The sequence below is a fragment of the Actinomadura verrucosospora genome (genome assembly GCF_039540335.1).
Lineage (GTDB): Bacteria > Actinomycetota > Actinomycetes > Streptosporangiales > Streptosporangiaceae > Spirillospora > Spirillospora verrucosospora.
Genome location: NZ_BAABEV010000008.1, coordinates 1 through 114,294, shown reverse-complemented (window position 1 = coordinate 114,294; position 114,294 = coordinate 1). Strand labels below are relative to the sequence as shown.

The 114,294-nt window shown below is 72.8% G+C and carries 104 protein-coding genes and 1 tRNA gene (1 of these 105 only partly in view); 60 read left to right on the top strand and 45 right to left on the bottom strand.

Annotated elements, in window-relative coordinates; genetic code table 11:
- Nucleotides 1-1,117 carry the 5' portion of a pyridoxal phosphate-dependent decarboxylase family protein gene (locus ABD944_RS12075; protein ID WP_345175387.1) on the bottom strand. The gene continues 311 nt to the left of window position 1, outside the view, so 1,117 of the gene's 1,428 nt are visible here — the first part of the coding sequence; the start codon lies at nt 1,115-1,117; its stop codon lies beyond the left edge, outside the window.
- 308 nt (nt 1,118-1,425) lie between these two features.
- Here ABD944_RS12075 and ABD944_RS12070 point away from each other — a divergent pair, with 308 nt between their 5' ends.
- Nucleotides 1,426-2,286, top strand: a complete 861-nt coding sequence (locus ABD944_RS12070) for a hypothetical protein (protein WP_345175384.1) — start codon at nt 1,426-1,428, stop codon at nt 2,284-2,286.
- Nucleotides 2,287-2,293: 7 nt separating this feature from the next.
- On the opposite strand, the gene ABD944_RS12065 is transcribed toward ABD944_RS12070, so the two are convergent.
- A complete protein-coding gene (locus ABD944_RS12065) occupies nt 2,294-2,977 on the bottom strand; it encodes a DUF6597 domain-containing transcriptional factor (RefSeq protein ID WP_345175383.1) in 684 nt (227 codons plus the stop codon).
- 65 nt (nt 2,978-3,042) lie between these two features.
- Between ABD944_RS12065 and ABD944_RS12060 the strand changes: the two genes are divergently transcribed.
- Together ABD944_RS12060 and pyk are read left to right on the top strand one after the other, a co-directional pair.
- Nucleotides 3,043-3,600 carry a type 1 glutamine amidotransferase domain-containing protein gene (locus ABD944_RS12060; protein ID WP_345175382.1) on the top strand — a complete coding sequence of 186 codons (558 nt, stop codon included), beginning with the start codon at nt 3,043-3,045 and terminating at the stop codon, nt 3,598-3,600.
- Nucleotides 3,601-3,709: 109 nt separating this feature from the next.
- Entirely contained in the window at nt 3,710-5,140 is a 1,431-nt protein-coding gene (gene pyk, locus ABD944_RS12055; protein ID WP_345175380.1) for a pyruvate kinase, read from the top strand.
- A 153-nt stretch (nt 5,141-5,293) separates the two neighbouring features.
- On the opposite strand, the gene ABD944_RS12050 is transcribed toward pyk, so the two are convergent.
- Both ABD944_RS12050 and ABD944_RS12045 read right to left on the bottom strand, forming a co-directional pair.
- Complete coding sequence (locus tag ABD944_RS12050) at nt 5,294-6,046, bottom strand: helix-turn-helix domain-containing protein (RefSeq protein WP_345175377.1); 753 nt, start codon at nt 6,044-6,046, stop codon at nt 5,294-5,296.
- Nucleotides 6,047-6,289: 243 nt separating this feature from the next.
- A tRNA-Leu gene (locus ABD944_RS12045) sits at nt 6,290-6,373 on the bottom strand.
- A gap of 94 nt (nt 6,374-6,467) precedes the next feature.
- Between ABD944_RS12045 and ABD944_RS12040 the strand changes: the two genes are divergently transcribed.
- From ABD944_RS12040 to ABD944_RS12015, 6 genes are all read left to right on the top strand, one after another.
- Nucleotides 6,468-7,070 carry an ANTAR domain-containing response regulator gene (locus tag ABD944_RS12040; protein ID WP_345175375.1) on the top strand — a complete coding sequence of 201 codons (603 nt, stop codon included), beginning with the start codon at nt 6,468-6,470 and terminating at the stop codon, nt 7,068-7,070.
- A 299-nt stretch (nt 7,071-7,369) separates the two neighbouring features.
- Nucleotides 7,370-8,530 (top strand): branched-chain amino acid ABC transporter substrate-binding protein, encoded by a 1,161-nt coding sequence (locus ABD944_RS12035; RefSeq protein WP_345175373.1) that lies wholly within the window; start codon nt 7,370-7,372, stop codon nt 8,528-8,530.
- A gap of 105 nt (nt 8,531-8,635) precedes the next feature.
- Complete coding sequence (locus ABD944_RS12030; protein WP_345175371.1) at nt 8,636-9,601, top strand: branched-chain amino acid ABC transporter permease; 966 nt, start codon at nt 8,636-8,638, stop codon at nt 9,599-9,601.
- Nucleotides 9,598-10,773, top strand: a complete 1,176-nt coding sequence (locus tag ABD944_RS12025; protein WP_345175368.1) for a branched-chain amino acid ABC transporter permease — start codon at nt 9,598-9,600, stop codon at nt 10,771-10,773. The genes ABD944_RS12030 and ABD944_RS12025 overlap by 4 nt, the downstream gene beginning before the upstream one ends.
- A gap of 47 nt (nt 10,774-10,820) precedes the next feature.
- Complete coding sequence (locus tag ABD944_RS12020) at nt 10,821-11,561, top strand: ABC transporter ATP-binding protein (protein WP_345175618.1); 741 nt, start codon at nt 10,821-10,823, stop codon at nt 11,559-11,561.
- Entirely contained in the window at nt 11,551-12,363 is an 813-nt protein-coding gene (locus ABD944_RS12015) for an ABC transporter ATP-binding protein (protein ID WP_345175367.1), read from the top strand. Before ABD944_RS12020 ends, ABD944_RS12015 begins: the two co-directional genes overlap by 11 nt.
- 73 nt (nt 12,364-12,436) lie before the next feature.
- Here the strand turns inward: ABD944_RS12015 and ABD944_RS12010 are convergent, their stop codons facing one another.
- Nucleotides 12,437-13,039 (bottom strand): DUF4352 domain-containing protein, encoded by a 603-nt coding sequence (locus tag ABD944_RS12010; RefSeq protein ID WP_345175366.1) that lies wholly within the window; start codon nt 13,037-13,039, stop codon nt 12,437-12,439.
- Nucleotides 13,040-13,295: 256 nt separating this feature from the next.
- On the bottom strand, nt 13,296-13,652 hold the full coding sequence (locus tag ABD944_RS12005) for a PaaI family thioesterase (RefSeq protein ID WP_345175617.1): 357 nt from the start codon (nt 13,650-13,652) through the stop codon (nt 13,296-13,298).
- Nucleotides 13,653-13,790: 138 nt separating this feature from the next.
- On the opposite strand from ABD944_RS12005, the gene polA reads away from it, so the two are divergent.
- The 6 genes from polA to coaE all read left to right on the top strand — a co-directional run bounded on the left by polA (nt 13,791) and on the right by coaE (nt 23,731).
- The gene (gene polA / locus ABD944_RS12000; RefSeq protein WP_345175365.1) at nt 13,791-16,481 is read left to right on the top strand and encodes a DNA polymerase I; all 2,691 of its coding nucleotides are present in this window, start codon (nt 13,791-13,793) and stop codon (nt 16,479-16,481) included.
- A 1,204-nt stretch (nt 16,482-17,685) separates the two neighbouring features.
- Nucleotides 17,686-18,606: a polysaccharide deacetylase family protein gene (locus tag ABD944_RS11995; RefSeq protein WP_345175364.1), complete on the top strand. Its 921-nt coding sequence runs from the start codon at nt 17,686-17,688 to the stop codon at nt 18,604-18,606.
- Between the two features lie 240 nt (nt 18,607-18,846).
- Nucleotides 18,847-20,334, top strand: coding sequence for a 30S ribosomal protein S1 (rpsA, locus tag ABD944_RS11990; protein ID WP_345175361.1), 1,488 nt, complete (start codon nt 18,847-18,849; stop codon nt 20,332-20,334).
- Between the two features lie 218 nt (nt 20,335-20,552).
- Entirely contained in the window at nt 20,553-22,505 is a 1,953-nt protein-coding gene (locus ABD944_RS11985; RefSeq protein WP_345175359.1) for an endonuclease/exonuclease/phosphatase family protein, read from the top strand.
- A gap of 92 nt (nt 22,506-22,597) precedes the next feature.
- A complete protein-coding gene (locus tag ABD944_RS11980; protein ID WP_345175358.1) occupies nt 22,598-23,089 on the top strand; it encodes a GNAT family N-acetyltransferase in 492 nt (163 codons plus the stop codon).
- Between the two features lie 42 nt (nt 23,090-23,131).
- The gene (gene coaE, locus ABD944_RS11975) at nt 23,132-23,731 is read left to right on the top strand and encodes a dephospho-CoA kinase (RefSeq protein ID WP_345175357.1); all 600 of its coding nucleotides are present in this window, start codon (nt 23,132-23,134) and stop codon (nt 23,729-23,731) included.
- On the opposite strand, the gene ABD944_RS11970 is transcribed toward coaE, so the two are convergent.
- Nucleotides 23,728-29,604, bottom strand: a complete 5,877-nt coding sequence (locus ABD944_RS11970) for a WD40 domain-containing protein (RefSeq protein WP_345175354.1) — start codon at nt 29,602-29,604, stop codon at nt 23,728-23,730. The two genes, coaE and ABD944_RS11970, sit on opposite strands and share 4 nt — an antisense overlap.
- Before the next feature lie 67 nt (nt 29,605-29,671).
- Here ABD944_RS11970 and ABD944_RS11965 point away from each other — a divergent pair, with 67 nt between their 5' ends.
- Nucleotides 29,672-30,898 carry an ArsB/NhaD family transporter gene (locus ABD944_RS11965; protein WP_345175352.1) on the top strand — a complete coding sequence of 409 codons (1,227 nt, stop codon included), beginning with the start codon at nt 29,672-29,674 and terminating at the stop codon, nt 30,896-30,898.
- A gap of 18 nt (nt 30,899-30,916) precedes the next feature.
- On the opposite strand, the gene ABD944_RS11960 is transcribed toward ABD944_RS11965, so the two are convergent.
- Genes ABD944_RS11960 through ABD944_RS11950 form a run of 3 tightly spaced genes read right to left on the bottom strand, consistent with a single transcriptional unit; the run spans nt 30,917 to nt 33,598 of the window.
- Nucleotides 30,917-31,801, bottom strand: a complete 885-nt coding sequence (locus ABD944_RS11960) for an inositol monophosphatase family protein (protein ID WP_345175350.1) — start codon at nt 31,799-31,801, stop codon at nt 30,917-30,919.
- A gap of 30 nt (nt 31,802-31,831) precedes the next feature.
- Nucleotides 31,832-32,539, bottom strand: a complete 708-nt coding sequence (locus ABD944_RS11955; protein WP_345175348.1) for a hypothetical protein — start codon at nt 32,537-32,539, stop codon at nt 31,832-31,834.
- A 45-nt stretch (nt 32,540-32,584) separates the two neighbouring features.
- Entirely contained in the window at nt 32,585-33,598 is a 1,014-nt protein-coding gene (locus ABD944_RS11950) for a hypothetical protein (RefSeq protein WP_345175345.1), read from the bottom strand.
- Nucleotides 33,599-33,781: 183 nt separating this feature from the next.
- Between ABD944_RS11950 and ABD944_RS11945 the strand changes: the two genes are divergently transcribed.
- Nucleotides 33,782-34,933 carry a sensor histidine kinase gene (locus ABD944_RS11945; RefSeq protein ID WP_345175344.1) on the top strand — a complete coding sequence of 384 codons (1,152 nt, stop codon included), beginning with the start codon at nt 33,782-33,784 and terminating at the stop codon, nt 34,931-34,933.
- Nucleotides 34,934-35,029: 96 nt separating this feature from the next.
- Entirely contained in the window at nt 35,030-37,147 is a 2,118-nt protein-coding gene (gene uvrB / locus ABD944_RS11940) for an excinuclease ABC subunit UvrB (RefSeq protein ID WP_345175342.1), read from the top strand.
- 112 nt (nt 37,148-37,259) lie between these two features.
- Here the strand turns inward: uvrB and ABD944_RS11935 are convergent, their stop codons facing one another.
- Entirely contained in the window at nt 37,260-38,015 is a 756-nt protein-coding gene (locus ABD944_RS11935) for a GNAT family N-acetyltransferase (RefSeq protein WP_345175341.1), read from the bottom strand.
- A 361-nt stretch (nt 38,016-38,376) separates the two neighbouring features.
- Nucleotides 38,377-38,970, bottom strand: coding sequence for a hypothetical protein (locus ABD944_RS11930; protein WP_345175339.1), 594 nt, complete (start codon nt 38,968-38,970; stop codon nt 38,377-38,379).
- Nucleotides 38,971-39,165: 195 nt separating this feature from the next.
- On the opposite strand from ABD944_RS11930, the gene ABD944_RS11925 reads away from it, so the two are divergent.
- The 4 genes from ABD944_RS11925 (at nt 39,166) to ABD944_RS11910 (ending at nt 43,000) form a co-directional block, all read left to right on the top strand.
- Nucleotides 39,166-40,275: an ADP-ribosylglycohydrolase family protein gene (locus ABD944_RS11925; RefSeq protein WP_345175337.1), complete on the top strand. Its 1,110-nt coding sequence runs from the start codon at nt 39,166-39,168 to the stop codon at nt 40,273-40,275.
- 55 nt (nt 40,276-40,330) lie between these two features.
- Nucleotides 40,331-40,837 (top strand): GNAT family N-acetyltransferase, encoded by a 507-nt coding sequence (locus ABD944_RS11920; RefSeq protein ID WP_345175336.1) that lies wholly within the window; start codon nt 40,331-40,333, stop codon nt 40,835-40,837.
- A gap of 84 nt (nt 40,838-40,921) precedes the next feature.
- The gene (locus ABD944_RS11915) at nt 40,922-41,959 is read left to right on the top strand and encodes an SGNH/GDSL hydrolase family protein (protein ID WP_345175335.1); all 1,038 of its coding nucleotides are present in this window, start codon (nt 40,922-40,924) and stop codon (nt 41,957-41,959) included.
- Between the two features lie 75 nt (nt 41,960-42,034).
- Nucleotides 42,035-43,000 carry a CapA family protein gene (locus tag ABD944_RS11910; RefSeq protein WP_345175332.1) on the top strand — a complete coding sequence of 322 codons (966 nt, stop codon included), beginning with the start codon at nt 42,035-42,037 and terminating at the stop codon, nt 42,998-43,000.
- Nucleotides 43,001-43,007: 7 nt separating this feature from the next.
- On the opposite strand, the gene ABD944_RS11905 is transcribed toward ABD944_RS11910, so the two are convergent.
- Nucleotides 43,008-43,577, bottom strand: a complete 570-nt coding sequence (locus tag ABD944_RS11905; RefSeq protein WP_345175331.1) for a TetR/AcrR family transcriptional regulator — start codon at nt 43,575-43,577, stop codon at nt 43,008-43,010.
- A 66-nt stretch (nt 43,578-43,643) separates the two neighbouring features.
- Here ABD944_RS11905 and ABD944_RS11900 point away from each other — a divergent pair, with 66 nt between their 5' ends.
- Nucleotides 43,644-44,462: a class I SAM-dependent methyltransferase gene (locus ABD944_RS11900; protein WP_345175330.1), complete on the top strand. Its 819-nt coding sequence runs from the start codon at nt 43,644-43,646 to the stop codon at nt 44,460-44,462.
- A 9-nt stretch (nt 44,463-44,471) separates the two neighbouring features.
- Here ABD944_RS11900 and ABD944_RS11895 read toward each other — a convergent pair whose 3' ends face one another.
- Nucleotides 44,472-44,966: a pyridoxamine 5'-phosphate oxidase family protein gene (locus ABD944_RS11895; protein WP_345175328.1), complete on the bottom strand. Its 495-nt coding sequence runs from the start codon at nt 44,964-44,966 to the stop codon at nt 44,472-44,474.
- Between the two features lie 52 nt (nt 44,967-45,018).
- On the opposite strand from ABD944_RS11895, the gene ABD944_RS11890 reads away from it, so the two are divergent.
- A complete protein-coding gene (locus tag ABD944_RS11890; protein WP_345175326.1) occupies nt 45,019-45,540 on the top strand; it encodes a GNAT family N-acetyltransferase in 522 nt (173 codons plus the stop codon).
- A 6-nt stretch (nt 45,541-45,546) separates the two neighbouring features.
- On the opposite strand, the gene ABD944_RS11885 is transcribed toward ABD944_RS11890, so the two are convergent.
- The gene (locus ABD944_RS11885; RefSeq protein WP_345175325.1) at nt 45,547-46,290 is read right to left on the bottom strand and encodes a YqjF family protein; all 744 of its coding nucleotides are present in this window, start codon (nt 46,288-46,290) and stop codon (nt 45,547-45,549) included.
- A 224-nt stretch (nt 46,291-46,514) separates the two neighbouring features.
- On the opposite strand from ABD944_RS11885, the gene ABD944_RS11880 reads away from it, so the two are divergent.
- Both ABD944_RS11880 and ABD944_RS11875 read left to right on the top strand, forming a co-directional pair.
- Entirely contained in the window at nt 46,515-47,360 is an 846-nt protein-coding gene (locus tag ABD944_RS11880) for an MFS transporter (RefSeq protein ID WP_345175323.1), read from the top strand.
- 18 nt (nt 47,361-47,378) lie between these two features.
- Complete coding sequence (locus ABD944_RS11875) at nt 47,379-47,867, top strand: pyridoxamine 5'-phosphate oxidase family protein (RefSeq protein WP_345175321.1); 489 nt, start codon at nt 47,379-47,381, stop codon at nt 47,865-47,867.
- Between the two features lie 72 nt (nt 47,868-47,939).
- Here ABD944_RS11875 and ABD944_RS11870 read toward each other — a convergent pair whose 3' ends face one another.
- From ABD944_RS11870 to pip, 12 genes are all read right to left on the bottom strand, one after another.
- Complete coding sequence (locus tag ABD944_RS11870; RefSeq protein ID WP_345175319.1) at nt 47,940-49,091, bottom strand: NAD(P)H-dependent flavin oxidoreductase; 1,152 nt, start codon at nt 49,089-49,091, stop codon at nt 47,940-47,942.
- A gap of 9 nt (nt 49,092-49,100) precedes the next feature.
- Entirely contained in the window at nt 49,101-49,496 is a 396-nt protein-coding gene (locus ABD944_RS11865; protein WP_345175316.1) for a Zn-ribbon domain-containing OB-fold protein, read from the bottom strand.
- A gap of 2 nt (nt 49,497-49,498) precedes the next feature.
- Nucleotides 49,499-50,665, bottom strand: coding sequence for a thiolase family protein (locus ABD944_RS11860; RefSeq protein ID WP_345175314.1), 1,167 nt, complete (start codon nt 50,663-50,665; stop codon nt 49,499-49,501).
- Between the two features lie 189 nt (nt 50,666-50,854).
- The gene (gene ehuA, locus ABD944_RS11855; RefSeq protein ID WP_345175312.1) at nt 50,855-51,802 is read right to left on the bottom strand and encodes an ectoine/hydroxyectoine ABC transporter ATP-binding protein EhuA; all 948 of its coding nucleotides are present in this window, start codon (nt 51,800-51,802) and stop codon (nt 50,855-50,857) included.
- Entirely contained in the window at nt 51,789-52,442 is a 654-nt protein-coding gene (gene ehuD / locus ABD944_RS11850) for an ectoine/hydroxyectoine ABC transporter permease subunit EhuD (RefSeq protein WP_345175310.1), read from the bottom strand. The genes ehuA and ehuD overlap by 14 nt, the downstream gene beginning before the upstream one ends.
- On the bottom strand, nt 52,442-53,158 hold the full coding sequence (ehuC, locus tag ABD944_RS11845) for an ectoine/hydroxyectoine ABC transporter permease subunit EhuC (RefSeq protein WP_345175308.1): 717 nt from the start codon (nt 53,156-53,158) through the stop codon (nt 52,442-52,444). Before ehuC ends, ehuD begins: the two co-directional genes overlap by 1 nt.
- A gap of 3 nt (nt 53,159-53,161) precedes the next feature.
- Nucleotides 53,162-54,055, bottom strand: coding sequence for an ectoine/hydroxyectoine ABC transporter substrate-binding protein EhuB (gene ehuB / locus ABD944_RS11840; protein WP_345175306.1), 894 nt, complete (start codon nt 54,053-54,055; stop codon nt 53,162-53,164).
- A gap of 102 nt (nt 54,056-54,157) precedes the next feature.
- Complete coding sequence (gene thpD / locus ABD944_RS11835) at nt 54,158-55,096, bottom strand: ectoine hydroxylase (protein WP_345175304.1); 939 nt, start codon at nt 55,094-55,096, stop codon at nt 54,158-54,160.
- Nucleotides 55,093-55,488 (bottom strand): ectoine synthase, encoded by a 396-nt coding sequence (locus ABD944_RS11830; protein WP_089312209.1) that lies wholly within the window; start codon nt 55,486-55,488, stop codon nt 55,093-55,095. Before ABD944_RS11830 ends, thpD begins: the two co-directional genes overlap by 4 nt.
- A gap of 34 nt (nt 55,489-55,522) precedes the next feature.
- Nucleotides 55,523-56,785: a diaminobutyrate--2-oxoglutarate transaminase gene (gene ectB / locus ABD944_RS11825; RefSeq protein ID WP_345175302.1), complete on the bottom strand. Its 1,263-nt coding sequence runs from the start codon at nt 56,783-56,785 to the stop codon at nt 55,523-55,525.
- 53 nt (nt 56,786-56,838) lie between these two features.
- Nucleotides 56,839-57,387 (bottom strand): diaminobutyrate acetyltransferase, encoded by a 549-nt coding sequence (gene ectA, locus ABD944_RS11820; RefSeq protein WP_345175300.1) that lies wholly within the window; start codon nt 57,385-57,387, stop codon nt 56,839-56,841.
- A gap of 616 nt (nt 57,388-58,003) precedes the next feature.
- Nucleotides 58,004-58,972, bottom strand: coding sequence for a prolyl aminopeptidase (pip, locus tag ABD944_RS11815; protein WP_345175298.1), 969 nt, complete (start codon nt 58,970-58,972; stop codon nt 58,004-58,006).
- 373 nt (nt 58,973-59,345) lie between these two features.
- Here pip and ABD944_RS11810 point away from each other — a divergent pair, with 373 nt between their 5' ends.
- The 14 genes from ABD944_RS11810 (at nt 59,346) to ABD944_RS11745 (ending at nt 73,329) form a co-directional block, all read left to right on the top strand.
- Entirely contained in the window at nt 59,346-61,100 is a 1,755-nt protein-coding gene (locus ABD944_RS11810) for a coiled-coil domain-containing protein (RefSeq protein WP_345175296.1), read from the top strand.
- Between the two features lie 676 nt (nt 61,101-61,776).
- Complete coding sequence (gene pyrG, locus ABD944_RS11805; RefSeq protein ID WP_345175294.1) at nt 61,777-63,453, top strand: CTP synthase; 1,677 nt, start codon at nt 61,777-61,779, stop codon at nt 63,451-63,453.
- Nucleotides 63,450-64,097: an NUDIX domain-containing protein gene (locus ABD944_RS11800; RefSeq protein WP_345175292.1), complete on the top strand. Its 648-nt coding sequence runs from the start codon at nt 63,450-63,452 to the stop codon at nt 64,095-64,097. The genes pyrG and ABD944_RS11800 overlap by 4 nt, the downstream gene beginning before the upstream one ends.
- A gap of 36 nt (nt 64,098-64,133) precedes the next feature.
- Entirely contained in the window at nt 64,134-65,171 is a 1,038-nt protein-coding gene (locus tag ABD944_RS11795) for a site-specific tyrosine recombinase XerD (protein ID WP_345175289.1), read from the top strand.
- Nucleotides 65,172-65,377: 206 nt separating this feature from the next.
- Nucleotides 65,378-66,244, top strand: a complete 867-nt coding sequence (locus tag ABD944_RS11790; RefSeq protein WP_345175615.1) for a ParA family protein — start codon at nt 65,378-65,380, stop codon at nt 66,242-66,244.
- Nucleotides 66,245-66,281: 37 nt separating this feature from the next.
- Nucleotides 66,282-66,917 (top strand): SecDF P1 head subdomain-containing protein, encoded by a 636-nt coding sequence (locus ABD944_RS11785; RefSeq protein WP_345175287.1) that lies wholly within the window; start codon nt 66,282-66,284, stop codon nt 66,915-66,917.
- Nucleotides 66,918-66,985: 68 nt separating this feature from the next.
- The gene (locus tag ABD944_RS11780) at nt 66,986-67,939 is read left to right on the top strand and encodes a segregation and condensation protein A (protein ID WP_378189089.1); all 954 of its coding nucleotides are present in this window, start codon (nt 66,986-66,988) and stop codon (nt 67,937-67,939) included.
- Nucleotides 67,932-68,507 (top strand): SMC-Scp complex subunit ScpB, encoded by a 576-nt coding sequence (scpB, locus tag ABD944_RS11775; protein ID WP_345175285.1) that lies wholly within the window; start codon nt 67,932-67,934, stop codon nt 68,505-68,507. Before ABD944_RS11780 ends, scpB begins: the two co-directional genes overlap by 8 nt.
- Entirely contained in the window at nt 68,504-69,235 is a 732-nt protein-coding gene (locus ABD944_RS11770; protein ID WP_345175282.1) for a pseudouridine synthase, read from the top strand. Before scpB ends, ABD944_RS11770 begins: the two co-directional genes overlap by 4 nt.
- A gap of 47 nt (nt 69,236-69,282) precedes the next feature.
- Nucleotides 69,283-69,645 carry a chorismate mutase gene (gene aroH / locus ABD944_RS11765; protein ID WP_345175280.1) on the top strand — a complete coding sequence of 121 codons (363 nt, stop codon included), beginning with the start codon at nt 69,283-69,285 and terminating at the stop codon, nt 69,643-69,645.
- 10 nt (nt 69,646-69,655) lie between these two features.
- The gene (locus ABD944_RS11760) at nt 69,656-70,747 is read left to right on the top strand and encodes a prephenate dehydrogenase (RefSeq protein WP_345175278.1); all 1,092 of its coding nucleotides are present in this window, start codon (nt 69,656-69,658) and stop codon (nt 70,745-70,747) included.
- 119 nt (nt 70,748-70,866) lie between these two features.
- Nucleotides 70,867-71,529: a (d)CMP kinase gene (gene cmk / locus ABD944_RS11755; protein ID WP_345175277.1), complete on the top strand. Its 663-nt coding sequence runs from the start codon at nt 70,867-70,869 to the stop codon at nt 71,527-71,529.
- A gap of 37 nt (nt 71,530-71,566) precedes the next feature.
- Complete coding sequence (gene der / locus ABD944_RS11750) at nt 71,567-72,952, top strand: ribosome biogenesis GTPase Der (protein ID WP_345175275.1); 1,386 nt, start codon at nt 71,567-71,569, stop codon at nt 72,950-72,952.
- A 173-nt stretch (nt 72,953-73,125) separates the two neighbouring features.
- Complete coding sequence (locus ABD944_RS11745) at nt 73,126-73,329, top strand: hypothetical protein (RefSeq protein WP_345175273.1); 204 nt, start codon at nt 73,126-73,128, stop codon at nt 73,327-73,329.
- Here ABD944_RS11745 and ABD944_RS11740 read toward each other — a convergent pair.
- Nucleotides 73,326-73,931: a hypothetical protein gene (locus ABD944_RS11740; protein ID WP_345175272.1), complete on the bottom strand. Its 606-nt coding sequence runs from the start codon at nt 73,929-73,931 to the stop codon at nt 73,326-73,328. The two genes, ABD944_RS11745 and ABD944_RS11740, sit on opposite strands and share 4 nt — an antisense overlap.
- A 91-nt stretch (nt 73,932-74,022) precedes the next feature.
- Here ABD944_RS11740 and ABD944_RS11735 point away from each other — a divergent pair, with 91 nt between their 5' ends.
- On the top strand, nt 74,023-75,150 hold the full coding sequence (locus ABD944_RS11735) for a nucleoside 2-deoxyribosyltransferase domain-containing protein (RefSeq protein WP_345175270.1): 1,128 nt from the start codon (nt 74,023-74,025) through the stop codon (nt 75,148-75,150).
- 1 nt (nt 75,151) lies between these two features.
- Here ABD944_RS11735 and ABD944_RS11730 read toward each other — a convergent pair whose 3' ends face one another.
- A complete protein-coding gene (locus tag ABD944_RS11730) occupies nt 75,152-76,126 on the bottom strand; it encodes an alpha/beta hydrolase (RefSeq protein ID WP_345175268.1) in 975 nt (324 codons plus the stop codon).
- Nucleotides 76,127-76,297: 171 nt separating this feature from the next.
- On the opposite strand from ABD944_RS11730, the gene ABD944_RS11725 reads away from it, so the two are divergent.
- The 7 genes from ABD944_RS11725 to soxR all read left to right on the top strand — a co-directional run bounded on the left by ABD944_RS11725 (nt 76,298) and on the right by soxR (nt 82,704).
- On the top strand, nt 76,298-76,705 hold the full coding sequence (locus ABD944_RS11725) for a TOBE domain-containing protein (RefSeq protein WP_345175267.1): 408 nt from the start codon (nt 76,298-76,300) through the stop codon (nt 76,703-76,705).
- 9 nt (nt 76,706-76,714) lie between these two features.
- Nucleotides 76,715-77,491: a molybdate ABC transporter substrate-binding protein gene (modA, locus tag ABD944_RS11720; protein ID WP_345175265.1), complete on the top strand. Its 777-nt coding sequence runs from the start codon at nt 76,715-76,717 to the stop codon at nt 77,489-77,491.
- Nucleotides 77,488-78,312, top strand: coding sequence for a molybdate ABC transporter permease subunit (modB, locus tag ABD944_RS11715; protein ID WP_345175263.1), 825 nt, complete (start codon nt 77,488-77,490; stop codon nt 78,310-78,312). Before modA ends, modB begins: the two co-directional genes overlap by 4 nt.
- Nucleotides 78,309-79,361 carry an ABC transporter ATP-binding protein gene (locus ABD944_RS11710; RefSeq protein ID WP_345175261.1) on the top strand — a complete coding sequence of 351 codons (1,053 nt, stop codon included), beginning with the start codon at nt 78,309-78,311 and terminating at the stop codon, nt 79,359-79,361. Before modB ends, ABD944_RS11710 begins: the two co-directional genes overlap by 4 nt.
- A gap of 179 nt (nt 79,362-79,540) precedes the next feature.
- Entirely contained in the window at nt 79,541-81,358 is a 1,818-nt protein-coding gene (locus ABD944_RS11705; protein ID WP_345175259.1) for a phosphoenolpyruvate carboxykinase (GTP), read from the top strand.
- A 136-nt stretch (nt 81,359-81,494) separates the two neighbouring features.
- A complete protein-coding gene (locus ABD944_RS11700) occupies nt 81,495-82,088 on the top strand; it encodes an HdeD family acid-resistance protein (RefSeq protein WP_345175257.1) in 594 nt (197 codons plus the stop codon).
- A gap of 61 nt (nt 82,089-82,149) precedes the next feature.
- Nucleotides 82,150-82,704, top strand: a complete 555-nt coding sequence (soxR, locus tag ABD944_RS11695) for a redox-sensitive transcriptional activator SoxR (protein WP_345175255.1) — start codon at nt 82,150-82,152, stop codon at nt 82,702-82,704.
- On the opposite strand, the gene ABD944_RS11690 is transcribed toward soxR, so the two are convergent.
- Together ABD944_RS11690 and ABD944_RS11685 are read right to left on the bottom strand one after the other, a co-directional pair.
- Entirely contained in the window at nt 82,701-85,100 is a 2,400-nt protein-coding gene (locus ABD944_RS11690) for a glycoside hydrolase family 65 protein (protein ID WP_345175253.1), read from the bottom strand. The two genes, soxR and ABD944_RS11690, sit on opposite strands and share 4 nt — an antisense overlap.
- Nucleotides 85,097-85,846 carry an HAD family hydrolase gene (locus ABD944_RS11685; protein WP_345175251.1) on the bottom strand — a complete coding sequence of 250 codons (750 nt, stop codon included), beginning with the start codon at nt 85,844-85,846 and terminating at the stop codon, nt 85,097-85,099. Before ABD944_RS11685 ends, ABD944_RS11690 begins: the two co-directional genes overlap by 4 nt.
- A gap of 156 nt (nt 85,847-86,002) precedes the next feature.
- Here ABD944_RS11685 and gndA point away from each other — a divergent pair, with 156 nt between their 5' ends.
- A complete protein-coding gene (gene gndA / locus ABD944_RS11680) occupies nt 86,003-87,427 on the top strand; it encodes an NADP-dependent phosphogluconate dehydrogenase (protein ID WP_345175249.1) in 1,425 nt (474 codons plus the stop codon).
- A 3-nt stretch (nt 87,428-87,430) separates the two neighbouring features.
- Here gndA and ABD944_RS11675 read toward each other — a convergent pair whose 3' ends face one another.
- Both ABD944_RS11675 and ABD944_RS11670 read right to left on the bottom strand, forming a co-directional pair.
- Complete coding sequence (locus tag ABD944_RS11675; RefSeq protein WP_345175248.1) at nt 87,431-88,225, bottom strand: SDR family oxidoreductase; 795 nt, start codon at nt 88,223-88,225, stop codon at nt 87,431-87,433.
- Nucleotides 88,222-88,407, bottom strand: coding sequence for a hypothetical protein (locus ABD944_RS11670; RefSeq protein WP_345175247.1), 186 nt, complete (start codon nt 88,405-88,407; stop codon nt 88,222-88,224). The genes ABD944_RS11675 and ABD944_RS11670 overlap by 4 nt, the downstream gene beginning before the upstream one ends.
- A gap of 100 nt (nt 88,408-88,507) precedes the next feature.
- On the opposite strand from ABD944_RS11670, the gene ABD944_RS11665 reads away from it, so the two are divergent.
- The 4 genes from ABD944_RS11665 (at nt 88,508) to ABD944_RS11650 (ending at nt 93,168) form a co-directional block, all read left to right on the top strand.
- Entirely contained in the window at nt 88,508-89,104 is a 597-nt protein-coding gene (locus ABD944_RS11665; protein WP_345175245.1) for an HD domain-containing protein, read from the top strand.
- A 53-nt stretch (nt 89,105-89,157) separates the two neighbouring features.
- Nucleotides 89,158-91,665: a DEAD/DEAH box helicase gene (locus ABD944_RS11660; RefSeq protein WP_345175243.1), complete on the top strand. Its 2,508-nt coding sequence runs from the start codon at nt 89,158-89,160 to the stop codon at nt 91,663-91,665.
- An 8-nt stretch (nt 91,666-91,673) separates the two neighbouring features.
- Nucleotides 91,674-92,477, top strand: a complete 804-nt coding sequence (locus tag ABD944_RS11655; RefSeq protein WP_345175242.1) for a carbon-nitrogen hydrolase family protein — start codon at nt 91,674-91,676, stop codon at nt 92,475-92,477.
- Between the two features lie 196 nt (nt 92,478-92,673).
- A complete protein-coding gene (locus tag ABD944_RS11650) occupies nt 92,674-93,168 on the top strand; it encodes a hypothetical protein (RefSeq protein ID WP_345175240.1) in 495 nt (164 codons plus the stop codon).
- Nucleotides 93,169-93,176: 8 nt separating this feature from the next.
- On the opposite strand, the gene ABD944_RS11645 is transcribed toward ABD944_RS11650, so the two are convergent.
- Genes ABD944_RS11645 through ABD944_RS11625 form a run of 4 tightly spaced genes read right to left on the bottom strand, consistent with a single transcriptional unit; the run spans nt 93,177 to nt 96,371 of the window.
- Entirely contained in the window at nt 93,177-93,734 is a 558-nt protein-coding gene (locus tag ABD944_RS11645; RefSeq protein ID WP_378189081.1) for a Clp protease N-terminal domain-containing protein, read from the bottom strand.
- 3 nt (nt 93,735-93,737) lie between these two features.
- Nucleotides 93,738-93,971 carry a helix-turn-helix domain-containing protein gene (locus tag ABD944_RS11635; RefSeq protein ID WP_345175238.1) on the bottom strand — a complete coding sequence of 78 codons (234 nt, stop codon included), beginning with the start codon at nt 93,969-93,971 and terminating at the stop codon, nt 93,738-93,740.
- A 58-nt stretch (nt 93,972-94,029) separates the two neighbouring features.
- Nucleotides 94,030-95,049, bottom strand: coding sequence for a hemolysin family protein (locus ABD944_RS11630; RefSeq protein ID WP_345175235.1), 1,020 nt, complete (start codon nt 95,047-95,049; stop codon nt 94,030-94,032).
- The gene (locus ABD944_RS11625; protein WP_345175234.1) at nt 95,046-96,371 is read right to left on the bottom strand and encodes a hemolysin family protein; all 1,326 of its coding nucleotides are present in this window, start codon (nt 96,369-96,371) and stop codon (nt 95,046-95,048) included. The genes ABD944_RS11630 and ABD944_RS11625 overlap by 4 nt, the downstream gene beginning before the upstream one ends.
- Before the next feature lie 171 nt (nt 96,372-96,542).
- Here ABD944_RS11625 and ABD944_RS11620 point away from each other — a divergent pair, with 171 nt between their 5' ends.
- Together ABD944_RS11620 and ABD944_RS11615 are read left to right on the top strand one after the other, a co-directional pair.
- A complete protein-coding gene (locus tag ABD944_RS11620; protein ID WP_345175233.1) occupies nt 96,543-97,502 on the top strand; it encodes an MBL fold metallo-hydrolase in 960 nt (319 codons plus the stop codon).
- A gap of 132 nt (nt 97,503-97,634) precedes the next feature.
- Complete coding sequence (locus ABD944_RS11615; protein WP_345175232.1) at nt 97,635-98,639, top strand: hypothetical protein; 1,005 nt, start codon at nt 97,635-97,637, stop codon at nt 98,637-98,639.
- A 13-nt stretch (nt 98,640-98,652) separates the two neighbouring features.
- On the opposite strand, the gene ABD944_RS11610 is transcribed toward ABD944_RS11615, so the two are convergent.
- From ABD944_RS11610 to ABD944_RS11600, 3 genes are all read right to left on the bottom strand, one after another.
- Nucleotides 98,653-100,530, bottom strand: coding sequence for a CASTOR/POLLUX-related putative ion channel (locus tag ABD944_RS11610; RefSeq protein ID WP_425550306.1), 1,878 nt, complete (start codon nt 100,528-100,530; stop codon nt 98,653-98,655).
- A gap of 183 nt (nt 100,531-100,713) precedes the next feature.
- A complete protein-coding gene (locus tag ABD944_RS11605) occupies nt 100,714-101,043 on the bottom strand; it encodes a histone-like nucleoid-structuring protein Lsr2 (RefSeq protein WP_179834013.1) in 330 nt (109 codons plus the stop codon).
- Nucleotides 101,044-101,060: 17 nt separating this feature from the next.
- A complete protein-coding gene (locus tag ABD944_RS11600) occupies nt 101,061-101,552 on the bottom strand; it encodes a histone-like nucleoid-structuring protein Lsr2 (protein ID WP_345175231.1) in 492 nt (163 codons plus the stop codon).
- A gap of 172 nt (nt 101,553-101,724) precedes the next feature.
- Here ABD944_RS11600 and ABD944_RS11595 point away from each other — a divergent pair, with 172 nt between their 5' ends.
- The 3 genes from ABD944_RS11595 to ABD944_RS11585 all read left to right on the top strand — a co-directional run bounded on the left by ABD944_RS11595 (nt 101,725) and on the right by ABD944_RS11585 (nt 106,751).
- On the top strand, nt 101,725-103,821 hold the full coding sequence (locus tag ABD944_RS11595) for a catalase (protein WP_345175230.1): 2,097 nt from the start codon (nt 101,725-101,727) through the stop codon (nt 103,819-103,821).
- A gap of 667 nt (nt 103,822-104,488) precedes the next feature.
- Entirely contained in the window at nt 104,489-105,532 is a 1,044-nt protein-coding gene (locus ABD944_RS11590) for a hypothetical protein (RefSeq protein ID WP_345175229.1), read from the top strand.
- A gap of 13 nt (nt 105,533-105,545) precedes the next feature.
- Nucleotides 105,546-106,751: a PucR family transcriptional regulator gene (locus tag ABD944_RS11585; RefSeq protein ID WP_345175228.1), complete on the top strand. Its 1,206-nt coding sequence runs from the start codon at nt 105,546-105,548 to the stop codon at nt 106,749-106,751.
- A 14-nt stretch (nt 106,752-106,765) separates the two neighbouring features.
- On the opposite strand, the gene ABD944_RS11580 is transcribed toward ABD944_RS11585, so the two are convergent.
- From ABD944_RS11580 to ABD944_RS11570, 3 genes are all read right to left on the bottom strand, one after another.
- Nucleotides 106,766-107,179: a nuclear transport factor 2 family protein gene (locus ABD944_RS11580; protein ID WP_425550305.1), complete on the bottom strand. Its 414-nt coding sequence runs from the start codon at nt 107,177-107,179 to the stop codon at nt 106,766-106,768.
- A 71-nt stretch (nt 107,180-107,250) separates the two neighbouring features.
- On the bottom strand, nt 107,251-108,438 hold the full coding sequence (locus tag ABD944_RS11575; RefSeq protein ID WP_345175227.1) for a zinc-dependent alcohol dehydrogenase: 1,188 nt from the start codon (nt 108,436-108,438) through the stop codon (nt 107,251-107,253).
- A 78-nt stretch (nt 108,439-108,516) separates the two neighbouring features.
- Entirely contained in the window at nt 108,517-109,164 is a 648-nt protein-coding gene (locus tag ABD944_RS11570) for a hypothetical protein (protein ID WP_345175226.1), read from the bottom strand.
- A 208-nt stretch (nt 109,165-109,372) separates the two neighbouring features.
- On the opposite strand from ABD944_RS11570, the gene ctaD reads away from it, so the two are divergent.
- A complete protein-coding gene (gene ctaD, locus ABD944_RS11565) occupies nt 109,373-111,061 on the top strand; it encodes an aa3-type cytochrome oxidase subunit I (RefSeq protein ID WP_345175225.1) in 1,689 nt (562 codons plus the stop codon).
- A 10-nt stretch (nt 111,062-111,071) separates the two neighbouring features.
- Here ctaD and qcrB read toward each other — a convergent pair whose 3' ends face one another.
- Both qcrB and ABD944_RS11555 read right to left on the bottom strand, forming a co-directional pair.
- Entirely contained in the window at nt 111,072-112,706 is a 1,635-nt protein-coding gene (gene qcrB, locus ABD944_RS11560; RefSeq protein WP_345175224.1) for a cytochrome bc1 complex cytochrome b subunit, read from the bottom strand.
- Nucleotides 112,707-112,795: 89 nt separating this feature from the next.
- Nucleotides 112,796-113,674, bottom strand: a complete 879-nt coding sequence (locus tag ABD944_RS11555) for a LysR family transcriptional regulator (RefSeq protein ID WP_345175223.1) — start codon at nt 113,672-113,674, stop codon at nt 112,796-112,798.
- 97 nt (nt 113,675-113,771) lie between these two features.
- On the opposite strand from ABD944_RS11555, the gene ABD944_RS11550 reads away from it, so the two are divergent.
- A partial coding sequence (locus ABD944_RS11550; RefSeq protein ID WP_345175221.1) for an MFS transporter occupies nt 113,772-114,294 on the top strand: 523 nt, incomplete at its 3' end.

Sequence of the window (114,294 nt, the reverse complement as noted above, 5' to 3'; positions counted from 1 at the left end):
GACGCTCCACCATCTCCCGGTACCCGTCCCGCCCGTACGCCCGCAGCGTCGCCCAGATCGGCAGCGCCCGCGCGCGGCGGGACGACTCCGGGCCGAGCATGTTGTAGTTGACCCGCTCCTCGTCGGCGTCCGGCAGGTACGCCGCGCCCCACGCCCCGAACGCCCGGCTCAGCGACGCCGGATCGCGCACGAACGAGAACCCGCTCTCGTACGGCACGTTCAGCCACTTGTGGCCGTCCGCCGTCACCGAGTCCGCCCTCTCGACGCCCCGCGCGAGATGGGCCGTCCGCGGGCTGAGGGCCGCGAACAGCCCGAACGAGCCGTCCACGTGCAGCCAGGCCCCGTGCCGCTCCGCGAGATCCGCCAGCTCGGCGACCGGGTCGCTGTCGCCCGTGTTCACCTCGCCGAGGTTCGCCACGATCACCGCGGGCCCGCCCGCCCCGGCAAGCGCCGCGTCCATCGCCTCCAGATCGACCCGCCCGGCGTCGTCGCGGGCGAACGTCCTCAGGGTGTCGCGGCCGCAGCCGAGGATCTGCAGCGCCTTGCGCGTGCTGACGTGCACGAGCCCGCTGCTGAACACCGGCATCTCCGGCAGCCCCGCCAGCCCCCGCGACGCGACGTCCACGCCGTGCCCGTCCGCCCACCACTGCCGCGCGGCCGCTAGGCCCGCCACGTGCGCGAGCGTGGCGCTCGGCGTCAGCACGCCCCCGAACCCCGCGGGCAGGCCGAACAGCTCCTTCAGCCAGCGCAGGACCACCGTCTCCGCCCGCGCCGCCAGCGGCGACGTCAGCCACAGCCCGGCCGCCTGGTCGAGCAGCGACGCCGCCCAGTCCCCGGCCATCGCCGCGGGCGTCGACCCGCCCACCACGAAGTGGAAGAACCGCGGCCCGGACGAGTGCGTCGCCGCCCGGGTGCCGATCCGCACCAGCCGCTCGACCGCGGCCACCGCGCCGTCCCCCCTGTCCGGAAGCGGCCCGTCCAGCTCGTCCAGGAGCGGGTCCTGCCCCCGGTCATGGACGGGACGGTCCGGCAGGCTCGCCAGGTACGGCTCCGCCGCGCGCGCCACCACCCCGAGCGGGGCGGCGGCGATGTCACGTTCCCCAAGCGGATCGCTCATGACACCAGGAGATCACACCCCCGGTGACATCGGGGGATGTCGGGAAACATGAGAAAGAGGGCAACTTGTGGTCTTCGTGCTGGTCGGCTACGGTCCCGCCTGGGCCCGCCCCGCGACGGCTCGCCCGCCGGCGACTCCGGCGCGCACGCGGCCCGCACCGAGGCCGCCCGCTCCCGCACACCGCGACGCGGGACCTCAGGGGCCCGGCCACCCACCGCTGGGGTGGCCGGGCCCACCGCGCCGCCTCCCGCGCCCCGCGTCCGATTCCTACAAGACCCCCACTCACCGCCTGCCCTAGCGTGATGGCCATGAAGGTCCTGCACCGAACCGGCCTCGCACGCGCCGCGGAGTTCATGCGCCTCAACGGGCGCCTCATCGACCGGCACCGCTTCGCCCTCCACTTCCGCGGCGCCCCCGCCGCGCCCCTCCTCGCCGCCCTCCGGGCCTATGAGAACCCCGACGGCGGCTACGGCCACGCCCTCGAACCGGACCTGCGCGGCGAGGACAGCCAGCCCGTCCCCGCCCAGCACGCCCTGCAGACCCTCCACGAAGCGGGCGCCGACGACGACCCCGCCGTCGCACGCGTCGCGGACTACCTGGCCTCCATCACCACCGACGGCGGGGGAGTGCCGTTCGTCCTGCCGACCGTCCGCGACGCCCCCCACGGCCCCTGGTGGCGGACGCCCGACGACCCGCCCGGCGCGATCAACCCCACCGCGACCCTCGCCGGCATGCTCCACCGGGCCGGCGCCGACCACCCCTGGCTCGGACCCGCCACCGACTTCTGCTGGCGCTACCTGGAGGCCCCCGGCGCCGAACCCGGCGCCTACGACGTCCTCGCCGTCCTGACCTTCCTCGACCACGTCCCCGACCGCGACCGCGCCGAGACCGCCTTCACCCGCGTCCGCGACCTCCTCGCCGCCCACGCCGCCAGCGACCACCAGGGACCGCTCGACTTCGCCCCCGCCCCCGGCGGGTACGGGCACCGGCTCTTCGCCGCCGACGACATCGACGCCGCCCTCGACGCCCTCATCGACGAGCAGGGCGACGACGGAGGCTGGGACGTCGCCTTCCCCATCTGGACCCCCGTCACCGGCCCCGAATGGCGCGGCCACGTCACCGTCGAACACCTCAAGACCCTCCGCGCCTACGGGCGACTCAAACCCTGACCGGGGGTCACAGCAGAGCCCGGACGGGCGCGCCCGCCAGGGCCCTCACCTCGTGCGCGAGATGGGCCTGGTCGGCGTAGCCCGCCGCGAACGCGACCTCCGCCAGCGGCCGGCCCGCCCGCGCCAGCCCCAGCGCCCGCTGGAACCGCAGCACCCGCTGCAGCGTCTTCGGCCCGTACCCGAACGCCGCCAGCGACCGGCGCCGCAACTGCCGCTCACCCAACCCGAGCTCGTCCGCCGCCTCCCGGACCGAGCCCTCCGCCAGGCGCCCCGCCATCGCCGCGACGAGCGGATCCGCAGGCCCCATCCGCGCCCGCAACGCCTCCACCAGCGCCGCGCGGCGGTCGCCCGCGGCCGCCACCGCCTCCGCCAGCCGGTCGGCCTCCCCGCCCCACAGCTCACGCAACGGCACCCGCGCGTCGCGCAGCGCGTCCGCCGGGACGCCCAGCACCGGCGGCGCCGCCCCCGGCGCGAACCGCACCGCCGCGATCTCCTCGCCCGGCCGCATGACCGCCGGCATCGGGCCCGTGTCCGGCCCCGCCACCAGGATCCCGCCGCCCGCCCAGATGAGGTCCACACAGCCGTCCGGGAGCACGCGCTGGACGAACGGCTCGGCGTCCGGCGGCAGCTCCGCCGTCCACGAGCACGCCAGCCCCGGCGTCCGGTACTCGCGGTAGCGCGTGGGATTCATCCTTCCTGCATACCACCCGCGTTCACGGGCAGGGGCTCCAGGACACCGACCAACGGAGGAGACCGATGCCGAACAACGATCTTCAGGGCACGACCATCGCCTTCCTGTGCGCCCCCGAGGGCACCGAGCAGGTCGAGCTGACCGAGCCGTGGAAGGCCGTGGAGCAGGCCGGAGCCACCCCGCGCCTGGTCTCCACGCAGTCCGGCCGCCTCCAGGCGTTCAACCACCTGGACAAGGGCGACACCTTCCCCGTCGACACCACCGTCGACGCCTCCGACCCCGCCGAGTTCGACGGCCTCGTGCTGCCCGGCGGCGTCGCCAACCCCGACTTCCTGCGCACCGACCCCGGCGCGGTCGCGTTCGTCCGCGCGTTCTTCGACGCGGGCAAGCCCGTCGCCGTCATCTGCCACGGGCCGTGGACCCTCATCGAGGCCGACGTCGTCCGGGGGCGGACCTTGACGTCCTGGCCGAGCCTGCGGACCGACCTGCGCAACGCGGGGGCCACCTGGGTGGACGAGGAGGTCCAGGTCTGCGAGGACGGCCCCAACACCCTGGTCAGCAGCCGCAAGCCCGACGACCTCAAGGCCTTCTGCCAGGCCGCCGTGGAGGCGTTCAAACGGTGACGCGGCCACATGTGGTCTAGACCTCTGACCTAGACCACTGGGTGAACCCCGGGGGACCATATCCTGCACGAATATCCGTACCGACAAGTAACTAAGTACGGTTGTTGACGTGACCCGTCGAGCGAAGATCGTCAGCACCATCGGTCCGGCCTGCTCCAGCAGCGAGCAGATCAACGCCCTCGTCGAAGCCGGCATCGACGTCGCCCGCCTCAACATGAGCCATGGCGACTACGCCGTCCACGAAGAGGTCTACCACCGGCTCCGCGCCGCCGCCGACGCCACCGGCCGCGGCGTCGGCATCCTCGCGGACCTGCAGGGCCCCAAGATCCGCATCGGGCGCTTCCCCGACGGCCCCGTGCGGCTCACCCTCGGCGACGAGTTCACCATCACCACCGACGACGTGCCCGGCACCCGCCGCGAGGTGTCCACCACCTACCAGGGGCTGCCGGGCGACGTCAGCCCCGGCGACACCGTCCTCATCGACGACGGCCGCGTCGCCCTCAAGGTCACCTCCGTCGACGGCACCCGCGTCCACACCACGGTCACCGTCGGCGGCATGGTGTCCGACAACAAGGGCCTCAACCTCCCCGGCGTCCCGGTCAGCGTCCCCGCCCTCACCGAGAAGGACGAGCGCGACCTGCGCTGGGCCCTGCGCCTCGGCGTCGACCTCGTCGCCCTGTCCTTCGTCCGCACCCCCGCCGACGCCGACATCTGCTATCAGATCATGGAAGAGGAGGGCATCCGCGTCCCCCTCATCGGCAAGATCGAGAAGCCGCAGGCCGTCGAGCGGCTCCCCGAGATCGTCGCCGCCTTCGACGGCATCATGGTGGCCCGCGGCGACCTCGGCGTCGAACTGCCCCTCGAACAGGTGCCGATCGTCCAGAAGCGCGCCATCGAGCTGTGCCGCGAGAAGGCCCGCCCGGTCATCGTCGCCACCCAGATGCTCGAATCCATGATCTCCGCGCCGCGCCCCACCCGCGCCGAGACCTCCGACGTCGCCAACGCCGTCTTCGAGGGCGCCGACGCCGTCATGCTCTCCGGCGAGACCAGCGTCGGCCAGTACCCCATCGAGTCCGTCCTCACGATGAGCCGCATCGTGGAGACCGCCGAGCAGGCCTCCCTCCAGGCCACCCACACCCTGGAGCGCATGCCCGAGACCGTCGGCGGCGCCATCGCCCGCGCCGCCGCCGAGGTCGGCGCGATCGTCGGAGCCGAGGCCCTCGCCGCCTTCACCATGTCCGGCGAGACCGCCCGGCGCCTGTCCCGCTACCGCTCGCCGATCCCCCTGCTCGCCTTCACCTCCGTGCCCGCCGTCCGCGGCCGGCTCGCCCACGTCTGGGGCGTCGAGACCTTCATCGTCCCGCAGGTCGACCACACCGACACCATGGTCCGCCAGGTCGAGCAGGCCCTCCTCGAACTCGGCCGGTTCCAGAAGGGCGACAAGATCGTCGTCGTCGCCGGCTCGCCCCCCGGCACCGCCGGCTCGACCAACGCCCTGCGCGTGCACAGCCTCGGCGACGCCATCGCCATCCCCCACTGACCATCACCCCTGCCGGGCACCGCGCGACCCGCACCCCGCGCGGTGCCCGGCTCCTTTTTCCCCAATTCACACCCAGCCCGGCGGACCTCGCGCGGCGCGCACCAATCACCGCCCGGTCTCAATTCCGCGACGCTCCGGAAACCCGCCGCGCTCTCAGTGCTTCGGCCCGACGAACTCGTCCAGCCGCGCCACCGCCTCCCTTCGCGCGACCGAGATGTTCTTCGCGTTCATCTGCGTCCACGCGATCCCGAGCCGATCCAGCGCCCCGGTGAACAACCCCTGGATGTCCAGCGACACGTTCGCGAAGTTGTAACGCGGATATTCGTACCAGCGGTCCCCGTTCCGGAGGCGCTTGCGCACGCGGTTGGTGACCCGGCACCCGTCCGAGTGGATCAGTCCGCGGACGAACTCCTCCGTGCGCTCGTCGACGATCTCCCGCTGCCACCCCGCCAACTCGATCTTTCGTGTGTGCTTCATCCCCGGCCCGTGCTGGGGGAGCAGGCAGGGCCAGTGGTTGGAGTACGACCCCACCATCGTGCAACCGGGCTTCTGGCGGCGTCCGACACGGGACGGCAGAACAGCGCCCACCGCGTCGGCGGCGGCGTCGATGAGGCCCGGCCAGACGTCGGAACAGGCGATTTCCAGGCGATGGACGCCGTTCGGTTGCCGGGCGAGATGCCCGTCACCGAGGTAGAGACCGAGAAGGTAGGAGTAAGCGGCGGGATCGAGCGCCCGATCATGGCAACGCGGACATAACGGAGGAGTATGGCTCGCGGCCTTTTCGGGGCGCTTCTTCCAATTGCCCAGTGTGGACGTGGGGATGCCGGTCTGGCGGTGCACTTCAGCGATCGTGAACCCCGCCGCCAACAGTCGTAACGCCAGTGGGCGCTGTCGCGGATCGTACATGCCCGCAGTCTCCCGACCGCCACTGACAGTTCACGCATGATCGCTCTATGTGAGGCATCGCGCCAGGCGTTGCTGACCTTGAGGCCATGCTGAAAAGAGGATCAGCGATTTCTCTGGCGTGCGGTGCTGTATTCACCAGCACAGCGCCTCACTGACGAATGTGGAGGCATTGCCGGTTTCGGGGCGAGCTCTCAGACGCAATGCGCGACGCGCGACGCTTAATGGAGAAGGGATCTCTAGAAGTGCCGGGAGCGGGACTCGAACCCGCACGCCCTTTCGGACAAATCCTTTTGAGGGATTCGCGTCTGCCTATTTCGCCATCCCGGCATATTTATCCGGACATGTCCCTTGGTGTCCGTATCGCCCTGCATGAGGCGGGGCGACGGGGACCAGGGTAGCGGGTTTCGGTAGGCTCGTGGGCGTGGAGAGCGCTCGGCGGGTTGTGATCGCGGAAGACGAGGCACTGATCAGGCTGGACCTGAAGGAGATGCTTCAGGAGGACGGCTACGAGGTGGTCGGGGAGGCCGGGGACGGTGAGACGGCCGTCCGCCTCGCCGGGGAGCTGAAGCCCGACCTCGTGATCCTCGACGTGAAGATGCCGGTGCTGGACGGCATCTCGGCGGCCGAGCGGATCTCCGCGGAGCGGATCGCGCCGGTGGTGATCCTGACCGCGTTCTCCCAGCGGGAGCTCGTCCAGCGGGCGACCGACGCGGGCGCGATGGCCTATCTCGTCAAGCCGTTCTCCAAGACCGACCTCACGCCGGCGATCGAGATGGCGGTCAGCCGGTACACCGAGCTGCGCGCGCTGGAGGCCGAGGTCGCGGGGCTGCAGGAGCGGCTGGACACGCGCAAGGTGGTCGACCGGGCCAAGGGGCTGCTGCAGCAGGCGCACGGGTGGTCCGAGCCCGAGGCGTTCCGGTGGATCCAGAAGACCTCGATGGACCGGCGGCTCACGATGCGGGCCGTCGCCGAGGCCGTCGTGGCGGGCGCCTCCGGGGGCCGGGACGAGCCCGCCGCGGGCTGACTCCTCAGCGCGGTCGAACGCCCGGTTGTCAAGGTCCAAAGCGCAGGTGCCGGACCGGGCCGTTGACGTCACGTTTCGTAATCGTCCCAGGCAACGCCCGGTATCGGATGGGCACAGGGGCGTAACGAACGAGTAACCCTTCGATCCGGGGGTCCTGTTCTGGGGTGGGTCGACGGTGTACGACATACCTGGTCCCCGAGTGACCGGTTTCCTCCTTTCGAGGGGGTCGGCGTCGGGGCTTCACTCGTACCCGATCCACCCGGATCCGGATGGAAAGGTTGGGCACCTTGCGGCGCAACATGATGAGGATCACCGGCGCGGTTGCGGTGAGCGCGGCGCTCGCGCTCAGCGCCGTGGCGTGCGGTGACGGCGATAGCGACTCCGGCAACGGCAACGAGATCACGCTCGGGTTCATGGGTGACCTGACCGGTGAGAACTCGGGCCTGGTGATCCCGCCCAAGCAGGGCGCGCAACTGGCCATCGAGCAGTACAACGCCACGAACCCGAAGGTCAAGATCAAGTTCAAGACCTACGACAGCCAGGGCAAGCCGGAGCAGGCGACGACGCTGGCGCAGGGCGCCATCAAGAACGACAAGATCGTCGGTCTGATCGGCCCCGCGTTCTCCGGTGAGTCGCAGAGCGTCGCCCCGATCCTCGAAGAGGCCAAGGTCCCGAGCGTGTCGCCGTCCGCGACCAACATCACGCTCGGCGAGAAGAGCTGGAAGTACTGGCACCGGGTGGTGGCCGACGACGCCGTGCAGAGCGACGGCGCCGCGAACTTCCTGGTGAACTCGGTGAAGGCGAAGAAGATCTTCACGGTGTCGGACAACCAGGACTACGGCAAGGGCCTCGCCGACGCCATCGGCAAGGCCGCCGGCGCCAAGGGCGTGCAGACCCAGACCGACGCGGTCGACGACAAGGCGACGGACTACTCCTCGACCGTCAACAAGATCAACCAGTTCAAGCCGGACGCGGTCTACTTCGGCGGCTACTACGCGGTGGCGGGCCGGCTGTTCAAGCAGCTCCGCGAGGCCGGCTACAAGGGCAAGATGATGTCCGGCGACGGCTCGCTGGCGACCGGTCTGATCGAGGGCGCCGGCCAGGCCAACGCGCAGGGCGCGCTGCTGAGCTGCGGCTGCCTGATCGACGCCGAGGGCAAGACGAACCCGAAGGCCAAGAAGTTCGCCGACGACTACAAGGCGAAGTTCAACTCCGAGGTCGCGATCTACTCGACCGAGGGCTTCGACGCCGCGACGGCGTTCATCGAGGCGATCAAGGCCGGCAAGACCTCGCCGGAGGACATCAACAGCTTCCTGAAGACCGAGGACTTCCAGGGCGTCGGCAAGCAGATCAAGTTCGCCGAGAACGGCGAGCTGGCGGCCAAGGACATCTTCATCTACGAGGTGAAGGACAACAAGCTGCCGCTGCTCGGCAACAGCAACGAAGCGAAGGTCTCGTAGGCGTCACCACGCCCCGGACCGACCGCCCCCGTCCCGGGGGCCCCTGATGGCGCGGGAGCGGGAGCGCTACAGCGCTCCCGCTCCTTTTGACGAAGGCGACCGAAGGTGCTCGACGACTTCATCAATCAATTCTGGCCGTCGACCGTCGACGGCCTGGCGCTGGGCGCGATCTACGCGCTGCTGGCGCTGGGCTACACGATGGTCTACGGCGTGCTCCGGCTGATCAACTTCGCGCACGCCGACATCTTCATGGTCGGCACGTTCGCGGCGCTGTGGACGGTGCGGACCCTGGACGTGTCCGCGGTGGGCGGCGTCGCGCTGATCGGCGTGGTGGCGCTCATGGCGGTGGTCGGCGGCGCGGTCGCGGGCGGCGGCGCGATGCTGCTGGAGGTGGCGGCCTACCGGCCGCTGCGCAAACGGGGGGCGTCGAGACTCGCGGCGCTGATCTCGGCGATCGGCGCGTCGATCTTCATCCAGCAGCTGATGGGCACGGTGCTCATCCACCGGGTGTTCGGGACGTCGAAGGAGGGCGGCAAGCTCGACGTCAACGAGCACTTCAAGAAGCTGTCGGACGTCGTGGACGTCGGGCCGATCCTGATCCGCAACGATCAGCTGATCGTCTTCGTGGGCGCGGTGCTCATGATGATCGCGCTGGACCAGTTCGTGAACCGCACGAAGCTCGGCCGGGGCATCCGCTCGACGGCGCAGGACCCGGAGACGGCCGTGCTGATGGGCGTGAACATCGACCGGGTCGTGCAGGTGACGTTCCTGGTCGGCGGGGTGATGGCCGGTGTGGCGGCGGCGCTGTACTTCCTGCGCTTCGAGAGCACGAACTACTTCGTCGGCTTCCTGCTCGGCATCAAGGCGTTCACGGCGGCGGTGCTCGGCGGCATCGGCAACATCCGGGGCGCCCTGGTCGGCGGCTTCACGCTCGGGCTGCTGGAGATGTACGGTTCGAGCTTCTTCGGATCCCAGTGGCGCGACGTGGTCGCGTTCTCCGTGCTGATCTTGGTCCTGATGTTCCGTCCCACCGGCATTCTCGGTGAGTCCCTCCAGCAGGCGCGCGCATGAACCTCACGAAGAACGGAAACGGCGACGGCGGCGCGGGCGGTCTCCGCTCGGCGCGCGACATGTTCTCTCTCGACCCGCTGCGCGACTGGTGGGCGTCGGCTCCCGGCGCGGTGCGGTGGGCCGTCTACCTGCTGCTGATCGTCGGCGCGCTGCTGCTGCCGAGCGAGGCGATCGGCTCGTTCATGGCGCCGAGCGGCAGCGACTGGCCGTCGATGCTGAGCAGCCAGATCGCGATCTACGTGCTGCTGGCGATCGGGCTGAACGTGGTGGTCGGCATGGCCGGTCTCCTCGACCTCGGGTACGTGGCGTTCTACGCGGTCGGCGGCTACACGATGGCCATCTTCGCGACGCGCTACGAGTGGAACTTCTGGGAGTCGCTGGGGCTGGCGATCGGGTTCTCGGCGCTGGCGGGGGTCATCCTCGGCGCGCCGACGCTGCGGCTGCGCGGCGACTACCTGGCGATCGTGACGCTCGGCTTCGGTGAGATCGTCAAGCGGACGGCGAACAACAGCTCGTACGTGAACGGCCCGCGCGGCGTGCAGGGGATCCCGCACCCGCCGTCGCTGTCGGAGTTCGAGATCCTGGGCGTCCAGCCGCTGAAGTACGGGCTGCTGGACGCGCGGCCGTACTACTACCTGCTGGTGCTGTTCATCATCATCGCGATCGTCTTCGTGAAGCGGCTGGAGCGGTCGCGGGTGGGCCGCGCGTGGGCGTCGATTCGGGAGGACGAGGACGCGGCGGAGCTGATGGGCGTGCCGACGTTCAAGTTCAAGCTGGCGGCGTTCGCGATCGGCGCGGCGATCGGCGGCAGCGGCGGCGTGGTGTTCGCCGGGCAGATCACCTCGATCAACCCGCAGAACTTCGAGTTCCTCGTCTCGGCGCTGATCCTGGCCGGCGTGGTGCTGGGCGGCTCGGGCAACCTTCCGGGCGTGATGCTGGGCGCCGCGGTGCTGGCGTGGCTGCCGGAGCGGTTCCGGTTCCTGCACGACTACCGGATGTTGATCTTCGGTGCCGCGCTCGTGGTGATGATGATCTTCCGTCCGGAGGGCCTGTGGCCGTCGCGGCAGCGGAAGGCGGAGCTGGCCGAGGGCACCGGCGGCATGGGCAGCATGGGCGCCGAGGTGGCCGGTCCGGGCCAGTCGGACGCGGCCGCCGTGGAGGAGGGCAAGTGAGCGAGGCGAAGGGCGCGTCACCCGTCCTGGAGCTGCGGGACGTCGTCATGCGGTTCGGCGGCGTGGTCGCGCTCAACAAGGTGGACATCACGATCCGCGAGGGCGAGATCTTCGCGCTGATCGGCCCGAACGGGGCGGGGAAGACGACGGTGTTCAACGTGACCACCGGCGTCTACCGGCCGACCGAGGGGCAGGTGGTGTTCCGCGGGAAGCGCATCGACGGCAAGAAGCGCTACCTCGTGACGAAGCTGGGTGTGGCGCGCACGTTCCAGAACGTGCGGCTGTTCCACAACATGACGGCGCTGGAGAACGTCATGGTGGGCGCGGACGCGCACCACCGGACGGGGTTCGTCGGGGCGGCGCTCGGGCTTCCGTGGCACCGCCGCGAGGAGCGCCGCGGCCGCGAGCGGGCGCGGGAGCTGCTGGAGCTGGTGGGGATCCCGCACCGCGGCGAGGAGGCGGCGAAGAACCTGCCGTACGGCGACCAGCGGCGGCTGGAGATCGCCCGGGCGCTGGCCACCGAGCCGAAGCTGCTGCTGCTGGACGAGCCCGCTGCGGGCATGAATCCGGCGGAGAAGGTGGCGCTGCAGCAGCTGATCCGCGACATCCGGGACACCGGCGTGACGGTGCTGCTGATCGAGCACGACATGAGCCTGGTCATGGGCATCAGCGACCGGGTCGCGGTGCTGGACTTCGGCCAGAAGATCGCGGACGGCCTGCCGGCCGAGGTGCAGAACGACCCGCGGGTCATCGAGGCGTATCTGGGGGCTCCGGCCGATGCTTCTTGAGATCAGTGACATCCACGTCCACTACGGGAAGATCGCCGCGCTGAAGGGCATCACCGCGGAGGTCGGCCAGGGGGAGATCGTCACGCTGATCGGCGCGAACGGCGCCGGGAAGACGACGACCCTGAAGACCATCTCGGGGCTGCGCGGGCTGTCGTCGGGCGCGATCCGGTTCGACGGCGAGGACATCAGCAGGATGCCCGGGCACAAGCGGGTGCTGGTCGGCATCGGGCAGGCGCCGGAGGGCCGGGGGATCTTCCCCGGCATGACGGTGGAGGAGAACCTGCTGATGGGCGCCTACGCCCGCAAGGACGACCCCGCCAAGGAGCTGGCGGAGGCGTTCGAGCTGTTCCCGCGGCTGGCCGAGCGCCGCAAGCAGCTGGGCGGCACGATGTCGGGCGGCGAGCAGCAGATGCTCGCGATCGGGCGGGCGCTGATGGCCAAGCCGAAGGTGCTGCTGCTGGACGAGCCGTCGATGGGGCTGGCGCCCATGCTCGTCCAGCAGATCTTCTCGATCATCCAGGAGATCAACCGGCGGGGCACGACGGTGCTGCTGGTGGAGCAGAACGCGCAGCAGGCGCTGCAGATCGCGCACCGGGCGTACGTGCTGGAGACCGGCCGGGTGGTCAAGTCGGCGCCCGCGGCGGACCTGCTGGACGACCCGGAGGTCCGGGCGGCCTACCTGGGCGGCGAGCTGGGCGACGGCGCCGCTCCGGCGGCCGGGGAAGCCGCTCCGGCGGCCGAGGAGCCCGCTCCGGCGGCCGAGGGCCCCGAGGACGGTTCCGGCGAGGGGACCGCGAAGTAGCGGCGCGTCCGAGCGTGTCAGGCCCGCTCGGCCCGGTTCGTCCGGGCCGGGCGGGCCTTGCGCGTCGCGGGGGTCAGGGGAGCTTGATCTCGGCGGGGTCCGGGTCGGTGGTGGCGCCGACCGGTGGTGAGCCGTACAGCCGGACGGCTCTGGTCCTGGCGCCGCGGGGGACGTCGAACCACAGGTCGAACTCGACGCGCATGGACGCCCCGACCGAGAGCCGCTCCGGCTGCCGTTTGATCATGGTGGCGTTGACGTCGGGGGAGTAGGTCCTGCCGTCGGTCGTGACGAGGCGCTGCTGCCAGGTGTCGAACACCTGGATGTCGCGTCCGGTGTTGACGGCCAGGACCCGCACGCGGGTGAAGGCGCCCTTGGCGTTCATGGAGGCGTGGGTGCCCATGACGTCCGTCATGGCCTCGCGGAAGCCGACGACGGTGAACCGCATGTCGGCGCTCTTGCCCGTCCTGCCCTCGGGGACGGCCTCGCCCTCCCGCGCCTTCTCGGCGGGGATCTTGTAGTCGGGGAGGGAGGTGGCCCGCCCGGAGCCGGAGCACCCCGCGAGCGGGAGGGCCGCGGCGAGGGCGAGCGCGGCGCCCGCGAGGACGGTGCCCGCGCGGGCGGTGCCCGCCCGGTGCCGGGCGCGCGGGCCGGGGGTGCGCGTGTCAGCGTGGCGCATGCTCGGACGGTACGTCCGGCGCCCGGAACGGGTGAACGGGCGGGATCGTTTCGCAACCCAACCGCAACCGGTGACGGACCTACGCCGGTGTCGGGGGCGCGACCGTCCCCGGACATGCGTTGACCCGGGGTCACCTTTGGGGCCGTACGAACCTTCCCCGGGCGCGTACGTTGTCTACTCGGTGACCCCGGGCCGGTCTGATCCACGCTACAGACCCGGGGGCGCGCATCGCAAAGAAAGCGCGGATCACGCCGTGTCAGCGGCCGGGCGGGGCGTCGCGCAGCATGCAGGTGAGGCGCGCGGTGCAGACCCGCCGGTCCTGGTCGTCGGTGATGACGATGTCGTAGGTGGCGAGGGTGCGGCCCCCGTGCGCGCGGGTCGCCACGCCCGTGACGAACCCGTCGGTGGCGGACCGGTGGTGGGTGGCGTTGATCTCGATCCCGACGGCGATGCGGTCCGGGCCCGCGTGCAGGGCCGCGCCCACCGAGCCCAGGGACTCGGCCAGCACGCAGGACGCGCCGCCGTGCAGCAGCCCGTACGGCTGGGTGTTGCCCTTGACCGGCATGCGCCCCACGACGCGCTCGGCCGAGGCCTCCAGGTATTCGACGCCCATGTTCTTCGCCAGGTCGCCGTGCGCGTCGAACTCCTCCCCCGCGAGGATCTTCGCGCCCAGGTCCTCCGGGCTCGCGCCGTCGGTGTCAGTCACTTACGCCTCCACAAAACTGTCGTACGCGCAGACTAGAGTCCTGGTGTGGCGACCTCACCGACGACCCCTGACAAGCGCGACCGGCTTCTGCTGCTCGACGGCCACTCCCTGGCCTACCGGGCGTTCTTCGCATTGCCCGTGGAGAACTTCTCCACGACCGACGGGCAGCCGACCAACGCCGTGTACGGCTTCACCTCGATGCTCATCAACGTGCTGCGCGACGAGCAGCCGTCCCACATCGCGGTGGCGTTCGACCGCTCCGAGCCGACGTTCCGGCACGAGCAGTACGTCGAGTACAAGGCCGGCCGGCAGAAGACGCCCGACGAGTTCCGCAGCCAGGTCAGCCTGATCTTCGAGGTGCTGGACGCGCTGCGCATCCCGCGGCTGTCGGTCGCCGGGTTCGAGGCCGACGACATCATCGCCACGCTGTCCGTCCAGGCCACCCGCGCGGGGATGCAGACCCTCATCGTCACCGGCGACCGCGACGCGTTCCAGCTGGTCGACGACTCGGTGACGATCCTGTACCCCGTCCGCGGCGTGTCGGAGCTCGCCCGGATGGACCCCGCCGCCGTCGAGGCCAAGTACGGCGTCCCGCCCGAGCGGTACCGCGAGCTCGCCGCCCTCGTGGGGGAGAGCAGCGACAACCTGCCCGGCGTGCCCGGCGTCGGCCCGAAGACCGCCGCCAAGTGGCTCACCAAGTACGGCGACCTCGACACCCTCGTGAACCGCGTCGACGAGATCAAGGGCAAGGCCGGCGACAACCTGCGCGAGCACCTGTCCGGCGTGCTGCGCAACCAGCAGATCAACAAGCTCGACTGCGAGGTCGGCCTGGAGCTGACGCCGCCGCAGCTGACGATGGGCCAGTGGGACCGCGAGGAGATCCACACCCTGTTCGACTCGCTGCAGTTCCGCGTCCTGCGCGAACGGCTGTACTCCTCGATCTCCGCGGCCGAGCCCGAGGCCGATGAGGGCTTCGACGTCGAGGTGGAACCGCTCGAACCCGGCGCCCTCGGCGCCTGGCTCGACGCCAACACCGCCGACCGGATCGGCGTCGCCGTCACCGGCACCTGGGGCCGCGGCACCGGCGAGATCACCGCGCTGGCGCTGGCGTCCGTCAAGGGCCCCGCCGTCCACCTCGACCCGGCCGAGCTGATCGAGGACGACGAGCGCGCCCTCGCCGCCTACCTCGCCGACCCCGCCCGCCCCAAGGCGATCCACGAGGCCAAGGGCCCGATGCTGGCGCTCGCCGCGCGCGGCATGCGGCTGGAGGGCGTCACCAGCGACACCGCGCTCGCCGCCTACCTCGCGCTCCCCGGCCAGCGCACGTTCGACCTCGCCGACCTCGTCCTGCGCTACCTGCACCGCGAGCTGCGCAGCGAGACCGAGGACTCCGGCCAGCTCACCCTGGACGGCTCCGGAGAGGAAGAGGCCGCCGAAGCCCTCGCCGTCCGCGCCCGCGCCGTCACCGAGCTCGCCGACGTCCTCGACAAGGACCTCGACAAGCGCGGCGCCACCCGCCTCCTGCGCGAGGTCGAGCTGCCGCTGGTCGGCGTCCTCGCCGCCATGGAACGCGCCGGCATCGCCGTCGACGCCGACCACCTGGCGGGCTTGTCGGCGTCCCTGGGCGGCCAGGTCAAGGAGCAGGAGCAGCTGGCCCACGCCGCCGTCGGGCGCGAGTTCAACCTCGGCTCGCCCAAGCAGGTCCAGCAGGTCCTGTTCGACGAGCTGAACCTCCCCAAGACCAAGCGCACCAAGACCGGCTACACCACCGACTCCGAGGCCCTCACGACCCTCCTGGAGAAGGACGGCCACCCCGTCCTGGAGCACATCCTGCGGTGGCGGGAGGTCGCCAAGCTCAAGAGCATCGTCGACTCCCTGATCCCCATGGCCGACGACGCCGGCCGCATCCACACCACGTTCAACCAGATGATCGCCGCCACCGGGCGGCTCTCCTCCACCGACCCCAACCTGCAGAACATCCCGATCCGCACCGCCGAAGGCCGCCAGATCCGCGAGGCCTTCGTCGTCGGCGACGGCTACGAATCCCTCCTCACCGCCGACTACTCCCAGATCGAGCTGCGCATCATGGCGCACCTCTCGGAGGACGACGCGCTCCTGGAGGCCTTCGGCTCCGGCGCCGACTTCCACACCATCACCGCGTCCCGCGTCTTCGGCCTGCCGCCCGAGCAGATCGACTCCGAACTGCGCGCGCGCATCAAGGCCATGAACTACGGCCTCGCCTACGGCCTGTCCGCCTACGGCCTCTCCCAGCAGCTGCGGATCTCCCCGGACGAGGCGCGCGGCCTCATGGAGGAGTACTTCGAGCAGTTCGGCGGCGTCCGCGACTACCTCCGCGACATCGTCGCCAAGGCCCGCCAGGAGGGCTACACCGAGACCATCCTCGGCCGCCGCCGCTACCTGCCCGACCTCAACTCCGACAACCGCCAGCGCCGCGAGATGGCCGAACGCATGGCCCTCAACGCCCCCATCCAGGGCTCGGCCGCCGACATCATCAAGGTCGCCAGCCTCAACGTCGACCGCGCCCTCCGCGACGCCGGCCTCACCTCCCGCATGCTCCTCCAGGTCCACGACGAACTCGTCTTCGAAGTCGCCCCAGGAGAACTCGACGACCTGAAAACCCTCGTCAGCACCCAGATGGCCGCCGCCTACGAACTACGCGCCCCCCTGAGCGTCTCCATGGGCACCGGCCGCACCTGGCAGGACGCTGCGCATTAATTGCGTTTTTCTCCTCCTTCGGGCCTGGCGGCCCTCCATCGTCGATAAACGCGGGCGATCGCTGGCATCGCTCCGACTCGCCTAGCGGCTCGCTGCGCGATCAGGTTCTCGCTTCGCTTGAACCTGCCTTCGGACGCGATCGCAACCATTGAGGCTGTTGCGTGGTTGCGGCGGTGGCTGGGGTTGTTGCGCTGTGTTTTTTGCAGTGCTGTCCTCTTTCGGGCTTGGCGGCCCTCCGTCGTCGGGCACTGCGGGCGATCGCTGGCATCGCTTCGTCTCGCCTTGCGGCTCGCTGCGCGATCAGATCCTTGCTTCGCTCGGATCTGCCTTCGGACGCGATCGCGCCCATTGAGGTTGTTGCGTGGTTGCGGTTGCGGTTGAGGTCGTTGCGCTGGCTGTTGCCGTGCTCTGCTCCCTCGGGTCCCGAGGGCCCGTTGGCGTCGGGCCTTGCGGGTGACCGTCGGCGTCGCCTCGGTTCGCTCCAGGCCCGAGCGGGGGTAGGCGGGCGCCTGGCTTTGCCCTCATGGACGTTCTGCGGGAGTCGGGGGGCTGGCTTGGATGCTCTCTCCGATGGGTGCGGTGGGGCGCTTCGGTTGGCTGTTCGGGGTGGGGGCGCGTTGTCGCCGGCGTTGGCTTCTCGCGTTGCGGGGTCGTCGGGTGCCGTGGGCGCGGGCTTTGGTCTTTCGCCATCTGTCGGGGTTGTGGGGTTTGGCTGGGCGGCGGTTTGGGCCATCGGGCGTGGGCGTGCCTTTGTTGGGCTATTTGCGCCGGTTTGTGGTGGTTGGGTTGCGGGGTGGGTGGGTTTTGTGGCGGGGGTGTTGTTTTTCGGGGGTGGGTGGGTTTTACCGGGGGTTTTCGGACTTGATTCTCTGTGGGGCCTGGTGGGGGTGGTGCGTGGGGATCATTCGGGTAGGTCGGTGGGTGTCCGTAGATGTCCGGGGGGTCGTACGCTGTCCCCCTGGTCCTGTTCGGGTCTACCGGCGGGGGAACTGTGCCTCTCCTTCACAAGATTGCTGGAGTTGTGGTCGTCTGTGCCGTTGTCCTGGGGCTGACGCTTCCCGGGGGGCGCAAGGAACATCGCAAGGAGAACGTGGCCCGGCGGGCCGGGGCCGCTTCCGAGGCGACGGCCACCGCGAGAGCCGCCAAGGCCGGGCTCGCGCCGGTACCCGGGGCGCCCGGAGCCTCGGGGAGTGCGACGCCTTCGGTGGCGGTGTCCACGCCCATCGCCGCGGCGGCGGCCGGGGCGGTCGCGGTCAAGGCCAACGAGCTGGGGCAGATCCCGGTGCTGATGTACCACCGGATCATGAAGAAGCCCGAGCTGTCGCTGGACCGGTCGAGCAAGGAGCTGTACGACGAGCTGACCGGGCTCGCCAAGGACGGCTACTACCCGATCACGGCGGCGGAGTTCGTCAGCGGGCGGATCGACGTGCCGGCGGGCAAGCATCCCGTGGTGCTGACGTTCGACGACAGCACGCCCGGGCACTTCGGGCTCGACCCGCAGGGCAACCCGGCGCCCGACACGGCCGTGGCGGTCATCGAGCAGGTCGCGCGGGAGAACCCGGGGTTCCGGCCGGTCGCGACGTTCTACCTGAACAAGGAGCTGTTCGGGATGGACGAGACGCGGGCCGCCGCGGGGCTCGGATGGCTCCGGCAGCACGGGTTCGAGCTCGGCAACCACACCGTGTCCCACCCGAGCCTGACCGGCATGTCCGAGAAGGGCGTGCACAAGGAGATCGGGGACATGGAGGACCGGATCGTCCGGCTCACCGGGACGCACGCGACCACGTTCGCGTATCCGTTCGGGGCCGTCCCGAAGAAGAAGGCGTGGGCCGAGAAGCAGGACGGCCGGTACGCCTTCCAGGGGATCTTCCTGGCCGGGTGGCGGCCGTCGCTCTCGCCGTTCGACGCCGACTTCGACCGGTGGAACATCGACCGGGTGCGGTCCGAGGGCAAGATCAAGGAGAACGACTGCACCAAGTACTGCTCCACGGCGTGGCTGGAGTACCTGGACAAGAACCCCGGCGAGCGGTACACCTCTGACGGAGACCCGAACACCGTGACGTTTCCCAAGGCGTCCGAGGACCGGATCGCCAAGCAGTACCGGGCCTACGCGCGGATGTACTGATCGCGGCGCCGCCAGCCGGATTGACCCGGGGACTTCGGTCCCATATCCTGATCGCTGCGCTGTGGGCCTGCGCGCGCTTCGGACGGAGCAGGCTCGCGCTCGGTCAGGTCGGCGACATCGGTTCGGTTCACTGACGCGGCGGTTGTCCGCGTTCCCTTCCGGTCTTCGGCAGGGCGGATAACGGCCCTCCGCGCACATGCCCATCACGACTTCCATGTCCGTACCGGAGCCAGCCGACACATGACGAGCAGCACCGAGGCCACCTCGACCACCCCGCAGGTAGCGGTCAACGACATCGGGTCCGAGGAAGCCTTCCTCGCCGCGATCGATGAGACCATCAAGTACTTCAACGACGGCGACATTGTCGAAGGCACTGTCGTCAAGGTCGATCGTGACGAGGTCCTCCTCGACATCGGCTACAAGACCGAGGGCGTCATCCCCTCGCGTGAGCTGTCCATCAAGCACGACGTCGACCCGAACGAGGTCGTCTCCACCGGAGACCACGTCGAGGCCCTCGTCCTCCAGAAGGAGGACAAGGAAGGCCGGCTGATCCTGTCCAAGAAGCGCGCCCAGTACGAGCGCGCCTGGGGCACGATCGAGAAGATCAAGGACGAGGACGGCATCGTCACCGGCACGGTCATCGAGGTCGTCAAGGGCGGTCTCATCCTCGACATCGGGCTGCGCGGCTTCCTGCCCGCCTCGCTGGTCGAGATGCGCCGGGTCCGCGACCTTCAGCCCTACGTCGGGCGCGAGCTCGAGGCCAAGATCATCGAGCTGGACAAGAACCGCAACAACGTGGTCCTGTCCCGCCGCGCCTGGCTGGAGCAGACGCAGAGCGAGGTCCGCCAGACCTTCCTCAACACGCTGCAGAAGGGCCAGGTCCGCAAGGGCGTCGTGTCCTCGATCGTCAACTTCGGCGCGTTCGTCGACCTCGGCGGCGTCGACGGTCTGGTCCACGTCTCCGAGCTGTCCTGGAAGCACATCGACCACCCCTCCGAGGTCGTCGAGGTCGGCCAGGAGGTCACGGTCGAGGTCCTGGACGTCGACATGGAGCGCGAGCGCGTCTCCCTGTCGCTCAAGGCGACCCAGGAAGACCCGTGGCAGCAGTTCGCCCGCACCCACCAGATCGGGCAGGTCGTCCCGGGCCGCGTCACCAAGCTGGTGCCGTTCGGCGCGTTCGTCCGCGTCGAGGAGGGCATCGAGGGCCTGGTGCACATCTCCGAGCTGGCCGAGCGGCACGTGGAGATCCCCGAGCAGGTCGTCCAGGTCGGCGACGAGATCTTCGTGAAGATCATCGACATCGACCTCGACCGGCGCCGGATCAGCCTGTCGCTCAAGCAGGCCAACGAGGGCGCCGCGGGGATCGAGGAAGAGGACTTCGACCCGACCCTGTACGGCATGCCGGCCGAGTACGACGACCAGGGGAACTACAAGTACCCCGAGGGCTTCGACGCCGACACCGGCGAATGGCTCGAGGGCTTCGACGAGCAGCGTGAGACCTGGGAGCGGCAGTACGCCGAGGCCCGCTCCCGCTTCGACGCCCACCGCAAGCAGATCGAGGAGGCCCGCAAGGCCGAGGCGGAGGCCGGTGCCGAGCCCACGGGCGGCGGCGGCGGTGGCGGCGAGACCTCCTACTCCGGCGGCGGCGAGAGCGAGTCCGGCGGTGGCGCCCTGGCCACCGACGAGGCGCTCGCCGCACTGCGGGAGAAGCTCTCCGGCGGGCAGTGACGCCCAGCCGACGCGCCGTCCGCGCGCGGCCGCCCCGGCGGCTCGCGCGCGGCGGCCGGTGAGACCCTGAACACGGCCGGAGAACGATCTTTCGAGATCGGCCTCCGGCCGTGCTGCGGTTGCGCCACCATGACCCTGATGGCACGCGCCGGTCCGCGGCGCTCCGCAGCATCCGCACGTCCCGAAGGTCCGCTCGTCCCCCGGGAGCAGTCGTTCAATTGGCCAGCACAGACGTAGGCACCAGGACCGGCGGCCCGGCCGCGGCCGGCCCCCCGATCGTCCCGCAGGGCCCCGCCAGACTCGCGCTGATCGCCGTGACCGTCGCGGTGCTCGCGCAGACGCTGCGGTTCTCGCTGCCGCAGCTCGACCACTTCGCCGACGAGGCCGGGACCGCGGCCGCCGCCGGCGCGGTGCTCGCGGTCTACCTCGCCGGGTTCGCCGCCCCGCTCATCCGCCGCTTCGCCGGCCCGCGCGGGCTGCTGCTCGCCGGCGTCGGCGGGCTGTTCGCCGTCCGGCTCCTCGCCCAGGCGCTCGACCCCCGCACCTGGCTCGCGTTCGCCGGCACCGCCATCGGCATGATCGCCGTCGCGGCGCTGTACGAGGGCGCCCGCGGCCTGTCGGGGGTCGGCTTCGCCACCGCCACCGTCGCGGGCCTGTCCATCGACGGCGCCGTGCGGATGTGCTTCGCCACCTGGGACCCGGTGTGGCGCGACGGCATCGGCCCCTGGCTGGCCTGCCTGGCGTTCGTCGGCGTCGGCGCCGCCGCGCTCTACCGCGAGCTGGCGTCGGGACCCGTCACCGCGCCCGGCGTGTCCTGGCGGGACGCGCTCGGCGCCGCGGCGTTCGGGCCGTTCCTCGCGCTGCAGATCCTCGTCCTCGCCAGCCCCGCGTTCGTGGCCTCGTCGGGGTGGCAGTCGCTGACCGGCGCGCACGTCGCGATCGTGATCGGCCAGGGCCTCGCGCTGGCGTTCCTGGCCTCCGGGCTCGCCGTGCGGGCCGTGCCGGGCGGCGTGTGCGTGCTCGGCGGGACGGTCCTCGGCGTCGGCGCGGGCGCCGTCGCCGGGACGTACGCGGTCTCCGGCATCGAGGTCGTCCCCGTCGTGATCGTCGGGCAGGTGCTGTCGGCGTGGCTGCTCGCCGTGGCGTGCCGCGCGCCGCTGCGCCGCGCCGGGACCGGCGGGCCCGTCTGGCGGGTGGACGCCGGCGCCGCGCTCGGCGGCCTGCTCGTCGCCGCGATCCTCATCCCGTACCAGGTCAGCGCGGTCTCGCCGCTGCCGGTTCCGAACAACCTGCTGCCCGGCCTCGCCGGCATCCTGCTCGGCGCGCTCGCGGCGATCGCCGCGGCGCGCGGCGGTCCGCTGCCGGCCCGTGCCCCGCTGCGGGCCCTCACCGCCGGCGCCGCCGCGCTGGTGCTGCTGGCCGGCACCCTCGTGTTCACCGTGGCCGCGCCGGACGGCGAGGCCCCGGCGGCGCCCGCCGCGGGGCAGGTGCGGGTGCTCAGCTACAACATCCACGACGCGGTCAACCAGTCCGGCCGCCTCGACCCGGAGGGCGTCGCCCGCGTCATCGAGGGGCAGCGCGCGCAGGTCGTCCTGCTGCAGGAGGCCGGGCGCGGGTCGCTGCTGTCCGGCACCAGCGACGTCGCCGTGTGGCTGTCGCGGCGCCTCGGCATGAAGCTGATCTGGGGGCCCGCCGCCGACGGCCAGTTCGGCAACGCGATCCTGACGTCGCTCCCGGTGCGCAGCTCCGGGACGGGCCGGATGCCGAAGGGCGACTGGTCGCAGATCCGCGGCTACGTGTGGGCGCGGCTCGCCGTCGGCCCGACCACGGTGGACGTGTGGTCGACGCACCTGGAGGGCGGCGACGACCGGGGCGGCGAGCGGGCCCGGGAGATCGCGGCGCTGCTGCGGGCGTGGGGCGGCGCGCCCCGCACGATCATCGGCGGCGACTTCAACGCGGGCCCGGGCAGCCCGGAGCTGACCGCGATGACCGACGGCACCGACCTGCGCAACACCGCGATCGGCGGCGAGCAGTACCCGACCAGGTCCGACGGCACCAGCACCGACTGGGTCTTCGGGTCGGACGGCGTGCTCGTCACCGACTACGACGTGCCCGAGTCCGACGCCTCCGACCACTACCCGGTCGCGGTGACCGTCCGGATCGGCCGGTGAGCGGACGCGGGCGGCGCCTGCCCCTAGGGTCGGGACATGAGTGAAGCGAACCGGGGGGCGCGAGGGGGCGGCTGCCCGCGAGGTGACGGCGCATGAGCGCTGAGACGGTCGCGATCGAGCGGGCGGCCCCTGCGGACGCGGGGGAGATGATGACCGTGCAGCGGGCCGCCTACGTCACGGAGGCCCAGCTGTACGGCGACCCGTTCATCCCCCCGCTGGTGGAGTCGGCCGAGCAGTTGCGCAAGGTGCTGGCCGGGGACGCCGTGGTCCTGAAGGCGGTCATGGACGGCCGCCTCGTCGGCGCCGTCCGCGCCCAGTTCAGCGACCGCACGTGCCTGGTCGGGCGGCTCGTCGTGGCCCCCGACCTGCAGCGCCGCGGCCTCGGGCGGCGCCTGATGACGGAGCTGGAGGACGAGATCGCCGGGCGCGCCGACGCGTGCGTGCTGTTCACCGGCCACCTCAGCGAGGCGAACGTGCGCCTGTACCGGCGGCTCGGCTACTCCGAGACGCACCGGGAGCGCGTCGCCGCGCACCTCACCCTCGTCCACATGCGCAAGACACTCGTCCCCGCCGGGACCGCCTAGCCGCCGGAACCCCTCGCCCGCCGCGCCGCTAGGGTGAGTCCCGTGCTGAAAGTGGGACTCACCGGCGGGATCGGTTCGGGCAAGAGCGAGGTGTCGAGGCGGCTCCGCGGTCACGGCGCGGTCGTCATCGACGCCGACAGGATCGCCCGCGAGGTGGTCGAGCCGGGCACCCCGGGTCTCGCCGCCGTGGTGGCGGAGTTCGGCGAGGACGTGCTGCTCCCGGACGGCGCCCTCGACCGGGAGAAGGTCGGCCGCATCGTGTTCGCCGACCCGGACCGGCTCGCCGCCCTGAACGCGATCGTCCACCCGCTGGTGGGGGAGCGGATGCAGGAGCTGATGGACGCCGCCCCCGCGGACGCGGTCGTCGTCTACGACGTCCCCCTCCTGGCGGAGAACGGCCTGGCCGGCATGTACGACGAGGTCGTCGTCGTGGACGCGCCCGAGGAGGTCCAGCTCGACCGCCTCGTCGCCCGCCGCGGCATGACGGAGGAGGACGCCCGCGCCCGCATGGCCGCGCAGGCGTCCCGCGCCGACCGCCGCGCCGTCGCCACCCACGTCATCGACAACTCCGGCACCCTCGCCGACCTGAAGACCCAGGTCGACGCGCTCTGGGCCTCGCTCACCGGCCGCGCCGCCCCCTAGAACGGGGCGTCGAGGGGGAGGCGGCGGACCTCGGGGAGGTAGGCGTCGAGCTCGCCCGGCTCGAAGCGGCACAGGCCCACGGCGTACCAGAACTCGGCGGTGGCGTTGCCCTCCCACTTGTAGCGTCCGTCGGGGGCCAGGGCGGCCCAGCCCTCGGCCAGGCCGAGGAGGGTGGCGCGGCGCGCGGGGGCGGTGCGGTCGGTGACGTCCCACAGGATGACGGCGCCGTCGTCGCCCGCGGTGGCGAGCAGGGAGCCGTCCGGGCTGAACGCCGCGGACCAGACGCGGCGGGTGTGGCCGGTGAGGGTGTGCAGCAGCCGCCCGTCGGACGGGTCCCAGAGGCGCACGACGAGGTCGTCGCCCGCGCTGGCGAGCATCGCCCCGGACGGGTGGAACGCGGTCGTCCACAGGCGCCCGGTGTGCTCGGTGAGGGTGTGCAGGAGGTCGCCGGTGGACGGGTCCCAGAGGCGGACGGTGCCGTCGTTGCCGGCGCTGGCGAGCGTCTCCCCGGACGGTGAGAACGACACCTGGTACACGCGGTCGCCGTGGCCCCGCAGCGCGGCGGAGAGTTCGCCCGTGCTGGGGCTCCAGAGGCGGACGACGCCGTCGTCGCAGCCGGTGGCGACCAGGGCGCCGCCGGGCTGGAAGTCGATGGAGCGGACGCGGCCCCGGTGGTCGGCGAGGTTGACGATCTCGCGGCCGCTCGTCCAGTACCAGAGCCGGACGGAGTCGTCGTCGTTGGCGGTGGCGAGGACGTCCCCGGAAGGCGCGAACGCCTGCGCCCAGACGTGGTCGGTCTCGACGTTCAGTTCGCGTTCGAACGTGCCCGTCCCGGCCTGCCACAGGTGGACGCCGCCGTCGTTGGTGGCGGTGGCGAGCTGCGAGTCGCGGGTGTTGAACGCCGCGGAGGTGAGGTTGTCGGCGACGCCGCGCAGCTCGCGGATCATCCGGCCGGTGCGCGGGTCCCAGAGCCGGACGAGGCCGTCGTTGCCGCTGGCGGCGAGCATGCCGCCGTCGGGACTGAACGCCACGCCGGTGATGCGGCGGCCGTGGCCGCGCAGCACGACGCGGCACTGCCCGGTCTCGGCGTCCCACAGCCGCGCCGTGCCGTCGTTGCTGCTGGTGGCGAGCTGGGAGCCGTCCGGGCGGAACGCGAACGGCCACACGGCGCCGCGGTGCCCGGCCAGTTCGAGGCGCTGCCGGCCGGTGAGCGGGTCCCACAGGCGGACGGACCCGGCGCTGTCGGCGGTGGCGAGGCGGCCGCCGTCCGGGCTGAAGCCGGCCTGGTAGATGCCTCCGCCGTGGCCGGTGAGGGCGCCGCGCTGCCGTCCGTCCTCCCAGATGCGGACGGACCCGTCGGTGTCGCCGGTGACCAGGAGGGCCCCGTCCGGGTGGAACGCGATGGCGTAGACGCGGCCGGTGTGGCCGAGGAGCTCCTGGCGGATCTCGCCGGTGCGGATGTCCCAGAGCCGGACGACGCCCGCCTCGTCCCCGGCGGCGAGCAGGGAGCCGTCAGGGTGGAACACGGCGCGGAACACCGCGCCGTGGTGGCCGGCCAGCTCCCGGCGCAGCGCGCCGGTGGCGAGGTCCCAGACGCGCAGCGTGCCGCCCGCGTCACCGGTGACCATGAGCGAGCCTGCGGGGTCGAACACGGCGGTGTAGACGGGGGCGGTGTGCCCGGGCAGCTCGTGCAGGAGCCGGCCGGACACGGTGTCCCACACCCGGAGGGTCCCGTCGGCGGCGCCGGCGGCGACGAGGTCGCCGCCCGCGGGGGAGCGTCCCCCGACGACCAGGGGCCACACGCCGTCGGGGTGGACGGCGAAGGTGTGCGCGGTGTGGCCGGTGGCGAGGTCCCACAGGCGGACGGAGCCGTCGGCGGACCCGCTCGCCAGGAGGCCGCCCGCGCCGTCGAAGGCGACCGCGTAGGCGCGGTCGGTGTGGCCCTGGAGGTTGCGCAGCGGCGTGCCCGTGACGGCGTCGCAGACGAGGACGCCGCCGTCCTCGCTGCCGATGGCCAGGACGGAGCCCGCGGGGCTGTAGGCGAGCGGCTGGGGGAGGCGGCTGGTCTGGAAGTGGAAGCCGTAGGGGACGCCCACCGCGGCCGGCGCGACCTGGATGTCGATCGGGCGGCCCGGCGCGATCGCCGCCTCGCGCAGTTCGGGGGCGGCCGCGACGCGGTCGGGGAGCGCGGCGTCGACGAGGGCGGCGCGGGTCCAGCGGCTGCCCTCGACGGCGACGTCCCGCAGGTCGGCGCGGGCGAGGCGGGCCCGGGACAGGTCGGCGCCGCGCAGGTCGGCGCCGGTCAGGGTGGCCTCGTCCAGGCGCGCCCCGGCGAGCGAGGCGTCGCGCAGGACGGCGCGCGAGAGGTTCGCGCCCACGAGCTGGGCGTCGGTGAGGTCGGCGCCGGTGAGGTCGACCTCCTGGAGGTCGCGGTAGGACAGGTCCTCGCCCTGCAGGCGGGCGCCGCGCAGGTCGGTGTGGGCGGGGGTGCGCAGCCGCGTCGTGATGCGGATCGCGTTGGCGCGGGCGATGTCGTCGGCCTCGGGGTCGGCGAGCACCCGGGCCGTCCATTCCTGGCAGGCGCGGGTGTCGGCGAGGTCGCAGAGGAAGTCGACGGCGAGCTGGGTCAGGGCGCGGCGGCCGAGGGCGGCCGGTTCCTCGCCCTTGGCGAACTCGTCCGCGATGTGCCGGGCGACGAGCCACTCCATGACGGACGTGTGGATGAAGCCGAACAGGCCTTCGGGGGTGCGCACGAGCAGGCTCCCGGCGCCGACGGCGTGGGTCACCTGGTGCGGCGACATCCGTCCCCCGGCGAGCCCGGTGAGGGCGTCGGCGACGTCGGCCAGCTCGGCGAGCCGCAGGAACTGCTCGTTGCCCTCCCACAGCCGCAGCGCGAGCGTCCCTACGGCCTGCCACATGTCGTCGACCTCCAGCCCGGACGGGCCGCCCGCGCCGCCGACCCGCTCGGCCTCGTACGCGAGCCAGGACGACAGGATCTCCTGGTAGAGGTCGGCGGGGCTGACGGCGCGGCGTGCCTGCGCGACCGCGCGCAGCCGCTCCTCGGGCAGGTCGGCGATGAACGACAGCATCCGCGGGTTGGACGTGAGCGCCAGCAGCTCCTCGATCCCGGCCAGCAGGGTCAGCCGGTCCTCGGCGGCGTCCTCGTCGCCGTACCGGTTCACCAGGTACGAGCGGACCTGCGGGGGCGTGAACTCCTCCAGGGAGAGGACGCGGCGGTGCGGCAGGACGCCGACCTTCTCGCCGAGGGCGGTGAGCACCTGCGCCTGGGACTTGAAGTGCTGCGTCCGGCTCGCCACCACGATCTTCGCCTTGTCCTGGGCGGCCTGCAGCAGCGTGTCGAGGTGGTCGGCGGCCCGGTCGTAGGTCATCCGCGTCACCAGCTCGTCGAACCCGTCGAAGAGCAGGACGATGCGGCCCTGGCGGAGCATGTAGTGGAACGCCTTGAGGTCGATCAGCTCCTCGCCGTGGTTGGCCAGGTGCGCGGCGACCAGGCCGTCCACGGAGTGCGCCTTGTCGAGCGCCCGCAGCTCGATGAGGATCGGGACGACGTGCGGCAGCTCCTCCGGGATGCGGCGGGCCAGCTCCCGCAGGGCGAAGGTCTTGCCGCGGCCGAAGTCGCCGAGCAGCAGCAGGAACCGCCCGTGGTCGGCGGCCAGCAGCCGCAGCATCTCGCCGACCACGTCGTCGTGGACGTCCGCGCCCGACCGGCGCCCGTCGCCGGGGCCGCTCTCCGGGAGGAACCGGTCGAGTTCCCGGTAGCGCTGGGGGACGTACAGGGCCGGCGGGTAGAGCCCGCCCGCGGACAGCCGCCCCGTCTGGGCCGCGACGTACTCCGACAGGTCGACCAGGCCCTGGAACTCGGTGAGGCTGCGCACCCGGATGCCGCGGCGCAGCGCGTCGTCGCGCAGGGACCGGGCCGGGGCCGGCCCCAGGTACACCAGTTCCGAGCCGTGGTCGGTGCCGTCGGCGTGCACGTGCCGGACGAACGCGTCCACGTCCGCCTCGGTCACCTGCCCCACGTGGGCGCCGATGCGGTACTGGCGCACGAAGCCGTCCTCCAGGTGGGTGAGCAGGAGGTGCGGCGGGTCGGAGCGGCCGTCCTCGCGCGCGGGCGGGACGACGCGCCGGATGGTGGCGCGCTCGAAGCGCGTCTCGCACGCCTCCGTCAGGCGGTCGAGCAGGCGCCCCGTGGGATCGGGGACGGGGTCGGCGGTGCCGTCGCCGCCGGGCCCGAGTTCGGGGGAGGGAGGCGCGGGAGGGGTCTGCGCGAGGGGCGGCGGGAACGTTCCGCCCACGGCCGTCCAGGACCGTTCGAGGCGTTCCGGGCCGCGCCTGGCGGCGTCCTCGGGGATCCAGCGCTCCAGCCCGTCACCGCGCACGACGACGAGCTGGTGCCGGCCGGGGCCCAGCGCCGGGACGCACGGGACGTCGCCGGTGGCCAGCACGGGGACGGCGCCGTACTCCGACTCGGTCCCCTGGAAGAACAGGTTGATGTGGGCGGCGAGGAGCGTCTCCACCGTCTCGGGATCGCGCAGCGCGCCCGGCTCGCCCGCGATGGGCGTGTGCTCGACGGCGCCGAGGCGAAGCCAGCCCTCGTCCTCGAAGTGCCGCAGCCGCTGGTTGAACCAGGCGGCCTGCGCCTGGCCGACGCGCCCGTAGCGGTCCTCCTCGCGGTGGGACTGCGGCAGCGTCGAGTTGAGCCCCGCCACCACGACCTTCAGGTCGGGGACGGGGAACAGCGTCCACGGCTGGGCGCTGTCGAAGATGAGCGCGTCGATGCCCTGGTAGAACTCCTTGAACAGGCCCGCGTAGTGCCGCCACTTGGGCCAGTACGGCGGCTGCGGCTCGATGTCGTCGGCCTCGCAGCTGGAGAAGTACGCCTGGCAGGCCGCGCGGGTGACGTCGTGGGTGCCGGGCACCACCACGACGCGCTGCGCCTCCAGCCCCAGCAGCGCGCGCAGGCTCGTCAGGAACGACAGCGCCTCGGCGAACTCCTTGCGGCTTCCCGAGTGGGTGAGGTTCCCGGTGACGACGAGCAGGTCGGGCCGCGGCACTCCGGCGTCGGCCAGCCGCGTCACGTCGCTCCAGATCCGGTCCTGCAGCTCCACCGCGGTGGTCGGCTCGCCGGGCTCGGCCAGCGTCCGGCCGAAGCGGGGACCGGAGACGTGCAGGACGGTCAGGTGCTCGCGCGGCTCGTGCCCGGTGTCGGCCGCGGGGAACGCGGGCGCGGCGACGGGCGCCCGCCGGGCGGGCCGCTCTCCGGCCGGCCCGGGCCGGCCGCCTCCGCCCCCGCCCCCGCCTCCGGGTCCGTCAGTCTCCTCCAGACGGCCTATCAGCGGTTCCCGGCCACCGGGAAGCGGCCCGGGGCGGTTCTGCCCGGCTCCGGGGAAGCCAGGGCCGTCGAGGGGGCGCGCGTGGCCGGCGAGGGCCTCCTGGATCCGGCGCGTCAGCAGCCGCCGCGCCTCGTCCGGGTCGTCCACCCCCACCAGGTCCACGTAGGTGATCGTGGAGAGCAGGCCGTCGATCGGGCAGTCCTCGATGCGGACCGTGACCAGCTTGCGCGCCGGGTCGTCCGGGTCGGCCCGCAGCGCCGCCATCCACTCCATCCGCCCGTACCGCGAGCGCAGGTAGTTGCGCGACAGCACCGCCACCACGACCTTGGCCTCCGACAGGCCCCGGTCCATGTAGTCGATGAAGTTGGTCCCGGGCACGAAGTCCCACGCCTGCATCATCGTGCGGTGCCCGGCGGCCTCCAGCTGCCAGGCGATCCACGACGCCCACCGTTCGTCGGCCGGCGAGTAGCTGATGAAGAAGTCGGTCGGGCGCTCCTGGGGGTGGCCGGGGGTCGTCATGGCGCCAGTATCGCGCGGAGCACGGCCGGAACGCAGTCATCCGGCCGCCTGTGGAATCATGACGCGCGTGCCGCCCCCTCCGACCGAGGCCCTCCGCCGCGCCGCGGGCTCCCTGGGCGTCCTCGACTGGATCCGCATCGCCGTCCTGGGGCTCGGTCTGGTGTTCGTCGCCACCGGCCTGCTGCCCGCCGACACGGCCCGCTCCAGCGTCGGACGGATCGCGCCCCTGCTGCTCTTCCTGTTCAGCGTCATCATCCTGGCGGAGCTGACCAAGGAGGCAGGGGTCTTCGACGCCATCGCGCAGCGGATGGCCCAGGCCGGCCGCGGCAACTACGCCGCGCTGTTCCTGCTGTGCGTGGCGTTCGCGTCGCTCACCACCGTCTTCCTCAACCTGGACACGACCGCCGTACTGCTGACCCCCGTCATGCTGGCCCTTGCGGCGCGCGCGCGGATCGCGACCCTCCCGCTGGCCATGACGACGGTGTGGCTGGCCAACACCGCGAGCCTGCTCCTCCCGGTGTCCAACCTGACCAACCTGCTCGCCGCCGACCGCGTGGCGCTGGAGACCCGGGCGTTCGCCGCGCGCATGTGGGCGCCGCAGCTGGCGGTCCTGGCCGTGACCATGGTGCTGCTGTGGGTCTTCTACTGGCGGCGGCGGATGCGCGGGGAGGAGACCTACGACCCGCCCGCTCCGGCGCCCGTCCAGGACCGGGTGCTGTTCTCCGCCACCGGCGCCGCGTGCCTGCTGTTCATCGGGGCGATCCTCGCCGGCGTGCACACCGGGATCCAGCTCGGCGTCGCCGCGACCGCCGCCGCCGTCGTGGCCGTGGTCGCCTTCGCCGTGCGCGACCGGTCGGCGCTGCGCCCCGCTCTCATCCCCTGGCAGCTCATGGTGTTCGTCACCGGGCTGTTCCTCGTCGTCCCCACTCTGGAGCGTTTCGGGCTGGACGACGCCATGCGCGCACTGATCGGCGAGGACGGCGGAACGGCCGGGGCGGTCCGGGCGGCGTTCTCGGGGGCGGGGCTGTCGAACGTCCTCAACAACCTCCCCGCCTACGTGGCAGGGGAATCGGCCGTGCCCGCCCCGAACAAGGACCAGCTGCTGTCCCTGCTCGTCGGGACGAACGTGGGGCCCGTCATCACGCCCTGGGGGTCGCTGGCCACGCTGCTGTGGTTCGAGTGGTGCCGGCGCTGGGACGTGCGCGTGCCGATGCGCACGTTCGTCCTGGCGGGGACGGTCCTGGCCGTGACGGGCTCGGCCGCCGCCGTCGGAGTCCTCCTGCTGACCGGCTGAGCACGCCCGGGGAAGGGCTCACCGGGCGAGGGAGGCGCGCCCGCCCTGCGGGTCGATCTTCGCCGTGGTCTCCAGGAGCCGGTCGAGCAGTTCGGGACGCGCCGCCACGAAGCCCAGCTCGGACGCCGGGCGGTCGATGCCCAGCTCGTACGGGGCGCCGTCCAGGCGGCGCAGCTCGGCGCCCGCCTCGGCCGCCACCAGCATCCCGGCGGGCAGGTCCACGATCTCGGGCAGGTACCCGACGATGCCGTCGATGTCGCCGCGCGCCAACATCGTCCACGCCACCAGCGGCGCCCACAGTTGCAGCATGCGCGCGCACCGCAGCTCCAGGGCCGAGCGCATGGCGAACGCCACCGGATCGCCCGCGCCGACCTGGTGGCCCTGCGTCCAGGCCAGCAGCGGGTTCCTCTCCCGCCCCGGCCGGGGGCGGTCGGCCAGCGTCAGGGGCCGCCCCTCCGGGCCCAGGGCGCCCCGCCCGCGCACCGCCGACCACGTCCGGCCGCTCACCGGGTCGTGCACGACGCCCAGGACCGGCTCGGCGCGCGCGCACAACGCGAGCCCGACCGCGTACACCGGCATGCCGATCGCCACGTTGTTGGTGCCGTCCAGCGGGTCGACGAGCCAGACCATCTCCTCGCCGGGCGCGCCGTCGAGGATCCCGGACTCCTCGGCGATGATCCTGTGCCCCGGGTACGCGGCCCGCAGCCGCCCGACGATCAGATCCTCGGCGGCGGTGTCCAGTTCGGTCACCACGTCCCCGCCCGCGCCCTTCGGCCGCACGCCGAGAGGGCCGTCCACGCGAGCGCTGAGCAGCGCGCCCGCCGCCTCCGCCGCCTCCACCGCCACGCGGCGGGCCTCGGAGAGATCGACCGGAAGGGCCGCTGACGGGGTCGTGGGTCTCATCGGGCCTCTCCAGGTGGATCCGGCGTCCGGCTACCGGCGCGGTGAGCAGTGGGCTGCGGCGATCCTGCGGGCCGAGCGCCGCAGGGCCCGCAGGGTGTCGGCGTGGGCGGAAAGCGAGCGGCGCACCTTGTGGCTGGGAACGTCCAGAGGGCCGAGCGACAGGTCGCCCCCGCCTGGGGTCTGCCGGCCGAGGGCGACCGTGGCGGCGTCCAGCCCGTCCTCTATGAGCGTGCTGTGGAAGACACCGGCGGGCAGGGTGTACGACTCCCCGGTCCGGTGCGTGCTGGACCTGGCGGGGGCGCAGTGGACGGCCCTCCCGGTCGCCCTCAGCTCGTCCAGGTCGCCCTGGCTCACGACCTCGAAGACCTGCTGCGTCCCCGTTGCGGAAGCCTCGCTGACGTCCATCCGCACGTTCCGGACCGTCCCGTACAGGACGAAGCTGAGCAGGTCCCAGCTGTGGCAGTGGACCGGCGACGTGGTGGACGGCGCCGGACGCACCTCCGGCGTCCAGATGTGCAGGCACACCCCGAAGTCGCCGCTGCGCTCCAGGGGAAGGCACAGGAAGCCCAGGGGATGCCGCACCGCGGGAACGGAGGAGCGGCCCGCCGCGGCGTCCTCCAGGGCTCCGCCGAGGATCCGCCCCGCCCACGCCGGCAGCGTCCGCGCCGCGGTACCGGCGTGGATCTCCTCGCGGATCTCCTCGTACTTCACTCCGGCGGCCTCACCTTTCGCCGACACCCTCCGCACCGGCCGTCCCCCCGGCCCCGCCCGACCCGGGCGGGGTCACTCGTAGGGGTCCTTGGCCCGCAGGGCCTTTCGTATGATCTCGATGACGTCGCGGTCGGTATAGCCCTGCGCGAGGTCGATTCCGATGACCTCGAAGAGCTTGCGCGCTTCCTCCACGGTCGGCTCGTCGTCCAGGGGCGCCAGCCTGGCCTGCTCGACCGGGACGCGCCGCGCCTGGTCGAGGCTGGTCTGCAGTTCCGCGCTCACCCAGCTGTAGTAGAACTTGGCGCTGTCGACGACCAGGGCCTCGCCGCGCGGGTCGTCGCGGGTGACCACCACACGCGAGGACGCGAGGTCGTAGCGCAGGGTCGTCATCGTCTGCGCGAGGCCGATGTCGATGTCGAGCATCGCGAACCGCTGCTTGTGCCAGCACGCCGCCAGGATCGTGGCGTACGCCTCCTTGCGGGTGCGCTCCAGCGTCCACGGCTCGCCCGTGGCGTCCGGTCCGTCCGACACCGAGCGGCGGTGGCGCGCGTACGCCTCGCACACCTCCACGTTCGTGGGGTCGAGGATCTCCAGGCGGAACAGCAGCGTCCGCCGTTCCCGGCGGGCGGCGGCCACGCACTCGGGCAGCGTGCGCGCGCGGATGTAGGTGCCCGTCCCGCCCTTGAAGAACCACCGGTCGGTGTCGCGGCGGGCCTCCGCCAGGACCTGCGCCACCTGCGCCCCGCTGATGACCCGCACGACCGTGGTCTCGTCCAGCGCGCGCTTGGTGTCGGCCAGGACGCCCTCGAACTCCTCGATGTGGGTCAGCTTGGCGTCGAGCTCGCCGAGCGTGGCCGACGAGGCGCGCAGCGTGTCGCGCACCTCCGCCTCGACCGGGATCCGCCGCCCGCGGTCGCGCAGCACCGACGTCGCCAGCAGGCCGATCACCGCGAGGATCCCGCTGTTGGTGATTTCGGTCTCGTTCGGCAGGTTCACCCCGAGGCCGAGCACCGCCACGACGATCGCCAGGACCAGCGCGATCACTGCGTCGGCGTTCTTCCCGAACCAGTCGGCGAATCGGGCCATTGTGCGGTTTCCCCGTCCTTGTCGGCGCCGGGGCGTCGGGGACGCTGAAGGGTCGTCCCCCCGAACGGCACGACCGGCGCGGTCATCGTAACCACAGCGCCCATTCGCTTTGAAAGCCCTGCAGGTAAGGGCTTCGCTCGCGTGCGAGACAGGCGCCCTTCCGATCGCTATAGGCTCGTCGCCATGCGCGTACGGGGATGGTGGTCGGGGGCATGGCCCACCCGGCGTTCCCGTGCGTTCGACATCGCGATCGCCGTGTCGTTCGCGGTGCTCGACGGCGTCTTCCTGTGGTTCGCCGACCAGAAGTTCTGGCTGCCCCCGCCCGTCGTGTCCGCCTGCAGCGTCGTGCTCGGCCTGGCCCTGATCGTGCGGCGCTCCCACCCGGTCGGGCTGGCCGTGTTCGCGGTGGTCTACGGCACCGTCACGGGCGCCGGAGCGTTCAGCACCCTGATCGTCCTGTACTCGCTCGCCGCCTACACCGCGTCCCGCCGCACGGTGGTGGCGATCGCGCTCGGCGGCTACGTCGCCAGCCTGGTCTTCCCGGCCCCGACCGCGGCGACGGAGTCCTTCCTCGCCCAGTCGATCTTCGGGATCGCGTTCGTCGGGGTCCCCGTCCTGCTGGGCCTCTACATGGGCGCGCGCAAGCAGCTCCTGGCCTCGCTCCAGGAACGCGCGGCGAGGCTCGAACGCGAGCAGCACCTGCTCGCGGAGCGCGCCCGGGGGGAGGAACGCACCCGCATCGCGCGCGAGATGCACGACGTGGTCGCCAACCGCATCAGCGTGATGGTCGTCCACGCGGGCGCGCTGAAGGCGATCGCCGTGCGCGACCCGGCGCGGGCCGCCGAGACCGCCTCGGTCATCGGCGACATGGGGCGCCAGGCGCTGGAGGAGCTCCGCCACGTCGTCGGAGTGCTCCGGCAGGGGGAGGAGGCCCTTCCGCAGCAGGTGGTGACGCTGGCGCACCTCCGCGAGCTGGTCGGCCAGTCCGGCGCCGCGGGCCTGCGCGTGGACCTGACGATCCGCGGCGAGGAGCGCCCCATGCCCGCCGCCGTCGGCCGGACGGTCTACCGGCTCGTGCAGGAGGCCCTCACCAACGTCCACAAGCACGCCGGCGCCGCCGCCACCCGCGTGGAGCTCGGCCTCCTCCCGGAGGCGGTCGAGGTGGAGATCGCCAACGAACCGCCCACGGCCGGGCCCGAGCACCGGCTGCCCTCCGGCGGGAACGGCCTGGTGGGGCTGCGCGAGCGCGTCACCGCCCTCGGCGGCAGCTTCGACGCCGGCCCCCGCGCCGGCGGCTACGCCGTCCGGGCCCGGCTCCCGCTGCCCGCCTCCTGAGCCGGGGCCGCGGCGCCCGCGCGCGGCCCCGGAATGTCGGAGCCCCTGCATACAGTTGGGAGAGCAGGGAGATGGCCGAATCCAGGGGGAGTGTCGATGCGCCCAGTCACGGACCTGCGGCGCCGCGTGGCGCCGTTCGAGGTCGTCACCGAGATGACGCCGTCGGGCGACCAGCCGCAGGCGATCGCCGAGCTCGCCGCCCGCGTCTCGGCCGGTGAGAAGGACAACGTGCTGCTCGGCGCGACCGGCACCGGCAAGACCGCCACGATCGCGTGGCTGGTGGAGAAGCTGCAGCGGCCCGTCCTCGTCATGCAGCCGAACAAGACCCTTGCCGCCCAGTTCGCCAACGAGCTGCGCGAGATGCTGCCGAACAACGCCGTCGAGTACTTCGTGTCGTACTACGACTACTACCAGCCCGAGGCGTACATCCCGCAGACCGACACCTACATCGAGAAGGACTCCTCGATCAACGACGAGGTCGACCGGCTGCGGCACTCGGCGACCAACTCGCTGCTCACCCGCCGCGACACCGTCGTCGTCGCGTCCGTGTCCTGCATCTACGGCCTGGGCACGCCGCAGGAGTACGTCGACCGGATGGTCCGGCTGAAGGTCGGCCAGGAGATCGACCGCGACGACCTGCTCCGGCAGCTCGTCGGCATGCAGTACACCCGCAACGACCTCGCCTTCACCCGCGGCACCTTCCGCGTCCGCGGCGACACCGTCGAGATCATCCCGCAGTACGAGGAGCTCGCCGTCAGGATCGAGATGTTCGGCGACGAGATCGAGAAGCTCGCCACCCTGCACCCGCTCACCGGCGAGCTGATCACCGAGGACGAGGAGCTGTACGTCTTCCCCGCCTCCCACTACGTCGCGGGCCCCGAGCGCATGGAGCGGGCCATCGGCCAGATCGAGGCCGAGCTGGAGGAGACCCTCGCCGTGATGGAGCGGCAGGGCAAGATGCTGGAGGCGCAGCGCCTGCGCATGCGCACCACCTACGACATCGAGATGATGCGGCAGGTCGGCACCTGCTCCGGCATCGAGAACTACTCCCGGCACATCGACGGCCGCGGCCCCGGCACCGCCCCGAACACCCTCCTCGACTACTTCCCCGAAGACTTCCTCCTCGTCGTCGACGAGTCCCACCAGACGGTCCCGCAGATCGGCGCCATGTACGAGGGCGACGCGTCCCGCAAGCGGATGCTGGTCGAGCACGGGTTCCGGCTGCCGTCCGCCATGGACAACCGCCCGCTGAAGTGGGAGGAGTTCCTCGACCGGATCGGCCAGACCGTCTACCTGTCGGCGACGCCCGGCCCCTACGAGATGAACCGCGTCAAGGGCGACGTCGTCGAGCAGGTCATCCGCCCCACCGGCCTGATCGACCCGGAGATCGTCGTCAAGCCCACCAAGGGCCAGATCGACGACCTCATCCACGAGATCCGCGAGCGCACCGAGCGCGACGAGCGCGTCCTCGTCACCACCCTCACCAAGAAGATGGCCGAGGACCTCACCGACTACCTCCTCGAACTCGGCATCCAGGTCCGCTACCTGCACAGCGAGGTCGACACCCTGCGCCGCATCGAGCTGCTGCGCGAGCTGCGCGCCGGCGACTTCGACGTCCTCGTCGGCATCAACCTCCTCCGCGAGGGCCTCGACCTGCCCGAGGTCTCCCTCGTGGCGATCCTCGACGCCGACAAGGAGGGCTTCCTGCGCTCGGAGACGTCCCTCATCCAGACGATCGGCCGCGCGGCCCGCAACGTGTCGGGCCAGGTCCACATGTACGCCGACACCGTCACCCCGTCCATGGAGCGGGCGATCGACGAGACCACCCGGCGCCGCGCCAAGCAGCGCGCCTACAACGAGGAGCACGGCATCGAGCCGCAGGCGCTGCGCAAGCGCATCGCCGACATCCTCGACTCCCTCGCCCGCGAGGACGCCGACACCGAGACCCTGATCGGCGGTGCCGGCCGCCAGCAGAGCCGCGGCAAGGCGCCCGTCCCCGGCCTCGCGTCCCGCACCAGGGAGGCCGGCCGCCACGCCGCCGACCTGGTCGGCGAGCGCCCCCGCGAGGAGCTGGAGGGCCTCATCGAGCAGATGACCGACCAGATGCACCAGGCCGCCACCGACCTGCAGTTCGAACTGGCCGCGCGCCTCCGCGACGAGATCAAGGAACTCAAGCGCGAACTCCGCGACATGAAGGAGGCCGGCGTCAAGTAGCCCCCGGCCGACGACGCCCCGCCGGCAACACCGGCCCACCGACCCCGCGAACCCCAGCCCAGACCGGACGCGCCCACCGGCCCGCCGGGAGCGATCGGCGGGAATGGCCGCTTCAGGGGCGGGTGGGTGACGGGAAGGCGAGGACGAGGCGGTCTTCGACCGGGCGGTAGCCGAGGCGGTGGTAGACGCCGTTGCTGGTCGGGTTGGCGAGGTCGGTGAACAGCACGACCTCCTCGGCGCCGGCGTCCTGGGCGGCGCGGGTGACGGCGGCGGTCACCGCGGCCCCGTAGCCGCGGCGGCGGTGCTCGGCGGGGGTGTAGACGGGCGCCACGCGCGCCGTTCCCGCGATCGCCGGCGTCCGTCCCGCCAGGGCCACCGGGCGTCCGCCCGCCTCCCACAGCACGATGCCGCCCTCCGCGAGCCGCCCGTCGATCATCGCCGTGTTCGGGTCGCCGTGGCCGCCGGCGTCACGGCGGAACGCCGCGTACCAGTCGCGCACCAGATCCTGGTCGCCGACGTCCGCGACGCGCGCGGCGCCTTCCGGCGGCGGGTCCGGCATGTCGAGACCCGCCAGCCGGTGGAGCCGCTCGTGCCGCGCGACGCGGGCCGGGCTTCCGGTCCGGCGGGTCCACGCGTCCGCGAAGTTCTCGGCGGTCTCCTGTGTCCCGTTGACGCCGGGGACCGCCGGCTCACGTCCGGCCAGAACCTCGGCCAGCTCCGACGCCGCAGGCCCCGGCATCGCGCTCAGCAGGACCGGATACGGCCCCGTCCACACGCAGGTGCCCGCGACGTCGCCACCCGCCGTCCACCAGCCGAACAGCGCCTTCGGGTACAGGTCGGGCCCCAGGGTCCGGATCGCCTTGGTCACCGTCAGCGGCACAGTGTTCGCCACAGGATCGGCGCACAAGAATCCCTCCGCGCGCGCCAGGAACTCTTCGACATCGCCGGTCAGCTTCCACGCCATGCCTCAGCATGCCCCCGGCCACGTCCCGGACGCAGCCCAATTTCAGTGCCCTCAGGTCGTGGCCGGTGGTTCGCTTGGGCAAGGGCGCCCAACTGACCCGTGACAGCCTGCAGAGGGCCGCGGTGCATCGCTGTGTCACTGACACCGCGCACTGGGTCTCCTGCCAGGGACGCGCTCTACGCCCAAAAGCCCGAGGCCGCCACGGGCTAGCTGTCCCAGCGGTGTGGGGAGCTGGCCGGGGCGGCCCTGTTCTGGTGTTGGCTGTTCAGCGCGTGGTCAGGGCGGCGGGGGAGGGGCGCTGTCTGCGGCGGAGGCAGTAGGCGATGGTCGCGGCTGCCAGGAGGGGACCCCAGGCCACGAGAGGGCCGTAGGAGACGGCGAAGAGGACGAGCCTCCAGCCCTCGAGCCGCACCGCGGTCCCGTCCGGGGCGGTGAAGTCGTTGAAGCCGGGCAGGGCGACGAGCGTTCCCACGGTGAGGAGGGCGGCGCCCGCGCCCGCCGGGACGGCGGCGGCCAGGACCGGCACCCTGCGCCCGCCGAGCCCGGGGACCCGGCGCGGGACGACCTCGCCCCACCGGGAGACGAGGCCGACGGCGAGGAAGGCCAGCGCCTCGCTGAGGACGCTGAGGAAGATCGTGTATCCCCACATCGGGAGCCAGGCGGGGACGTCGCCCCGCGCGTCGCTCGCGTCCCCGCGGAGCGGCCCGATCGGAGCGCCGAAGCCCAGCGCGATCCGCCAGACGCAGGACGGCAGGACCACCAGGCTCGCGGCGTAGGCGGAGACGACCGCCCACCGCGGCGCGTCCTCGACGGTATGGCCGTGCATCCGGCGGACCACCGCCGTTGCGTTCCTCAGCATGTTCGCCCTTCCGGTCGTGCGGTTGCCTGCACGGACAGTGAAGGGCCTGCGCCCGGTGCGGGGCCTCCCTCGTGCGCGTGATCCGGCTCCCCTCCGGGAGGGAGCCGCCACCCTGCCGGCGGAGGGGGCCGGGGCCGCCGGTGGGGTTTCCCGGGCGGTTCGGCGGGGCGGGACGTGATCGGTAGCGTGTCGGGAATGGCGGACACGGCGGGCGATCGGATGCTGGGGTGCCTGTTCGGAGGGGCGGTCGGTGAGGCGCTCGGACGTCCCGTGGAGGGGATGTCGCTCGCCGAGATCCGCGCGGCCTGCGGACCGGCGGGCGTGACCGGGCTTCCCCGGCGCGCGGAGATCGGGGAGGCGACGCAGCTGAGCCTGCTCACCGCGCAGGCGGGCGTCCAGGCGTCCATCCGGGCCCGGGCGAGGGGGATCGGCGGCGCGTACTTCGGGCTGGCGCAGGCGAACTACCTCGCGTGGCTCCGCGCCCAGGGCGAGCGGATCCCGGAGCAGGACTCGCTCGTGAGCGGTCCGGCGCTGCGCGACCCGGCGGTGACGGCCGGACGCGGCGCCGGCCGCACCACCCTCGCCGCGCTGCGCAGGGCGGCGGAGCGCGGCAAGCCGGGGTGGCCGCTCGGCACGGTGGACGAGCCCGTCAACGACTCCAAGGGCTCCGCCGGGACGGTCCGGGCCGCGCCGTGCGGTTTCGGGCATCCCGATCCGGGGGCCGTCTTCGCCCGGGGGCAGGGCACGGCGGCGCTCACCCACGGCCACCCGTCCGGCCGCCTCCCCGCGGGCACGCTCGCCGTGGCGGTGTCGGCGCTCGTCCACGGCGCCGCCCTCGCCGACGCGCTGAGGGTCGCCATGGCGGAGCTCCGCAAGCATGCCGGGCACGAAGAGACGTCGGCGGCGCTGGAGAAGGCGCTGGCGCTGCCGCTCAGCGGCCCGGCGCCCGAGCGGCTGGAGAGCCTCGGCGGCGGGTTCACCGGTCCGGAGGCCCTCGCCATCGCGGTCCACGCCGCGCTGGCCGCCGAGGCCGCGGGCGGGTACCCGCTGGAGATCGTCCCGCGCGGGATGCTGCTCGCCGTCAACCACTCCGGCGACAGCGACTCCACGGGGGCCGTCTGCGGGAACCTCCTCGGCGCCCGGTACGGCTCGCGGGCCGTCCCCGAGCACTGGCGCGCGGGCGTCGAGGCCGCCGGGACCATCGCCGTCCTCGCCGAGGGCAGCGCCGTCGAGTTCGGCCCGAGCCCGCCCGCGGACTCCTACGGCGAGCCGCCGATGGACTGGCACATGCGCTTCTACGCCTGACCAGGGGCCGGATAATCGGGAGGACGGGGTCCGGGGGAGCGCCTACGATCGCGGCATGGGGCATGAGGTCAGGACGGCGCGGGCCGAGGACCTGCCGGGGCTGGCGGAGATCGAGAACTCGGGGGACGCGATGTTCCGCGAGATCGGGATCGTGTTCCCGCCGGGCCCGACCGTGGTCGAGCAGGTGATCGGGAAGGGCGCGGAGATCGTGGTGGCGGGGGACCCGCCGGTCGGGTTCGCCGCCGTCGAGGAGGTCGACGGGGCCGCGCACCTGGAGCAGATCTCGGTGCGCGGAGACCTGGTGGGGCGCGGGATCGGCGTTCTGCTCCTGGAGGAGGTCAAGGCGCGGGCCGCCGCGGCCGGGGCGCCCGGAGTCAGCCTGCTCACGTTCCGGGACGTCCCGTGGAACGGCCCCTGGTACGCCCGGCACGGGTTCGCGGAACTGCCGCGGGAGCGGTGGGGGCCGGGGATCGCGGCCTACTGGGACGCCGAGGTCGAGGCCGGCCTGCACGAGCTGGGCCCCCGGCTGGTCATGTGGGCGCCGCTCGGGCGTCCCAGTTAAAGATCTACAATGTAAAGGCGGGAACCTGGGGCGCCCGGCGGACGTCTGGCCCATGGACGTCCGGTGCGTGCACGGAGGAGAGCGATGATCAGCCCGGTCGCGTGGGTGCGGGGCCGTCTTGGCGAGCGGAGGGCCGCGCTCGCGCTCCTGGCGCTGCTGCTGGCGCTGGCGGTCGTCCCTCTGGTGGCGATGCCGGCGGCGCGGTGCGAGGTGTTCGGGGCCGGGTGCCACACTCCGGACCCCGAGCGGCGCGCCGACCCGGTCGTCGCGGGCACCCGGACGATCACCCCGGCCGAGGTGGCGACGCGGGGCGCCTACGTCGCGCTGGGGGACTCGTACTCGGCGGGCGTCGGGGCGGAGGCGACCGTGGGCGACCAGAATCCGCTCGACCGGTGCCACCGGACGTCCAAGGCGTACTTCCACGAGGTCTCACGGGCGTTCCGTTTCGCGAAGGGTGCCGCGTTCTGGGCGTGCTCCGGCGCGACCACCGAGGACGTGCTGGACGGACGGGGCGGCGAACCCCCGCAGATCGGCCGCATCGGACGGGACACCAGCCTGGTCACCCTCAGCATCGGCGGCAACGACGTCGGGTTCTCGCGGGTGCTCGCCGGCTGCGTGGTGAAGCTGCCGTGGGGGCGGGGCTGCTCCGCGCAGGGCGAGGAGATCGCCCGGCGGATGGCCGAGCTCCGGCGGAGCCTGCCCGCCCTGCTGGCCGAGATCACCGCGCGGGCGCCGTACGCGCGGGTGGTCGTGATGTCCTACCCGAAGGCGTTCTCCGAGGTCAGCGGCGTGGACGGGGACAACATCACCGTGCCGGACCAGCGCTGGCTGAACGCGCGGGCCTACGAGCTGGGCGGGGTGATCCGGCAGTCGGTGACGGAGGCCGACGCGCGCAAGGTGGCCGGGCACCGGCACGGCAGCGTCGAGTTCGTGGACGCCTACAGCGCGTTCGCCGGCCACGAGGTCGGCAGCCGCGACGCCTACATGAACGGCCTGACGCTGAACCTCGCGGCGCTCGAAGCGGAGCCGCGCAGCTACCACCCGACGGTCGCCGGGCAGCAGGCGCTCGCCCGGCTCTTCGTCGACCAGATCAAGAAGGGCCCGGGCCGCGCGCTCTCCTGAGCGCGCCGCGCCGATCTCGCCGCGACCGGTGAGAGCCGTCCCCGAACAGGGCACGACTGTCCTGGGGGTTCTGCGATGGCCATCACGATCGCTCTCGCGGGGGACACGATGCTCGGACGCGGCGTGGCGGAGGAGATCGCCGCGTCCGGCCCGCACGGCCTGTTCTCCGAGGAGGTGCGCGAGGTCTTCCACGAGGCCGACCTCGCCCTGGTGAACCTGGAGTGCTGCGTGTCCGGGCGCGGACGGCGGTGGGACGCGCCGGACAAGCCGTTCCACTTCCGCGCGCCGCCGGCAGCGGCCGAAACCCTCGCCGACCTCGGCGTCGACTGCGTGACGCTCGCCAACAACCACGCTCTGGACTACGGGCCTGACGCTCTGGCGGACACGCTCGACATCCTCCGGCGGACGGGCATCCGGACCGTCGGAGCCGGCGAGGACCTCCCGCGGGCGCGGGAGCCCGCCGTCCTGGAGGCGGGGGGAGTGCGGGTCGCGGTCGTCGGAGTCACCGACCATCCGGCCGATTTCGCCGCCGGACCGGACCGGCCGGGCGTCGCCCTCGCCGACCTGGAGGACGGCGTCCCCGGCTCCCTGCTGGAGGAGATCCGGCGGCTCCGCGGCGGCCACGACGCCGTCCTGGTCATGCCGCACTGGGGGCCGAACATGATCCCGGCGCCGCTGCCCTACGTCCGGCGCGCGGCGGGGAGGCTGGTGGACGCGGGCGCGACGCTCGTCGCCGGGAGTTCCGCGCACGTCTTCCACGCCGTGGCGTGGCCGGTCGTGTTCGACATGGGCGACTTCATCGACGACTACGCGGTGGACGCCCTGCTGCGCAACGACCTCGGCCTGCTGTTCCTGGTGACGCTGGACGCCGCCGGGCCGTCCCGGATCGAGGCGGTGCCGATCCGGCTGGACTTCTGCCGCACCCGCCTGGCCGCCGGCGCCGACCGCGCCTGGATCATCGACCGCTTCGCCAAGGCCTGCGCCGCCTTCGACACGCCGGTGACCGTCCGGGACGACCGGATCGTCGTCGAACGGCTGTAGGGGAGGGTCAGCGCAGCGCGGCCGCGACGACCCCGGTGACCGTCCTGCGCACGGCCTCGTCGTCCGGAGGGGCGGCGGTCCGGTCGGCGAACAGCAGGTGGGCGGCGCCGACCAGGGTGGGGGCGAGCAGGTCGACCTCGGCGTCCACCGCGACGCGGCCGAGTTCGCGCTCGGCGGCGAGGTAGGAGGCGATCATCTCCACGGCCTCGGTGAGCACCGGCACGCCGGCCGGCCAGGTCCGCCGCAGCCGGGCGCGCAGCTCGTCCCGGAAGGTGATGAGGGGGAGGATCGCGACGGCGACCGACGTGAAGACGGCCCTCAGGGCGGCGGAGAGGTTGCCGACGACGGTGCCGGTCCCGGCGGCGTCGCGGAGGGCGGCGGCCTCGGCGTCCATCCGGTCCACGCGGTCCAGCACGAACTCGGCGAGGAAGGCGTCGAAGTCGGCGAAGTGCCGGTGCAGGACGCCCTTGGCGCAGTCCGCCTCGGCGGTGACGGCCCGGCTGGTCAGCGCGCTCGGCCCCTCCCGCAGCAGGACGCGTTCGGCGGCGTCGAACAGCTGCCCGCGCACGTCGCGCATGGCGACCCCTGTCGGCACGGCGGATCCCCCTTGACGAGTGGGCAAGCGCCCATTCATAGTGGGCGCATGCCCATTATAGCGACCGACCCGTCCCCCGAGCCGCATCGCGCCCGCGAGGTGGCGGAGTCCTTCGGCACGGACCCCGAACGCTACGACCGCGCCCGGCCCCGCTATCCCGACGCCCTCGTGGAGCGGATCGCCGCCGCCTGCCCCGGCCCCGACGTCCTCGACGTCGGCTGCGGCACGGGCATCGAGGCCCGCCAGTTCCAGTCGGCCGGCTGCACGGTGCTCGGCGTCGAGCCCGACGCGCGGATGGCCGCCTTCGCGCGGCGCGGCGGCCTGGAGGTCGAGGAGGCGACGTTCGAGTCCTGGGACCCCGCGGGCCGGGACTTCGACGCCGTGATCGCCGGGACGGCCTGGCACTGGGTGGACCCGGTCGCCGGAGCGGCCAAGGCGGCGCGGGTGCTGCGCCCGCGCGGCCGGCTGGCGGCGTTCTGGCACGTGTTCCAGCTCCCGCCCGCCGTGGCGGACGCCTTCGCCGCCGTCTACCGGCGGGTCGTGCCCGACTCGCCGTTCACCGTCCACGCGGACAGGCCGGCCATGGAGATCTACCAGATGATGTTCGCCAAGGCCGCCGACGGGATCCGGGCCGCCGGAGGCTTCGGCGCGCCGGAGCAATGGCGGTTCGACTGGGAGCACACCTACACCCGCGACGAGTGGCTGGACCAGATGCCCACCCACGGCACGCTCACCAGGCTCCCGGAGGCCGACCGGGCGCGGGTGCTGGAGGGCGTCGGCGAGGCCGTCGACGCCATGGGGGGCTCCTTCGTCATGCCTTACGCCACCATGGCCGTCACCGCGGTGCGCGACCCCGGCCAGGGGTGACGGGCGGGCTCAGGTCTGCTTCACCGGGTGCACGCGGCGCCGGGTGTCGATCCCGGCGGCGTTGCGCGGGTCGCGGCCCGGCAGGTGAACCTCGTATCCGGTCGCGTCCGCGTGGTAGAGGCGCAGCGGGGCGTCGCCGCTGAGCTCGTCAGGCTGGAAGGCCACCGCGCCCGGACCGGCGTCGGGGAACGCCTCGGCGCAGCACCGCGGCAGATCATCGTCCGGAACGACGGAGGCCACGGCGTCGACGTAGACGGCGCGGCCCTGCCCGATCTCCACGTTCGAGTCGAAGACGACGAGGGCGACCTCCGGGCGCGCGGCGATGTTGCCGGAGTGTCGCGCGTCCGGGGAGGACACCCAGTAGAACGTGCGGTAGCCGGCGTGCGTGAAGTACACCGGCGACAGGCGGGGCCGGTGATCGGCCTCGCTCGTCCCCAGGGTCATGTACCGGTTCTCGTCGATGACGGCTCGCGCCAACTCGTCCAAATCCTCTGGCAGGCTCATGGAGGAGAAGTCTCGCGGATGGGGCTGACATCCGCGGACCGGAAGGACGCACATGAACGAGCCGATCGAGGAACCCGGCATCGTCGTCAGGGCCATGCGCCCGGACGACGCCGGCCGCGTGCTGGCGATCTACCAGGAGGGCCTGGACACCGGCCAGGCCAGCTTCGAGACCACGGCCCCGACCTGGGCGCAGTTCGACGCCGCCAAGCTGGGGCGCCACCGGTACGTGGCCGCCGAGGCGGGCCCGTCGGGCGAGGTCCTCGGCTGGATCGCCGCCGTGCCCGTCTCCGACCGCTGCTGCTACAGCGGGGTGGTGGAGCACAGTGTCTACGTCAGCCTTCGTGCGCAGGGCCGGGGTGTGGGCGCCGCGCTGCTGTCCGCCCTGATCGCCTCCACCGAGGAGGAGGGCATCTGGACGATCCAGTCGGGCGTCTTCCCCGAGAACACCTCCAGCCTGCGGCTCCACGCCAAGGCCGGGTTCCGCACCGTGGGCGTCCGCGAACGCCTGGGCCGCCTCAACGGCCGCTGGAGGGACGTCGTCCTCCTCGAACGCCGCAGCCCCCGCGTCCTGTAGCGCGGCTCAGCGGAGCGATCGATCGTCCGGGCGGCCGAACCGTACCGGCACGCCTGGCGAGTACAGCACGCTGACCGGTTCCCCGAGCGGCCCCGGCAGGCCCGCCGCGGCCACGAGGTTCTCCTCGCAGCGCAGGAGCGACGCCCGGTGCAGCGGCCACCGCGGATGGACGTTCGGCAGGAACGCGACACGCCCGCGGACGGCGGTGTGCATGCCCCAGCGGGCGGTCAGGAAGTGCTCCAGCTCCGAAGGCTCCTCCACCCGTTCGCCGATCCGCACGGCGATCCGGCTGTAGGCGCCGCGCGGGCCCGGCCAGCGTCGTGAACTGGCGTAACCGATCACGTCGTCCCGGGCTCGGATGGCCATGCGCGCCCACTGGTACGGCAGCCGGACCCCGGCCCTCGCGATCAGCACGGGCAGCAGCCGCGCGGCGTCCAGCGACCGGAAGACCACGCCGCGCCGCCCCTGCGCGTCCACCGAGTACAGCCGCACGTTCGTTTCCGGGAACGTCCCGAAGTACGGGACGCCGGGCAGCCTGAACCACCCGACCCGGTCCATCCTGAACGCGATGAGACCGACATAGGTGGCCCCGTGCAGTGTGTCCGGAGCGACGCCCTTCGGTAGCAGCGGCGCCACCCGTCGCGGCTCCACGGCCCAGTGGACGAACGCCAGGTCACGCCACCACTGCGTGATCCACGGCCTGGGGACCACGCCGGGCGGATCGGCCGCGATGGGCTGGGGAACGGGCAACCCGCCATCGTCGCACACGGTTGATCATGTACCTCGCGGTCCGCGCCGGTCCCCCGGAGAACGCCGTCGTCGGCGCCGGTATCCGCGCGGTAACCGGGGGACTCGGAAGTGCCGTCTTCTGATCTCACCGACAGTGCCGGACGATGTGGCCGGTGACAGGAGGGAACCGGCCGTCACCTGGGGAACCACCCCGTCCGGTTCCGTCGAAGGAGTGCCGGGCGACGATGTCCGATTCGAGCGAGCGAATGAACGGGCGCGCAGGGGGCGTCCTGATGGTGCTGTGCGGCGCGATCTTCCTAGAGGGGATCGACGTCGCGATGCTGAACGTCGCGCTGCCGTCGATCCGCGCCGACCTGGGCCTGTCCACGGGGATGCTCGGCGGCGTGGTGAGCGCGTACGTGCTCGGCTACGGCGGTTTCATGCTGCTGGGCGGCCGGGCCGCCGACCTGCTGGGGCACCGGCGGATGTTCGTCCTGTGGCTGTCGGTCTTCCTGGTCTTCTCCGGCGTCGGCGGATTCGCCACCGGGGGCTGGATGCTGCTGGCCGCGCGTTTCCTCACGGGCGTCGCGGCCGCGTTCATGGCGCCCGCCGGGCTGGCGCTGGTCACCTCCACCTTCCCCGAGGGGCCGGCGCGCACCCGGGCACTGGGCGTCTACGCGGGGACGGCGGCGGGCGGGTTCTCGCTGGGGCTGGTGGCCGGGGGCATGCTCGCGTCCTTCGGCTGGAGGTGGGTGTTCTTCGCGCCGGTCATCATGGCGGCGCTGATCCTGGTGGCGGCGCCGGCCCTGCTCCCCGGCGCGGGCGCGGTGCGGAGCCCGGGCGGTTTCGACATCGCCGGGGCACTGACCGTCACGGGGGCGATGCTGCTGCTGGCGTACGGGGTGGTCCGGCTGGAGGACCTCGGCGCGGGAACGGGCCTGGACGCCCTGCGCACCGCCCTCGCCGTCCCGGTCGCGGCGGCGGTGCTGGGCGCGGTCGTGGTCGCGTTCGGCCTCCGCTCGCCCGCGACCCCGGATGACGCGACCCCGGACTGGAGCCCGCTCGCCGAGCCCGCCGAGACCGCCGCCTGATCGGGAAGGGAGACGCCAGTGGCCACGAAGGTGAAGTCGTTCACCGAGATCAGGGATCAGTTCGACGCCTACATCGGCGACATCGTGTACGCGACCATGACCACCGTCGACGCGAAGGGCCGGCCCCGCGCGCGTGTGCTCATCCCCGTCTGGGAGACCGGCGACGGCCGCCCGCTGGGTTGGCTCGCCACATACCGGACGCCCGTGAAGGCCGCGCATCTGGCCGGCAATCCGCACACCACGTTCTCCTACTGGACGCCGAGGCAGAACGCGGTCAGCATCGACGCCGTCGCCGCCTGGGACGACGACCTGGAGACCAAGCGCCGCGTCTGGGACCTCTACCGGCGGACGAGCCCGCGGGGCGCCGGGTACGACCTGGGCCGGTTCTGGCGCGGCGGGCCGGAGGACCCGGAACTGCACGTCCTGCGGCTGGAGCCCTGGCGCGTCCAGGTGATCAGGGGGACCGACCTCCGCAGCACCATCTGGTACGCCGAAGGGAAGCACTGAGCGGGCGCCGGGGCCGGGGCGTCGCCCTTGCCGGGCCGGACCGGCGGGCCCGGCCCGGTCATCTCGACGCCCTCAGGGCTGAGTGGCCGACTCCTCGCCGGTGATGCGGTTGAGGCGCTCCACCGCGTCGGCGAAGTCCTCGACCATGTCGTAGACGACCTGGCGGGCGGGCTTGACGGTGTTCATCAGGCCGACGCACTGGCCGACGAAGTAGTTCGCCAGGGCGCGGGCGCCCGGATTGCCGGACTCGGCCACCTTGGTGATCTGCCGCATGGCGCCCTCCGCCACGATCATCTGGAGCGGCATGCCGAGCGGGCCGGGGCTGTCCGGGCCCTCCCACTCCTGCGTCCACGCGGACCGCAGCTGCCGTGCGGGCTTGCCGGTCCGCGATCGCGACCGGATCGTGTCGCGGGACGTGGCGGCGAGCAGCTTCTCCTTGACCGGCGGGGACGTCTCGGCCTCCTCGGTGGTGAGCCACACCGAGCCGCACCACACGCCGGACGCGCCGAGCGCCAGGGCCGCGGCCATCTGGCGTCCGGTGGCGATCCCGCCCGCGGCGAGGACGGGCACCGGCGCGACCGTGTCGACCACCTCGGGGACGAGCACCATCGTGGAGATCTCGCCGGTGTGCCCGCCGGCCTCCCCGCCCTGCGCGACGACGAGGTCGACGCCGGCGGCGACCTGGCGGCGGGCGTGCTCGGACGTGCCGACCAGCGCGGCGACGGGGATCCCGGCGGCCTTGGCCTTCTCCACCATCAGCGGCGGAGGGGTGCCGAGGGCGCTGGCGATGAGGCCGATCGGGTGGGCGAGCGACACGTCGATCAGCTCGGTGGCGCCCTCCTTGGTGACCTGCGCCCCGCCGCGCGCGTTGGACCGCTTCGCCTTCTCGAAGTCGGGCAGCGGGACGTCGTACCTGGCGAACAGTCCGACGAGGAAGTTCCAGTGCTCGTCGGGGACGGCGGCGAGCAGGGCGTCCAGGCCGCCGCCGCCCTCCGCCGCCTTGTCGATCTTGCCGGGGACGAGCACGTCGACGCCGTAGGGGCGGCCGCCCACGTGGTCGTCGATCCAGCGCAGCTCCTCTTCGAGCCGGTCCGGGGTGTACGCGACGGCGCCGAGGACGCCGAACCCGCCGGCGTTGGTGACGGCGGCGACGACGTCGCGGCAGTGGCTGAAGGCGAACAGCGGGAACTCGATGCCGAACCGTGCGCAGACCTCGGTGTTCATGGCCCGACGCTAACGGACCGAACCGCGTTCGGTCCAGGGGCGGAACAGCACGTACGACTCGCCCTCGTCCGGATGCTCGAACGCCGCGCGCAGCGCGAGCCCCTCCCGCAGGTCCGCGCGCTCCACGCCGTCGAGGCGGGCGTGCAGCCACGGCCCCTCGGCCAGCTCGACCAGCGCCAGGAACACGGGTGGCTCCTTGGGCAGGACCGTCCAGGTCACCAGGGTCGCCGCGCCGCTCGCCTCGGCCCAGCCGAGGTCCTCCTCGCCGCATCCGGGGCAGCCGCTCGCGTCCGGCGCGAACCACCGGTCGCACGCCTCGCAGCGCCGGACGACGAGCCGGCCGGCGGCCGTGCCGTCGAAGAACGGGTCGGTCCGCCCGTCCCGCCGCAGAACGCCGACGTCCATGCCTAGGCCCCCTTCTCGTGCGGGCTGACGACCAGCGTGGAGTGGTGGTCGAGGATCCCGCCGTTCCCGCTGACGAGGATCACGTCGGTGGAGGGCGCCTGCCGCTCCCCGCCGTCCCCCCGCGCCTGGATCACGGCCTCCGACAGGGGCGTCATGCCCCACATGTAGTACGCCGACAGCTGCCCGCCGCCGGTGTTGGTCGGCAGCGGCCCGCCGGGCCCGAGCGCGCCGGACGCGGCGAACGCGCCGCCCTCGCCCTTGGCGCAGAACCCGTAGTCCTCCAGCGTCACCAGGACCGTGTAGGTGTAGCAGTCGTACAGCTCGCACACGTCCACGTCGGCGACGGTGACGCCGGCCATCTTCATCGCCGCCGCGCCGGACGCCGCGGCGCCCGTCGTCAGGCCGAAGTCGCTGCCGCGCTCCTTGCGGTGACCCGGGTGCCCCTGCCCCCAGCCCCACAGGTGCACGGGCGGGCGCGCCAGGTCGCGGGCCCGGTCGGCGCTCGTCACGATGACGGCGACGGCGCCGTTGGACACCAGGCAGCAGTCCAGCAGGTGCAGCGGCTCGGACACCCAGCGGGAGCGCTGGTGGTCCTCGATCGTGATCGGCTCGCGCATCTGGGCGAGCGGGTTGCCGGCGGCCCACCGCCGGGTCGCCACGGCGATCGCGCCGAGCTGCTCGCTCGTCGTGCCGTAGCGGGCCATGTGCCGCTGGGCGGCGAGGGCGTAGTGGGAGTTCACGCTGCGCAGACCGAGCGCCGCCGTCATCCCCCCGAACCCGTACCATTCCTTCCCGCGGCCGTCGCGGTTGTAGGCCGAGCCCGCCGACTGCTTCGGCTTCAGCGGCGCGTCCGCGAACACGCACGCGACCGTGGTCGCCGAACCGTTCAGCACCGCCATCGCCGCGTACGAGACCATCGCCCCGGCCGTCGCGCCGAAGGAGTTGACCAGGGCCAGCAGCCGCAGGTCGCGCAGGCCGAGCGTGTCGGCCAGCTCGATCCCGGGCGAGCCGCCCAGGCCGTGACTGACCAGCAGCCCGTCCAGGTCGCCGAGCGCCAGGCCCGCGTCGGCGGCGGCCAGCCGCACCGCGTCGGCGGCGAGCCGCCGCGGGCTGCGCCCGTAGACCCTGCCGAGCTCGGTCATGCCGAGCCCCACGATCGAAGTGCCCATCGCCTCGCTCTCCTCGTCCGTCGGCGCCACGGTACAGAATCGCGTTCGGTAGGGGAGCGGGCGGGGTGATCGCCGGCCCGGACGCCGCCCCGCGCGGGCGGCCCCGCAAAGGGAGTCGCCCGCGTCCCCGGGGCGACGGGGACGCGGGCGACGCGGGGGACGCGGTCACGGCCGGCGGGCCCGGACCGGTCAGGAGGCGAGGACGGCCTGCAGGAAGTCGCGGGTGCGCTGCTCGGACGGCTCGCCGAAGATCTGGTCCGGGGGCCCCTCCTCGACGATCTGGCCCTGGTCGAACATCAGCACCCGGTCGGAGATGTCCTTGGCGAAGGCCATCTCGTGGGTGACGCAGAGCAGGGTCAGGTCGCTCTGCCGCGCGATGTCGCGCAGCAGGTCCTGGACGCCGACCACGAGTTCGGGGTCGAGCGCCGAGGTGACCTCGTCCAGCAGCAGCACCCTCGGCTGCATGGCCAGCGCCCGCGCGATCGCCACCCGCTGCTGCTGGCCGCCCGACAGCTGGGTGGGGTGCGCGTTCTCCTTGTCCGCCAGGCCGACCAGGTCCAGCAGGCCGCGGGCCCGCTCGACCGCCTCGTCCTTGGACACCCCGAGCACGCGCACCGGCCCCTCGGTGAGGTTGCGCAGCACGTTCATGTTCGGGAACAGGTTGAACTGCTGGAACACCATGCCGACCTGCTTGCGCATCTCGTGCAGGTGCTTCTGGTTCGCCGGGACGCGCTTGCCGCCGCGGTCCATGTGCCACAGCGTCTCGTCGCCGATCCAGATCAGCCCGTCGTCGAGCTTCTCCAGCGTCATCAGCAGCCGCAGGATCGTGGTCTTGCCCGACCCGCTCGGCCCGATGAGCGTCACCCGCTCCCCGGGCGCCACGGTGAAGTCGAGCTCGCGGAGCACCACGTTGGAGCCGAACCGCTTCACCACCTTCTCGAAGCGGATGCCCGGCGCCTCGCCGCGCGGCAGCTCCGCGGCCGGCTCGGCCTTCGTGGCGGCGCCCTTCTCCGTGGACACGCCCGCGTCGGCGGCCGCCTCGCCCGGGACGGGATCGTGCGCCGTTGCGGCGCCTTCCGGGGCCGCGCGGTCCGCCGCGCCCCCGGGGTCGACTGCGTCGGTGTCAATTGGTGGCATAACGCCTCTCCAAGCGGCGGACGAGTATCGAGGATATGACGCTGACCACGACGAACAACAGGCCGACCATGGTGATCGGCTCCAGGAACTGCAGGGTCTTGGACCCGACCTGGTACGCGGAGAACAGCAGCTCCGCGACGTTGATCGCCAGCAGCATCGGCGAATCCTTGAACATCGCGATCAGATAGTTGCCGAGCGTCGGGATCACCCGCCGGATCGCCTGCGGCAGGACGACGTCCAGCCACACCCGCGAACGCGGCAGGTTCAGCGCGGTGCACGCCTCCCACTGCCCCTTCGGGACGTCGGCGATGCCGGCCCGGTACACCTCGGCCGTGTAGGTCGAGTAGTGGATCCCGAGCGTGATGGTGCCCGCGGTGAGCGACCCGATGGTCACGCCCCAGGCGGGCAGCACGAAGAACACGAAGTACAGCTGCGGGATCAGCGGCGTGGACCTGATGAACTCGGTGACCCACCGGATCACCTGGTTGAAGATCCGGCTGGGGGAGCGGCGCAGCAGCGTCCACACCAGCCCGAGGACCAGGGCGATCACGTAGCCCAGCAGCGTCGCGGTGAGCGTGTAGCGCAGCCCGTCCAGCAGGTCGGGCAGGATCTCGCCGGAGTAGTGCCAGTCCCAGCTCATCAGCCGCTCACCCCCGCCCCGGGCGCGCCGGCCGCGATCGTCTTGAGGGACTGCTCAGGGGGCAGCCTGCGGCCCAGCATCCGGTCCACGCGCCGCTCGGCGTAGCGGACGAACAGCTGCAGGACCTGCGCGATCACGAAGTACAGGACGAGCACGACCGTGAAGGCCGCCACCGTCTGGCCGGTGCTGCCCTGGATGTTCTTGGAGACGCGGGTCAGGTCGACCAGACCCACCAGGGACACGATGGCGGTGCCCTTCATCAGCTCGATGATCAGGTTGCCGAACGGGGGCAGCATCAGCGCGAACGCCTGCGGCAGCAGCACGCGCCGCATGCGCTGGAACGGGGTGAAGTTCAGCGCGATCGTCGCCTCGTACTGCGCCTTCGGGACGGCGTTGATCGATCCGCGCACCACCTCGGCGCCGTAGGCGCCGACGTTCAGGCCGAGGGCCAGCACGGCCGCGAACATCGTGGAGAACCGGAGACCGATCAGGGGGAGGGCGTAGAAGAACCAGTACAGCAGCACCAGCGTGGCGTTGCCGCGGAAGAACTCCACGTACACGCGGTTCAGCCCGCGCACCCACGCGTGCCGCGACGTGCCCGCCATCCCGAAGACGAGCGCGAGCACGAGCGCCAGCGCGCCGCCGAGGAGGGTGAGCCGGATGGTGACCCACGCCCCGTCCAGCCACTGTGGATAGCTGTCGAGGACCTCGGACACGGGTCAGCCCTGGCAGAACTTGGCGGCGGTGTCCTCCGGCCGGGGCATCTCCGCCTGGGTGAAGCCGAACGGCTGCAGGACCGGCAGCAGCTTGCCGCCCTGCTGGAGCTTGGCGAGCTCGCCGTTCCAGGCGTTCAGCAGGTCAGAGTCGGCCTTGCGGAACGCGAACGCCCCGGCGCCGAGCTGCTCCTTGCCGTCGATGACGGGGGTGAACGCGTCGGTGACCTCGAAGCCCTCGCCCTTGTGCTTGGTCAGCAGGTCGGCGAGCGAGATGCGGGTCAGCCAGATGCAGTCGATGCGCCCGGCCTTCAGGCCCTCGTAGGCGCTCGCCTGGTCGGCGAACGTCTTGATGTCGCCCTTCTTGACGCCGGTCTTCTCGGCGTACCCGGCCTCGACCGCGCCGGTGAGCACGCCGACCTTGGCGCCCTTCTTGCCCGGGTCCTCGGCGGCCTTGAGGCCCTTCGGGTTGCCCTGCGGCACCATGAAGGCGCTCTTGGCGACGTACTCGGGGTTGGCGAACGCCGCGGAGGCGCACCGCTCCGGCGTGATGAACATGCCGGCGGCGATCGCGTCGAAGCGCTTGGCGTTGAGCCCGCCGATGAGCCCCCCGAAGTCGACCTGGACGCCCTTGATCTCGTCGATGCCGAGGTTCTTGAAGATGGCGCGCGCGAGCTCGGGGGCCTCGCCGGTCAGCTTCCCGGACTTGTCGGTGAAGCCGTAGGGGGCCTCGTTGGCGAACCCGACCGTGATCGTCCCGGAGTCCTTGGCCTTCTGCAGCGTCCCGCCGCCGGCCTTCTCCTTCGCCGGATCCGTCGTGGAGCAGCCCGCCGCGGCCAGCGGCGCCGCGGCGGACAGCAGGACGGCGGTGCGGAGGAAGTCGCGTCTCGAGGAAGTCATCGTCGAACTCCTGGTGATGGGTGCGCTCCGCGCCCGCAGGGAGGCCGGACGGCCCCCTTGCGGGCGCGGAGCGGGGTGGATCGGGTTATCGAGTTGTGCGGCTCAGGCGCCGGCGGTCCCCTCCGGAGCGGTGTCGCCTCCGACGGGAGTGAAGTCACGGGCGCCGATGAACGAGGGACGGGGCGCGGGGGCGGAGAACGGCTCGACGCACGTGTTCTCCACGCTGTTGAACACGATGAACACGTTGGAGCGCGGGAACGGGGTGATGTTCCCGTTCGAGCCGTGCATGCAGTTGCAGTCGAACATGGTCGCCGAGCCCGCGGGTCCGGTGAACAGTTCGATCCCGTGCTTGTCGGCCAGGATGGACAGGCTGGCGGGGTCGGGCGTACCGATCTCCTGTCCGCGCAGGGACTCCTTGTAGTGGTCGTCCGGGGTCTCCCCGACACACGCCACGAAGGTCTTGTGCGAGCCAGGCATGATCATTAGCCCGCCATTGTGCACGAAATTCTCGGTGAGCGCGATGGATATGCTCACCGCGCGCATCCGGGGCATGCCGTCCTCCGCGTGCCAGGTCTCGAAGTCCGAGTGCCAGTAGAAGTCCTTGCCCGTGAAACCTGGCTTGTAGTTGACCCGGCTCTGGTGCACGTAAACATCCGAGCCGAGGATCTGCCTCGCCCGGCCGACCACGCGGGGATCGCGGACGAGTCCGGCGAACACCTCGCTGATCTTGTGCACCTCGAAGATGGAGCGGACCTCGTCCGAGCCGCGCTCGGTCACCGTGCGCTCGTCGGCCAGGATCTGCGGGTCCGACGACAGCCGGCGGAGCTCGGCCCGGAAGTCCTCGACCTCCTCCGGCGCGAGCAGCTGGTCGACCGACAGGAACCCGTTGGCCTCGAAGGAGTCGAGGGTCGCACCGTCGATGGGCCCGTCCTCCGCCCTGCCGTACACGACCGGGTCCTGGCGGTACAGCAGCGCGGCCTCGGAGGCCTTCCGGGTCGGGTAGGCGTCGTCGATCGTCGGATGGGACTCGATGATGCTCATGCGTCCTCCTCGGTCAGCAGGGGGTAGACACCGTTCTCGTCATGGACCTCCCGGCCGGTGCAGGGCGGGTTGAACACGCAGACGGTGCGCACGTCGGTGTGGGCGCGCAGGGTGTGGTGCTCGTGGCCGTCGAGCAGGTACATCACGCCCGGCTCGATCTTGTGCTTCTCGCCCGTCTCGTCGTTGGTCAGCTCGCCCTGGCCCTCGACGCAGTACACGGCCTCGATGTGGTTGGCGTACCACATCTTCGTCTCGGTCCCCGCGTACAGGATCGTCTCGTGCAGCGAGAACCCGACGCCCTCTTTGGCCAGGACGAAGCGGCGGCTGCACCAGGTCGGCGCCTGCACGTCGCGCTCCGTGCCGATGATCTCTCCGAGGGAACGAACGATCATTGAAACTCCTCTGCTGTGTCGATGCCGGGCGGGCTCAGGCGGTGACCTTCTGGCGGACGGCCTCCACGGAGTCCGCGATGATCTCCAGGCCGGTGGCCAGGTCGGACTCGGCCGTGGTGAGCGGCGGCAGCAGCTTGACGACCTCGCCCTCGGGGCCGGAGGTCTCCATCAGCAGCCCGCGGGCGAACGCCTCGCCGCACACCTGCGTCGCGGCCTCCGGGTCCTTCATCACCAGGCCCCACGCCAGGCCGCGGCCGCGGACGCAGTCGATGGCGCCGGCGTGCGCGATCGCGATCTCGTTCAGCGCCGCCTGGACCTGCTGGCCCTTGGCGAGGGTCTGCTTCTCGAAGTCGTCGCCGGTCCAGTAGTCCTCCAGCGCGGCGACGGCGGTGATGAACGCCGGGTTGAAGCCGCGGAAGGTGCCGTTGTGCTCGCCCGGCTCCCACACGTCCAGCTCGCGCTTCATCAGCGTGATCGCGAAGGGCAGCCCGTAGCCGCTCAGGGACTTGGACAGGCAGACGATGTCCGGGGTGATCCCGGCCTCCTCGAAGCTGAAGAACGGCCCGGTGCGGCCGCACCCCATCTGCACGTCGTCGACGATGAGCAGGATGTCCTGCCGGTGGCACAGGTCCTGCAGGCCCCGCAGCCACTCGGCGGTGGCCACGTTGATGCCGCCCTCGCCCTGCACGGTCTCCACGATGACGGCGGCGGGCTTGTCCAGGCCGCTGCCGCTGTCGTCCAGCATCGTCTCGAAGAGCAGGAAGTCGGGCGTCCTGCCGTCGAGGTAGTTGTCGTAGGGCATCGCCACGCCGTGCCCGAGCGGCACGCCCGCGCCGGTGCGCTTCATCGAGTTGCCGGTGACGGCGAGCGCGCCGAGCGTCATCCCGTGGAAGGCGTTGGTGAAGCTGACGATGGTCTCCCGGCCGGTGTACTTGCGCGCCAGCTTCAGGGCCGCCTCGACCGAGTTGTTCCCCGCGGGCCCGGGGAACTGGACCTTGTAGTCGAGGTCGCGGGGCGCCAGGACGTACTCGTTGAAGCGTTCCAGGAACTCCCGCTTGGCCGTGGTGTACATGTCGAGCCCGTGCACGACGGCGTCACTGGCGAGGTAGTCCATCAGCCGGCGTTTCAGCCCCGGGTTGTTGTGCCCGTAGTTGAGGGTTCCGGCGCCGGCGAAGAAGTCGAGGTAGCGTTTGCCGTTCTCGTCGGTCATGTGGCTGCCCTGCGCGGTGGCGAACACCGTGGGCCAGCTTCTGCAGTAGCCGCGGACTTCCGATTCCATGCGGTCGAAAACGTCCATGTCTGCCTCCAGGCAGGGTCGGAGAGGAGCGGATGGGGGGCGTGGAGCGTAGGTCAGTTCGCGGCGGCGATCGGGCCGATCCTGAAGAGCACCTCGGGCTCGTGTCCCCCCTCGGGGAAGTGCTCCGCGGCGAACAGCGGGCTGCGGGCGAGCTCGCACCCGCGGGCCCTGGCGAAGGATTCGAACATGGCGGTGGAGGCGGCGTTGTCCGGCGTGACCGTGGCCTCCATGTACCGCAGCCCGCGGGGGCCGAGGCGGTCGGCCAGGCTGTCGAGCATGCGGCGGGCGAGGCCCTGTCCCCGGTGGTCGTGGTCGACGGCGACCTGCCACACGAAGAAGGTGTCCGGACGGGACGGGCGGACGTAACCGGTGATGAAGCCGCACGGGTCCGAGCCGTCACGCGCGACGACGGAAGTGTCCGCGAAATCGCGGCACCAGAGCGCGTAGCTGTACGGCGAGTTGACGTCCAGGACGCGTGAGTCCCGGGCGAGCCGCCAAAGCGCGGGTCCATCGGCGAGGCTCGGCACCTGGAGTTGCACTTCCGCGTTCGTCTCGTTGTTCCCGGGGCGTCGGGTCGGTGATTCCAGGGGTTGCGCTGCCATGTCCAGGCAATTTAGCGAATCTCGCGCGGTGATCGCAGATAGATGTTATCGACGAGATGTTTAGCCCGCTCACCACTGGGTATGGTTAGACGCTTTCCCGATTCGGGTGCAATTTGGGCGGTCTTGCCGCGGGCCGCGATCCGCTTTTCCCCGGGATACGCAGGAGGTACTTCCGGGTGCGCCGGAGATGTTGCCAGCATGCTTCCTGAATGCGACCTTAACGTTTCGTCGCGGGGTCGGGAGGGCTTTTTCGTATCGGTTGTGTGAGGTAAGTCACACAGATGGGGTGTCAACGGGGCGGGTGCGGCGGGCGTCACTCCGCATCGCGGGAGGTTGCGCCGCGCCCGGGCGGGGTGGGGCGGGTGTGGGCCGAAACGCTCCACGGGGCCGTCTGTACTGACCCCTGGGGGCAGGTGCGCTCTCCGGAGGGTAAGGCCGTGCTTGCTAACGAGTTAGGAAATGGGGATTTTGGTCCGCTTCCGGGTGGCGGGGACCGGACGGGCAAACCGGACCCCGACCCGGTTACGGACACACGGAAGCTCGTAGTCGGCGAGACCGATTCAACGACGGCCCCGCGACGTCCGATGACGCGATGTTATCAAGCGATGACGAAGTGTCACATCTTCCCGGCGAAGCGGTCGGTCGCCTCGATCAGGTGGTGCAGGATCCCGGGCTCGCTGTAGGCGTGCCCCGCGTCGTCGACGATGTGGAAGTCCGCCTCGGGCCACGCGCGGTGCAGGTCCCACGCCGTCGCGACCGGCGTGCACATGTCGTACCGGCCCTGCACGATCACGGCCGGGATGTGGCGGATCCGGTCCACGTCCCGGATCAGCTGGTCCTCCTCGAGGAAGCCCTCGTTGGTGAAGTAGTGGTTCTCGATGCGGGCGAACGCGACGGCGTACTCCGGCTCGCCGAAGCCGCCCGCCATCTCCGGGTCCGGCCGCAGCGTCAGCGTCGAGCCCTCCCACGTCGCCCACGCCTTGGCGGCGGTGATCCGCACCTCGGGGTCCGGCGACTCGAGCCGCTCGCGGAACGCCGAGATGAGGTCCTCGCGCTCGTCCTCGGGGATCGGCTCGACGTACTTCTCCCACAGGTCGGGGAAGATCAGCGACGCGCCCTCCTGGTAGAACCAGTACAGCTCGAACGGCCGCAGGGTGAAGATGCCGCGCAGCACCAGCTCGGTCACCCGGTCGGGATGCGTCTGCGCGTACGCCAGCGACAGGGCGCTGCCCCAGCTCCCGCCGAACACCAGCCAGCGCTCGATGCCGAGGTGCTCGCGGAGCCGCTCCATGTCGGCGACCAGGTTCCAGGTGGTGTTGCTCTCCAGCGACACCTCCGGGTCCTTCGCGTGCGGCAGGCTGCGGCCGCAGTTGCGCTGGTCGAACAGGACGATCCGGTACGCCTCCGGGTCGAACTGCCGGCGGTGCGCGGGGCTGCACCCCCCGCCGGGCCCGCCGTGCAGCATCACCGCGGGCTTGCCGTCCGGGTTCCCGCAGACCTCCCAGTAGATACGGTTTCCGTCGCCGACGTCGAGCAGCCCGGAGTCGTAGGGCTCGATCGGCGGGTACAGCGTGCGAAGCTCCATGGGGCGCGATTGTTCCATCCGGCCGGCGCCGAGGTCGGATGTGACCCACGGCACCTCCCGGACGGGTCGCGCGGAGGGTGATCAGGCGTCCTGCGTGCGCGAACGCCGGACCGGCGTGGAGAGGGCAAACCCCAAACTGGGCAAACGTTCCGCTGGTCGGGACTAGAGTGCTCCTAGTGAGCGAAGCGAGGAGCCACAGGGCCGGCAGCGGAGCGAGCGAGATGTGCACAACGACCCCCGCGAACGCGGCCGTGCGCCGCCGGGCGAGGAGACACGTGAGCGAAGTGACGAGCCGTCGGGCCGGGAACGCTGCGAGCAGGGCGAGCGGCGTGCCGCCGGTCGGTCCGCTCCCGTCCGGGAGGCGAGGAGACCGGTGAGCGAGCTGAACGGATCCGGCGGTTCCCGAGGAGTCCCCGACGCGGCGACTCCCTGGCCCGCCATGGGACGCGACCCGGGCGGCGCGCAGCAGTCGCTGCCGTCCGCCCAGCAGCCCATCCAGATGGCCAAGCCCGGACAGCCCGCCCAGGCGGGCCGGCACGGGCAGACGGGGGAGATCGTGCGCCCCGACGTCGAGCAGGCCGAGGCCCAGCCCTGGGACATCGTCGAGCGGCTCCGCCAGATGGCCGACCTCATCGGCGACGCGCTCGCCGCCGGGGAGCGCAAGGTCAACGAGGCGCAGACCGAGACCGCGGCGCAGATCGCGGCCGTCCAGGCGGAGAAGGAGTCGGCGCAGCGCGACGCGGCCGCCGCCTGGGGCGAGGTGCAGCGCGCCCGCGGCCAGGCCGAGCAGGCCGACCGCCGCGCGGTGGAGGCGGAGCGGCGCGTCACCGAGGCGCAGACCGAGTCCGCGGCGCAGATCGCGGCCGTCCAGGCGGAGAAGGAGTCGGCGCAGCGCGACGCGGCCGCCGCCTGGGGCGAGGTGCAGCGCGCCCGCGGCCAGGCCGAGCAGGCGGAGCGGCGCGCCGTGGAGGCCGAGCGCCAGGTCGCCGACGCGGAGCGCCGCGCGGCCGAGGTGCAGAACGAGGCCGTCACGCAGATCGCGGCGCTCCAGACGGAGAAGGAGAACGCCCAGCGCGACGCTGCCGCTGCCTGGAACCAGGCCCAGCAGGGCCGCGTCCAGGCCGACCAGGCCCGCGGTCAGGCCGAGCAGGCGCGCGTCCAGGCCGACCAGGCCCGCGCGCAGGCCGACCAGGCCCGCGCGCAGATGGAGCAGTTCCAGGCGCAGGCCGAGCAGGCCGAGCGGCGCGTCGCCGAGGCCGAGGCGACCGTCCGGCAGGCGATCCAGCAGCGCGACGCCATGAGCGAGGCCCGCGACGACGCCCTGCGCGCCGTCGAGGACGCCGTCGGCGGCCGCCGCTCCGCCGAGGCCGAGCGCGACCGCGTCGCCGAGCAGGCCGGGGAGCTGTCCCGCGCGCTGGAGACCGCGCACGCCGAGCTGGCGGGGCTCCGCGCCAAGGTCACCGATGCTGAGATGACCGCGCAGAACCTCCAGCACGCCGTCGTCGCGGCGGGCAAGGAGGCCGACGAGTCCCGGCGCCGCGCCGAGGTCGCCGAGCGCCGCGCGCAGGAGAACGAGCGCCGCGCGCAGGACGCCGAACGCCGCGTGCAGGACGCCGAGCGCCGGATGCAGGACGCCGAGCGCCGCGCCCAGGAGGCGGCCGGACGCGCCGACGCCGCCGAGGGCGAGCGGCAGCAGGCCCTCGACACGGCCGCCCAGTCTCTGGAGGCCGCCAAGAAGGCCGAGCGGGAGCGCGACGGCAACGCCAAGGCGCGCGAGGCGGCCGAGCGTGCCCGGGAGGGGGCCGTCCAGGCGCAGGCGCGTGCCGAGTCCGAGCTGACCCTGGCCCGCGGCCGCGCCGACCAGGCCGGGCGCGAGCGCGACCAGACCGTCGCGGCGATGCGGCAGCTGGCCGCCGAGCGCGACGCCGTCGCCGAGAAGCTCGCCGAACGCGACCAGTGGGTCGACCAGCTGGCGCAGGCCGTCACGGAGCAGCGCGCCCAGATCGCCGAGCTCTCCCAGGAACGCGACGCCGCCCGCCAGGCCGCCGACCAGGCCCGCTCCCTGATCGACGAACTGACCCGCCAGCTCCGCACCATCATGCCCACCGCCGCCACCCCCCGCCTGTAGGGACGGCCCACACCCCCGGACGAGGCAGGGTCTCAGCGGACAAGGGGGCGCCCCGGACACGACGGCCGCCTTCCTGCCACTGCGGCAGCCCTGCCAGCGGGTAAGGCGTCAGCGCGCCCATGGGTGTGACGAGGCGCCAGCGGATGGAGGTTGCCCCCGAACAGGGCGGTCGAGATCCGTCCGCCGCGCCGGCCACGCAAGCGGAAGGCGATCGCGCTCTTGGACGGGTGGGTCTCAGCGGACGTGGGGTCGCCACCAGACGCGACGGCCGCGTTCTTGCCGCTGCGGCGGCATACAAGGGGGAGGCGGCCGCGCGCCTGCGGGGGTTGTGAGGCTTCAGTGGATGGGGGCGCCGTCGGGCGCGCTGGCCGGTGGGGCCGTCGCGCTGACATCAGGTGGCGGCGCAACCACGCGACGACCGGAAGGTTGCGATCGCGTCCGAAGGCAGGTTCGAGCGAAGCGAGAACCTGATCGCGCAGCGAGCCGCCAGGCGAGCCGGAGCGATGCCAGCGATCGCCCGCGTTTATCGACGATGGAGGGCCGCCAGGCCCGAAGGAGGAGAGAAGCGCAGTAGGAACGAGGCCCCCCGGGCCGAAGGAGGAGAGAAATGCAATAAGCTAGAACCCCGTGGACAGTGCGGTACCGTCCGCCTCGTAACGACCACGGGAGCGCCTTCTTGCCTTCGGCTACCACTGGTAGGTCACGTCCTACCAAGCATCTCTTCGTCACCGGCGGTGTCGCCTCAAGCCTCGGCAAGGGTCTGACGGCGTCCAGCCTCGGGCGGCTTCTCGCCCTCCGCGGCCTCCGGGTCACCATGCAGAAGCTCGACCCCTACCTCAACGTCGACCCCGGAACGATGAACCCGTTCCAGCACGGCGAGGTCTTCGTCACCGACGACGGCGCCGAGACCGATCTGGACATCGGGCACTACGAGCGGTTCCTCGACACGGAGCTGCACGGGTCGGCGAACGTCACCACCGGCCAGGTGTACTCCAACGTGATCGCCAAGGAGCGGCGCGGGGAGTACCTCGGCGACACCGTGCAGGTGATCCCGCACATCACCAACGAGATCAAGGACCGGATCCGGGGGATGGCCGACGACGGCGACGTCGACATCGTCATCACCGAGGTCGGGGGGACGGTCGGCGACATCGAGTCGCTGCCGTTCCTGGAGTCGGTGCGGCAGATCCGGCACGAGATCGGCCGGGAGAACTGCTTCTTCCTGCACGTGTCGCTGCTGCCCTACATCGGGCCGTCCGGCGAGCTGAAGACCAAGCCGACGCAGCACTCGGTCGCCGCGCTGCGCTCCATCGGCATCCAGCCCGACGCGATCGTGTGCCGGTCGGACCGGCCGATCACCGACGGGCTCAAGCAGAAGATCAGCCTGATGTGCGACGTCGACCGCGAGGCCGTGGTGTCCGCGGTGGACGCCGCCAGCATCTACGACATCCCGAAGGTGCTGCACTCGGAGGGCCTGGACGCCTACGTGGTGCGCCGCCTGGACCTGCCGTTCCGCGACGTCGACTGGGGCGCGTGGGACGAGCTGCTGCGCCGCGTCCACAAGCCCGCCCGCGAGGTCACGATCGCGCTGGTCGGCAAGTACATCGACCTGCCCGACGCGTACCTGTCGGTCACCGAGGCGCTGCGGCACGGCGGGTTCGGCAACGACGCCAAGGTGCACATCCGCTGGGTGAAGAGCGACGACTGCGAGACGCCTGAGGGCGCCAAGCGGGAGCTGGACGGCGTCGACGGCGTCCTGGTCCCGGGCGGGTTCGGCGTCCGGGGCATCGAGGGCAAGCTCGGCGCCATCCGGCACGCCCGCGAGAACCGGGTTCCGCTGCTCGGCATCTGCCTCGGGCTCCAGTGCATGGTCATCGAGGCGGCGCGGACCCTCGGCGGGCTCGCCGACGCCGGCAGCTCCGAGTTCGACGCCACGACCGCGCATCCCGTCGTCGCCACCATGGCCGACCAGCTCGACGTCGTGGCGGGGGAGCGCGACATGGGCGGCACGATGCGGCTCGGCCTCTACCCGGCCGACCTGGCCGACGGGTCGGTCGTGCGGGAGCTGTACGGGGAGGCGAAGGTGTCCGAGCGGCACCGGCACCGCTACGAGGTCAACAACTCCTACCGCGAGCGACTGGAGCAGGCGGGGCTGCGGTTCTCGGGCCTGTCGCCCGACGGCCGCCTGGTGGAGTACGTCGAGCTGCCCCGCGAGCAGCACCCGTTTTTCGTCGGGACCCAGGCGCACCCGGAGTTCCGGTCCCGTCCGACCCGCCCGCATCCGCTGTTCACCGGCCTCGTGTCCGCCGCCCTCGGCTACGCCGAGGCCCGCGCGGACGGGGACGCCTCGTGAGCGGCGGCGAGGAGCTGGGCCCGGGCGACGTCCGCGACCGTCCCGACCGCTGGAAGGTCGTGGAGTCCTCCACGCCCTTCCGGGGGCGCGTCTTCAGCGTCCGCAGCGACCGGGTGGAGATGCCGCGCGGCGAGGGCACCGAGGCCGTGACGCGGGACGTCATCGAGCACACCGGCTCGGTCGGCGTCATCGCCGTCGACGACCGCGACCGGGTGCTGCTGCTGCGGCAGTACCGGCACCCGGTGGCGCGGCAGTTGTGGGAGGCGCCCGCCGGTCTGCGGGACGTGGAGGGCGAGCCCCTGCACAAGCTCGCCGAGCGGGAGCTGCTGGAGGAGGCCGGGTACCGCGCCGAGCGCTGGGACACCCTGATCGACGTCTTCCCGTCGCCCGGCATGGCCGACGAGCGCATCCGGATCTTCCTTGCGCGCGGTCTCACCGAGGTCCCGGCCGACGAGATCGACTTCGAGCGCGTCCACGAGGAGGCCGACATGCCGGTCGTGTGGGTGCCGCTGGAGGAGGCGGTCCGCAAGGTGTTCGCCGGTGAGCTGCACAACATGATCGCGTGCATGGGGGTCCTCGCGGTGCGCGCCGCACGCGACTCGGGTTTCGCGGACCTGCGCCCCGTCGACGCGCCGGAGGACTGAGCCGGATGAGGTCCCCCTCCGGTCGCCGGAGGGGGCATGATGGGCGGGTCCCCGGAGCCCACGGCCGGAAGAGGTGCCGTCCTGTCCCCGAGCCCGTCCTCCCGGAGCACCGCGCGGCGCCCCGAACGCGACGCCGGCGCTGGGTCCGCGCTCGACTCGGCCGTGCGCGCCTACCTGGGGCACCTGGCCGTCGAGCGCGGTCTCGCCGCCAACACGCTCAGCTCCTACCGCCGCGACCTGCGCCGCTACGCGCAGGTGCAGGCGGGGCGGGGCCGGGAGGCCGTCGGGGAGATCGCGGAGGAGGACGTCCGCGCGTTCCTGGTGGGGCTGCGCGAGGGCGACGGGGAGCATCCGCCGCTGTCGGCGGGCTCGGCGGCGCGGGCGCTGGTGGCGGTCCGGGGGCTGCACCGGTTCGCGCTGCGCGAGGGGCTCGCCGCCGGCGACCCCGCCCATGACGTCAAGCCGCCCACGCCGCCGCGCCGGCTGCCGAAGGCGATCTCGCTGGAGGACGTCGAGCGCCTGCTGGCGGCGGCGGCCGGTCCGTCCGGCGACCCCGGCACCGCGCGCGGCCTGCGCGACCGGGCGCTGCTGGAGCTGCTCTACGGGTCGGGCGCGCGCATCTCCGAGGCCGTCGGCCTGGACGTCGACGACCTCGACCTGCGGGACGGGTTCGCCCGCGTGGCCGGCAAGGGCGGCAAGGCGCGGGTCGTGCCCATCGGCGACTACGCCCGCGAGGCCGTGGACGCCTACCTGGTGCGGGCCCGCCCCGAGCTGGCCGGGGCCGGGCGGGGCGGCCCGGCGCTGTTCCTGAACGCGCGCGGCGGACGGCTGTCGCGGCAGGGCGCCTGGATGGTGCTGCGCGCCGCCGCCGACCGGGCGCAGCTGTCGGAGGTGTCCCCGCACACGCTGCGGCACTCGTTCGCCACGCACCTGCTGGACGGCGGGGCCGACGTCCGCGTCGTCCAGGAACTGCTGGGGCACGCCTCGGTCACCACCACGCAGGTCTACACTCTCGTCACCGTCCAGCTGCTGCGCGAGGTGTACGCGACCTCGCACCCGAGGGCGCGGAACTGACCCGCTCCGCGGGCGCGGCGGACAGGCACTAAGGGACGAATCGGGCCATCCGGCACATCGACAAATCGCGACGTTCGTTGCGCGTCGGCTTGAGCGACGGGGTGGACGGGCCTAGAGTCCCCGTTCTGGATGGCATTTCCAGGCCGCCGGGGAGGGATCTGGTGACCAGCACTAACAGTGCGGATGGAGTCCTCTCCTCCGCCACCATAGAGACCGACCCGAGTCGCGCCCTCGGGCCCACTCAGCGACCCGTGCCGGTGTTCCCGGAGCCGGAGCCGCTGGCCGAGCACGGGCCCGCGCGGATCGTGGCCGTGTGCAACCAGAAGGGCGGCGTCGGCAAGACCACCACGACGATCAATTTGGGCGCCGCGCTCGCCGAGTACGGCCGCCGCGTCCTGCTCGTCGACTTCGACCCGCAGGGCGCCCTGTCGGTGGGCCTCGGCAAGGGCGACCCCCGCCAGCTCGAGGTGACGATCCACAACCTGCTGCTCGAACGCGACACCGAGTGGGAGGACGTCGTCATCGAGACCGGCGTCGACGGGATGGACCTGCTGCCGAGCAACATCGACCTGTCCGGCGCCGAGGTCCAGCTCGTCCACGAGGTCGGCCGCGAGTACATCCTGCAGGGCGCGCTGAAGTCGGCGGTCGACCACTACGACTACATCCTCATCGACTGCCAGCCCTCGCTCGGCCTGCTCACCGTGAACGCGCTGGCCGCCAGCGAGGGCGTGCTGATCCCGCTGGAGTGCGAGTACTTCGCGATGCGCGGCGTCGCGCTGCTGATGGAGACGATCGAGAAGGTGCAGGGCCGGATCAACCCGGGCCTGGTCATCGACGGCGTCCTCGGCACCATGTACGACTCGCGGACGCTGCACACCCGGGAGGTCCTCGGGCGCATCGTCGAGGCGTTCGGCGACAAGGTGTTCCACACCGTGATCAACCGTACGGTGCGGTTCCCCGACGCGACCGTCGCGGGGGAGCCGATCACTTTCTTCGACCCCAGCTCGATGGGCGCGAACGCCTACCGCAGCCTCGCCCGCGAGGTCCTCATCCGGTGGGCCGAGTTCGAGTGAGGCCGCCCGGCCGCCGCTGATCCCGAGGGAGCGCACCATGGGCCACCCCCCGCCCGCGCCGTACGGCCCGCCGCCCGGCGCCCTCCCGCCGCCCTCGCCGACCCGGGGGCGGGGCCCGCTGGTCATCGTGCTGGTCGCGGTGACCGCCGTGGTGCTGGTCGCGGTCTGCGGCCTCGGGGCCTATCTGGTCCTGCGCGAGGACGGCGGCTCCTCGGCCGCCGCCTCGTCCGGCCCGGTCGACCTGCGCGTGCCGTTGACGTTCCAGCTCGTGGCGAGCGTGACCGCCCCGCCGTGCGCGGGCGGCGCCGTCACCGTCACGGGCGCCTCCGAGTGCTACACGCTGGGTCCGGACACCTTGGCGGTGCGCCGGCTGGAGAAGATCGAGGCCGTCCCGCCCGACCCGGCGCGCGGCAGCCCCGGATGGTCCGTCGCGCTGACGCTGACCTCGGCGGACGCGCCCCGCTTCGCCGAACTGACCCGCAGGGCCGCCGCGGCCTTCGCCGCCCGGGAGCCCGGCGGGCGGATGGCGATGCTCGTCGGCGGGGCCCTCGTGTCGGAGCCCGCGCAGGTGATGCAGGCCATCACCGGCGGCGAAGTGGAGATCAACGGACCCGCCGCCACCTTCACCCGCGCCTACGCGGAAGGCCTCGTCCGGCGGATGACGGGGCGGTAGCGCCCGCCCGCGGCGGCGTCACCGCCGGTGATCGCGGCTGGTGCGAGCGCGCGCCGGGGCATGGGACGATGGGGCCGGTGAGCACAGGGCACGAGGAGCTCTCCGCTACCGTGAGCGACGTGGACGCGACGTCGCCCGAGCCGGGGCGCGAGACCGACGAGGAGCAGGGGTTCCGCGTCCGCCTGGACAACTTCGAGGGCCCCTTCGACCTGCTGCTCGGACTGATCTCCAAGCACAAGCTCGACATCACCGAGGTGTCGCTGCACAAGGTCACCGACGACTTCATCGCCCACATCCGCTCGCACGGCGCGGAGTGGGACCTCGACCAGGCCAGCCACTTCCTGCTGGTCGCCGCGACCCTGCTGGACCTCAAGGCCGCCCGGCTGCTGCCGTCCGGCGAGGTCGACGACGAGGAGGACCTGGCGCTGCTGGAGGCCCGCGACCTGCTGTTCGCGCGGCTGCTGCAGTACCGGGCGTACAAGGAGGTCGCGCGGGTGATCGCGGCGCGCGTCGCCGACGCGAGCCGCCGGTTCCCGCGCCTGGTCCCGATGGAGCCGAAGTTCGCCAACCTCCTGCCGGAGGTGCTGCTCGGCCTCGGCCCGCAGGAGTTCGCGCGGCTCGCCGCCAAGGCGCTCGCCCCGAAGACGCCGCCGTCGGTCTCGGTCGAGCACATGTACCAGCCGAAGGCCAGCGTCAAGGAGCAGGCCGCGATCGTCGTGGAGCTGCTCCGCCGGCTGCGCCGGACCACCTTCCGCGTCCTGGCGGCCGACGCCGAGGGCACCTACGAGGTGGTCGCCCGGTTCCTGGCCCTGCTGGAGCTGTACCGGGAGCAGGCGGTCACGTTCGAGCAGGACGAGCCCCTCGGCGAGCTCCACGTCACCTGGACCGGAACCGACGACGGCGACGTCGAGGTCGGCGACGACTACGAGGGCGCCGCGAAGAAGGACCCCGCGGAGGGCGCCGCCGGGGACGCCGCCGGACCCGACGAGAAGAGCCGGAAGGACGAGGAAGACGATGAGTGAGGAACCCGGCGCGGACGCGCCGGAGCTTCCGGGGCTGCGCGCCTCGATCGAGGCGATCCTGCTCGTGGTGGACGAGCCGGTCACCGAGATGACGCTCGCGCAGCTGCTGGAGCGGCCCCGCGGCGAGGTCGCCGCGACGCTGCGGGAGCTGGCCGCGGAATACACCGAGCAGGGCCGGGGGTTCGATCTCAGGGAGGTCGCCGGCGGCTGGCGGTTCTACACCCGGGACGTCTGCGCCCCGGTGGTGGAGCGGTTCGTCACCGACGGGCAGCAGGCGCGGCTCACCCAGGCCGCACTTGAGACGCTCGCCGTCGTCGCCTACCGGCAGCCGGTGAGCCGGGCCCGCGTGTCGGCGATCCGCGGCGTCAACAGCGACGGCGTCATGCGGACGCTGACCCTGCGCGGCCTGATCGAGGACGCCGGGCAGGACCCGGAGTCGCAGGCCCACCTCTACCGGACCACCGGGTACTTCCTGGAGCGGCTGGGGCTGCGCGATCTCGACGAGCTTCCCGAGCTCGCCCCCTACCTTCCCGATGACCTTCCAGAAGAGATAGTTGAGGACGCGTGAGCGAGAACGAGGGCGTACGCCTGCAGAAGGTCCTGGCCGAGGCCGGGATCGGCAGCCGCCGCCACTGCGAGGAGCTGATCGGCGAGGGCCGCGTCACCGTCAACGGGCACAAGGTGTTCCGCTTCGGTGAGCGCGTCGACCCGCGGAGCGCCGTCATCCATGTGGACGGCAAGCGGGTCGAGACCAGGTCCGAGATGCGCTATTACGCCATCAACAAGCCGCGCGGCGTGGTGTCGACCATGGCGGACGAGCGGGGCCGCAAGTCCCTGGCCGACTACGTGGAGGTGCCCGAGCGGCTGTTCCACGTGGGGCGGCTGGACACCGACACCGAGGGCCTGATCCTGCTCACCAACGACGGTGAGCTGTCGCACCGGCTGACCCACCCGTCCTACGGGGTGTTCAAGACCTATCTGGCGGAGATCCACGGTCCGATCCCGCGCGACCTCGGCAAGCGGCTCAGGGCCGGAGTCACCCTGGACGACGGCCCCGCCAAGGCCGACAAGTTCCGCATCTTCGACCAGGTCGGCCGGCGCGTGCTGGTCGAGATCACCCTGCACGAGGGGCGCAAGCACATCGTCCGGCGGCTGCTGAAGGAGGTCGGCTTCCCCGTCCAGCAGCTCGCCCGCGTCGAGTTCGGGCCGATCAAGCTGGGCCAGCTGAAGCCGGGCGGGATGCGGGCGCTCACCGTCCAGGAGATCGGCGAGCTGTACAAGGCCGTGGGCCTGTAGAGGCACCGGACACACGACGACACCGGACACGACGAGGGGAAACGACTGTGACGGTACGCGCGGTCCGCGGCGCGACGCAGATCGACGCCGACGACCGGGACCAGATCCTGGAGGCGACGACCGAGCTCGTCTCGGAGGTGATGGCCCGCAACGGGCTGACCACCGACGACGTCATCAGCGTCATCTTCACGGTGACGCCGGACCTGACGGCCGAGTTCCCGGCGCTCGCCGCCCGCAAGCTCGGGTTCCACGAGGTGCCGCTGCTGTGCGCCACCGAGATCGGCGTCCCCGGCGCGCTGCCGCGGGTCATCCGGCTGATGGCGCACATCGCGACGGACCGTCCCCGCTCCGACGTCCAGCACGTGTACCTGCGCGGCGCCACGGCGCTCCGGCTGGACATCGCACAGTAGGGTTTCCGACGTGAGCGAGGACGTGGTGGCGCGGCGGATCGTCGTGGTCGGGACGGGCCTGATCGGGACGTCGATCGCCCTGGCGATGCGGGAGCGCGGCTCCGAGGTGCTGCTGACCGACCGGGACCCGGCGGCGCTGGCCCTGGCCGTGGAGCTGGGCGCGGGCGAGGCGCTGCCGGACGGGGCGCGGGGGGAGCCCGCCGACCTGGCGGTGCTCGCGGTGCCGCCGGCGGCGGTGGCGGTGACGCTGCTGGACGCGCAGAAGCGCGGCCTGGCGACCGCCTACACCGACGTGGCCAGCGTGAAGGCGCTGCCGCTGGCCCAGGCGGCCGAGCTCGGCTGCGACCTGACCACGTTCGTGGCGGGCCACCCCCTGGCCGGGAGCGAGCGGTCCGGGCCGAGCGCGGCGCGGCCCGACCTGTTCCTCGGCCGCCCGTGGGCGCTGTGCGCGACCCCGGAGGCGACGCCGGAGACGGTCGAGGTCGTGACGGGCCTGGCGCAGGCGTGCGGCGCGATGCCGGTCCAGGTGGACGCCGCCGAGCACGACCGGGCCGTCGCGCTGGTCTCGCACGCCCCGCACGTGGTGTCGGCGGCGGTCGCCGCCCGCCTGACCGGCGCCGACGACGTGGCGCTCGGCCTGTCCGGGCAGGGCGTGCGCGACGTCACCCGGATCGCGGCGAGCGATCCCCGGCTGTGGATCGGCATCCTGTCGGCCAACTCGGCGCCCGTCGCCGACGTGCTGGAGGCGGTCGCCACCGATCTCGCGGTGGCGGCGTCGCTGCTGCGCGACGGCAGCGAGGAGGCCGCGACGCACGTCGCCGACCTGCTGCTGCGCGGGAACGCGGGCCGGTCCCGCATCCCCGGCAAGCACGGCGGCGACCAGCCCGCCTACGCGACGGTGCAGGTGGTCATCCCCGACCGGCCGGGCGAGCTGGCGATGATCTTCCAGGCGGCGGGGATCGCGGGGGTCAACATCGAGGACGTGACCATCGAGCACTCCCCGGGCCGCCCGCTCGGCGTGCTGGAGCTGTCGGTCGTCCCGGCGGCGGCCGAGCGGCTGGCGGAGGAGCTGCGCGCCCGCGGCTGGTCGGTGCCCGGCTAGGCCGCAGTGGTGCCGGGAGGCCGGTAACCTGGGGCGCCGAAGACTTGCTCCGGGGGGCTTCGGCACGCCGGCGCGGCGACGAGCGCCGCCCGCTTCACGACGACAGAGAAGGAGCGATCGTGCCGCTCGTCATCGCCATGGACGGTCCGTCCGGGTCGGGGAAGTCCAGCGCGTCCAAGGGCGTCGCCCGGGCGCTCGGGCTGCGCTACCTGGACACGGGCGCCATGTACCGCGCCATGACGTGGTGGATGCTGGAGAACGGCGTGCCGGTCGAGGACGGCGCCGCGGTCGCGGCCCGCGCGCAGGACCCGGTGATCGAGTCCGGCACCGACCCGGCGGCGCCGACGATCACGGTGGACGGGACGGACGTGTCCGGCCCGATCCGCACCCGCGCGGTGACGAACGCGGTCAGCGCCGTCAGCTCCGTCCCGGCGGTGCGCGCCCGGCTCGTGGAGCTCCAGCGCGAGATCATCGGAGCCGGCGGGATCGTGGTGGAGGGGCGCGACATCGGGACGGCCGTCGCGCCGGAGGCCCCGGTCAAGGTGTTCCTGACGGCGAGTGCCGAGGTCCGCGCGGCGCGCCGCGCGAAGGACCTGGCCGCCGACCCGGGCGCGTCGGTGACGGTCACGCAGGCAGAGCAGGAGCGGCGGGACCGGCTGGACTCGACGCGCAAGGCCTCGCCGCTGGCCAAGGCGGCGGGCGCGCACGAGATCGACTCGACCGGGCTGAGCCTGGACGAGGTCATCGAGGCGGTCGTCCGCCTCGCCAAAGAGCATGAGTGAGCGGGCGGCCTGACGGCTCCCGCCGGGGAATGTGACAGTGAGCGATTTCGAGATCGAAACGGTGGACGCCGTCGAGGACGTCGACCAGGACGCGGGCCCGGCGCCGGTCGTGGCCGTGGTGGGGCGGCCGAACGTCGGCAAGTCCACCCTGGTCAACCGGATCATCGGCCGGCGTGAGGCCGTCGTGGAGGACGTCCCAGGCGTGACCCGCGACCGGGTCGCCTACGACGCGGCGTGGAGCGGGCGCCGGTTCACCGTCGTCGACACCGGCGGCTGGCTGCCGGACTCCTCCGGCCTGGCGGCGGCGATCGCCGAGCAGGCGCGGCTGGCGGTCGAGCTGGCCGACGTGGTGATGTTCGTGGTGGACGCGACCGTGGGCGCCACGGACGTGGACGAGGCCGTGGTGGAGATCCTGCGCCGGTCCGGCAAGCCGGTGGTGCTGGTCGCCAACAAGGTCGACGACGTGGGCGCCGAGTCCGACGCGGCGCTGCTGTGGTCGCTCGGCATCGGCGAGCCGCACCCGGTCAGCGCCCTGCACGGGCGCGGCAGCGGCGACCTGCTCGACGCGGTGCTGGACGCGCTGCCCGAGGAGCCCCCGGCGGAGACGTTCGGCGAGGCCGGCGGGCCGCGCCGCGTCGCGCTGCTCGGCCGCCCGAACGTCGGCAAGTCGAGCCTGCTGAACAAGCTGGCGGGGGAGAACCGCGCCGTCGTGGACTCGGTGGCGGGCACGACCCGCGACCCGGTCGACGAGCTGATCGAGCTGGGCGGCAAGACGTGGCGGTTCATCGACACCGCCGGGATCCGGCGCCGGCACCGCGAGAACCAGGGCGCCGACTTCTACGCGACGCTGCGGACGCGGTCGGCGCTGGAGCGCGCCGAGGTCGCGGTCGTGCTGGTGGACGCCGACCAGCCGCTCGCCGAGCAGGACCTGCGGATCATCTCCATGGTGATCGAGTCGGGCCGGTCGCTGGTCATCGCCTACAACAAGTGGGACCTGCTCGACGAGGAGCGCCGCCACTACCTCGAACGCGAGATCGACCGGCAGCTGCACACCGCGCGGTGGGCGCCGCGGGCGAACATCTCCGCCAAGACCGGGCGGCACATGGAGAAGCTGGTGCCGGCCATCGAGACGGCGCTGGAGGGCTGGGGCACCCGCGTCCCGACGTCCAAGCTGAACCAGTTCTTCGCCGACCTGGTGAACTCGCATCCGCACCCGGTGCGGGGCGGCAAGCAGCCGCGCGTGCTGTTCGCTACGCAGGCGGGGGTGCGGCCGCCGCGGTTCGTGCTGTTCACGTCGGGCTTCCTCGAGGAGGGCTACCGGCGGTTCATCGAGCGGCGGCTGCGGGAGGAGTTCGGGTTCGACGGGACGCCCCTCGACATCACGATGAAGATCCGCGAGAAGCGCGGCAAGGGCAAGAAGTAGCCGAAATGTCACGCGCGGCCCGCCGGGGAGCTTCCCCCGCCGGGCCGCCTCGTGGCAGGATGCACCTGCGGGGCGAGTAAGTCTTCCATTACTTGCTGGTCCCGCGACGGACGCGTTCGCACGTCCGGGCGGCCGGGTCTCCCCGGCGCCGGGACGCGGTCGAGGGGTGTGACGTGAAGCTCTTGCTGCTCATCGCCGTCGCCGTCGCCTGCGTGGCGCTCAGCTTCGCATGGCGGGAGCCCTGGATCGGCGGCGTCGGCCTGCTGGTCGCCTTCGTCGCCATGTTCACCGACCGCGACGACGTGCGGCTCGACGACGAGCGCGGCAGCTACGAGACCACCAAGTCGGTCCGCAACATGCGCGGCCGGGGCCGCTAGCGTTCCCAGCGGGTGTCGCCCGCGACGTGCTGGTCGCCGGTGGGCGGCTGGGCCTGGCCGGGCTGGTTCTCCCGCGCGTAGCGCCCGTACACGAGCGGTTGGGTGGTGTTGGACCCGGGCGGTTGTTCGGGCTCCTCCAGCCGCCGCTCGCGGACGCCGACCACCGCGAACCTGCCGAGCGCGAGCGCGGCGAGGAACACGATCACGACGCCGAGGCCGGTGAAGCCGGCGAGCTGCTCGGCGACGCGCCGCCCCTCGCTCGCGCCGAGCGGGGCGCCGACGCCCGGGACGTTCCACAGCGTGGCGAGGGTCGGCCCGACGGCGAACCAGGCGCCGGCGAGCGCGGCCAGCCAGCCGCCGAACATCCCGACGGCGCGGTTGGCGCTGAACAGCAGGATCAGCCCGCCCAGAACCGTGGCGGCTCCAGGGGCGATGCTGAGCTGCAGGCGGTCGGCGGTGTAGACCCAGGTGTCGTCCGGCGTGAATCCGAAGTGGAAGTAGGGGCCGACGAGGGGCAGCAGCGCGCCCCACAGCCCCAGCAGGATCAGCAGGATGCCGCTGAGGACGCCTCGGGTGCGCGGAACTCGCATGGTCCCAGCCATGATCGATTCCTCCTGACCGGGAGTGTGATTCTCTTATCAGCAGCGTTTACCCGTTGGTAAGCGGTCCACACGGCCAGAAAGGAGGCGCCGCATGGACGACGGCGTCACCCTCGTCCACGCGCGGGAGGAGCCGCCGGACCGCTGGGACGCGGCCGTCTTCCTCGCGGGCCCCACGCCCCGGGCGCCCGGGGTCGCCTCGTGGCGGCCCGGCGCCCACGCCGAGCTGCGGGACCGCTGGCGCGGCGGACGGCTCGTGGTGTTCGACCCCGAGCACCGGAAGGGCCGCTACGACGACTACGACGGCCAGATCGAGTGGGAGGAGCGCTGCCTGCACCTGGCCGACGAGGTCGTCTTCTGGGTGCCGCGCGACCTCGCGACCATGCCCGCCTTCACCACGAACGTGGAGTGGGGGATGTGGCACGACAGCGGCCGGGCGGTGTTCGGCGCGCCGCCGGAGGCGCCGAGGAACGGCTACCTGCGGCACTACGCGGAGAAGTCCGCGGTGCCGACGGCCTCCAGCCTGCCGGAGACGGTCGCGGCGGCGCTGCGCCGGATCGGCGCCGGCGCGCCCCGGGCCGGAGGGGAGCGCGAGGTCCCGCTGCTGCTGTGGCGGGACGCGGCGTTCCAGCGCTGGTACGCGGGCCAGCGGGGCGCGGGCAACGCGCTGCTCGGGGCGCGGGTGGTGTTCCGGTTCGGGGTGTGCTGGGGCCTGCGCGTCCGGGTCCGCGTGGCCGCGGAGGACCGGGTGAAGGACAACGAGATCGTCATCGGGCGGCCGGACATCTCGGCGGTCGTGCTGTACCGGCCCGGCGCGACGCTCGACGAGGCGCAGGTCGTGCTCGTGCGGGAGTTCCGGAGCGCGGGCGCGGACGGGGCCGTCCACGAGCTGCCGGGCGGTTCCGGGCCGGGCGGCCCCCGCGAGGTGGCGCTCGCGGAGGTCGCCGAGGAGACGGGGCTGGCGCTGGAGCCCGGCCGGCTGCGCGAGCACCGCTCCCGCCAGGTGAACGCGACCCTCTCGGCGCACCGCGCGCACCTGTTCTCCGCCGAGGTCACCGCCGAGGAGCTGGAGCGGCTCCGGGGCTCGGGCCCGCACGGGGCGGCGGCCGCCGGCGAGCGCACCTACGTCGTGGTGGCCGCGTTCGGGCGGATCAGGCGGGAGGGGCTCGTGGACGCCGCCAACCTCGGGATGATCGCCGAGGCGCTGCTGGAGGCGCGCTGACTCAGCCGTCCAGGGCGTCGCGGACGAACGCGCCGAGCGCGGCGATCGCGGCGCGCGACTCGGGCAGGTACGGCCCGAACATCTGGAACACGTGCAGCTGCCGGTCCCACACCTGGAGCGTGACCGGCACCCCGGCCTCGGCGAGGCGCCGCGCCATCAGCTCGGAGTCGCAGTACAGCAGCTCGGTGGACCCGGCGGTGAGCAGGACGGGCGGCAGCCCCGCGAGGTCGGCGCGGACGGGGGAGATCGCCGGGTCGGTGAGGTCGAGGTGGCCGAGGAACCCCTCGACGAGGCGTTCCAGCAGCGCCCCGGGGTCGGAGGGGTCGAGGCCCATGTTGGCGTGGGCGAGCTTCCCGGTCAGGTCCATGTCGAGCATGGGGGACAGGGCCGCGAGCGCCGCGGGCATGGGCAGCCCCTCCTCGCGGGCGCGCAGCGCCGTGGCGAACGTGAGGTGCCCGCCCGCCGAGTCGCCCATGATCACAATGCGCCCGGGGTCGATGTCGCGCTCCTCCAGCAGCCACCGGTAGGCGGTGACGCAGTCCTCGACCTCCCGCTCGAACGGGACCGCGGGGATCATCCGGTAGTCCACCGACAGCGCCGTGGCGCCGGACGCGGCCGCGAACGAGGCGACCATCCGGCGGTGCGTGTTGAGGCCGCAGGAGATCCAGCCGCCGCCGTGCAGGTAGAGGATCGCCTTGTCGCGCGGCGGCGCGGCGCCGGGCGCGGCCACCCACTCGGCGCCGAAGCCGTCGAGGCGGACCTTCTCCACGCGGACGCGCCGCGGCGTCCCGGCCCGCGCCGCGAGCCGGTCGATGAGCGCGGCGCGGCGCAGCGCCCGTTCGTCGAACGGCCGGCCCGCGAACCGGGCGAGGCCGGGGCGCACCAGCCGCCGGACGCCCGCCGAGACCGCCCGGGAGCGCAGGCTCGCCGTCCCGTGCCGTTCGATCACCAGGGTCGCGGGGCCTTGTGCCGTCACGGGTCCTCCTCGCCTCGGGGGATGTAAGTAGATGGTGACATCCGCGGCGAGCGCGAGGGAAGACGGGGTGGCGTCCGCCGTGCCTGCGAGGCCGATCAGGACATAAGTGTCGCTATATCGAGTGACTTGTCGCTCTTCCCCTTGCATTTGCGACTCTCTAGGATTTGCGGGGTGACGACGTTCAGGATCAGCGAGGCCGCCGCGCTCCTCGGGGTCAGCGCCGACACCGTCCGCCGCTGGGTGGACGGCGGCCGGCTCCCGGCGTCCCGGGACGAGCACGGGCACCGGCGGGTGCCGGGGGCCGCGCTGGCCGCCTTCGTGCGCGACCAGGCGCGCGGCAGCGGACCCTCCGACCAGGCCGAGCGCTTCTCCTCGGCGCGCAACCGCCTGCGCGGGATCGTCACCGAGGTCATCCGGGACGGGGTGATGGCGCAGGTCGAGATCCAGGCGGGGCCGTTCCGCGTCGTGTCGCTGATGAGCCGCGAGGCGGCCGACGACCTCGGCCTGGAGGCGGGCGTGGTCGCCGACGCCGTCGTCAAGTCCACGAACGTCGTCGTCGAGGTCCCGGACCAGGGCTGAGGAGGCACCGTGTTCAAGCGAACGGCGTCGGCGGCGGTGCTGGCGCTCACCCTCCTGGCCGGCTGCGGCGACGTGGGCGGCGAGGGCTCCTCCGGGAGCGGGAAGCCGGGCGGCGCGACCCTGACGGTGTTCGCGGCGGCCTCGCTCACCGAGGCGTTCACCGCGCTCGGGAAGACGTTCGAGGACGCGCATCCGGGAGTGAGGGTCAGGTTCCAGTTCGGCGGCAGCTCGACGCTGGCCCAGCAGATCACGCAGGGCGCCCCGGCGGACGTGTTCGCGGCCGCGAGCCCCGCCACCATGAGGACGGTGACCGGCGCCGGGGACGCGTCGGGGCAGCCGCGGGTGTTCGCCCGCAACCGCCTGGTCATCGCGGTCCCGAAGGGGGACCCCGGCAAGGTCGCGAAGGTGGGCGACCTCGGCAGGCCGGGGCTGAAGGTCGTGCTGTGCGCGGTGCAGGTGCCGTGCGGCGCCGCGGCCGGGACCGCCCTGGCCGCGGCCGGGGTCGAGGTCGAGCCGGTGTCGCGGGAGAAGGACGTCAAGGCCGTCCTGACGAAGGTGGGGCTGGGGGAGGCCGACGCCGGGCTCGTCTACCGCACCGACGTGAAGGCCGCCGGCGGCGAGGTCGCGGGCATCGAGTTCCCGGAGGCCGCCAGGGCGATCAACGACTACCCGATCGTCGAGGTCGCCAGGGCGCCGCACGGCACGCTCGCCAAGGAGTTCATCGAGCTGGTGGTCGGTGAGCAGGGCAGGTCGGTGCTGAGCCGGGCGGGCTTCGAGGGGCCGTGACCCGACCGGGGAGAGCGCCGCGGGAGGCGGACCGGCTGCCGGGGAGGCCGCCCTGGGTGCTGCTCGCGCCCGCGCTGCTCGGGCTCGCCTTCCTGGTGCTGCCGCTGGCCGGCCTGCTCGTCCGGGCGCCGTGGTCGACGCTCGGCACGCGCCTCCTGCAGGCACAGGTCCTGGAGGCGCTCCGGCTCTCGCTGCTCACCGCGTCCCTGGCCACCTGCCTGTGCCTTCTGCTCGGCGTCCCGCTCGCCTGGACGCTCGCCCGGGTCCGCTTCCCCGGCGTCCGGCTCGTCCGGGCCCTGGTGACCGTGCCGCTGGTGCTGCCGCCGGTGGTCGGCGGCGTCGCGCTGCTGCTCGTGCTCGGACGGCGCGGGCTGGTCGGCGGGTGGCTGGACCGCGCCTTCGGCCTCACGTTCCCCTTCACCACGGCCGGCGTCGTGCTCGCCGAGGCGTTCGTGGCGATGCCGTTCCTGGTGATCAGCGTGGAGGGCGCGCTGCGCGCCGCCGACCTGCGCTACGAGGAGGCGGCCGCCACGCTCGGCGCCGGCCGCTGGACGGTCTTCCGGCGGGTCACGCTGCCGCTGGTCGCACCGGGCGTCGCGGCCGGGACGATCCTGTGCTGGGCGCGGGCGCTCGGGGAGTTCGGGGCGACGATCACGTTCGCGGGCAACTTCCCCGGCCGGACGCAGACGATGCCGCTCGCGGTGTACCTGGCGCTGGAGACCGACCCGCAGGCGGCGATCGTGCTCAGCCTCGTCCTGCTCGCCGTGTCGGTCGCCGTTCTCGCCGCGCTCCGGGACCGTTGGGTGGGCGGCGCGAGATGAGCGGTCCCGGGGGGCTGGACGCGCGGCTGGTCGTCCGCCGGGCCGCGTTCGACCTCGATCTCGCGCTCACCGCGGGGCCGGGCGAGGTCGTGGCCCTGCTCGGCCCGAACGGCGCGGGCAAGAGCACCGCGCTGCGCGCCCTGGCCGGGCTCGTGCCGACGGCGGGCGGGCACGTCCGGGTGGACGGCGCGGACCTGCGGCCGCTGCCGCCCGACCGCCGCGGCATCGGCATGGTCTTCCAGGACTACCTGCTGTTCCCGCACCTCACGGCGCTGGAGAACGTCGCGTTCGGGCCGCGCTGCCAGGGCGCGGGGCGCCGGGCCGCGCGGCGGATCGCCGGGGACTGGCTGGAGCGGGTGGGGCTCGCCGAGCACGCTTCCGCGCGCCCGCAGGCCCTGTCGGGCGGGCAGGCGCAGCGGGTGGCCCTCGCCCGCGCGCTGGCCGTCGACCCGCGCCTGCTGCTGCTGGACGAGCCGCTCGCGGCGCTCGACGCGCACACCCGGCTGGAGATCAGAGCCGCGCTGCGCCGCCACCTCGCCGGGTTCGGGGGCGCCGCCGTGCTCGTCACGCACGACCCGCTGGACGCCATGGTCCTCGCCGACCGCCTCGTCGTCGTGGAGGGCGGCCGGCTCGTCCAGCAGGGGACCCCCGCCGACGTCGCGCGCTGGCCCCGCACCGACTACGTCGCGCGCCTGGTCGGCCTGAACCTGTACCGGGGCAGGGCCGAGGGGGGCACGGTCGCCCTGGGTGACGGCGCCGCGACCCTCGACACTGTCGACTCGCTCGAAGGTGAGGTGTTTCTCGCCTTCGCGCCATCGGCGGTCGCGCTGTACCGGACCCGCCCCGACGGCAGCCCGCGCAACCTCTGGCGCACGACGGTCGGCGCGGTCGAACGGCACGGGGACCGCGTCCGGGTGCGGCTGTCCGGCCCGCCTTTCGACGCCGTAGCGGACGTCACTCCCGCGGCCGTCGCGGAGCTCGGATTGGCGGAGGGAAGCCCGGTTTGGGCCGCCGTCAAGGCCACCGAAACCCACGTTTACCCAGCTTGAACGCCCCCGCGCCGTCCGGAGGGCGGATGCGGGCGGTCGGTGCCGTCGACCAGTGATATCCCTCACAGAACCGGGCATCATGCCCCAAAAGCGGACGTGATTGGTCCAGACCAAATGGCAAAAACGACGGGTCTTGTTCATCATGCAAAGATCCTGCGAACAGCTGAAGGAGACGCCCCGTGTCCAACCAGGTCCCCGGCCTCGACCAGGCCCCTACCGGCCACACCGAACTGATTGAGTGGGTACGCGGGATCGCCGAGCTGACCGGGCCCGACCGGGTCGAGTGGTGTGACGGCTCGGAGGAGGAGTGGGAACGGCTCACCGGCCTCCTCGTCGAGCAGGGCACCCTGACGCGACTCGACCCCGCCAAACGGCCCAACAGCTTCCACGCGGCCTCCGACCCCACCGACGTCGCCCGCGTCGAGGACAGGACGTTCATCTGCTCGGAGAAGCAGGAGGACGCCGGTCCCACCAACAACTGGATCGCGCCGGCCGAGATGCGCGAGACCCTGGGCGGCCTCTTCGCGGGCTGCATGAAGGGCCGCACCATGTACGTGGTGCCCTTCTGCATGGGCCCGCTCGGGGGCAACATCTCGCAGCTGGGCGTGGAGATCACCGACTCCGCCTACGTCGCCGTGTCCATGCGGATCATGACGCGGATGGGCGAGGGCGCGCTGCGCCTCATCGAGGAGCGCGGGTCGTTCGTCCGGGCCGTCCACTCCGTCGGCGCCCCCCTGGAGCCGGGCCAGGAGGACGTCAAGTGGCCGTGCAACTCCACCAAGTACATCACCCACTTCCCCGAGACCCGGGAGATCTGGTCCTACGGTTCCGGGTACGGGGGCAACGCGCTGCTCGGCAAGAAGTGCTACGCGCTGCGCATCGCCTCGACGATGGCCCGCGACGAGGGCTGGATGGCCGAGCACATGCTCGTGCTGAAGCTGACGCCGCCCACCGGTGAGACCCGCTACGTCGCCGCCGCGTTCCCGTCGGCGTGCGGCAAGACCAACCTCGCCATGCTGGAGCCGACCATCCCCGGATGGAAGGTCGAGACGATCGGCGACGACATCGCCTGGATGCGCTTCGGCGACGACGGCCGCCTCTACGCCATCAACCCCGAGGCCGGGTTCTTCGGCGTCGCGCCCGGCACCGGCGAGAGCACCAACGCCAACGCGGTCAAGACGCTGTGGGGCAACAGCATCTTCACGAACGTCGCCCTCACCGACGACGGCGACGTGTGGTGGGAGGGCCTCACCGACGAGCCGCCCGCGCACCTGACCGACTGGAAGGGCAACGACTGGACGCCGGACTCCGAGAGCCCGGCCGCCCACCCGAACGCCCGCTTCACCACCCCGGCCGGGCAGTGCCCGATCATCGCCGACGAGTGGGAGGACCCGAAGGGCGTCCCGATCTCGGCGATCCTGTTCGGCGGCCGCCGCGCCTCCGCCGTCCCGCTGGTCACCGAGTCGTTCGACTGGCAGCAGGGCGTGTTCCTCGGCGCCAACGTCGCGTCCGAGAAGACCGCCGCCGCCGAGGGCGCCGTCGGCGAGCTGCGCCGCGACCCGTTCGCGATGCTGCCGTTCTGCGGCTACAACATGGGCGACTACTTCGGCCACTGGCTGGAGATCGGCAAGGCGACCGACGCGGAGAAGCTCCCGCGGATCTACTACGTCAACTGGTTCCGCAAGAACGCCGACGGCAGGTTCATCTGGCCCGGCTTCGGCGAGAACAGCCGCGTGCTGAAGTGGATCGTCGAGCGCCTCAACGGCAAGGCCGACGCGGTCAAGACCCCGATCGGGCACCTGCCGACCCGGGAGGCGCTCGACACCGAGGGCCTGGACATCGACGACGCCGACCTGGAGACGCTGCTGTCGGTGGACACCGAGGTGTGGAAGCAGGAGGCCGCCCTCGTGCCGGAGTTCTTCGAGAAGTTCGGCGACCACACGCCGAAGGCGCTGTGGGACGAGTACCACGACCTGGTGCGCCGCCTGGAGCACTGACGCTCGGCCGGAGCCGTGCCACCGGCCGGACCCGTGGGCCGGTCGCGAACTTTGCGAAGTTCGCGACCGGCCTTTGCGTTCCCCGAAAGGGGCGGAGACGGACACTAGAGGAGGTTCCGTCCCCGGGGAGGCCGGCATGTTCGATCTGATGACCCGCCACTGGTGGGTGCTCGCGCTGCGCGGCACGTTCGCGATCATTTTCGGCATCGTCGCCTGGGTGTGGCCGGGCATCACCGTCTTCGCGCTGGTGGTGCTGTTCGGCGCGTACGCCCTGGTGGACGGCGTGTTCGCGGTGGCGCAGGCGATCCGCGGCACGTCCGGAGGGCCGCGCGGCCTGCTGGCCCTGTCGGGGGCCGCGGGGGTCGCGCTCGGCGTCGCGGCGCTGGTGTGGCCCGGCATCACCGCGTTCGTCCTGCTCATGCTGATCGCCGCCTGGGCGGTCGCCACCGGCGTGCTGGAGATCGGGGTGGCGCTCGCGATGCGCAAGCAGCTCAAGGGCGAGTGGGCGTACGTGCTCACCGGCGCCGTCTCGCTGATCTTCGGGATCATGCTGTTCGCGTGGCCCGTCTCCGGCGCGATCGCCATCGTCTGGCTGATCGGGCTGCTGGCCGTCCTGACCGGCGCCGCCATGATCGGCGCGGCGTTCCGGCTGCGCCGGCTCGGCCAGGCCGCCGAGCGCCCGGGCGGGCCGAGCCCGGCCGCCCAGTACCGGCCGGGCCCCCACTACTGACCTGGTCGCCGCCCGCCAGGGCAACCTCAAGCGCGGTTGAGGAACGCGTAGGATCCGGTGCATGACGCGGCTGGAGCACCGGGTGCACGAACTCACCGTCGGGCAGCTCGCCGAGCGGAGCGGCGTGGCCGTCTCGGCGCTGCACTTCTACGAGTCCAAGGGACTGATCAAGAGCCGCCGCACGGCGGGCAACCAGCGGCGGTTCAGCCGGGACACGCTCCGCCGGGTCTCGTTCATCAAGGTCTCGCAGCGCGTCGGGATCCCGCTCGGCGACATCCGCGACGCGCTCGCCACCCTCCCCGAGGAGCGCACCCCCACGGTGGCGGACTGGGCGCGCCTCTCGGAGCGGTGGCGCGGCGACCTCGACGCGCGCATCCGGCAGCTCGAACGGCTGCGCGACGACCTCACCGACTGCATCGGCTGCGGCTGCCTGTCGATCAACAAGTGCGCCCTCGCCAACCCCTACGACCGGCTCGGCGACGAGGGGCCCGGGCCGCGCCGCCTGCTCGTGCCGGCAGGCGCCGGGGAGCCCGCGCCCCGCCCGGCGGACGGGACGCGGGCCTCCGGGGCGGACGGCTGCGCGCGCGTCTGCGCTCCGGGGAGCGACCCCGCCTAGCGGCGGCGGGGATCGCGCCCGTGCGGGTCGATGCGCCGCGGGGCCGGTTCCCGCCCCGCCGGCTGCGTCACCGGCGGGCGCACCGGGATCTGCTCGATCGGCAGCTCGACGGGCTCGTCGGCGAGCGTGAACCGCTCGCCGTGGTGCCACAGCGTGAGGCCCCGGCCGTCCAGCAGCTCGTAGCGGGCCGCCTCGCCCGTCACGCTGACCTTGATCCGGTTGCCGCGGTACCGCATCCGGAACGCCAGCCGGCTGATCCCGCCGGGCAGCCGCGGCGCGAACCGCAGCGTGCCCCTGCCCGCCCGCATCCCGCCGAACCCGGCGACCAGGCCGCTCCACGCGCCCGCCATCGAGGCGATGTGCAGCCCGTCGCGGGTGTTGTGGTTCAGGTCGTGCAGGTCCATCAGCGCGGTCTCGCCGAGGTAGTCGTGCGCCAGCTCCAGCTGCCCGACCTCGGCGGCGACGACCGCCTGCGTCTGCGCCGACAGCGAGGAGTCGCGGACGGTCAGGCCCTCGTAGTAGGCGAAGTCGCGCTCCTTCTGCTCCTCGGTGAACGCGTCGCCGCACAGGTGCAGGGCGAGCACGAGGTCGGCCTGCTTGACCACCTGCTTGCGGTAGAGGTCGAAGTAGGGGTAGTTCAGCAGCAGGGGATAGTGGTCGGGTTTGGTGGCCGAGAAGTCCCAGCGGGCGTGGTTGGTGAAGCTCTCGCTCTGCGGATGGACGCCGAGACGCTCGTCGTAGGGGATGAGCATCGCCGCCGCCGCGTCCCGCCACGACGCCGCCTCCTCGGCGTTCACGCCGAGCCGGTCGGCCACGTCCGGGTGGCGCATCGCCGTCTCGGCGGCCTCCTGGAGGTTCCGGCGCGCCATCAGGTTGGTGTAGACGTTGTTGTCGACCACCGCGCTGTACTCGTCGGGGCCGGTGACCCCGTCGATGCGGAACACCCCGCCCACGTCGTGGTGGCCGAGGCTGCGCCACAGCCGGGCCGTGTGGACCAGGATGTCCAGGCCGATCTCCCGCTCGAACTGCTCGTCCTGCGTGGCGTCCACGTACCGGACGACGGCGTCGGAGATGTCGGCGTTGATGTGGAACGCCGCGGTGCCGGCCGGCCAGTAGCCCGAGCACTCGTGCCCGCGGATCGTGCGCCACGGGAACGTCGCGCCCTCCAGGCCGAGCTGGTTGGCACGGTCCCGGGCCAGCGGCAGCGTCATGTGCCGCCAGCCGAGGGCGTCCGCCGCGGCGCCGGGGGAGGTGTAGGTGAGGACCGGCAGCACGAACGTCTCGGTGTCCCAGAACGTGTGCCCGTCGTAGCCCGGCCCGGTCAGCCCCTTGGCCGGGATCATGCGGCGCTCCGCGCGGGCGCCGGCCTGCAGGACGTGGAACAGCCCGAACCTGACCGCCTGCTGGATCTCGGCGTCCCCGTCGACCTCGACGTCGGCGCCCTCCCAGAACTCGTCGAGGTACTCGCGCTGCTCGTCCAGCAGGCCCTGCCAGCCGGTCTGCCGCGCGCCCGCCAGCGCCCCGACCACCTGGTCGTGCAGCGCGGGACGCGACCGCCGGCTCGACCAGCCGTAGGAGATGTACTTGACGATGCGCAGCCGCTGCCCCGGCTCCAGCCGCGTCGCGACCGTCAGCCGCCCGACGTCCTTGGAGCTCTCGGTGTCGATCGCCATCGACTCCGGGCCCTCGATGTCGTGCGACATCCCGGCGGCCATCCGCAGGCCGCTCTGCCGCGTCCGGTGCAGCAGCAGCACCTTGGTGCCGTTGGCGACGTGCTCCTCGCCGACGAGCGGGCTGCTCAGGATCGCCGACTCGCGCGGGTCCTTGCCGCCGCCGGGCAGGGCCTCGTTGGCCACCAGCTCCGACTGGGCGACGACCCGGACCGCCTCGTCGACCGGCTCGACCTCGTAGCAGATCGCCGCGACGGCGCGCTGGGTCAGCGACACCATCCGGACCGAGGTCACCTTGATCGTCCGGTCGGCCGGGGAGGTCCACTCCACGTGCCGGGTCAGCGTCCCCGCGCGCATGTCGAGGATCCGCTCGTGGTGGTGCAGCCGGCCGTAGCGCACGTCGAGCGGCTCGTCGTCGACGAGCAGCCGGATCACCTTGCCGTTGGTGACGTTGATGACCGTCTGGCCCATCTCGGGGTAGCCGTAGGCGGTCTCGGCGTGCGGCAGGGGGCGCTGCTCGTAGAAGGAGTTCAGGTAGGTGCCGGGGAGCCCGTGGGGCTCGCCCTCGTCGAGGTTGCCGCGCATTCCGACGTGCCCGTTGGAGAGGGCGAACACCGACTCGGTCTGGGCCAGCCGGTCCAGCCGCAGCTCCGGCTCCCGCACGCACCACGGCTCCACGGAGAACACGGGCCGGTCGGCCCCGGCCTGGCCTTCGTGCGTGCTCACGGCGCCTCCAGCAGCTCGGACAGGTCGTCGACCACCACGTCGGCGCCGTGCTCGGCGAGCGCCTTCGCGTGCTCGTCGCCGACCCGGTTGACGCCGACGACGTAGGCGAACGCTCCGGCCCGCCCCGCCTGGACGCCGGCGAGGGCGTCCTCGAAGACCACCGCCTTGCCGGCCGGGACGCCGAGCTCCTCGGCCCCCGCGAGGAACGTGTCGGGGGCGGGCTTGCCGGGCAGGTTCCGCTCCGCGGCGACGACGCCGTCGACGCGCGCGTCGAACAGGTCGGTGATGCCGGCCGTCCGCAGGACCTGGACGGTGTTGGCGCTGGAGGAGACCACGGCCGTCTTCAGCCCCGCCTCCCGCGCCTTGCGGACGTAGTCGATCGAGCCCTCGAACGTCTCGACGCCCTTCTCCTCGATCAGCTTCAGGACCAGGGCGTTCTTGCGGTTCCCCAGACCCCTGATCGTCTCCTTCTCGGGCGGGTCGTCCGGATCGCCCTCGGGCAGGGAGATGCCGCGCGACTCCAGGAACGAGCGCGTCCCGTCCTCGCGCCTCTTGCCGTCGACGTACCGGCCGTAGTCGCGCACGGGGTCGAACTCGGTGAACGCCTCACCGGTCCGCTCCGCCCGCTCGCGCAGGTAGCCGTCGAACATCTCCTTCCACGCCGCCGCGTGAACTGCCGCGGTCCGGGTCAGCACCCCGTCGAGATCGAAAAGACACGCGGCCGCCTCGTCCGGCAGTCCCAGCATCGCACCCCCAGGTAGATGGCACTATCGATAGTGGTCCTCAACGCGCGGCCCTTTCCCGCGCCGGGCGCGGGCATGCGGTCCCGGGCGCTCGAACGGGGGGATCATGAGCCGCGTACAACCCCTTGGTCAGGGTCGCACACGAGGAGGAGTGAGCCAATGCAGAAGGCGCGAATCGGTGTCACCGGGCTGGCGGTGATGGGGCGGAACCTGGCCCGCAACCTCGCCCGGCACGGGCATCCCGTGGCCGTGCACAACCGCACGTCGGCCAAGACCAAGGCGCTGGTGGAGGAGTTCGGCGACGAGGGGACGTTCCTGCCCGCGGAGACGCCGGAGCGGTTCGTGGAGTCGCTGGAGCGGCCCCGGCGGCTGGTCGTCATGGTGAAGGCGGGCGGCCCGACCGACGCGGTCATCGACGAGTTCGCCCCGCTGCTGGAGCCCGGCGACATGATCGTCGACGGCGGCAACGCGAACTTCGCCGACACCCGCCGCCGCGAGGCCGCGCTGCGCGAGCGCGGGATCCACTTCGTCGGCACCGGCGTCTCCGGCGGCGAGGAGGGCGCGCTGCTCGGCCCGAGCATCATGCCGGGCGGCTCCGCCGAGTCCTACGAGGCGCTCGGCCCGCTGCTGGAGGACATCTCCGCCAAGGTCGACGGGACGCCGTGCTGCACGCACGTCGGCCCGGACGGCTCCGGGCACTTCGTGAAGATGGTGCACAACGGCATCGAGTACGCCGACATGCAGCTGATCGCCGAGGCCTACGACCTGCTGCGGCACGCCGCCGGGCTCGCGCCCGCCGAGATCGCCGAGGTGTTCCGCACCTGGAACACCGGGCGCCTGGAGTCCTACCTGATCGAGATCACCGCCGAGGTGCTCGCGCACACCGACGCGTCGACCGGCAAGCCGTTCGTGGACGTCGTCCTGGACCAGGCCGAGCAGAAGGGCACCGGCCGCTGGACCGTGCAGACCGCCCTCGACCTCGGCGTCCCGGTGGGCGGCATCGCCGAGGCCGTGTTCGCCCGGTCCGTCTCCGGCCACGCCGCGCTGCGCGAGGCCGCCCGCGGCCTGCCCGGGCCGTCCCGCACGGTCATGGCGGGCTCCGGCTTCGCCGACGCCGTGGAGAAGGCCCTGTACGCATCAAAGATCGTGGCGTACGCGCAGGGGTTCCACGAGATCCAGGCGGGCAGCGCCGAGTACGGATGGAACATCGACCTCGGCGCGATGGCCACCATCTGGCGCGGCGGCTGCATCATCCGGGCCCGGTTCCTGGACCGCATCCGCGCCGCCTACGAGGCCGACCCGCAGACGCCGACGCTGCTGACCGACGACCACTTCGCCGAGGCCGTGGGCGACGCCCAGGGCGCCTGGCGCGAGGTGGTCGCCGCCGCCGCGCACATCGGCGTCCCCGCGCCCGGCTTCTCCACCGCCCTGGCCTACTACGACTCGCTGCGCGCCGACCGCCTGCCGGCCGCGCTCACCCAGGGGCAGCGCGACTTCTTCGGCGCCCACACCTACCGCCGCACCGACCGCGACGGCTCCTTCCACACCCTCTGGGGCGGCGACCGCACCGAGGTGAGCGCCTGACGGTCAGCCCTTCCGCCACTCCGGGGACTCCAGAGCCCCCGCGGCCTGCGGCCCCATGAGCCCGAGGCCGCCGTCCACGAACAGCGACGCGCCCGTCACGTAGGAGGCCTCCGGGCTCGCCAGGAAGGCGATCGCCTCCGCGACCTCCCCGGCGTGCCCGGGCCGCGCCAGCGGGTATCCCGCCCGGCTCTCCGGCTCGGGCGGCCGGTCGTGCTGCCCGGTCATCGGCGTCGCGATCTCTCCGGGCGCCACCGTGTTGACGGTGATCCCGTGCTCGGACAGCTCCAGGGCCAGCACCCGGGCGAGCATCTTCAGCCCGCCCTTGGCGGCGCAGTACGGCCCGGCCCCGACCCGTGGGTACTCCTCGTGGACGCTGGTCACGTTGACGATGCGGCCGCCCTCGCCGCGGCCCGCCATCCGCCGGGCGGCCCGCTGCGAGCACAGGAACGCCCCGTCCAGGTCGACCGAGACGACCTCGCGCCACTCCTCGAAGCCCATGTCGAGCAGGTGCCGCATACTGCCCGTCCCGGCGTTGTTGACCAGCACCCCGAGCCCGCCGAGCTCGTCGGCCAGCTCGTCGACGGCCCCGGCCGCCCGCACCGGGTCGGTCAGGTCGTGCCGCCGGACGGCCGCCCGCCGTCCCTCGCCCTCGACCTCCCGCGCCGTCCCCTCGGCCCCTTCCCGGTCGGACCGGTAGGTGATGCCGACATCGAATCCCCTGCGGGCCAGCGCGACCGCGGTCGCCTTCCCGATGCCCGAGTCGGCACCCGTGACGACGGCGACGCGGTCGTAGCTCACGGCTCCTCGTCCGGGTCCAGTTCCACCCCGGCGATCGGGTCGCCGCCGCGGGTCCCGCTCTCGGCGTCTCCCTCGTAGCCCTCTTCGGCGCTCTCGCTGCCCGGGACGACCCGCTCGTGCGGCTGGTCCTCCAGCCCGGAACTGGCTCCCGGGCCCCGGTCCTCCGGCTCCTTCTTGTCCATTCGCTCGGCTCCTCTCGCGTTCCTCGATTCGTTCAGCCCTTTGTTGCCGCACGGTCCGTCCCTAATCACGGCGCGGGCGCCGCGGCCTTAAGGTCGTGGGGTGGAGATACCGGGGGACGACGAGATCCGGGCGCTGCACGAGCGGTACGCGCCGGGGGAAGCCGCGTTCGAGGCCGTGTGGACGCACTGCGTCATCGTGAGCGAGATCGCCGAGCGGATCATGGACGGGGCGGGGCTCGCGGTCGACGCGGACCTCGTGCGGGCCGGGTGCCTGCTGCACGACCTCGGCGTCTACCGGCTGTACGGCCCGTCCGGGGCGATCGACCTCAGCGGCTACGTCCGGCACGGGGTGCTCGGTCACGAGATCCTCCGGGACGAGGGGTTCCCAGAGGAGATCTGCCGGTTCTGCTCGTGCCACACCGGGGTGGGGTTGACCAGGGAGGACATCGCGCGGCAGCGGCTTCCCGTGCCCGCCGGCGACTACGTCGCCGTGACCGGCGAGGAGCGGCTCGTCATGTACGCCGACAAGTTCCACAGCAAGACCGATCCGCCGACCTTCGTGTCCGCCGCCGCGTACGCCGGCCGCGTCCGGCGGTTCGGGGAGGAGAAGGTCTCCGTGTTCGAGGCGATGCGGGAGTCCTTCGGGGAGCCTGATCTCGAACCCCTCATGGCGAAGTACGGCCACGGGCTGGTCTAGGACGGGGGCAGCGTCCGGCGCGGGCAGTGGGTGATCGGGGGCAGGATGGAGGGGTGAGCCTTATCGATGAGCTTCCCTCCGGAAACGACACCGACGCCGACTCGCTGTTCGAGGCGTTCGAACGGTGGGTGTCGGGGCGCGGGATCACGCTGTACCCCGCCCAGGAGGAGGCGCTCATCGAGGTGGTGTCCGGCGCGAACGTGATCCTCTCCACGCCGACCGGGTCGGGCAAGAGCCTGGTGGCGGCGGGGGCGCTGTTCGCCGGGCTCGGCCGCGACCAGGTCGGGTTCTACACCGCGCCCATCAAGGCGCTGGTGTCGGAGAAGTTCTTCGACCTGTGCGAGATGTTCGGGCGCGACAACGTCGGGATGATGACCGGCGACGCCAGCGTGAACGCGGACGCGCCGATCATCTGCTGCACGGCCGAGGTGCTGGCCAACATCGCGCTCAGGGACGGCGCGGACGCCGACATCGGCGTGGTCGTGATGGACGAGTTCCACTTCTACGCCGAGCCCGAGCGGGGCTGGGCGTGGCAGATACCGCTGCTGGAACTGCCGCAGACCCAGTTCCTGCTCATGTCGGCCACCCTCGGCGACGTCTCGTTCTTCCAGAAGGACCTGACGCGGCGGACGGGGCGGCCGACGGCCCTGGTGACGTCGGCGGAGCGGCCCGTGCCCCTCATCTACGACTACCGGGTGACGCCGCTGCACGAGACGATCGAGGAGCTGCTGGCCGAGCAGAAGGCGCCGATCTACCTGGTGCACTTCACGCAGGCGGCGGCGATCGAGCGGGCGCAGGCGCTGATGAGCATCAACGTGTGCACCAAGGAGGAGAAGGCGCGGATCGCCGAGCTGATCGGCAACTTCCGGTTCACCACGAAGTTCGGGCGCAACCTGTCGCGGTTCGTCCGGCACGGCATCGGGGTCCACCACGCCGGGATGCTCCCCAAGTACCGGCGGCTGGTGGAGCGCCTCGCGCAGGCGGGCCTGCTGAAGGTCATCTGCGGGACCGACACCCTGGGGGTGGGGGTGAACGTCCCCATCAGGACCGTCGTGTTCACCGCGCTCAGCAAGTACGACGGGCACCGGGTGCGGCGGCTCAGGGCGCGGGAGTTCCACCAGATCGCCGGACGGGCGGGACGGGCCGGGTTCGACACGGTCGGGTTCGTCGTCGCGCAGGCGCCCGAGCACGTGGTGGAGAACGAGAAGGCGCTGGCCAAGGCCGGCGACGACCCGAAGAAGCGGCGGAAGGTCCAGCGCAAGAAGCCGCCGGAGGGGTTCGTCGGCTGGGACGAGGACGTCTTCAAGAAGCTGCAGGAGGCCGCGCCGGAGATGCTCCGGTCCCGGTTCCAGGTCAGCCACGCGATGCTGCTGTCGGTGATCGCGCGGCCGGGCAACGCGTTCCAGGCCATGAAGCGGCTGCTGACCGACAACCACGAGGAGCCCGCGGCGCGGCGCAGGCACATCTCCCGCGCCATCGCGATCTACCGGTCGCTGCTCGCGGGCGGCGTCGTCGAGGTGCTGCCGGAGCCGGACGACGCCGGCCGGTACGCGCGCATCACCGTCGACCTCCAGGAGGACTTCGCGCTCAACCAGGCGCTGTCGACGTTCGCGCTCGCGACCTTCGAGATCCTCGACCCGGCGTCGCCGTCGTACGCGCTGGATGTGCTGTCGGTGATCGAGGCGACGCTGGAGGACCCGCGGCAGATCCTGGCCGCGCAGGTCAACAAGGCGCGGGGCGAGGCCGTCCAGGAGATGAAGGCCGAGGGCATCGAGTACGAGGAGCGGATGGAGCTGCTCCAGGACGTCGACCACCCGAAGCCGCTGGAGGACGTGCTCGGCGCCGCCTACGAGGTGTACCGGGCCGGGCACCCCTGGGTCGGCGACCACCCGCTGCGCCCGAAGTCGGTCGTGCGCGACATGTACGAGCGGGCGATGACGTTCACCGAGTACATCGGCCACTACGAGCTGGCGCGGGGCGAGGGGCTCGTCCTGCGGTACCTGTCGGGGGCCTACAAGGCGCTGCAGCAGACCGTCCCGGAGTCGATCAAGACCGACGACCTGATCGACCTGATCGAGTGGCTGGGCGAGCTGGTCCGGCAGGTCGACTCCAGCCTGCTGGACGAGTGGGAGCAGCTCGCCAACCCCGCCGCCGAGGACCTGGACGAGCCGATCGAGGAGCGCGTCACCAGGGTCACCGCGAACGCGCGGGCGTTCCGGGTGCTGGTGCGCAACGCGATGTTCCGCCGGGTGGAGCTGGCGGCGCTGGAACGCTACGGCGACCTCGGCGCGCTGGACCCCGACTTCGGCGCCGACGCGTGGGCGCAGGCCATGGACCGCTACTTCGAGGAGCACGACGAGCTGCTCACCGGGCCCGACGCGCGGGGGCCGAAGCTGCTGCAGATCGAGGAGGTCCCGGAGGACGCGCTGTGGCGCGTCCGGCAGGTCTTCGACGACCCGGAGGGGCACCACGACTGGGGCATCAGCGCCGAGGTCGACCTCGCGGGCTCCGACCAGGAGGGCGAGGCCGTCGTCCGGGTGACCGGCGTCGACAGGATGTAGGAGGACGTATGGTGCGGGTCGCGGTGGCGCAGTTCGCGCCCGGAACCGACAAGGACGAGAACCTGGCGGCGATCGGCGGGCTGGCCGCCGAGGCGGCCGGGCAGGGCGCGCGGGTCGTGGTGCTTCCCGAGTTCTCCATGTTCACCGCGCCGAAGATGGACCGGCGTTTCGTCGACTCGGCCGAGCCGCTGGACGGCCCGTTCGTGGCCGGGCTCGGCGAGCTGGCACGGCGCCACGGCGTCCACGTCGTCGCGGGAGTGAACGAGCGGCTGGACGACCCGGACCGCATCTCCAACACGCTCGTCGCCGTCGCCCCCGGCGCGGGCGTCGTCGCCGAGTACCGCAAGATCCACCTGTACGACGCGTTCGGGTACGAGGAGTCGGCGCTGGTGCGGCCCGGCGAGATCGGCGAGCCGCGGACCTTCGCCGTCGACGGCGTCACGTTCGGGATGCAGACCTGCTACGACGTGCGGTTCCCGGAGGTGACGCGGCGGATCGTGGACGCGGGCGCCGACGTCCTGGCGCTGCCCGCCGAATGGGTTCCGGGGCCGCTCAAGGAGGACCACTGGCGGACGCTGGTGCGGGCCCGGGCGATCGAGAACACGATCTACGTGGCGGCCGCCGACCAGTGCGCCCCGACCGGCGCGGGCAACAGCATGGTCGTCGACCCGATGGGCGTCGTCGTGGCCGCGCTGGGGGAGGGGACCGGGGTCGTGTCCGGGGACGTCTCGCCTGAGCGCGTCAAGGCCGTCCGAGCGAAGAACCCGGCGCTCGACCTTCGCCGTTTCACTGTCACCCCGGCCGGGGGCTAGAGGGGCCCCGGCCGCGAAGTCCGGCGTGACCGGGAAGTCCTCCGGCGCGGGTTGCGGTGGTCGCTGTCGGACTTCTCCGCGTTGGCCGAGAAAATCGCCCTGCGCGCGCGGCGGCGCCCCTAGCCAAGGTATCGAGCTGGCAACGGTTGCGGCGCGTCTCCGTGTCCGGACGGGTGCGCAGCGTGACCATCATGGGGTGCGCCTTTCTTCCAGCCTTCCGCCCGCCGGGTTCACCCGCGGCGAGCCCCGGCCGCCCGTCCGCCGTCCGAGCCGCCTGTCGGCGGTCGTCGCGGCGCTCGCCCTCGCCGCGGGGCTGTTCCTCGTCATCGCGTACGGGTCGACACGGGTCGCGCCGGCCCGTCCGGCGGACGGCGTCACCACGCCGGCGCCGTCGGCCAAGCCCGTTCCCGCGTCGACCCCGCCACCGGGACGGGACGTTGCGGAGCCCCGCGCGTACCCGTCCCGCCACCACGCCGGGAAGAAGAAGCGGGCCCACCGCCGCGAGCACGCCGCCGCCTCGCCGCGCCGGCACCACCGCCCCGTGCGGCGGCACCACAGGCCCGCGGCGCGAAAGCCGCCGCGGGCCCGCCACGCCCCGTCGTGGGTCTCGGGCGAGTGCAAACGGCGCTTCCCCTACGATCCCGCCCGCGGCGCCGCCTGCGTCGGCGCCCTCACCGGCGCCTTCGGCTGACCGGGCGGTCAGGCCGCCTTGGCCGCCAGCAGGCGGCTCATCTCGGCGCGCAGCTCCTCGACGTCCGCCCCCGCCTCGGTGGCCAGCCGCACCGACGAGAAGTCGCCGTCGTGCAGGACGCCGAGAAGCAGGTGGCCGCTGCGGATCTCCTTCTGGCCGAGCCGGAGGGCGTGCCGCAGGCTCAGCTCCAGCGCCTTCTTGGCGTGCGGCGTGAGGGGGATGTGACCCCGGCGGAACCGGCCGCTCCTCCCGGCCGGCGCGTCGAGGGCGCCCTCGCCGAAGCTCTGCTCGGTGGCCTCGCGGACGGCGTCCAGGTCGATCCCGATGCTGCGCAGGGCGTCGGGGTCGAGGACGTCGCCGCCCGCGCGGTTGAGCCGAACGATCCGGGCCCGCAGGTCGTCCGGGCCGAGCCCGTGCTCGCGCAGGACGCGTCCGGTGGCGCTCTCGGCTCCCGCCAGGGTGAGCAGGACGTGCTCGGTGCCGATGCGGCCGTCGCGCAGCGCCCGCGCCTCGGCCTGGGCCCCGATGACCGTCTGCCGCGCGTCCGCGGTGAAACGCTCGAACATCGTCTACTGCTCCTTCTTGAGTAGGCGGCGGCCGGTGCCGTGCTTCTTGTGGACGGCCTGCCGGCTCACGCCGAGGCAGACCGCGATCTCCTGCCAGGACCAGCCCTGGTCGCGGGCGCTGGCGACCTGCAGCGCCTCCAGCCGCTCGGCCAGCTCGCGCAGCGCGCGCACGGCCCGCAGTCCCACCGCGGGGTCCCGGCTGCTCGCCTCCTGGGCGAGCGTCACTCCGTCGCTCATGGCTGTCAATGTAGGTTGACATCCGAGGCGTGTCAACCAATGTTGACGCTTTCGACGGTCAGCGCACGGCCATCAGCGTGGTGAGCAGGTCGTCCAGGCTGACCAGGCCGGCGACGCGGCCGTCCGGCCCGACGGCGAGACCGAGGTGGCTGTGCCCCGCCTTGAGGATCGTGACCGCCTCGCCCACGGGCGTGCCGACCGGCATCGCCGGAACGGGGTGCGCCAGGTCCCCGGCGGGGGTGGCGCGGCCCCGCGCGCGGGCCACGAAGGCGTCCCGGACGTGCACCATGCGGGCCTGCCCCGGTCGCCCGGCGCCCCGCAGCATGAGCCGGATGTGGCCCGTGCGGGCCGACGCGTCGATGACCTCCTGCGGCGTCGCGGACGCGGGGACCGACACGATGTCCGAGACCGGCACCACGAGGTCGGCCAGCGGGGCGCGGGGCGCGTCCAGGGCGGCGGTGAGCAGCGTCAGCTCGCTCTGGCCGATCAGCCCGAGCCTCCGCGACTCCTGGGCGATGCTGCGCAGCTGCTCGGGGGTGCGCGACACCTCCCGCGAGTCGGCGGGGCGGACGCCCACCAGCCGCAGGAGCAGGTTCGTCGCGCCGTTCAACGCCGCCAGCACCGGGCGCACCATGGTGGCGAACGCGCGGAAGGGCAGGCCGAGCACGCTCGCCGAGCGCTCGGGGTCGGCGATCGCCCACGACTTCGGCGCCATCTCCCCGACGACCATGTGCAGGAACGTCACGAGCGCCAGAGCCAGGACGAACGCGACGGCGTGCGCCGCGCCCTCCGGCAGCCCGGCGGAGTGGAACAGCGGCGTGAGGGTCCCGGCGAACACCGGCTCGGACACCAGGCCGAGGCCGAGCGAGCACATCGTGATGCCGAGCTGCGCGCCCGCGAGGGTCACCGACAGCTCGTCGATCCCCGCGACGGCCGCGCCCGCCCCCCGCCCGCCGCGGGCGGCGGCCCGCTCCAGCCGCGGCCGCCGCGCCGCCACCAGCGCGAACTCGGTGGCGACGAAGAAGCCGTTGCCCGCCAGCAGCGCCAGCGTGACCGGGGCGCCCAGCCCGAGGTTCACCCGTCCTCCTCCACGGTGCGGATGCGGATCAGCTCCGGCACGTGCCGGTGGACGGTCAGGACCTCCACCACGGCGGTGCGGGCCGGCTCGTCCAGCCGGGTCGGGGCCAGCGGCACCCGGACGACGTCGCCCGGCCGCGCGACCCGGCCGAGCCGCTTCATCAGCAGCCCCGCGACGGTCTCGTAGTCGCCCTCCGGCAGCGCGATGCCGGTCTCGTGGGCGACCTCGTCCATCCGCAGCCCCGCGTCGGTCGTCCACCACTCGCCGCTGCGGATCGCGAGGTCCTCGCCCGGCTCGTTCTCGTCGGCGATCTCCCCGACCAGCTCCTCGGCGACGTCCTCCCAGGTGAGGATGCCGGCGAAGCCGCCGTACTCGTCCACCACGCAGGCGAGGGGCTCGCCGGCGCCCTGCAGCCGCAGCACCACCTCCGGCAGCGGCAGCGACGACGGCAGCAGCAGCGCCGGCCGGGCGAGCGCGCGGACCTCGGTGCGCGCGGCCTCGTCCGGGCCGAGAGCGACCAGCTCCTCCAGCCCGACGACCCCGACCACGTCGTCGACGCCCTCGCCGAGGACGGGGTAGCGGGTGTGCCCGCTCGCCGCGATCACGTCCCCCAGGTCGGCGGCCCGCGCCGCGGCGGGCACGGTCACCACGTCGACGCGGGGCACCATGACCTCCTCGGCGTCCCGCTCGGAGAACACCAGGGCCCGCTCCAGCAGGTCGGCGTGGCCCGCCTGGAACTGCTCCCCGGACTCGCCGATCATGTGCCCGAGCTCCTCCAGCGTCGCGCCGTGCCGCAGCTCCTCCACCGGCTCGATGCCCACCGCGCGGACGAGCCGGTTCGCGGACACATCGAACAGCCTGATCAGCGGGCCGGCCGCGGCCAGGTAGAACAGGGTGGACCCGGCCAGCGCGCGGGCCAGCGACTCCGCCCGCGCCAGCGCCAGGTTCTTGGGGAAGAGCTCGCCCAGCAGCATCTGGATCACCGTGGCCAGGACGAACCCGAGCGCGACCGCCACTCCGCCGGACGCCGCGTCCGGGACCCCGCCCGCGCGCAGCGCCGGCGCGATCAGGTCGGCGAGGGCGGGCTTGGCGATGAAGCCCACGACCAGCGCGGTGACCGTGATGCCGAGCTGCGCGCCCGACAGCATGAACGAGAGCCGGCCCATCACCCGCACCGCGCGCCCCGCGGCCCGGTCGCCCTCCGCCGCCCGCTGGTCGAGCGCCGGGCGGTCCGCGGTGACGAACGCGAACTCCTGCGCCACGAAGTAGCCGGTCGCGGCGGTCAGCACGAGGACGGCCAGCAGTCCGAGCGCGGCGTTCACCCGGGCCTCCTCCTCACGCGCGGCACCTTCGAGACCCCTCCTACCCCCGCCCGGGCCGTCCCTCCCCGGAGGGCGGGACGGTTATCGACCGCTCTGCGTGGAATGAATCACTGTGCAGGCGAACCGCAGTGCAGGCGAAGAGGCCGGGGCCACGACCGCGAGGGGGCGCCCATGCCGAAACCGTTCGCGTCGTCCGCGGACCTGAGCGACAGGACGCAGACGCTGGAGGTCCTCGCCGACGGGGTGTACGCGCTCACGGCCGAGGGCGACCCGAACGTGGGGGCGGTGGAGGGCGAGGACTTCCTCGTCTGCTTCGAGGCCCTCGCCACGCCCGCCGCGGCGCGCGACTGGCTCGCCGTGCTGCGCGAGCACACCGACAAGCCCATCCGCTACCTGGTCCTGTCGCACTACCACGCCGTCCGCACGCTGGGCGCGAGCGCGTTCGGCGCCCCGGTGGTCGTCGCGCACGACCTGACGCGCGCGCTGATCGCCGAGCGCGGCAAGCAGGACTGGGAGTCGGAGTACGGCCGGATGCCCCGGCTGTTCAAGGACCCGGACGGCATCCCGGGGCTCACCTGGCCGACCGTGACGTTCACCGGCACCCTCACCATCGACCTCGGCGGCGACCGCGGCGACCTCGACCTGGCCTACTGCGGGCGCGGCCACACCGAGGGCGACATCGTGGCGTGGCTGCCCCGGCACCGGATCCTGTTCGCCGGCGACCTCGTGGAGACCCAGGCCGCGCTCTACACCGGCGACGCGTTCCATCGCGAATGGGCGTCCGGCACGCTCGACCACGTCCACTCCTTCGGGGCCGAGACCCTCGTCGGCGGGCGCGGGGCGGTCGCGCACGGCCGCGACGCCGTGCAGGCGGCCGTCCGGCAGACCCGCGACTTCCTCACCACGATGATCGGCGAGGTCGAACGGGTCCGGCGGGAGGGCGGCGCGCTCAGGGACGCGTTCGCCGCCGTCCACGCGGCGCTCGCCCCCGCCTACGGCGGCTGGCCGATCTTCGAGCACTGCCTGCCCTTCGACGTCTCCCGCCTCTGGGACGAGCTGGACGGCATCGAACGCCCCCGCATCTGGACGGCCGAGCGCGACCGGGAGGTCTGGGCGGAGCTGCAGGACTAGCCGGTACCGGAGGAGGGATGCCCAGGGACCGCAGGAATGTCCGGATCTCGTGACAACCCGGAGACGGCCGGGCCCCGCGTGGAAGGCTCGGAACCGTCCGGCACAGGGTTCCCGACGCGGAGGGGAGTGGCGATGACCGAGCGATACCGTCCCCGCCCGGTGTTCGATCCCGGCATCGGCGGCGAGGAGCGCGCCCTGCTGGCCGCCGCGCCCGAGCGGCTCGTCCCGGCCTGCCTGCCCGCTCCGGCGCCCCCGCGGCTGCGCACCGGCACGGTCGCGGCGCGGCTGGTGTGGATCCCGGCGTTCGCGCTGTTCTACGGCGTGCTGCCGGGCGGATGGCTGCGCGTCTGCTTCGTCGCCTCGCTGGACGACGACGAGCTGGTGGGCGGCGCGGTGCGCTGGGGGAGGCTGCCCGTGGTCGCGATGATGGTCGTCCCGGCCGTGCAGGTCCTCCTGCTGCTGCTCGGCCAGGTGGAGGCCGCAGTCGTCCTCGCGGCCGCGAGCTTCGCCGCCTGGGTCGCCGGGGCGCTGCGGTACGTCCGGGAGCCCGCCGCCGCCCGCGCCGCGCGGGAGCACCACGGCCGCTACCTCCTGCCGGCCGACTTCGACGAGCCCGCCTCGGGGCTCCTCGTCCGCGCCCAGCGCGCCGTGGACGCCGTGCTCGGGTCGCGGGCGCACGGCGCCGGGCTGCTCGACGACATCAACAACGCGGTCGTCCTGCCGCGCCAGGAGTGGGCGATCGCGGGCGCCCTCGCCGAGCACACGCGGCTGCGCCGGGAGCGCCGCGCCCAGCGGCCGGAACGCCTCTCGGCGCGCGTCCGGGCCCTGCTGGAACCGCAGGACCGCGCGCTGGAGCTGTCGATCCGCTCGGTCACCGGGCGGATCGAGGCGCTGGAGGCCTACGCGCGCCGGGCGGGGGAGGCCGACGACGCCTACCACGAGGCGGGCGTCCTGCAGGGGCTGCCCGAGCAGAACGCCCGCTACCGGGACCTGCTGGCGAGCACCGTCGGGGACGCCCTGGCGGGCGAGGAGATCCGCGGGATGGCCGAGGACGCCCGCCAGGCCGAGCTGGCGCTGCGCGAGCGCGTCGCGGGCGCCGTGCGGGCCGGGCACGAACTGGGCCCGCCGCTCCGCTGACCCCGGGTCCCGCTCAGTTCTCGGCGAGCACGATGACGCGGTCGTCGGCCGAGAGCGTGAGCGGCGCCCACTTGTCCGGGTTCAGCACCACCCCGTAGCCGGGCGGCTCGTGGAACCGCTCCGTCAGGCGGTAGCCGAGCGCGACCTCGCCGCGCCGCCGGGCCGACTCGATGAGCGTCGCGAAGTCGGCCTCGGCGCCCGGCGCCAGGTAGTCGCAGGCGGGCTTGAGGTAGATCTCCGAGCCGGCCGGGTCGAGCAGGTCGGCGAACACCTCGTACAGGTGCCGGTTCTCGCTCAGCTGGGTCAGCATCAGGCTGATCAGCTTCTCGCTGACGACGAAGTCGTCGGCCTTGGTGACCTGCGCGATCTCCCGGTTGGCGTCGTCGTTGATCTCGCTGACGATGGCGAAGGGGTCGCCGAGCCCGTCCTCGATGTCGCGCAGGTGCAGCAGCGTGACGAGGGTGCGGGCGTCGGCGTGCTCCCGGTCGCGCCCGGCGTCCGACAGCACGATGACGCGCTGGAACGAGCCGAGGTCGAGGGACTCCAGCGCCGGCCGCTCGGTCGGCTCCGCCCGGACGAAGTCGATCTTGAGGTGGGCCGCCGGGGGCAGCGCCCCGGTGGGGTCCTCGCGCGGCGCGGCGACGACCAGCGCCGAGTCCGGGGCGAGGAACTCGTCCAGCAGCTCGATGATCTTCGGTGCGCGGTGGTTCCAGCCGAGCATCAGCGTGCGCTCGGGCACCGGGGGCCGCGCGGTCGCCGTCGTGATCGCCGCCTCCCGGACGGGCGGCGCGGGCCCGGTGGCGAGCCGGATCAGCAGGTCGTCCTCCGCCAGGAGGATGATCTCGTCGTCGGCGCGGATCACGGTGTCCATCGGCGGGTTCAGCAGGACGGCCCCGTCCGCCCGCCGCAGTCCGGACGGGACGCCGAGGTCGTAGGCCGACAGCGACTCCCCGAACGTCATGCCCGCGAGGGCCGGTTCGGTGCGCATGTAGAACTCGTGGCCGACGAAGTCCAGCAGCTCGGTGCAGACCTGCGACAGCCCCGACTGGCGGTGCGACTGGACGATCAGCCGGATCGCCACGTCGTCGGCGTCGATGACGTGCGCGGCGGGGCCGCCCGCGAGCCGGGCGGCGGGCAGGTTGGCCGAGTCGTGCACGGCGGCGACCACGTGCGGGCGGTGCCGCCCCCAGGTGCGGGCGCCGAGCGACAGCAGCACCTTGATGATGCGGGCGTCGGCCTCGTCGACCTCCGGCGTGACCACCATGATGGACCGCGCGGTCCCGGGGCTGACCAGCTCCACGTCCGCGACCTTCAGCGGGTCGCCGGTGCGGCACACGATCCTGGTGCGGCCGAGGTCGCCGACGCGCGCGCGGATGGCGTCCTCCATCTCGACCTTGTCCCGGTCGGCGAGGATCGCGACGCACGACCTGCGCCGGCTCTGGTTGGCCTCCACCAGCTCCGCCACCACGGTGAAGACTTGCTCGGACCAGCCGAGCAGCACCGTGTGGTCGTGCTCGACGATCCGCGACCGGCCCTTGCGCAACTCGGTGATCTTCGCTTCCAGGCCGGTGGTGAGCACGCCGATGAGCGAGCTGACGATGAAGATCCCGCCGATGGTCGAGACCAGCATCAGGCCGAGGTACGGCGCGGTGCCGGTGTCGTCCCCCATCGTCCCGGGGTCGAGCGTGCGCAGCAGGCTGCGCCAGACCATGCCGGGCCAGTGGCCGTTGGACTCGCTGTCGCCGGGCGCGAGCATGACGGCCGCGGTCGCCACCACCAGCACCAGCGCCCCGGACGCGAGCCCGAGCCAGCCGATGAGGGCGGGCGTCCCCTTCGCCATCGTCCGGTCGAACCAGTACCGGACCTTGTCCCGCCGCGTCACGCGTGTCAACGGGCCGCCCCCTCCGCCGTCGCCCCGGCGCCAGCTTATTGTGTTGTCTCGCACCATTACTGGCATTCTCTCCCGCAATGGGGGGAGGATTTGCCCGATGCACACGCAAGAGGGCCGGGGCGTGGATAAATCCGCCCCGGCCCCTCGCCGCGCGCCGGAACACCCCCGGCCGCGCGGCGGCCGCTAGTGCGCGGCTTCGTACTGCTCGATCACATTGGCGGGGATACGGCCCCGCTCATTGACCTTGATGCCGCGGTTCTTCGCCCACTCGCGAATCTCGGCGGAGCGCTCGCGGCTGCCCGCGGTGCGCGTCCCGCGGCCGCCCCGGCCCGCGGCCTTGCGCGCCTTGCGGGCGCCGGCCACGAACGGCTCCAGGCCGCTGCGGAGCTTGGCGGCGTTCTTCTTGCTCAGGTCGATCTCATAAGACGTGCCGTCGAGGGAAAAGCTGACGGTCTCGTCAGCCTCTCCGCCGTCGATGTCGTCCACGAGAAGGACTTCGACCTTCTGTGCCATGCGGGGACTCCCTCTAGCTATGCGTCCGGCTTGGCGTCCGGATGTGCCTCGATGAATGCAGCATAGACCTCATCCGATATCTTGCCACGTTCGGAGACTTCGATGTCCTCACGCAATGCCCACGCGCGGACATCGCCGTTCGTGTAGCCCTTGATCTTCGCGGTGCGCGACTTGCGGCCCTTCCCTGCCGGCTTCACCTCGGCGGCGTTCTCGATGAAGGGCGCGAGGGCGTCCAGCATCTCGTTCAGCCGCTTGTAGTTGTCATCGTTCAAGTCGATCGTGAACGTCCGGTCGAGGACTTCGAAGTCCCGCTTTGCGACATCGGCTCCTTCGGAGCCGTCGATGTCGTCCACCCGAATGACCTTCTCGGCCATGTGTTCTGTGTCTTCCTTCCCCTTGCCGACGCGGCGACCTTGACCGTAGCGGATTCCGGGGGCGGACATGGTGGCGGGACGCGCGGGGAGCACGGAAGAAGGGTGCGCGCCGGCCGCCGCGGCGCCGGTTCGCACGGTCGCCGTTCCCGTCCTCCCCGGGTCAGAGCGAGCACGAGCGCCTGGACCGGGGTGGGACGGAGGGAGGCCCAAGTTCCGGTCAAACAACGCATGGCGCGGAGTTACCGGGGTAGCCGCCCCATCACGGGCGCAGCCACCGCCACCGACTCATCACCCGAGGAGCCAGAGCATGGGCGACCCCACCGGCCGCAACGACCGGAAGCAGGAGCAACTGGACCCTCGGCGGGTGAGCCCGGAAGGGGCGAGGCTCACCACCGACCAGGGCATCCGGGTCGACGACACCGACAACTCGCTCTCCGCGGGGGAGCGCGGACCCTCGCTGCTGGAGGATTTCCATCTGCGCGAGAAGATCACCCATTTCGACCACGAGCGGATTCCCGAGCGGGTCGTGCACGCGCGCGGTTCGGGAGCCTACGGCCATTTCACGCTGCACGAGTCCCTCGCCGAGTACACGACGGCCGAATTCCTGACGGACACCTCGCTGACGACGCCGGTGTTCGTGCGGTTCTCCACCGTCGCCGGGTCCCGCGGCTCCGCCGACACGGTCCGGGACGTCCGCGGGTTCGCCACGAAGTTCTACACGCGGCAGGGCAATTTCGACCTCGTCGGCAACAACATGCCGGTCTTCTTCATCCAGGACGGCATCAAGTTCCCCGACTTCGTGCACGCGGTGAAGCCCGAGCCGGCGAGCGAGATCCCGCAGGCGTCCTCCGCGCACGACACCCTCTGGGACTTCGTGCAACTCCAGCCCGAGACCATGCACATGATGATGTGGCTCATGTCGGACCGGGCGCTGCCGCGCAGTTACGCGATGATGGAGGGCTTCGGCGTCCACACTTTCCGGCTCGTGAACGCCGAGGGGCGCGCGACGTTCGTGAAGTTCCACTGGAAGCCCAGGCTCGGGATCCACTCGCTCGCCTGGGACGAGACCCAGAAGATCGCGGGGAAGAACCCCGACTTCAACCGGGCCGACCTCTGGGAGCGGATCGAGGCCGGCGCCTTCCCCGAGTACGAGTTCGGGGTCCAGCTCGTCCCGGAGGAGGACGAGCACTCGTTCGACTTCGACCTGCTCGACCCGACCAAGATCATTCCGGAGGAGCGGGTGCCGGTGCGGCCGGTCGGCACGCTGGTGCTCGACCGCAACCCCGACAACTTCTTCGCCGAGACCGAGCAGGTCGCCTTCCATCTCGGCAACGTCGTGCCCGGCATCGACTTCACCAACGACCCGCTGCTGCAGGCGCGGCTGTTCTCCTACCTGGACACGCAACTGATCCGGCTCGGCGGGCCGAACTTCCCGCAGCTCCCCGTGAACCGTCCCGTCGCGCCCGTCCGCAACCACCACCGCGACGGCTACCACCAGACGGACATCCACCAGGGGCGGGCGAGCTACCACAAGAACTCGCTCTCGGGGGGCTGCCCGGCGGTGGGCGGCGAGGGCTCCTTCACCCACTACCAGGAGCGGGTGGACGGCAACAAGATCCGCAAGCGCAGCGAGAGCTTCGCCGACCACTACTCCCAGGCGACGCTGTTCTGGAACAGCATGTCCGACTGGGAGAAGGAGCACATCGTCGGCGCGTTCCGGTTCGAGCTCGGCAAGTGCGACCACCGGCACATCCGGGAGGGCGTCATCGAGCACCTCAACCACGTCGACCACGCCCTCGCCGTCCAGGTCGCCGAGGGCGTCGGGGTGGAGCCGCCCGGGGAGCCGGCGACGGCGAACCACGGCCGCACCTCGCCCGCGCTGAGCCAGGCGAACGCGCGCGCGGACTCCGTCCAGGGCCGCAAGATCGCGGTGCTGGTGGCGGACGGGGCCGACTCGGCGGCCGTCGCGGCGGTCGGCGACGCGCTCACCGAGGCCGGGGCGGTGGTCGAGGTCCTCGCCGCGAAGGACGGCTTCGTCCAGGCGGCGAACGGCGGGCAGATCGAGGTGACCCGCGCCATGCCGACGGTCGCGTCCGTCCTCTACGACGCGGTGCTCGTGCCGGGCGGCGAGCAGAGCGTGCGGACGCTGGCGGGGGACGGCGACGCCGTGCACTTCGTCGCCGAGTCCTTCGTCCACTGCAAGGCGATCGGCGCGCTCGACGAGGGCATCGGCCTGCTGGAGCGGGCCGGCATCGACGGCGTGCGGTTCTCCGACGGGGCCGCCGTCAGCGACGCCGGCGTCGTCACCGGGCGCGGGGCGGGCGGCGGCTTCCCCGCCAAGCTGGTCGAGGCGGTCGCGGCGCACCGGCACTGGACGCGCAAGAAGGCGCACGTGCCGGCCTGACCCGCGGCCGGGGACGGCCTCCCGCCCGCGGGCGGGACGGATCGGGGGACGGGGCCCGGCGCGGTGGACGCTCATGCGAGCCGCCGCGCCGGGCCCCGCCGCACTGGCCGCATTCTGCCAATAATCTGTGGGCAACGTCACAGAGCACGGTCGATCCGGGCAATTGAAGAATAATTTGAAAATATACCTTGTGCGATCCGCCGGATAATGCGCGGCGTTGATCAGGTGGAAACGCGCGGCGCTCGGTCTCCCGGAAGGCGGGTGACGTGCGCGATCGACGCCGCCCGCGGCCGGCCGCCCTCTCGCAAGCGGACGCTGACATGCGGTTTCCGGGCCGGCGGCGCCTGTCGCGGAGCGTGTCCGCGTCGTGCCGGTTGCCGGACCGGGCAGCCCGGCGCGCCCCGGACTGCCCAGGGGTGCAGTTCATGGATCCGCTTTTCTGTAGCAAGATGACGGCCGTCCGGTCGGCTTTTCCGCCCTTCCCTGGAAGAGCGTCCGGCGCCGTTTCCTGAGCGGGTCGGCGAGCGTCGGGCCGGGAAAAGGAAACGCGCATGGCCGGGTCCGTCATCGCTCGATTTCGTGAGCCGGCGTTCCCGACGGCGCCCGGATCGAGCCGGACGGCGGCGCCGGCACGGCTCGCGACACCCCGCAGCAGAGGAGTTGGCACGTGGACGAGGGAGCGTTCGGCAGGGCCGCCCAGGAACGGGCGATCGCCGAGGTCGAGGTGGAGATGGCGCGGCTGTGCGAGCTGCTCGCCGAGGGCCTCGCGATGGGCGTCGACGGGGGCCGCGAGATGGTCGGGGGCGCCATGTCGGAGTTCCTCGTGGAGTTCTTCGGGCTCGTCCGGGCCGAGGGCCCGCGTCCGGGCGTGAGAGAAGTGATCACGCTGCCGCTGCTGGTGCACGGGGCGGAGACCGGCGCGCCGGGCCCCGCCATGCCCGTCGCCGTGCTGCACCTGCTCTGGTGGGCGTCGGCGCGCCACCTCGACGACCTCACCTCCGCCGGCGCGCCGGCCCCCGCGGGCGCCGCCGCCGGCGGGAGGGTGCTCACCGCGCTGGCCGTCGGCGGCCAGCTGCCCGGCCGGCTCATCGTCGGCATGCCCGTCGGCGCCGCCGTGCGCGCCGCGCTCGCGGACGAGCTCTCGCGCGCCTGGGTGGACGCCGTCGACGGGCGGCTCCGCGTCCTCGCCGAGCGGGCGCCGAACGCCACCTGCGAGTCGGTGCTGCGCGGCTACGAGGGCAGGACCGGCGCGCCCTACGCGATGGCCGCGGCCTCGGCGGCGCGCCTCGCCGGAGCGGACGACCACCGGGTCGCGGGCTGGCGGGCGTACGGCCGCGCGTTCGGCGTGCTGTGCCGGCTCGCCGACGACCGGCGCGACCTCGTCTCCGGGCGGCACGAGGGCCTCGCCGCCGGCACCGCCACGCACCTGCTCGTCCACCTGCTGGCCGGGCTGCCGCCCGCGCGGCGCCGCGAGGCCCTCGCGCTGCACGCCTCCGCCCGCCACTCGGCGTCCGCGCGCGCCGAGATGGCCGCCTGGATGCTCGACGAGGAGGTCGCCGAATCCTACGCCGCCTCCGTCGCGCCGCTGGCCGGGCGCGCCCACGGCCTGCTCGACATGCTCGGCGGCGATCCGGGCTGCGTCCGGGAGCTGCACCGGGCGGTCGAGGGGACCGTCGGCCACCTGCCCGGGCTGCCGCTGGCCGCGGCCTAGGGGAGGATCGTCGATGACCGTTTCCGGCGGCCTCCCGGAAGTCCTCGCCGCGCACTGCCCGCGGGTCGCCACGGCGATCCGGGAGGCGCTGCACGGCCACCCCGCCTACCAGCCGATCCGCCGGGCGGCGGGCCCGATGTTCGGTGGGCGCCGGGAGACCTGCGCCCGGCTGCTCGGCCTCGTGCTGCGCCGGTCGCCCCTCCCCGAGGACGACCGCGGGCGCTTCCGCGACCTCGGCGTCCTCGCGGCCCGGCAGGCGATCCCGCTGCCGGTGCTGTCGGAGGCGTGGGACCTGGCCCTCGCCGCCGCGGCGCGGTCGTGCTGGACGGTCGCGCCGCCCGGCTGCTTCACCGAGATGGCCGAGCTGACCGCGCACGCGGCCCGGCTCGCGGCCGGCGCGCGGGAGGCCTGCATCCAGGGGTACGCGGAGGCGCCCCGCGAGGGGACGAGATCGCGGCCGCTGCGCCGGCTCCTCGCCGAGACCCTGATCGACGGCGCTCCCGCCGGAGTGATCGCCGACGCGGCCGGCGTCCGCCTCGCGCCCGCCTACCTCGTCCTGCGGTGCGAGGCCCCCGCGCTCGCGGAACAGGACTGGGAGCGGGAGAGCGAGCGCCTGGAGTCCTGGGAGGGCGTGCTGTACTCCGGCGGCCCGGAGGGGCTGACCGTGCTGTTCCCGGCCGCCGAACCGCTGCGCGCGGAGGACCTGGCCGCCGAGTTCACCGCGGGCCTCGCCGCCCGTTCGCGCGGGCCCGTGCACGCCGCCCGGTCCTGCCGGCGCGGCGTCGCCGGCATCCCGGCGGCGCTGGAGGAGGCCTCCCGCGTCCTGACGATCGCCAAGGCCATCCCGGACGCCGAGGACCGCCCCTACGGGGCCGACGAGCTGCTCGTCGAGCTGGCGATCCTCGGGCAGCCCGCGATCCGCGGGCGGCTCGCCGCCGTGCTGTCCCCGCTCGACGCCGGCACCGACCTGCGGCGGACGCTGGAGGTGCTGCTCGCCTGCAACCTCGACCGCGAGCGCGCCGCGCGGGAGCTGTGGATCCACCGCCGCACGCTGCACTACCGGCTGGACCGCATCCGGGCCCTGTCCGGCGTCGACCCGAGCTCCGCGCGCGGCCTCCAGCTGTTCCGCGCCGCCCTCACCTCGGCCCGGCTGGCGCGCCTCGAGCACGAGGGCCGCCGCGCCGAGGACGGCTCCCTCCCCTCACCGGTGAGCGTCTGAAGGGAGGCCCGGGGTCAGGCGAGGCCCATCTCGCGTCTGACGTTCTCGTACTGCACCGCCATCGCGTCCGCGAGCGCCTGCGCGCCCGACAGCGGCCGGACCATGACGCAGAACTCGTCGATGAGCCCGGCGTCGTCGTGGTGCAGGAAGTCGCAGCCGTGCACCTCGCGGTCGCCGATCCGCGCCTTGAAGACCAGCGCGTGGTCCCGGCCGCCGCCGATCTCGCGGACGTAGCGGAAGTCGGCGAAGACCCGGGTCACCGCGCGCAGGATCGCGGTGGCCGTGGCACGTCCCTCGTACGGCGCGAACGCCACCGGGCTGAGGAACGTCACGTCCTCGGCCAGCAGCGCCGGAAGGGCGTCCAGGTCGCCCTTCTCGATGGCGGCGCGGAACGGGTGCATCGGGTCCACCTCCAGAGCCTCGGTCATCGGCACGCCCGAGGACGTGCCGGAAAGCCTAGGGCGGGCGGCCCTGGTCCGCGATCACCCGGCGGGCGCCGTCACGTGCCCGGCCGCAGCAGGATCTTGACGGCGCCGTCCCGCTTCTTCTGGAACATCTCGTAGGCCTCGGGCGCCCTCTCCAGCGGCCAGCGGTGCGTGGCGAGGTCCATCACGCCGAGCGGGTCGGCGTCGTCGGCGATGAGCGGCATCAGGTCGTCGATCCAGCGCTTCACGTGGGCCTGGCCCATGCGCAGGGTGACGCCCTTGTCGAACATCTGCATCATCGGCAGCGGGTCCGTCATGCCGCCGTACACGCCGCTGAGGGAGATCGTCCCGCCCCGCCGCACGACCTCGATGGCCGTGGTGAGCGCCGCGAGCCGGTCCACCCCGACGCGCGCCATCAGCGGCGCGGCGGAGTTGCCCGGCATGAGCCCGGTGAGGGCCTGGGCGATCTTGGCGCCGGGGGAGCCGTGCGCCTCCATGCCGACTGCGTCGATCACCGAGTCGGTGCCGCGCCCGCCGGTGAGCTGCCGGACCGCGTCCGGCACGTCGTCGGCGTCGGAGGCGTCGATCACCTCGATCCCGTGCCGGCGCGCCATCTCCAGCCGCTCCGGGACGAGGTCGACCGCGATCACCCGGTGGCCGAGATGGCGGGCCACGCGGGCCGACATCTGCCCGATCGGGCCGAGCCCGAGCACGGTGACCGAACCGCCCTCGGGGATGTCGGCGAAGGCCACCGCCTGCCAGGACGTGGGGAGCACGTCCGACAGGTAGACGAACCGCTCGTCCGGCGGCCCCTCGGGCACCTTGATCGGCCCGAACTGGGCCTGTGGTACCCGCAGGTACTCGGCCTGCCCGCCGGGCACCTGCCCGTACAGCCGCGTGTAGCCGAACAGGGCCGCGCCGGTGTTCTGCTCGCGGACCTGCGTCGTCTCGCACTGGGCGTACAGCTCGAGGCCGCACATGTGGCAGTGCCCGCACGCGATGTTGAACGGGATGACCACGCGGTCGCCGGGTCGGACGTGGGTGACGTCCGGCCCGGTCTCCTCGACGACGCCCATCGGCTCGTGGCCGAGGATGTCGCCCTCGCTCATGAACGGCCCGAGCACCTCGTACAGGTGCAGGTCCGATCCGCAGATGCCGGTCGAGGTGACCCGGATGACCGCGTCGTTCGCCTCCTTGATCTTCGGATCGGGGACCTCGTCGACGCGGACGTCGCGCTTGCCGTGCCAGGTGACAGCCTTCATCGTGCTCCTCCGGTGGGACGGGCTCCGTCCCAGGCGGCCCTACCCGGGCGGCCGGGGCGAAACGTCCGCGCCCGGCCGTCAGGGGCAGCGGTGGGCCCGCGCGACGGCGCGCACGGCCGCCGTCCTGGTCGCCCAGAGGGAGGGCATGGCGGGCGGGTACGCGTCCGGCCCCGGTTCGGGGCGCAGCCGGAATCCGCGGGCGTCGTAGGCCTCCCAGCCCGTCCTGCGGCCGCGCAGGTTCAGGACGTGCGTCACCGTCCCGGCGGCGTGCCCGTCGTGGCGCAGATGCCAGCGGTGGGCGTCACGGTCCGCGGTCGTGAACTGGTACAGCCGCCAGCCGGGCCCGAAGCGGTGGGCCAGGTCGAGGGTCACGAGCGGCTCGCCGCTGCCCGGCCGCCGGGTGCGTTCCCGGGTGCCGGTGCCGGTGCCGGTGCCGCTGCTGGGACGCGGACCGTGGTCGCGGACGAGCCGGGCGAGTTCGCGTGCGGCCTCCGCCAGGGCGTGCGCGGCTTCCGCGAGCCGCCGCTCGTCCGCCGGCGGCGCGCCGGCGGCGGCACCGGTCTCGCGTTGCGCCCGCGCCATCCTCCAGGCGGCGGCGTCCAGCCGGGCGAGCGCGCGCGCGGCCTCGTCGCGCGCGGCCGCGACACCGGCCTGCCCGCCGGCGTCCCGCGGGCGCGGTGGTTCGGCGGGCTCCCGGGCCCGGGGGGTGAGCTTCTCGTCTCGCACGGGGGGCTCCTTCGAACGTGCCATTCTTCGGCGCTTTCCCGAACTTCGCGCCTTCATCCCTCGCCCGATTCCCCAGGCCATCGGCTTGTGGGTCTTTAAGGAGAAATGCCGGATTTCAGGGCCGCTCCGGTCCCCTCCCGCCGCGTTTGAAACCGGCGTGCGCGGCAAGTGGCCGGATGGGGCCGGACGGGGGGAGGGGAGGGCCGGGATGACGACCGTGCAGGGGCGGCAGGACACCAGCGTCGCCGACGCGCTCGCGCGGCACCGCAAGGGAACGAGAATCGGCCACGTGCTGGCGACGACCGACCACAAGATGGTCGGCTACCTCTATCTGGGAACGTCGTTCGGGATGTTCCTGGCCGCCGGGCTCATGGCCATGCTGATGCGTGCCGAACTGCTGGAGCCCGGCAAGCAGGTGGTGAGCAACCAGACCTACAACGAGCTGTTCACCATCCACGGCACGATCATGATGCTGCTGTTCGCCACCCCGCTCTTCGCCGGGTTCGCCAACGTGCTCGTCCCGCTGCAGATCGGCGCGCCGGACGTGGCCTTCCCGCGGATGAACGCGCTCACCTACTACCTGTTCCTGTTCGGCGCGCTCATGGTGCTGGCCTCGTTCATCATGCCGGGCGGGGCCCCCGGCTTCGGCTGGTTCGCCTACACGCCCCTGTCCACCCAGACGTACACGCCGAACCAGGGCGGCGACATGTGGGCCATGGGACTGATCCTGTCGGGCCTGGGGACGATCCTGACCTCGGTGAACATGATCTCCACGATCATCGCGATGCGCGCCCCGGGCATGGTGATGTTCCGGCTCCCGATCTTCACCTGGAACGTGCTGCTGACCAGCCTGATGGTCCTCATCGCCTTCCCCGTGCTGACCGCGGCGCTGTTCGCGCTGGAGGCCGACCGCAGGCTGGGCGCCCACATCTACGACCCCTCCAACGGCGGCGCGCTGCTCTGGCAGCACCTGTTCTGGTTCTTCGGCCATCCCGAGGTCTACATCGCGGCGCTGCCGTTCTTCGGGATCATCACCGAGATCCTCCCGGTGTTCAGCCGCAAGCCGCTGTTCGGCTACCTCGGCATGGTCGGCGCCACCATCGCGATCACCGGGCTGTCGATGACGGTCTGGGCGCACCACATGTTCGCCACCGGCGGCGTGCTGCTGCCGTTCTTCTCCATCACCTCATTCATGATCGCCGTGCCGACCGGCCTGAAGTTCTTCAACTGGGTCGGGACGCTCTGGAAGGGGCATCTGACCTTCGAGACGCCCATGCTGTTCGCGCTCGGGTTCCTGGTGACGTTCCTGTTCGGCGGCCTGACGGGGGTCATCCTCGCCTCGCCCCCCATGGACTTCCACCTCACCGACTCCTTCTTCGTCGTCGCCCATCTGCACTACGTGCTGTTCGGCACCGTGGTGTTCGCGATGTTCGGCGGGTTCTACTTCTGGTGGCCGAAGATGACGGGCCGGAAGCTGAACGAGACCTGGGGGAAGGTCCACTTCTGGTCGCTGTTCTTCGGCTTCCACACCACCTTCCTCGTCCAGCACTGGCTGGGCGCCGAAGGCATGCCGCGGCGCTACGCCGACTACGCCGACCAGTTCGCGACCCTGAACTTCGTGTCGTCGATCGGCTCGTTCGTCCTGGGCGCCTCGACGTTCGCGTTCCTGTGGAACGTGCTGTGGTCCTGGCGGCACGCCGAACGCGTCGGGACGGACGACCCGTGGGGCGCCGGCGCCTCGCTGGAATGGGCGACCTCGTGCCCGCCTCCCCGCCACAACTTCACCTCGATGCCGCGCATCCGTTCCTCGCGCCCCGCGTTCGACCTGCACTACCCGCCGAAGGAGCCGCCGCAGGAGGCCGAGCCGGCGCTGCCGCCGCCGGGATGGTCCGGCTGACGGGCGCCGGTCACTCGCCCTGGCCGTCCTCCGGGCCGCCCTTCCGCAGGTCGCCCTGGCCGCCGCCGTGCGACTCCGCCTGGTAGTTGAGATAGAAGCGGTTGACGCGGGTCCGGACCTGCGTGCGGGCCCGGTCCGGTGTCGGCAGCGGGATCACGTGGTGCGGGTAGGGCGCGACCAGGTCGCCGGGCCGCCGGGCCCGCATCAGCGCCTCCGCCTCCTCGGACGGCTGCTCGTGCCGCTCCCGGAACCCCCCGTCCGGCGTCAGCGAGACCAGGCCGCTCTCCACGCCCTCCTCGCGCGTCCGCAGGTCGCGGCGCTGCAGGCTCAGGCAGACCCGGCGGGTGACGGCGAAGGCCGCGATCGGGAGGACGAAGAAGCCGGCGCGGAAGAACCAGGTCGTCCAGAACAGCGGGATCTTGAAGGTCGAGGAGAGGTAGTCGTTGCCGCCGGCCGCCAGCAGGTTGCCGTACCAGGCGATGACGGCGGCCCCGATCGCGGTCCTGGTCGCGGCGTTGCGCGGCCGGTCCAGCAGGTGGTGCAGGCGCTCGTCCCCCGTGGCCCAGCGCTCCACGAACGGGTACAGGCCGATGAGCGTGAAGAACGCGCCGGGCAGGAGGACGGCGGGGACCAGCACGTTCCAGGAGATCGTGTGCCCGGCGACGGTCGTGGACAGGGGCGGCATGATGCGCAGCGAGCCTTCGAGGAACCCGACGTACCAGTCGGGCTGGGAGCCGAACGACACCTGGTCCGGGTCGTAGGGGCCGTACAGCCAGACCGGGTTGATCTGGAAGAAGGCCGCCAGCCCGGCCAGGACGCCGAAGGTGAAGAGGAAGTAGGCCGTGCTCTGCGTCGCGAAGTGCGGGAAGGTCGGCTCCCCGGTCACCGCCCGCTCCCGCCGCCCCCGGCCCGGGAAGATCGTGTGGGTCTGGTGCCAGAGGATCATCAGGTGCGCGGTGATGAGGGCCAGCAGGATCCCGGGGATGAGCAGGATGTGCACGGTGAACAGCCGCGGGATGAACTCCTCGGCGGAGGGGAACTGCCCGCCGAAGGCCCACAGGGCCGCGTACGTCCCGACGAGCGGGACCGACAGCAGGATGCCCTGGAAGATCCGCAGGCCGGTGCCCGACAGCAGGTCGTCCGGCAGCGAGTACCCGGCGAACCCCTCGGCGACGGCCAGCGTGAACAGCGTCGTGCCGATCACCCAGTTGATCTCCCGCGGCTTGCGGAAGGCGCCGGTGAAGAAGACCCGCAGGAGGTGGACGCAGATCGCCGCGACGAAGACGTTCGCCCCCCAGTGGTGGATCTGCCGCATCAGCAGCCCGCCCCGCACGTCGAACGACACGTGCAGGGTGGAGGCGTACGCCTCGCTGACCCTGACGCCCTTGAGCGGGCCGTACGAGCCGTCGTAGACGATCTCCGTGCCGCTCGGGTGGAAGAACAGCGTCAGGTAGACGCCGCTGAGCAGGAGGACGACGAACGAGTAGAGCGCGATCTCGCCGAGCAGGAACGACCAGTGCTTGGGGAACGCCTTGCGGATGTTCTTGTCCAGGAACTCGGCTGACCCGAGCCGGTCGTTGACCCCCCAGAAGAGCTGCCGCACCCGCTCGGCCTTCGCGGTCTCGCTCCCGTTTTGCCCTGCCATAGCGTTCTCCCCCGCCGAGCAGTGGTGTCCTCTGGCGGCTACCCGGGGTGGGTAGGGGCAAACGCTCCGTGTCGGCGGCGCGGACAGGGTCAGGCGCCGGCCGCGTAGAGCACCTCCCGCATGCCGGGAAGGGCTTCCCGGTCGGCGCGCCAGACGAGGCGGAGGCCCAGGTCCGGGGCGTCGAACGCCAGCCGGGCGAGGGTTCCGGCGGCCAGCCGGTCGCGGACGGCGAACTCGGGGAGCAGCGCGATGCCGAGGCCCTGCTCGGCCCAGGACGCCATCACGGTGACGCTGCCCGCCCTGACCCGCTCGACCGCGGAGCCGAGAAGCCGCTCGCCGGCCATCCAGAACGAGCACGCCGGCACGTTGACCAGCAGCTTCTCGCCGTGCAGGTCGCCGGCGGCCAGGCGGGGGGCCGCGGCGAGCCGGTGGTCCGGCGCGGCGACGAGGGCGAGCGGCACCGGCTCCACGTCGACGAAGTCCAGCGGCGCCGGCGGGGGCGGGAAACCGAGCCCGCCCACGTCCTCCCCGGCGTCCAGCAGCAGCGCCGCCTCCAGGTCCCCGGAGGCGACCGCGTCGAGGAGCCGGTCGCGGGCCGCGTCCGACCGGACCTCGACCCGCAGCCCGGGCCGCCGCTCGGCCAGCCTGGCCAGGACGCGGGGGACGTGCGTGGCGGCGATCGACTCCAGCGCGCCGAGCCGCAGCACCGGCCGCTCCCCGGCCACCTCGCGGCGGGCCTCCTCCGCCTGCCGCAGCAGGCGCCGCGCCCACCCGCGCATCCGCTCGCCCGCCTCGGTCGGCCGCATGCCCTTCGGGCCGCGGTGGAACAGCGGGACGCCCAGCGACGCCTCCAGCGCGCGGATCTGCTCCGACACCGACGACGGCGCGAGACCGAGCGCGTTGGCCGCGTCGGTGACGGTCCGGTGGGCGAGGACGGCCTCGAACGTCCGCAGCTGGCGCAGTTCCATGCCGGTGGCAACCCGGCCCGTCCGTTCGGATATTCCGAACGCGCCGTGCGGTTCCGCCGGTGGAGCCCGGCGGCGCGGATTCCCAGACTGGGGCCCCATGACCTCGGTTCTTCCCTCCGCACCGGCGGACGCGGCCCCCGGGCGGCGCGGCCTCGCCCTCCTCGGCATCTCGCTCGGCTACTTCATGGTGCTGCTCGACACGACCGTCCTGTCGGTGGCCGAACCCGACCTCGCCGACTCCCTGAACGGGACGGTCGCGGGCCTGCAATGGGCCGTCACCGGCTACACCGTCGTCTTCGGGGCGCTGCTGCCGTCGGCGGGCGCCCTCGCCGACCGGTACGGCGCGCACCGCGTCTTCCGCGCGGGCGTCGCGGCCTTCGGCGCGGGGTCGCTGCTGTGCGCCGCGGCGCCGGACCTGTGGACGCTCGTCGCGCTGCGCGCGGTCCTCGGCGCCGCCGCCGCGGCCTGCGTGCCCGCCTCCATGGCGATGATCGTCCGCCTGTACCCCGCGCCCGCCGAGCGCGCCCGCGCCGTGGCGAGCTGGGCGGCGACCAGCGGCGCTGCGCGAGACCCTCGCCCGCCTCCGCGCCCAGGGACGCCGGGTCAAGTTCCTCTACACC

Coding starts and splice junctions, on each gene's coding strand:
- ABD944_RS12070 (WP_345175384.1), top strand. CDS start 1,426: ATGAAGGTCCTGCACCGAACCGGCCTCGCACGCGCCGCGGAGTTCATG.
- ABD944_RS12065 (WP_345175383.1), bottom strand. CDS start 2,977: ATGAATCCCACGCGCTACCGCGAGTACCGGACGCCGGGGCTGGCGTGC.
- ABD944_RS12060 (WP_345175382.1), top strand. CDS start 3,043: ATGCCGAACAACGATCTTCAGGGCACGACCATCGCCTTCCTGTGCGCC.
- ABD944_RS12050 (WP_345175377.1), bottom strand. CDS start 6,046: ATGTACGATCCGCGACAGCGCCCACTGGCGTTACGACTGTTGGCGGCG.
- ABD944_RS12035 (WP_345175373.1), top strand. CDS start 7,370: ATGATGAGGATCACCGGCGCGGTTGCGGTGAGCGCGGCGCTCGCGCTC.
- ABD944_RS12025 (WP_345175368.1), top strand. CDS start 9,598: ATGAACCTCACGAAGAACGGAAACGGCGACGGCGGCGCGGGCGGTCTC.
- ABD944_RS12020 (WP_345175618.1), top strand. CDS start 10,821: ATGCGGTTCGGCGGCGTGGTCGCGCTCAACAAGGTGGACATCACGATC.
- ABD944_RS12015 (WP_345175367.1), top strand. CDS start 11,551: ATGCTTCTTGAGATCAGTGACATCCACGTCCACTACGGGAAGATCGCC.
- ABD944_RS12010 (WP_345175366.1), bottom strand. CDS start 13,039: ATGCGCCACGCTGACACGCGCACCCCCGGCCCGCGCGCCCGGCACCGG.
- ABD944_RS12005 (WP_345175617.1), bottom strand. CDS start 13,652: ATGGGCGTCGAATACCTGGAGGCCTCGGCCGAGCGCGTCGTGGGGCGC.
- rpsA (WP_345175361.1), top strand. CDS start 18,847: ATGACGAGCAGCACCGAGGCCACCTCGACCACCCCGCAGGTAGCGGTC.
- ABD944_RS11980 (WP_345175358.1), top strand. CDS start 22,598: ATGAGCGCTGAGACGGTCGCGATCGAGCGGGCGGCCCCTGCGGACGCG.
- ABD944_RS11970 (WP_345175354.1), bottom strand. CDS start 29,604: ATGACGACCCCCGGCCACCCCCAGGAGCGCCCGACCGACTTCTTCATC.
- ABD944_RS11960 (WP_345175350.1), bottom strand. CDS start 31,801: ATGAGACCCACGACCCCGTCAGCGGCCCTTCCGGTCGATCTCTCCGAG.
- ABD944_RS11950 (WP_345175345.1), bottom strand. CDS start 33,598: ATGGCCCGATTCGCCGACTGGTTCGGGAAGAACGCCGACGCAGTGATC.
- ABD944_RS11945 (WP_345175344.1), top strand. CDS start 33,782: ATGCGCGTACGGGGATGGTGGTCGGGGGCATGGCCCACCCGGCGTTCC.
- uvrB (WP_345175342.1), top strand. CDS start 35,030: ATGCGCCCAGTCACGGACCTGCGGCGCCGCGTGGCGCCGTTCGAGGTC.
- ABD944_RS11930 (WP_345175339.1), bottom strand. CDS start 38,970: ATGCTGAGGAACGCAACGGCGGTGGTCCGCCGGATGCACGGCCATACC.
- ABD944_RS11925 (WP_345175337.1), top strand. CDS start 39,166: ATGGCGGACACGGCGGGCGATCGGATGCTGGGGTGCCTGTTCGGAGGG.
- ABD944_RS11920 (WP_345175336.1), top strand. CDS start 40,331: ATGGGGCATGAGGTCAGGACGGCGCGGGCCGAGGACCTGCCGGGGCTG.
- ABD944_RS11915 (WP_345175335.1), top strand. CDS start 40,922: ATGATCAGCCCGGTCGCGTGGGTGCGGGGCCGTCTTGGCGAGCGGAGG.
- ABD944_RS11910 (WP_345175332.1), top strand. CDS start 42,035: ATGGCCATCACGATCGCTCTCGCGGGGGACACGATGCTCGGACGCGGC.
- ABD944_RS11905 (WP_345175331.1), bottom strand. CDS start 43,577: ATGCGCGACGTGCGCGGGCAGCTGTTCGACGCCGCCGAACGCGTCCTG.
- ABD944_RS11900 (WP_345175330.1), top strand. CDS start 43,644: ATGCCCATTATAGCGACCGACCCGTCCCCCGAGCCGCATCGCGCCCGC.
- ABD944_RS11895 (WP_345175328.1), bottom strand. CDS start 44,966: ATGAGCCTGCCAGAGGATTTGGACGAGTTGGCGCGAGCCGTCATCGAC.
- ABD944_RS11890 (WP_345175326.1), top strand. CDS start 45,019: ATGAACGAGCCGATCGAGGAACCCGGCATCGTCGTCAGGGCCATGCGC.
- ABD944_RS11880 (WP_345175323.1), top strand. CDS start 46,515: ATGTCCGATTCGAGCGAGCGAATGAACGGGCGCGCAGGGGGCGTCCTG.
- ABD944_RS11870 (WP_345175319.1), bottom strand. CDS start 49,091: ATGAACACCGAGGTCTGCGCACGGTTCGGCATCGAGTTCCCGCTGTTC.
- ABD944_RS11865 (WP_345175316.1), bottom strand. CDS start 49,496: ATGGACGTCGGCGTTCTGCGGCGGGACGGGCGGACCGACCCGTTCTTC.
- ABD944_RS11860 (WP_345175314.1), bottom strand. CDS start 50,665: ATGGGCACTTCGATCGTGGGGCTCGGCATGACCGAGCTCGGCAGGGTC.
- ehuA (WP_345175312.1), bottom strand. CDS start 51,802: ATGCCACCAATTGACACCGACGCAGTCGACCCCGGGGGCGCGGCGGAC.
- ehuD (WP_345175310.1), bottom strand. CDS start 52,442: ATGAGCTGGGACTGGCACTACTCCGGCGAGATCCTGCCCGACCTGCTG.
- ehuB (WP_345175306.1), bottom strand. CDS start 54,055: ATGACTTCCTCGAGACGCGACTTCCTCCGCACCGCCGTCCTGCTGTCC.
- thpD (WP_345175304.1), bottom strand. CDS start 55,096: ATGAGCATCATCGAGTCCCATCCGACGATCGACGACGCCTACCCGACC.
- ABD944_RS11830 (WP_089312209.1), bottom strand. CDS start 55,488: ATGATCGTTCGTTCCCTCGGAGAGATCATCGGCACGGAGCGCGACGTG.
- ectB (WP_345175302.1), bottom strand. CDS start 56,785: ATGGACGTTTTCGACCGCATGGAATCGGAAGTCCGCGGCTACTGCAGA.
- ectA (WP_345175300.1), bottom strand. CDS start 57,387: ATGGCAGCGCAACCCCTGGAATCACCGACCCGACGCCCCGGGAACAAC.
- pip (WP_345175298.1), bottom strand. CDS start 58,972: ATGGAGCTTCGCACGCTGTACCCGCCGATCGAGCCCTACGACTCCGGG.
- ABD944_RS11795 (WP_345175289.1), top strand. CDS start 64,134: ATGATGGGCGGGTCCCCGGAGCCCACGGCCGGAAGAGGTGCCGTCCTG.
- ABD944_RS11785 (WP_345175287.1), top strand. CDS start 66,282: ATGGGCCACCCCCCGCCCGCGCCGTACGGCCCGCCGCCCGGCGCCCTC.
- ABD944_RS11780 (WP_378189089.1), top strand. CDS start 66,986: ATGGGGCCGGTGAGCACAGGGCACGAGGAGCTCTCCGCTACCGTGAGC.
- scpB (WP_345175285.1), top strand. CDS start 67,932: ATGAGTGAGGAACCCGGCGCGGACGCGCCGGAGCTTCCGGGGCTGCGC.
- ABD944_RS11740 (WP_345175272.1), bottom strand. CDS start 73,931: ATGGCTGGGACCATGCGAGTTCCGCGCACCCGAGGCGTCCTCAGCGGC.
- ABD944_RS11735 (WP_345175270.1), top strand. CDS start 74,023: ATGGACGACGGCGTCACCCTCGTCCACGCGCGGGAGGAGCCGCCGGAC.
- ABD944_RS11710 (WP_345175261.1), top strand. CDS start 78,309: ATGAGCGGTCCCGGGGGGCTGGACGCGCGGCTGGTCGTCCGCCGGGCC.
- ABD944_RS11700 (WP_345175257.1), top strand. CDS start 81,495: ATGTTCGATCTGATGACCCGCCACTGGTGGGTGCTCGCGCTGCGCGGC.
- soxR (WP_345175255.1), top strand. CDS start 82,150: ATGACGCGGCTGGAGCACCGGGTGCACGAACTCACCGTCGGGCAGCTC.
- ABD944_RS11685 (WP_345175251.1), bottom strand. CDS start 85,846: ATGCTGGGACTGCCGGACGAGGCGGCCGCGTGTCTTTTCGATCTCGAC.
- gndA (WP_345175249.1), top strand. CDS start 86,003: ATGCAGAAGGCGCGAATCGGTGTCACCGGGCTGGCGGTGATGGGGCGG.
- ABD944_RS11670 (WP_345175247.1), bottom strand. CDS start 88,407: ATGGACAAGAAGGAGCCGGAGGACCGGGGCCCGGGAGCCAGTTCCGGG.
- ABD944_RS11655 (WP_345175242.1), top strand. CDS start 91,674: ATGGTGCGGGTCGCGGTGGCGCAGTTCGCGCCCGGAACCGACAAGGAC.
- ABD944_RS11645 (WP_378189081.1), bottom strand. CDS start 93,734: ATGTTCGAGCGTTTCACCGCGGACGCGCGGCAGACGGTCATCGGGGCC.
- ABD944_RS11635 (WP_345175238.1), bottom strand. CDS start 93,971: ATGAGCGACGGAGTGACGCTCGCCCAGGAGGCGAGCAGCCGGGACCCC.
- ABD944_RS11620 (WP_345175233.1), top strand. CDS start 96,543: ATGCCGAAACCGTTCGCGTCGTCCGCGGACCTGAGCGACAGGACGCAG.
- ABD944_RS11615 (WP_345175232.1), top strand. CDS start 97,635: ATGACCGAGCGATACCGTCCCCGCCCGGTGTTCGATCCCGGCATCGGC.
- ABD944_RS11605 (WP_179834013.1), bottom strand. CDS start 101,043: ATGGCACAGAAGGTCGAAGTCCTTCTCGTGGACGACATCGACGGCGGA.
- ABD944_RS11595 (WP_345175230.1), top strand. CDS start 101,725: ATGGGCGACCCCACCGGCCGCAACGACCGGAAGCAGGAGCAACTGGAC.
- ABD944_RS11585 (WP_345175228.1), top strand. CDS start 105,546: ATGACCGTTTCCGGCGGCCTCCCGGAAGTCCTCGCCGCGCACTGCCCG.
- ABD944_RS11580 (WP_425550305.1), bottom strand. CDS start 107,179: ATGACCGAGGCTCTGGAGGTGGACCCGATGCACCCGTTCCGCGCCGCC.
- ABD944_RS11575 (WP_345175227.1), bottom strand. CDS start 108,438: ATGAAGGCTGTCACCTGGCACGGCAAGCGCGACGTCCGCGTCGACGAG.
- ctaD (WP_345175225.1), top strand. CDS start 109,373: ATGACGACCGTGCAGGGGCGGCAGGACACCAGCGTCGCCGACGCGCTC.
- qcrB (WP_345175224.1), bottom strand. CDS start 112,706: ATGGCAGGGCAAAACGGGAGCGAGACCGCGAAGGCCGAGCGGGTGCGG.
- ABD944_RS11555 (WP_345175223.1), bottom strand. CDS start 113,674: ATGGAACTGCGCCAGCTGCGGACGTTCGAGGCCGTCCTCGCCCACCGG.